Below are 114,446 nucleotides of genomic sequence, written 5' to 3' on the forward strand. Positions count from 1 at the left end.
CACCGGAGCAGCTTCTATCGTTATTTCCATGATAAGTACGATTTGCTGGAGCAGACCATTAACCAACGCTTGAGTACGCTGTGGGAACAGTCGCTGACGGAAGACGAATTGATCGAAACCTTGATTACTTACGTCAACCAGCACAAGAAGTTCTTTCGGAATTTGACGACCACGGGGAGTCGCGATTCCCTGTATTCCGAATTGATGCGGATGTGCAGCGAAATTCTCTTGGGCTTGCGCGATAAGGGGCCGCGCGATGCGGCGATCGTCCAAGTCCTGCACAACGCACCCAACCCAGCGCTGGCGGCTTATTCCATTAGTGGAGCGATCATGGGGGCGCTCTACTGGTGGCAAGAACAAAATTACGACATTTCTGATGAAGAAGTGATCAGCTTTGTCAAGCGCGCCATTAAGGTCTTACCGCAAGTCGAGGCCTAGCCAATTACTAACACCAGACGAAAGAGGGCAGAAAGAGATATGTGGGAAATGATTAAGGCAGAGTTTCGTCACATCTGGCGAAACAAGCTTTTGCGGTTATCCGTCTTTGTGGTTTGTTTTATCCCGTTTTTGTACAGCATCTTCTTCTTGAAGTCCGTATGGGATCCGTACGGCAATACCGGCGATTTACCGGTCGCCGTGGTTAACAAGGACGTCCCGGTCGAATACCAGGGCAAGACGATGGCCGTCGGTCGGGATACGGTCAAGGAATTAAAGAAGAATAAGGACTTGAAGTGGGAGTTTGTCTCCGCTAAAAAGGCCCACTACGGGCTACGGCACCGGCAATACTACACGGTCGTAACGATTCCAAAGAACTTCTCGCAAGACGCGACGACGGTCTTAAACAAGCACCCGAAGAAGATGGAAGTAAAGTATGAAACCAACGGGTCCTTGAACTACATCGCCGAAGTAATCAGCGAACTGGGGATGAACAAGCTGAACCAAGAGATTCGCTACCAAGTTACCAAGGCCTACTCCAAGGCGACCTTTAAGGCTTTGAAGGCCGTGGGCAAGGGGATGACTACCGCGGCGGATGGCGCCGGCCAACTGGCGGGCGGGACCAGCACGCTGACCAGCGGCTTTGCGGCCTACGCAGCCGGGGTCAGCCAGGTCAACACCGGGGTTCAAACTCTGAACTCTAGCGTCGGCGCCTTGGGCTCCGGGGCCAGCCAACTGGCCAACGGGAGTGGGCAGCTGGCTAGCGGGATCGCTCAGTACACCGGCGGAGTTGGTCAGCTGCAAAACGGGCTCGGTCAACTGACGGCCAACTCTGGCGCTTTGCGGGCCGGGGCCGGTCAGCTGCAGTCGGCGGCTGGTAGCTTGACTGCGATGAAAGGGATGCTTGGTCAACTCAATACTGGTCAGTTAATGGATTCAGTAGGTAAGGCCAGCGCCCTGGGCAATCAAATTAATAGTTTGCAACAACAGTTGGGAACGATCCAAGGTCAACTACAAAACGTTAACGTGCAAGAACTTAATGATTCAATCAGTGGTTTAAATACCGCTGCCACTCAAGCTCAAAGCGGGATTGCCAGTGGCTTGAACGATGTTAAGAGCGGTGCTACCAGTGCGGGAGCCGCGGCCCAAGCGATTGCTGGGATTGTTCAAAGTTCATCGGATATGAGTGCTGAGGAAAAGGCCAAGATCATGGCCCAAGTCCAAGCCGTTGAGGCTGGTGCAAAGCAAACTGGTACTGGGGCACAGACGGCCGCCGGCTCCGCAAGTCAATTACAATCTAAGTTAACCAATGCTAAACAGCAGTTAGAAACGGTGCATGACTTGCTCGGCCAAATGGCAACCATGAACGAAACCTTGAAGAATGCTAACAGCATGATGAATGATTCCAAGGACTTGTTGAACCAGTTGAATGGTTTAAGTGCAACGATGAAGAGCTTACAAGCATCTGGTTTGTTGGACAAGTTAAACGGAATCAATCCGAACGACATCAACAAGTTAGTCGCTGGGATTGACCAATACACGGCTGGCGTTGACCAAGCTGCGGCCGGTGCCAACCAACTGGCCGCCAACTCTGGGCAACTGACCAGCGGGGCCAACACCTTGGCTTCGAGCTTGCAAATGCTCAACCGCCAAGTGCCAACCTTAGTGGCTGGGGTCGCGAAGTTAGCGGCCGGGACGGCGGAATTAAACGCCAACACGCCACAACTGGTCAGCGGGATTACCCAATTGAATGCCGGGGCTGGCGAACTGGCTGACAAGCTGGCCGCCGGGGCTAAGCAGGTCAACTCGATTCGCACGTCCGACAAGACGGCGGACATGATCGCCAAGCCAACGACTTTGAAACACAAGTCTTACTCCTACGTGCCAAACTATGGGCACGCCTTAGCACCGTACGTGCTGTCCGTGGCGATTTACGTGGGGGCCTTGGTCTTCAACTTTGTTTACCCAATCCGGCGGGTCGCTTTGCAAGGACGCAAGGCCTCCAGTTGGTGGGCAAGCAAGGTCGCCGTTGAAGCCCTGGTTGCTTTAGCGATGGCCGTGGCCGAAGGGGGCATTATGATGGCGCTGGGCTTGGAAGTCAAGCACGTGCCGTCCTTCTTCCTGACGCTGACGCTGTTTGCCTGGGCCTCATTTGCCCTGGTAATGTTCTTGTCGATGACCTTCGACAACCCAGGCCGGTTCGTGGCCATGGTCCTGTTGATGTTACAACTCGGGGGTTCCGGGGGGACCTTCCCAATGGAAGTCACGATGAAGTTCTACAACGTCATTCACTGGTACCTGCCAATGACCTACTCGATCTTAGGTTTGCGTAACGGGATCTCCGGTGGGCTCGGGGAACACTATGTGGCCTTCTGTAACAGTGTCTTGACCGGGATTATCGTCGTCTTTGTCATCTTGAGCTTGCTGGCCATGATCTGGCTGCAAAAGCACCACTTCGCTGGCAAGTCCGAATTGGACAACAACCAAGAATTGCTTGGGCCAGAACATGATGATGACGGGATGCACCTGCAAGACCGCGATCAAACTATCTAACTTCAAAAGTGAGGTACCGTTGAGGGCCCCACTTTTTTTACGCATAAACACCTGCTTGCTTTTCATTGATCACAAAATCAGCTAAGATAGTAAAAAATATTGGCAGGGTCGCATGGCAGAGGAGGAATTTATCATGGCAGGCAAACCGCGCACCCGTGCCGCCAAGTGGTGGGGCCTGGTGGTCATCATCATTTTGGTGGCGGGGGGTAGCGCCTATTATTTCCATCACCAATCCAGAATCACTACTTCGTCGCACCTAACGCACTCGACCAGTTCTGCGACCACCCAGTCAAAGCAAATTAGCAGCAGTACCTCAGGAAAGGATCACTTGACGACCAACCTGACGCCGCCGGAGTTGGCCGCGGCGGTCTTGGTTTACGGCGGGCACCAGTTTGCGACTTCGCTGTACCCGGCGAATTTAACCGGGGCGTTGGATCACCAGCAGTTGATCGTGGCTAAGAAAAGCCAAGCTGCCCCGCTGGCCCATTCCAGTCAGATGACGCTATACCGCCTGGCGCCGGGCGAAATTGACGCCATGCTGGCCTACACCGTCGAAGCCAACCAAACGATTAATTTTTACCAGCTCGGTGACAGCCGCCAGTACCAGTACCTCGGGGCGGTTAGCTTGCCGAAGTTGGTGGCCTACTTAAACCACCATGATGGCGTCGAAACCGTGCGCCAGCTCGGTGCCGTTACTCGCATTAACTAAGGAGAACACATGGATAAACAGGAACGTGAACAGTTCGTAGCAGATTTGATTCGCTTAAACACCGTCGGCGGCCATGAAGACCGGGTCGCCCATTTCCTCAAGGCGGCCTTTGATGCCCGCGGAATTTACAATCAGGTCTTACCGGTCGAAAACGGGCGCAGCAACTTTTACGCGGAAATTGGGACCGGGGAGATTGACAAGGTAGTTGCCTTAGAGGGCCACGAGGACGTCGTCGCCCTGGGCAACCCAGCCGCCTGGGATCATGAACCGCTGGGCGCTGAAATCAAGGACGGCAAGATGTACGGCCGCGGCACGACCGACATGAAGGGCGGCTTGGCGGCCGAGTGCATTGCGATGTTTGAGCTGGCTGATCACACCGAACCGGTCCGCGGTAAGGTGAAGCTCTTGGTGACGGTGGCCGAAGAATCGAGCCCGCAAAACCACATGCAAGGGGCCCAAGCCTTCACCAAAGCTGGCTACTTGGCCGACGTCGACGCGATGATTTTAGCCGAACCTTCCTTTGGCCAGCTTAACTGTGCCAACAAGGGTTCCTTAACTTATGCAGTAACTTCCAAGGGCAAGGCCGCCCACAGCTCGATGCCCCAACTGGGCTTTAACGCGATCGAGCCTTTGATGACCTTTTACCAGGCCCAACAGGCCTTCTTTGCCACCCTGGGGGCAGAAAATCCTCACCTCGGCAAGACCGTGCCGGTGGTCACCAAGATCGAAGGGGGTCAGCAGCTGAATTCGGTCCCGAGTACGGCCGCTTTGTACATGAAGGTCCGCACGATTCCCGAAGAACCCAACCTGATGATTTTAGACCACCTGCAGGAGTTGATCGACCGCATTAACCGCCAAGAAGGTGCCCAGCTCGCTCTGGAATTACTGGGGCAAAAGGTGCCGGTGGTGACTGATCCGCACGGTGAATTTAACCAGATTCTCCACCAGGTGGCTGAAGAAGTCTTTGACCAGTCGATCAAGATCTGCGGCAGCGCGGCTGGCACTGACGCCTCGGAAATGATCAAGGGCAACCCGGACATGACGATCGCCGTCTTTGGCCCGGGCAACCGGACCGCCCACCAAGTCGATGAATACATGTTGCTCTCGACCTTCCATAAGGATATTGAAGTCTATAAGCAGGCGATTTTGACCTACTTTGGCTAAGGGCTTCGTTATTAAAAAATTGCAACTCGCAAGGTCAGCAGAGGTCGCATTGATAGACTTTTTGCTCAATTTGCAATACTATTTAGGTATCATTATGATACCTATTCAAAAGGAGGGGTTATTATGGCTGCATCAACGTCCAAGGTCAAAACCGGTTCTACCGTCCGCTTAGATCCCGAGTTGCGGAAAGAATTAAGTGAAGGCTTGGCTAGTGTGGGGATGACGATCAATGGCTATTTCACCATGGCGGCAAAGCAATTTCTCATCCAAGGCAAGGTGCCGTTTGAAATCAAGACTGCGCCAAAAGTTGAGCGGGTAACCTTTAATGACAAAACGCGAAAAGCGATTGTGCGGGCCTTTGCCGAAGAAGAAGGACTACTCCCTAATACTGCGAAAACCTTTGATAACACTGACGAGGCCATAAAGGAACTTTTCAATGACTAATAAAAACTGGCAGGTCAGCTTTGATCGTCAATTCAAGCTGGATGTAAATCGGTGGCGAAAGAAAGCTGATAATCTTCAGGCTGAGCTGCAAGAAATTATTGACTACATCCTTGAATACGGTGAAATTCCGACCGAATACAATCCGCATGAGCTAGTCGATCCGTCATTACCCTACGCCGGTAACATGGATTTCCACTTACTTGATGGGAAAGTTGATTTGTTAATTATCTACACCGAGATTAATAAGCGAAGAGTGTTTCGCTTTATGCGCCTTGGCAGTCATAATGAACTTTTTCATCCTAAGCAACAGTAGGATGGCAACAGACGCTGTCCCTAGGCTCGGTTTACCTTAACCAATCAGCGCATTAAACATTAAATTAAACCAGCCCCCTGGCTTTGGCGAGCGCATTTTGCTCGCTTCCGTTAAGTCAGGGGGCTGGTTGTTTACATTACACGGTATTTTTCCACCCGCGGCAGATCCTTGGGCGCCAGTTCAACCTGTAATTTGGTCCCTTCACTGACGTATTCGGTGCTAGGGGATGCGGTGTGGCTAAAATGACACAACCTGAATGTTGCCCTATGTTTATTTAAAACAATCAAGTCTCGATTGTGACATAATTATTGTCAGATTTTATTTTTTTGAAAACGTTGCATTTTTTTCAATAAGTACTATGATATTGTTAAGTAATCTACTTATAAATGAAAAAGATGATCTTGTAGTTTTTTGTAATCCGTCGTTTGGATGTCTTAATCAGGAAAATAGCCATTACTTTGAGAGGTGATCCCAATGAAAGTTAAAATCGATAACCTTTCTAAACAATCAATTTTGCAAAATATTTCCGCCACCTTTGAACCCGGCGAGCGAATTGCCCTGATTGGGGTGAACGGCGCAGGCAAAACCACGTTGCTTAACAGTTTAATGGGCTTGACGCCAGTTGATGCGGGCAACATTGAGCTTGCCGACATCAAAATTGGCACGGTTTTCCAAGGGAACCTCTTAGATGACGAATTAACGGTCCGGCAAAACTTAAGTTGCCGTTTGAGTAACCGTGAGATGAAGGGTGCCTTAAGGCAAATCAGCGAGTTTGGAATTGAGCCAACCATGCCGTATGGGCAGCTCTCTGGTGGCCAAAAGCGGATTGTTAATTACTTTCGAGCCACGGCCAGCCAACCACAATTATTAATTTTAGATGAACTGACCGCGGGGATTGATGTCCAATTTCAGACTCAAATTTGGGCGTTGATCGATACCTACTGTCAAGAAAATCCCCAGACGATTTTGCTGTTTACTACGCATCGCCTCGAAGAGTTAGCCCATGCAAATAAAATCTTATTTTTAAAGCACGGTACGATCGGTTTTTATGGGGAGAAGCAACAATTTTTGGCTCAGCAGCCGAACTACAAAATTGTTTTAGCGGGTCACCAAGTGATTCACTATACGAAAACCGCAAAGGAAGCCGTTAGCTACCTTGAAAAGCATGATCTCTTGGAAGCGGCCTTTGAGATCAAGGCGGTTACGTATCAGGATCTGTTTACGATGATGGAAAGGGGGGCCGACTAATGGGGAAATTTTTGCAGCGGAATTTTCTTTTGTACACTAAGGATCGCGCGGGTGTGTTTTTTTCCTTCTTAGGGATGTTCATCAGTTTAGTTATTTACATCCTATTTTTGCGCAATAATTTAATTGCTATGGCCAATGGGGTCCCCCATTTTGACCGCTTCATTGATACCTGGATGATGGCGGGATTGATCTCAATTGTGGCGGTCACCACGCCCTTAAATGCGTACGGACAGCTGATTTCAGATGAGCAGACGGGGCGGTTGGCGGATTATTTGGTGAATGGGCAGCTCAAAAGTAGCGCGATTAATTATCTGTATTTGTTGACGGCCATGATTGAAGGGGCCCTCGGGACGGGCGTCTTTGCAGTAATTTGCTTTGGCTATTTGAGCCTCAAGTATCAGTATAACCCGTTTGGGGTGGCCTTCTTGGCAACCCTATTGTTTAATTTCAGCTTAGTCGTGATTGCCAGCTTTTTATACGGCTTATTGATTAAACTCATCAAAACGGCGGTGGCCTATTCTTCCCTTTCGGCAATTGTAGGGACGTTGGCCGGCTTTTTTTCCGGGACCTACATTACCTACGGGACTTTGCCACAGCTAATTCAAAAGTTGCTGAATTACTGGCCAGGCTTTCGGGTGGCGGCGCTTACCCGCCACATTGTGACCAAGGATCTGGCCGTAAACTTGCCGCAAACGGTTCAGCATAATTTAGGAATCACCAGCAATTACAATTTGGTGACGCTGTCCCTCGGGGCTTGGTTGCTCGGCTTACTGCTTTTATTTGCCTTAACCAATCAGCGTTTTAAACATTAAATCAAGACAGCCCCCTGGCTTTGGCGGGAGCTTTATGCTCGCTTCCGTTAAGTCAGGGGGCTGGTTGTTTACATTACACGGTATTTTTCCACCCGCGGCAGATCCTTGGGCGCCAGTTCGACCTGTAATTTGGTCCCTTCACTGACGTATTCCGTATTGAGGATCGTGGCGTGTTCGTTTAAGTAGGAGACGACTTGCCCGTCAGCAAACGGGATCAAGAGGTCGACGGTTTCGTAATCCGAAAAGAGGTGGTGCTTGATGGCTTCCACCAAGAGGTCCAGCGAGGCACCGTCCTTGGCTGAGATGATCAAGCGGTCGTCACCTTCCATCGTTGGAAATTCGATTTCGGTCCGGTCGGCCTTGTTAAAGACGTAGATCATCGGGATATTTTCCACCCCAATTTGCTGGAGGGTGGTTTCCGTCGTCTTGATCATTTGCTCATAGTGCGGATCGGAGTAATCGATCACCTGGATCAGTAAATCCGCCTGGGCTGCTTCTGTCAAGGTCGACTTAAAGGCTTGGACCAGGTGGTGGGGAAGCTTGGAGACAAAACCGACCGTGTCGCTTAACAAGAAGCGCTTTTGGTCGGGCAAAGTCAATTGCCGTACGCTGGTGTCCAGGGTGGCAAAGAGCATGTCCTTTTCAAAGACTTGCTTGTCAGCGTCTACCCCATAGCGCTCGACCAGGTGGTTCATGATTGTTGACTTACCGGCGTTGGTGTAACCGACCAACGCTGCGGTTGGGATCGCGGCCTTGTCGCGTTGGGCGCGCTTGGTCTGTTCGGACTTTTCAATTTCCTTGAGCTCGGCGCGCAGGTGGCTGATCTGCTTGGCGATCACCCGGTGGTTCATTTCGAGCTTGGTTTCCCCGGCCCCCCGGTTGGTAAAGCCGCCGCCCCCACCGGACCCGGTCTGTTGGTCGAGCCGTTGATCACTGGCGGTCTGCAACCGGGGCAGGCGGTACTGGAGTTGGGCGATTTGCACTTGAATCTTGGCTTCCTTGGATTGGGCGCGCTTGGCAAAGATTTCTAAAATCAGCGCCGTCCGGTCGATCACCCGCACCCCGGTCGCCTTGGTCAGGTTCTGCAGCTGGCTGGGGGAGAGTTCGTCATTGGCAATCACGGTGGGAACTTCCAAGGCCGCCACCAGTTGGGCCAATTCTTCAACTTTCCCGGAGCCAAAGTAGGTCGCCGCATTTGGCCGGTCGAGGGCTTGATCGAGCCGGTCGACGACTTCCATCTGGTTGGCTTCCGCCAGCTCGGTTAATTCCGTCATCGAATACTGATAGTCGGGCTGGTCGTTATCCAACCCAATGATAATGACCCGTTCGGGCCGCGATATGGTGGTATCCATATAGTTTGATGTTCCCCCTTACTCTTCGGGCAGTGTTAATTGGCTGTAAAAATCAATCGTGGTGTCCGTTGGCGTTAAGCTTAATTTCGTGATCGAGCCGTTTTGGGGTTGGGCAGTGTGGACGCCCTTTAAACCGTACTTGCTGCCGATCGAGCGAATCGTCATCCCGTGGGAGACGACTAAGACATTACTGTTGTCAGGCAGGGCCCGCAATTGGTCCAGGCCTGGGGTCAGCCGGGCCCAGAAGGTGGCGTCGTCTTCGGCATCGTGGGAGGTGTCGGCGGCGGCGATCTTATCCCGGGTTGCTTCGGCACCGTAAGTATCAATTAATTCTTCAAAGGAACTCAAGTTGTCGTTGCCGCTGACGAAAACGGCCGTCGACAGGCTGCTCAAGCCTTCAAAGTAGCCGAAGAATTCTTCCCGAAAGGCCGGGGCTGGCGTGGGTTCCTTAATCTTGGTCGGGTGGTTGGCCAAGAGGATCCGGGCGGTATCCATCGTCCGCTTTAAATCAGAGGCAAAGGCGTAGTCGAAATCTACTTGCGCCAAGGCTTGTCCCGCCCGGGCGGCGTCTTGTTTCCCTTTTTCCGTCAGCGGGGTATCCGACCACCCTTGCATTCGGTGGTACTTGTTCAAAAAAGTTTGTCCGTGGCGGACCAAGTAAACGTTCACTGCCATGTTAAATTCCTCCATTTATCCCTGATGTTTGAAATTAAGTTTACCATATTAAGCGAATAAATGGGGCGTTGACGGTCAGAACTGGCGCTTTTTGATGATGTGCCGGCGGATCGCCCGCAAGGAGTAGATAATCCCGGCCGGCAAGGTCGACAGCAGGACGATGCCGATCACGACCAAGGAGAAGTGCTCCTTGACCAGCGGAATTGAACCAAAGAAATAGCCTAAACCGGCCGCTAAGGCCACCCAGAGGGTAACGCCAATCAGGTTGCCGATCATGAATTTGCGCAGTGGAAATTTCGCGCTGCCGGCGATCATCGGGACAAAATTGCGGATGACCGGGACAAAGCGGCCGAAGATCACCGCCAACAGCCCGTAGCGTTTAAAAAAGGCCTCCGTTTGCGCCAAACGTGGTCCGCCGACCCGCTTTTGCAACCCAGGCAGGCGAATCAGTTTGGTGCCGATGGTGTAGTTGGTCAAATCCCCGAGCAGGGCGGCGATAAAAAAGCCGGGGACTAAAATGCTGATTTTAATGGTGGGACTTAACGCAGCCAGGGAAGCGGCGACAAAGATCAATGATTCCCCCGGCAGCCAGGGGAAGATGATCAAACCGGTTTCCATGAAGGTCACCAAAAACAACAGTAAGTATGACCAATTGCCAAACCAGTTGAACAAGGGGATGATCACTTCTTGCAAGTGTGTCAGTATGTAAAAAAATTGTGCCATCCCCGGGCCCCCTTTGCTGTCGTTTAACCATCTTTGACCTTACATTCATTCTACTGGGTTTGCGGCCGGATGGAAAAGTTTTTCACCCGGCTTAGGAAATTCTTAGAAGAAATGGCTTTCAGCCAGCGATCGTCTGAGTCGAGGCTGGTGGGGGAAAGATGCTATAATAATTAGATTGACTTTGAATGTGCCCGTGTGGCAGCCAGCTTTTTAAAGGGGGATTTACGGTGGCAGAGCCAGTGAAACAAGCGGAACAACAATACTTGGACCACGTGATGGAGCAATTGCAGGTCGCCAAGCAAGCGGCCGAAAAGAAGATCCAAACGGCCAAGCGCGACATTAAGAGCATCGACGCCCAATTCAACGACATCCGGATGAATACGACGACCTACTCGGGGATGATGGACACCGCCCTGTCCGTGCGGGCCCAGCAACAAATGCTGAACGAACGGGAAAATTCCTGGCAGCACGCGGCCGACCACTTGGCGACCTTGCAACGCTTGGAAGCCAAACCCTACTTTGCCCGGATCGATTTTGAAGAGCGGCCGGGCCAGGCGGCGGAGACGATTTATATCGGCCTGGCTTCCTTTACCGATACGCCGGACCACTTTTTGATTTACGACTGGCGGGCGCCAATTTCGTCGATCTACTACGAAGGTGAGCTCGGCCCGGTCAGCTATCAGACCCCGGACGGGGAGCAAAGCGTCAACGTGACCTTAAAGCGCCAGTTCCAAATTGAAGACGGCGTGATCGTCACCCTCTACGACACCCAGGCCACCGTGACCGATCAAATGCTGTTAGCCGCCTTGAGCAACCACTCCAGCACCAAGATGAAGAGCATCGTGGCGACGATCCAAAAGGCCCAAAACCGGATTATCCGCAATACCAGTGCCGACTTGCTCTTTGTGCAGGGGGCGGCCGGCAGTGGGAAAACGGCGGCAGTCTTGCAGCGGGTGGCCTGGCTTTTGTACCGTTACCGGGGCAATTTAACCGCCGCTCAGGTGATCATGTTCTCGCCCAACCAGCTCTTTAACGACTACATCGACCAAGTGCTCCCGGAATTAGGGGAACACAACATGGTGCAGATGACCTACTTCCAGTATCTCAACCGACGGGTGCCGCGCTTGCAAGTGGCGGACCTGCGCGAACGCTTTGAACAAGAAAGCGACGTGATCGAAGCGCGGGCCAACCAGCTGTTGACCAGCCTGGCCTTCTTTAAGGCGACCGGCCGCTACGCCAAGCGGCTCGGCACCGATGGGCACCTGAAGTTCCGGCCGCTTAAATTTGGTGACCGCCTGTTTGCTTCTAAGGACAAGCTCAAGGAAATTTATTACGGTTTTTCCTCGACCTACCGCTTGAGCAACCGCCTCGACGGGACCACGGAGCGGTTGATCCGGATGCTTAACAGCCGTTTGGGTAATGAAATGCACGCCAAGTGGGTCGAAGAGCGGGTCCAAAGCCTGAGCAAGGAAGAAATGGACACCCTCTTGAAGAACCGGCCGCGCGAATTTGCCAGCGATGAAGCCGAGTACCAATTCTTTGCCAAGCAGATTCTGCGCAAGGAAATGGCCCCACTCAAGCGGGCGATTGACCACCACCGTTGGTTGAACATCAACGCCCAATATATTCACCTCCTACGGGTGGTGCCCCACTTGGTCGACCTAAGCAAATGGCACTTGACGCCAGCGCAGTGGCAGACTTACGTCGAACGGCAATTGGCGGCCTTTAAGGCGGGCAAGATCAGCGCGGCCGGCGTGTCGATCTACCTGTACCTGTACGACCTGCTGACCGGTAAGCGCGGCGATTCGGAAATGCGCTTTGTCTTTGTTGATGAGGTCCAAGACTACGATGCCTATCAGCTGGCCTACCTGAAGTTTTGCTTCCCGCGGGCCAAGTTCACCCTGCTGGGCGATTTGAACCAGGCAATTTTCACCCACGAAAATTCGCGCAGCCTGCTCAAACAGCTCAGTACGATGTTTGAACCAGACAAGACCCAGGTCGTTCAGTTGACCAAGTCCTACCGGTCAACGGCCCAGATTACTGATTTCACCGCCCAAATCCTGCTCGATGGGGAAAAGATTGAAGCCTTTGATCGCCAAGGGCCCAAACCCCAAGTCGTCGTCACTGCCGACTCCGCCCGCGGGGTGCAAGCGGTCCAAACGGCCTTGGCCCAGGCCCAAGCGGCGGGGGAAAAGGTCGCGATCATCGGTAAAAGTTTGGCGGATAGTGAAGCAATTACGACGGCGCTTAAAGCCGCCGGGGTCAAGGCGACCCTGGTGCGGACCGAAAACCAACGCTTGGTCGACGGGGCCTTAGTGGTGCCATCGTACCTGGCCAAGGGACTGGAATTTGATGCCGTGATCGTCTGGGACGCCAACGCAACTAAGTACGCCGGCGATGACGAACGACAGTTGTTGTACACGATTTGTTCGCGGGCGATGCACACCCTGACCTTGGTGGCGGTGGGGCAACCGACCGCTTTGCTTGACCGGGTGGCGCCCGAACTTTACGAAATTCACCCGGTCGATTAAAAAAGGGCCCGACAAATTACAATTTCCTAAAATCACCGCCCAAACCGTTACAGACGCGGTGCATTATTGTATGATGGTGAGTGTTGATTAATTTGATGGAGGAAAAAATTAATGAAAACAGCGTTGCAAAAAGTCAGGGCTGGCCTTAATACCAAGCTGGGCTTCTTTGCTTTGAGTGTGCTCTTGTTTGCGATCAAGAGCCTCTGGGCGTATGAAACCAAGTTTAATTTAGGGGCCACGACGAGCGTTCAACAATTCTTGCTCGCCTTTAACACCCTGCCCAGCGCCATCATTTTGCTGGGGATTGCCCTGTACTTCCGGGGGCGCCTGTCCTACTGGCTGATGAGCATCATCAACGCCCTCTTGTCGACGTGGCTCTTTGCCAACATCTTGTATTACCGGGAATTTTCCGATTTTATTACCTTTAACGTGATCAAGGGGTCGGGGAGCTCGTCGGATAACCTCGGCAAGAGTTTAGCGCAGATCATTCACCCGTCCGACTTTATGGTCTACGCCGACGTGATTTTGATAATCATTGTGTTGTTGGCCCACTGGATCCGGGTGGACATGCGCTATTTCAAACGGCGCTACGCCGCCACGATTACCGCAATTGGGTTGTTGCTGTTCGGGGCCAACCTCGGGATGGCCTATTCGGACCGGAGTCAATTGCTGACCCGGACCTTTGACAACAACTACATTGTCAAGTACCTCGGGTTGGAATTTTACACCGTTTACGATGGGGTTAAGACGACCCACAACAGCGCGATTAAGGCTGAGGCCAATAAAAAGGATCTGGCACCGGTCCAACGCTTCTTAAAGCAGCACTATGCCGGGCCTAATGCTACTTACTATGGGACCTTGAAGGGCAAAAACATCATTGTCTTGCACCTGGAAAGTTTCCAGCAATGGCTGATTGACTACAAGGTCGATGGCAAAGAAGTCACGCCAACGATCAATTCGCTCTACCATTCCAGCAATACCCTGGCCTTTGACAACTTCTTCAACCAAGTTGGCCAGGGGAAGACCTCCGATGCCGAATTGATGCTGGAAGCCTCGCTCTTTGGGTTGCCGGAAGGCTCGGCGATGAGTACCAACGGGACGACCAATACGTTCCAAGCTGCCCCAGCGATCTTAGACCAAAAGCTGGGCTACTCCTCGGCGTCCTTCCACGGTGACGTGCCAAGTTTTTGGAACCGGGATAATGCCTACAAGTCCTTTGGTTACCAGTACTTCTTTAGCAAGGAATACTACCCGCAAGTTAAAGACGACGTGTTGGGTTACGGGATGAAGGATAAGCTGTTCTTAAAGGACACGTCCTACTACTTGGAACAACTGCCGCAACCATTCTACGCCAAGTTGATTACGGTTACGAACCACTATCCATACATTATCGACAAGAAAAACACCGATTTCCCGGCCTTAAAGACGGGGGACAACACGGTGGATCCGTACGTCCAAACCGCCCACTACCTGGATCAATCGGTTAAGGAACTCTTGGATTACTTGGACAAGACGGGCTTGCGCAAGAATACGGTCTTGGTCTTGTATGGGGACCACTACGGGATCTCAAACAACCACAAACCAGCGATTGCCAAGGTCTTGGGCAAGAAGAACATCACCAGCTACGACCTGGCGATGTGGCAAAAGGTGCCGTTTATGATCAATGCTGAGGGCTTGCAAGGTGGGATCAATCACACCTACGGGGGTGAAATCGACGTCTTGCCAACCTTAGAAGACCTGTTGGGGATTTCCTCGAATAAGTACCTTCAGTTTGGGCAAGACCTCCTGTCGGCTGACCGCAACCAAATCGTGCCGTTTAGAAATGGGGATTGGGTCACGCCAAAGTACACCAAGTACGATGGGAAGTACTTCTACACCAAGAATGGCAAGCCAATTGCCAACCCAACCAAGGCCCAACAAGCCAAGTTTGACGCCATTCAAAAGTACGTCACGACCGACCTCGGGCTGTCAGACAAGGTAATCAACGGCGACTTGCTGCGCTTCTACCACTTGCCAGGCTTTAAGGACGTCAATAAGAAGGACTACACTTACAACCTCAAGAAGAGCTTAAAGAAGCTCAAGCAGGCGCAAAAGGACAAGAAGACCAGCTTGAAGACGGAAAATGACGATAAGTCGACCTTTGATGATTACACGACGGACGCGCCGGAACTCAAGGATGATACGACGCTGAAGTTTCCCAAATAATTAAAAAGTGGGGTGCCTCCTAAGTTGGGGCAGCCCACTTTTTTGGTGTAAAGCTAAATCGGTCCGCACGGATCTCAGATCTGTGCGGACCGAATAAGTCAAACTATTTTGCGATCCAACCAAAGGGCCATTCAAACCAGTCAAAGACGTGGTCGACTTTTTGGCCGTTAAAGTGGTTGGTGGTGGTCAGGACCTGGTAGGTGACTTCCGGGTCCTTCATTTTGCGGCTTGTTGGGCGAAAACCATTCTTACGGTAGAAGGCTAACCGCCGCAGCCGCTGGTGGTTATTAGCCGCCTTAGGGTCGGGTGCTTCAACGTCTAAGGCCAAGGGCACCCCGTGGTAGTGTTGCTTTAAGGTCGTCAAGATCCGACTGCCGTAGCCTTGCGAGCGCAAGCGGTCGTTGACGGCTAAGTACAAAACGTAATGCAGGCCCTTGACGTGGATCACGTAGGCAAAGCCCACGAATTGCCCCTGGTCATAAAAGGCCTCGAAATCGGCGTGCTTAAAGTGGCTTTTGAAGATCAGCCAGGCCCACTTTTCCCGCTCATAGGCCGGAAAGGCGCGCATGTAAAGTTGCTTGATTTCTTGGTAGTCAGCTAAGCCCGATCGGACGGGCTGTATGTCTAGATCCAAGAATAATTCCCCCCTTTATCTACTTCTACCCTAGCAAAAATAAATTTCTTTTTCAAATCAGCTGCTGCTCACCGCTAATGATGAAAGTGCTATCATCGGCGCCAGATGTGGTACAATAAACTTATTAAGTTTTTCAAAACGGAGCGGTAAAATGAACGAATGGTTAAACTACGATCAGTTCGACCGGGCGACTTGGCACAGCTTTTTTCCTAGTGAGCGAGTGATGTTGTCCCAGGAGAACCTGGATGAAATCAAATCTTTAAACGACCAGATCTCCTTGGCTGACGTCCAAGAAGTCTACTTGCCTTTGATTAAGCTCTTGCAACTGCAGTACCAAAACTACCAGCAGATGCACTTGCAAAAGATGACCTTTTTAAAGAAATCCAACCGGCGGGTGCCGTATATTATCGGGATTGCCGGGTCGGTGGCGGTAGGGAAAAGCACCAGCGCTCGGCTCTTGCAGATTCTCTTGCACAAATTGATGCCGGACCTGCGGGTCGAATTGATCACCACCGACGGTTTCTTGTACCCCAATGCGGAATTGGAGCGGCGCGGGATTATGGCCCGCAAGGGTTTTCCGGAATCTTACGACATGGAAAAGCTGCTGACCTTTTTAAATGACGTCAAGGCCGGCGAAGACCGGGTGGCGGCGCCGACGTATTCGCACAGCGTCTATGATGTAATGGATGAGCCGCAATGGATCATTGAACCAGACATTTTGATTGTCGAGGGGATCAACGTCTTGCAACTGCCAAGTAAGCAGCCGCTGTACGTCAGTGATTTCTTTGATTTCTCCGTGTACGTCGATGCCGATGCGGAATTGGTCGAACAGTGGTACTTGGAACGGTTTGGGATGCTGTTGGATACCGCCTTCCAAGACCCCAATAACTACTACTATTCCTATGCCCAGGGGGACCGGGCGGATGCCTTTGCGATGGCCAAGGACGTTTGGCGGCGGGTTGATTTACCAAATTTAAACGAATATATTCTGCCGACCCGCAACCGGGCCGATATTATCTTGCATAAGACCACGAACCATAAAATTGACCGGATTTACTTGCGGGAAGATTAAGCGGCTGAAAAAAAGTCTTAAAAATGCCAAAGCGCTAGCAACCACGTTACTGAAAACGTTGATTGCTAGCGCTTTTGGTGTTGCGACTTGCTAAGTTTTAGTCGAAAAGATAGTTTCTGCCCAGCCGCGCTGCTATTTCTCTAACTTAAATTTCACCACGAAGTAAATCATTCCGTCTTTGTAGTGGACGTTTAATTTCCCCTTGAAGGTTTCTACGAGGTTCTGGGCCATTGACAGCCCGATCCCAAAGCCGACCTGTTTGGCTTGGTTATGCGAAGTATCGTTGCGGTAGAAGCGGTCAAAGAACTTGGCGTAATCAACGTTTTCACCGGCCGCATAAGAATTCGCGACCAGCAAGGTAGCATTGCGTCCCTTATTGGTTGGCCGCCACAAGACCTTGATCGTGCCGCCTTCATCACAGTACTTGGCGGCGTTATCGACGAAAATATTGACCAGCTCGGTGAAGTAGCCTTCGTCGGCCTTGATGTGTAGCTCGGGCGAAATTTTGGTGACCAACGTTTTGTGGTCTTGCTCGATCAAGGTCCGGAAGTTGGTGGTAACGGTTTGAATGACCACCGAGGCATCGAGCTTGGTGATCACCATGGCCGGCCGTTCCTCCAGCCGGGCCAAAGCGACCAGCCGGTTGATCAGCTGGGTCAGCCGGGTAACCTGCTGGTGGTTGCTTTGCGTCCATTCACTTTCGCCATTGAGCAGTTCCACCATTTCGTTATTGGCACTGATGATGGCCAAGGGGGTCTTGAGCTCGTGGCTGGCGTTGGTAATAAATTCCTTTTGCCGCCGTTCGGCCTTGATGATTGGCTCAATCGCCCGCTTGGAAAAGAGGGCCAACAGGAGGGTGTACAGGGCCAAGGAGGCCAGCCCGAGGATAATTGCCGACTGGAAGATCTGGTTGACGCGGGCCATCAGGATGGTTTCATCCAAGAAGACAATCGTGGTGAGATTGCCCTGCTTTCCCCGGCGGTAAGCGTAGGTGGTCCCATCGTAAAAAGCGTGGCCGTGCCCCCGCCGGTGGCGGTACTGGGCCGCCAGCGCTTTGATTTCCTCTAATTCAACGGTGGAAATATGGTTGTCATTGACCTTGATGATCTGGCCGGTCTGATCAAAGCTGACGCTGAAGTAACGGTACTGAAAGATGCCTTCCCGGTTCATTTTCCCCTGACCCTTGAGGGGGGTGGCCGTCGTGGGGATGTCACCTTGGTGGTCGACCAGGGTGGTCAACACGGCTTTGACTTCTTGATCGGCCTTATAGTAAGTCGTGCCGACCAAACTACCGATAACCGTGGATAACACCAATAGGAGGGCCGCGGTTGAGATCAGGATAAATTTACGGCGCAGTTTTTGAATCATCACCCCACCCCCTTGTTATGGTTGCAGCAAAGTGAAGGGGCCGCTTTTTTCCCCGGTGATTTGGACCAGGGAATTAACCGCCTGTAATTTTTGGCGCAAATAGGAGATGTTAATCCAGAGGTCCTGGGCATCGGCGGCTTCGTCATCATCGTCCCAAGTGTGATTGATTAAATCGGCCGTTGAGAGGGCCTTACCGGCGTTTAAGATCAAATATTGCAAGAGGCGGGTTTCCTTTTTGGAGAGGCTGATGGAATTATGGGCCTCGAGGCGTTGCTCGTTGTTGTCCAAGGTTAGATCCGCAAAGGTCAAGACGTCGTCATCGTACTCTTCGTTGCGGCGCCCCAAGGACCGGAGGCGGGCCAGTAATTCCTTGAGCGAGAAGGGCTTGGTGAGGTAATCATCAGCGCCGGCGTCCAGGCCGGTTACCCGGTCGTCGACTTCCGCCATTGCCGTCAGCATCATCACGTAGGTCCGATCCCCGCTGGCCCGGATTTCCTTGAGGGCAGTCAAGCCGTCTTTGACCGGCATCATGATGTCTAAAATGATTACGTCGTAGGCATTTTCTTGGGCGGCCTTAACGGCAAGCTCCCCGTTTTCGACGGCGGTTACCTCGTAATTGATACTTTGCAGCGCGGCCGTAAGCACGCGGGCGAGTTGTTGTTCATCTTCGGCGATTAACACACGTAGGGACATCCCCTTTCCCTCCTTTAGCTTTCTTGGATTAACTGGCGAATCGTCTGCATCTGAATATCACAGGCGGCCAGCTGTTCAGCGACGCTCTTTAACTCCCGGCTGATCCGGGCGGCGTCTTTGACATCGTGCTTGTATTTCATTTCGTGTTCGAGGCTGGCCCAGGAGTCCATCGCAATCGTGCGCAGTTGGATCTCGGCGTAATAATAGCCAGGCGTAGCGCCATCGACGTCGGCAAAGGGCGTTTCAAACTTTAAGATCACGTGGTAAGAACGATAACCATTGGGCTTGGCGTTGGTGATGTAGTCCTTTTCTTCGACGATCTGGCACCACGAAGCCTGCCGTAGCAACTTTAAGGAGCGGTAGACGTCATCGATGAAATTGCAGACGATCCGCACCCCGACGGCATCTTGGCAGTCGCGCAGGGCGGCGTGCGTCGAGACCGCAAAGCCCTTGCGCTGGCACTTTTCGGCCATGCTGGCCGGGGTCTTGACCCGGCCGATCAGGTGCTCGTAAAGTTTCGGCCGCCCCGCGGCGACTTCTTGGTGGCTGAGTTGTTCAATCTGGTCGGTCAGCCGGGTTAACACGTCGTGCAGGCGGGGGCCAAATTGACCGTAAATATCCATGGTGCGATGACCATCCTTTCCGATTTGCTAACTTTTATTATAACAGGCTGGATTGGTCAAAAAAGATCAATAAGGAAATCTTAACCACCCGCGGGGCAGTTCCGATAAATTGACGATTGAAAAAAACAAAAAGTTCGGGATTCGACCAGAAAGCAATTAAATGGGGAAGCCGGCGGGAGTAATTCTTCGCCCCTTAAATTCTCATCATTCTTTTATTTGACCTCGTTCGGTTAAGCCCGTACAATGATTGGTAAGTTTTAAACCAATATAAAGGAGTGGGAATTGTGGCAAACATCAACCTGGATGCCTTCGACAAGATTATCGTCTTGGACTTTGGGAGCCAGTACAACCAATTGATCACCCGGCGGATTCGGGACTTCGGGATTTACTCCGAATTGCTCTCGCACAAAATTACGGCCGAAGAAATCAAAGCGATCAACCCAAAGGGGATTATCTTCTCTGGGGGACCGAACAGCGTTTACGACCAGGATGCTTTTACCGTAGATCCGCAAATCTACGAACTGGGGATTCCGATCTTAGGGATTTGCTACGGGATGCAACTGATGGCCCAAAACTTGGGCGGGAAGGTCGAAGCGGCCAAGGATTCCGAATACGGCCGCGCCGACATCCAAGTCTTAAGTGATGGTGCGGTGATGTTTAAGGACTTGCCGAAGGACCAGTACGTTTGGATGAGCCACGGAGACCTGGTGAAAGAAGCGCCCGCCGGCTTTGAAGTGACAGCCACGAGTGCGAACTGCCCGATTTCAGCTATGGCCAACGACGCCAAGAAGTTCTACGGCCTGCAATTCCACACTGAAGTGCGCAATACCCAATACGGGCTCGACATTTTGAAGCACTTCGCCTTTGATGTCTGTGGCGCTAAGGCCAACTGGTCAATGGACGACTTTATCGACTTGCAAATCGAAGACATTCGTCAAACGGTCGGCGACAAGCAAGTGATCATGGGGATCTCCGGTGGGGTGGACTCCAGTGTGGCCGCCGTTTTGATTCACAAGGCGATTGGCGACCAATTAACGGCGATTTTTGTGGATCATGGGCTGTTACGGAAAAACGAAGCGCAATCCGTCATGGATGCCTTGAACCGCGACTTAGGGGTTAATATTATCAAGGTTGACGCGGCTGACCGTTTCTTGGGCAAGCTCAAGGGCGTGACTGATCCGGAACAAAAGCGCAAGATCATCGGGGCCGAATTTATTGAAGTCTTCAATAAAGAAGCCGCGAAGCTCAAGGACGCCGAATTCTTGGCCCAAGGGACCTTGTACACCGATGTAATTGAATCCGGGACGGATACGGCCCAAACGATCAAGTCCCACCACAACGTCGGCGGGCTGCCGGAAAAGATGGGCTTTAAGCTGATCGAACCCCTGCGCAGCCTCTTTAAGGACGAAACTCGGGCGCTGGGGGAAAAGCTGGGGATTGCCCACGACTTGGTCTGGCGCCAACCGTTCCCGGGTCCCGGGTTGGGGATCCGGGTGTTGGGTGAAATCACGCCCGACAAGCTGGCAATCGTGCGCGAAAGTGACGCGATTCTGCGCGAAGAAATTAAAAAGGCTGGCTTAAACGAATCAATCTGGCAATACTTTACCGTGCTGCCGGGGATTCGCTCGGTCGGCGTAATGGGGGATGGCCGGACTTATGATGAAGCCGTCGCTATCCGGGCCGTAACCTCGATTGACGGGATGACGGCCGACTTTGCCCAAATTCCATGGGACGTCTTGCAAAAGATTTCGGTTCGGATCGTCAATGAAGTCGATCACGTTAACCGGATCCTCTACGATGTTACGAGCAAGCCGCCTTCGACGATTGAATATGAATAGAATTGTAATGTAACTTAGAGTTGGAACCGCGATATAACAGCATTTTGGCAGTCTGAAAACTAGACCAACTCAGTAAAAATAACATGTTTGTTTGCCAAAATGTTTGCCACATTTGGATACAGAAACACTCAGTATTACAGCTGGGTGTTTTTATTTTGATATACGAGGAGAAACTTAAATGACAGATTATCTTCCGAATGAAGCAAAGATAGCTCAGAAGCAGATTGACGCTTTTTATAATAGTATCCGAGCAACTGGTGCTTTAAGAATGACCCAGCAGCTTAATCAGTCATTAGGACAACAGGCAACCATTATGAAAAACCTTAATAAACAAATGGTTAAACCGTATCAGAAAATAGCTAAAGCGGCTGCGGCTTATCCTGTTGTCCCCAAATCAGTGTTATCTAGTTTCGTAAAGACTAATTCATCCTTATCTGGTATTCCAGTTAAGCAATTAAGTCAAATGATACCTAATCAGTTACAGTCAACTAATGGATTTCTTAAACAAATTGCTGAACAGCAAACTGCTTTTGCTAAGAAAATGCAATCGTGGGCAAATTACGTTGCAGAAGCGCAACAAGAATTAGACCATAAATATAGTGAATTAATCCCTGTGGTTGATAATTTAAGTAATAATGGGTGGGTAGTAACTGATTTTCTTGAAATTGATAAATTGGTCGAACTTAAGGATAAGTCGGATAATGAAATAAATAAGATAATGACCGAATATTACGTTAAAGACAATTATAAGCAGTTCTTCTATGAATTTGATGAACTAATAGATGATTTTATTGATGAAGATTTTGATTCTGGTTACTTGGATCAACTGAAGATAATACGAAGGCTGCTCAAAGAAAACTTTAACAATTATAAAGTATTGATTAGCACAGCGGTAAGTATCCTTGATTTTAAATATACTGAAGTGATTGGATCGGTTTCTACCGACAGTACCTTAAACAGAAGAGAAATCAAAAGTTATTTTCAACGCCATAAGGATGATGAAAGACCTGCAATTGATTATTTAACCTTTTCTTCATTATTGAAGACATTAGATATTTTTCTAGAACGTGGGCATTTTCATGTTGGAGTAGAACACACACATTTAACGAGACATGCAATACAACATGGCAGATATGATCCTTCAAGGTATAAAGATACTGATTTCATTAAAGTGCTCCTGTTGATAATTGCTACACGATTTTGTACTGATATATATCATTTAGATTAATAAAAGAGGCCGGAAAATAACCCGACCTCTTTGCTATTTTAACGATAAGAATGCAGCGGCTGGCTGTCCAGTTATCCCGCTACCCGCTATTCAATTGTTATCGCAAAACCGTCTGGAGACAGCTGGTGCCCCTGCATTCCCTGACTAAGAAGCAGTTGGCCCCTGGTTGCTAACTCCGCTGGTGCGCCCGTGGTGTTAAAGAGTCCTTTAAGCACTTTCCCAGCACCTGTACGGGAAACTTCCACCACCCCGATTGGCAGGACATTAAATGCAATTGTCCCGCCTGCAATTAGGTCAGCATAGTCACGACGTAATGCGACTAGCTTCTTAAAATCTGCAAGCATTTCTTGAGCATCATCGTCTGGCGTCCAGTTCATTGGCTTCCGACAGTCCGGATCATTGTCTCCATCCATGCCGTACTCGGTGCCATAGTAAATTGACGGTGTTCCAGGCTGCAAGAATGTAAAGGCAAAAGTTTGCTTGACTAGGTCCCGGTTATCGTGGGCCTGAGTCATAATTCGCGCTGTATCATGAGAATCCAAGACATTAAACATCATCTGATTAGTCTGGTCACGGTACTTCATCAGCTGGTTGCTAAGCTGATCAATCATTCGTTCCGCACTAAGCCGGTGGTTGATGAAGTGGTCCAAAATAGCACCGGTGTAGCTGTAGTTCATTACCCCGCTAAATTCGTCCCCGTTCAGCCACGCCTGCGAGGTATGCCAAATCTCACCTAGGATATAAAAATCTGGTTTGAGGGCCGTTGTCTCCTGGTGGAACCTCTTCCAGAAGTGGTGGTCAATTTCATTGGCCACATCCAGCCGCCAAGCATCAATATCAAATTCCTCAATCCAATATTTGGCAATTCCCAACAAGTAATCCTGCACTGCTGGGTTAGCTGTATTGAGTTTCGGCATATGCGGTGTGTAATCAAAGGTATCGTAAGTTGCATCCGGGGTAAATTCAAAGTTCTTGGTCGGCGTGTAAGTTGCTGGGAACTTATTAACATGGAACCAATCAGCATATTTCGAGTTTTGGCCGTTTTTAAGGACGTCCTGCCACTGCGGCGACTTATCACCAATATGGTTAAAGACGGCATCTAGCATTACCTTAATCCCCCGCTTGTGAGCCTGGGCAACCACTTCCTTAAATAAGGCGGCGTCACCAAAGTGGGGATCAATCTGGTAATAGTCTTCTGTATCATACTTATGGTTAGAAGGGGCTTTAAAAAGCGGGTTAAAGTAGATCCCATTGACACCCAATGCTTGAAGGTGGTCAAGGTGGTCCAGTACACCCTGCAAGTCACCGCCATAGAAATCCTGACGACCAGGATGATCATTGGCATTCCACTTTTTAGTACCAGCAGGGTCGTTGGACTGATCACCATTGGCAAAGCGCTCGGGGAAAATCTGGTACCAAACCGTTTTCTTTACCCATTCTGGAGCGTGAAACATATCAATCTCTTGGAAGAAGGGCATCCGAAAGTAGGTATTTAAATCATTCAAGGCCGCGTGGTCATCTGGCTGAAGGTAGCCCCGGTCGGTATAAACCGTCCTCGTCCCATCAGCGCCAGTGATGTCAAAAGCATACGCCAAGCGCTTTTTCGGCTCGGTAACCGCAATCTGCCAATAATCATAGAGGTCATCTGACAAGATTTTCTTCATCGGCGTCGGTTTGGTATAAAATGGCGGTTTAATTCCCGCCAGGCTGCGAAGACTGTAAGGGTCACCGTGCAATAGCTGGACCGCTTTTACGTCATCTTTAGCAGTCCGTAAACGGATATGCATCGTCTGAGAGTCATAAAGAAAGGCCATTTCGCTTTCCGGCCGGTGGTAGATAGCAGCAAGATTCATTAGTCAATATCTCCCTTTTCAACAGAGGTTTCCTTGACAACGTAAACCGTAAATGCCCCAATCAGTGCTAGGACAGCAGCTACGACCAGCATGTGTGGCATGTAGTTGCCCAATAACGGATAAAGAGCAAAGGAGCAAACAGAAGCAACAATCTGTGGGAAGCAGATCCAGCAGTTGAATAACCCCATGTAAGTACCATCATGCTTACCATCCAGGGCATTCGTCAGGATAGTGAACGGGATGGAGTTGATCGTAACCCAGCACATCCCGATACCAATAAAAGCAACGAACGATAATAGCTTAGTCGGCGCAACAGACAAGCCCCAGAAGCCGAGGGCACCCAGGACCATTCCTAAGGCGTAGGCAGGTTTCCGAATTCGGTCATTCAGCTTTTGCAAAACCAATCCGTAAATAATTGCTACCCCAACTTCAACAGCAGACAGGACACCAAACCAGTTTCCGGCCGCTTGGTAAGCAGCGCTAGAAGCATTCGTAGTGTGCCAGATGTTTTGGGCCACCGTCCCTGCACCATAAGTCCACAGGTATTGGAAACCAGTCCAAGAGAAGAATTCAACAATTCCCAGCGTCCAGAAAACCTTGGGCGCGTGTTTAACAATTGTGACGAAGTTTTCACTAATATTAGCATTTTGGTCTAAGCCGTGGTACTTGGCATAAGTCTCTGGGTCATATTCGTCAACTTTCCAAATAGTAAAGATTGATGAAACAACTAAAATCGCAGCTCCAATATAGAATGACCACTTAACAGAATCTGGTAATTCACCCTTAGCTGCAATATTCTTAACCCCAATCCAGGTCAAGAAAAACGGGAAGAGGTCAGCGGCAACGGACCCGATGTTTCCCCAAATCGTCTGCCATGACCAAGCCTGGTCCTTTTGTTCATCGTTTACCATGTCAGAAATCATCATCTTGAATGGCTGCATCGACATATTTGAAGACAGGTCCATAAATAGGATGGCTACCGCGCCGAACCATAGCGCAGTCGAAGTCTTGAAACCAAACGAGCCGGAGTTCGGCAACAGGCACATCACAATGACAGCTACAATCGTCCCTAAAATCAAGTAAGGGAGCCGCCGCCCAATTTTAGGAATCCAGGTCCGGTCGGAAAAGTAGCCGACCAGTGGTTGAACAACCATCCCTGCTAATGGCGGCAGGATGAAAAACCATCCTAGCTTGGTTGGGTCCGCCCCCAGGGTTTGGAAGATCCGCCCCATGTTAGCACTCTGCAAAGCAAAGGCCATCGAAGTCCCCAGGTTCCCAAACGTCATCAGCATTAATACTGAAAACGAGAGGGACGGCAAATGTTTATTTAACTTTTTCTCGCTCATATAATAGTGCCTCCATCGATAATTAATGAGTCTATAATGATGACGCTTACATAATACTACTATCGGCCGCCTAGTGCAACCGCTTGCACAAAATTATTAGCAACCGCTTACTTTTAAAAGCTGACGGTCCCTTGGACTCCCTAAATTCTTACCACACATTTGCTTTTTTAAGGTAAACTGACAATCCATTTTAAAAATTAAATTTTTTGAAGAACCGTTGCACTTAGTTTGACAATTCGTCGGGAAGTAATAAGGCCCATTGCAAGGCAACGCCAATTAGCTAGCATCTCCCTGAGTAATTATCCAGCAGCAAGGTATTTCTTCTCCTAGTGCTAATCGCCTGTAAAATAACTGTAACCCAATCTTTACTGATTGGTGACAGTGCGTGGCCTTGATTTGGTGTACACTACCGTTAATCAAAATCACGATCACGAGGTCTTAGACCAAGTTAACGGAAGGGGTGCCAAATTGGGGATTGATTTATTGATCAAAGTATTAGGGTATGAAGTTGTCTTTTGGGGATCGGTGCTGGCCGTCAGTTTTGTGACCCAGGGGAATGTTGATGTCTTTCGATATTTTCCCTTGTACCTCACGATTAGTTTGCTTTTGATCATTTTGCCCTATTGGCGCCAACATAATCAACGCCACCAACGCCAACAAAATAAATAAGCTTGCCTAGCGCCGCGAGTGGCCGGTTTGTCCCGGTCGCAGCGGCGTTTTTGCATGGGGTAAGCCATATGCTTTTTACCGAGGTACTACGCTTTACAAAGTATCACGGGTAAGCTATACTATGCATAGCAAAGTAAGGAGGGAAGGCGATGAGTCCACAACTCAAAAAAGGCTTTTTGGAGTATTGCATTTTGGCCGTACTGGAGCGGGGGGATTCCTATGGCTACCAAATCATCAAGGACTTAGCGGCGGTAATTGCAATGCCCGAATCAACCCTCTACCCGATTCTCAAGCGCTTGGAAAAGCAGGACAAGGTCACTTGTCACAATGAATTAGCTGACGGCCGCAACCGTAAGTACTACCACCTCACGGCCACGGGCCAAGCCGATGTGGTGGATTTTTTGCAGGAACAGACGGAAGTGGAACGGATTTACCAATTTATTCGGGAGGCAATGGAACATGCGTAAACAATGGTATTTATTGCGGCTTTGGTGGTGGCTCTTTTGGGCCCGGGTCAAGCATGCGGGAGCCTATGTAGCCGATTACCGGCAAATCATCGACCAGCGTTTGGCTAAGGATGAACGCTTAGGGGTGATCTTAACTGACTTAGGGACGCCTAAGGAAGTGGCGGCCGCCATTTTGGCCCAACCGGGGGTGCGTCTGCGCCATAAGTGGACCTGGCAGGAGATCTTAGTGGTGATCTTCTTATTGCTCTTCGGAATTCCGCTGGTGATCTGGTTAATCTCCTTTGCCTTGACGGTCTTTTTGGCGGTCCTGGGCGTGGTCGTGGCCTTAATGTTATTAGGCTGGTTAATCGAGCAAGTAATGAAGAAAAGGTGAGAAGCGATGACCAAGAAAACCTATTTGTGGGAGTTAAGCTGGCGCTTGCGTCTTGCGGGCGTGCGGGACTTTCGGGATTACATCAGTGATTACCGGGAATTGATTGAAGACCGCCTGGCCAACGGCGAAGCCGAGGCCGCCATCTTGGCTGACCTGGGGACGCCTAAGCAAGTGGTTGCCAACATCATGACTGAAGAAGGCTTGGAACGCCGCCGGTGGTTGACTGGGCCGCAATTGGCGCTGGTCATTGTTTTAGTGATCTTGGGTCTGCCGGTCTGGGGTGGGTTTGCCCTGGCCTTGCTGGGCATTTTATTTGCGCTCATTTGCGTGTTGTTGTCGCTTTACGTCACCCTGTGGGCGGTGCCCTTTTCCCTGGCGATCATGACGGTGGCTACCCTTTTTGCTGGGGTAATGGGGATCCCGGCGGGATTGGTGGCCCTGGGCAAGAGCGGATTGGCCTATGGCTTGGCCGAATTAGGGGCGGCCTTGATCTGCCTGGGTGTCTTTTTGCTCAGCTTAGTTTTGACCTGGGGCTTGGCGAAATTGCTGCTCCGGGGAACGGCGTGGGGTTGGCAAATGGTGCTGCGGTGGTTTGGCAAGGAACAGCCGATCGCAGTCCATCAAATCATGCCCCCCTTCTTTAATAAGGGCTACTGGCTGGTGACCGCGCTGTTGATTGCGCTGGGGATGCTGCTGGTGGTGAGCGCCTGTGGCTTGAACGGCTGGCACATTCCGGCAGTCAGTGCTGCGGAAATGCACCACTGGTACAATGCCTTTAATTTTACGGCGCCACGTTAAAAGGCCGCTCCGGGCTGGAGCGACCTTTTTATAAAATGATGATTTTGTCATATGTTATAATGGCGCTAAATTGACAACGGAGGATTTAAGCATGAAGAAAATTCTGGCAAGTTGTGGCCTAGTGGTGGCGCTGGGCTGCGTGTTGGCGGGCTGTGGTCAGTCAAAGACTACGGAACCAGCGGCCTCATCGACCACTAGCCATGCGGTGCAATCAACCAGCTCATCCCGTTCTAGTAGCGCGCCAGTTAGTTCATCCGCCCGGGCGGCGACCAGCAGTCAGGTCGGGCAGCCGGTGGGCCAGTATTCCGCCAGCGAGTACGCCCTGATGGCCTTTTTGAAGCTCGATGGGCAGGGAGTGGACAACCTGGTGCAAAACAGTGCGGAGATGCACTGGCAGCAGCAGGGCAACATTTACGTGATTGACTTTGGCGCCCACTCAACGATGATGATCGTCAGCGACCAAAACGTGGTCGTTAAATACGATGCACCCAAGCCCAACCTTGGTGGCATGGGGAATAAGAATGCAATGAAGACTTACTCCAAGGTGGAATTGGCCCGGGAGTTTGGCGGCGAGCAGGCGAAAATCGATCAGGTTTTAGCCAAGGGTGGGGCTGAACAAGGCAGCCAAGCCCAAACGACGAATTAACCGTGAAAAATGGGACCAAATGGTTAAGCGGACGTAAAATTTTTAGAAATCATTTTAATTGCAAGCCATTGCAGTGTTATGATGAACAAAAATGATGGCCGGGATCGCCCGGTATAAAGGAGAAAAAACAATGAAGAAGTTTTTGCTTGCTACCGCCAGCCTGGGCTTAGCCTTTACACTGGCTGCCTGTGGCAATCAACAATCGGCGGCCAAGGACAGCAGTAGTGCCACTAGCACCGCCAAAGTGAAGAAGGATCACCAAAGCAGTGCAAAGAAGGCGTCATCCAGCAGTGCCGCTAGCCAAAGCAGCGCGACGAGTGCCACCAGCACCAGCCAAAGTGCCACGGCCAGTTCGCAAACCAGTTCAGCCCAACAAACGCTGACGGACAACCAATTAGCGGTCTTGATTTACCGGGCCGGGGGCTACACCAACCTGACCAAGTTGATCCGGGGGACGGCCCCGCAAGGCCGGCAAGCAATTGGTTCTGGGACGGCGGCCTCGACGGTCTACTACACCGTCAATGGCGATCAGGTGACGATTTATACCTTGGACCATGATTCCAGCAAAACGACGGCCGAGCAAGGCTTTAACACGACCACGACGACGATCAGTCAGCTTAAGAATCAATACTACCGTACCACCAGTCAGCAACAGGCCATCGATCAAGCCGCCAGTCAGGTGACGACTTATTAGGCCAGCAAAAAAGCGTCCCCTAGCGGACGCTTTTTTTGGTGGTGGGGGCTATTTATCCTGGGCTTGAAAGGTTTGCAAGATAGCGAGAAAACTTTTGCTGAGCCGGTTGGCGGTCTCTTCCGGCAAGGTGGCCAAGGCCTGAATCAACTGCCGGGAGCTGCTGGGTAAGGAAGGCTCGGGAATGTTGGTTTCCATTTGGCTGGTCAAAGTCGCCAGGTCCAAATGCAGGGCGTGGGCGATATTGGCCAAGTTTTGGATGCTGATGTTGGACTTTTCGTTGCTTTCCAGCAATGAGATAAATTTAACCGATAACCCGCTGTCCTCCGCCAGCTTTTCTTGGGTCACGTGTTCTTGCTTGCGAAAGAACCGGATCGCTTGACCAATGTTAAGACTTTCCTTTTTCATTTTTTAAAACTCCTCCCAATTTCTAAGTCCATCTTAAGAAATTGTCAATCGTTCCAAAAGTCAATATAGTACCAGTTTCTCTGGTAATCTAGTTCTGAACTCAGTATAATGAATATTGAAAGCACGAAAATGTGAATTTTTAATGAGGATGATTAAGCAATGAAGCGAAGTTTTAAACAGTTAACGGGGATTTTGGTGATCGCCGCGACCCTGACCACGACCAGCGTGGTTGCCACCAACGCTGGGGTCCGGGCCGATACTGAGCCGACCGTGACTACGGCGCTAACTTCCTCGGCCAAGCCAACTTCAGCGGCAACGAGCGGCCAAGCCGCGACCAAACAAGCCGCCATCCAGGCCGCCCAAGCCCAAGTGGACCAAGATAATGCGACCCTTGAGCAGTTAAAGGCCAAGCTGGCGGTCGTGGTGACGGATCCGGCCCAAAGCAAGGCGATCCGCCAAGCAATCGAAAGTGCCAAGGCCCAATTGGCCAGCGATCAAGCGACCCTGGCGCAGCTTAAGGGGAAAACTACAGCCGCAAGTTCGGCCGGGACGACCACGCCGGCCACGTCAACGAGTGCGGCGACCCAAACGCCAGTAACGCAGCCAGCCGCTCCAACGGCCCAAGCGCTCCAATCCCAGGCCCAAGCCAAGGCCAATGGCTACCGGATCATCAGCGATCGGGTGGTTGACGAGCAAGGCAACATTATTAATGATTGGACGGTCAAGGATGGGGTCGCCTATGACGACCAAGGCAATGCGGTGGCCCTGACGACGGAGCAAGCGGCGGCCCAAAATACCACCCGGGTCAAGCTGACCAGTCCCCAGCCAGCGGCGATAAAAGCCGCGACGCACCAGTCGCACACTTCCTGGTTAAGCCATTGGCAGCGCTGGAAACACGCGGTGACGACTTGGCTCAATCAATGGTAAATTAGTAAGTCGGGGATTTCCTCGGCTTTTTCTTTTTCTTATTAATGTCATTTATAATTGACATCTAACGGGGTTGGGTGTACATTATAGATGACAAAAGTCAAATATACATGACAAAAAAGGAGGGGGCCGATGAACCGGGTACGTGAATTTCGCCGCGCTTATACGGACTATTCCCAACTCACCCTAGCCCAAGCGGTCGGGGTGGCGCGGCAGACGATTAATTTGATTGAAAATGATAAGTACAATCCGACTTTGGACCTGTGCCTCAAGTTGGCCCACGCGCTGGGGACGGATTTGAACACCCTGTTTTGGGAGGAGGAAGAATAATGTACGCGAAAATTATGAAGCATTTTTACGGTATCACCGGCCCGCTGGACGAATACAAGCGCGGTGAGATCAACCGGTTGGGCAACAACGTGATTTTGCCGCTGTTCTTCTTATTGCTCTTGAGCACCTTTGTAGCCATCATGGCGGCATACGCGCTCGGGCCGGCGGCGGCCGAAGCGATTTTGCTAAGTTACGGCGGTTTTAACCTGTTTGTTCTGATGGGGGCGATGACCTACCTGGGGGTGGCAGCGGCGCACTTGCACCTGACGGACTACGAGGTAACAGCAGCGCAGCTCCCCCACGCGCGGTGGGCGTTGCTGGGCCGGACCTTGCTGATGGGGTTGGCTTTTACGGTCCTGTTTCACCTGTTGAGCATTTTCATGGCCTGGTTGGACGGGGCTGGCAGCTTTGGGCAGCTCCTGGGCTTGCCGGCGAACTTGAAGAATTCCCTGGTCGCTGGGGGCGTTTGGACCCTGTTGATGTTAGGGATGGCTTGGCACCGCTTGAAAGTAATTGATGATTAAAATGACCGCGGCCGGGTGGGGCCGCGGTTTTTTGATCGTTTTTAAGTGATGATGAAAATATTTGCGGTTTAAAAATGAAAGGGCTTAGCGCGGCAGGAGCTAACTCAATAAATTGATGAATAACTTTTTACTTACGAAGCCGAAAAATTTCTGGTAAGGTAATCAATCGTGAGCTTAAAAAATTAACCGGAATTTATTGAGAGAGGAAGCAACCACATGGAAAACGTCGAAAGTCAGGCGCGGCCGCAAATGGCGGTCCGCCACCGGGTTCGCCACCCGAAATTGGCGATGGTATCAATGTTGCTGGGGGCCTTTGTTGGGATGTTTTCAGAAACATCGTTAAACATTGCCCTGCCCAAATTAGGGGAAGCCTTTGGGATGTCGGCGGCTACCTTGCAATGGCTGGTGACCGGCTATATGCTGGTGATCGGGATCATCATGCCGCTGTCATCAATTATCGCGAAGTGGTTCTCGACCCGAAAGATTATTATCTTTGCCCTGGTGATCTTTATCCTCGGGAGTATCATTTCCGCCTTGGCGCCGTCGTTTGCGGTCTTATTGGCCGGGCGGATGATCCAGGGGATCGGGACCGGCTTGATCTTACCGCTGATGTTTGCGGTCGCCATGCAGATCTTCCCACCGGAAAAACTCGGGGCGGTCAACGGGACGATGGCCCTGGTGATCATGTTTGCGCCCGCGATTGGGCCAACTTTGACCGGGGTGATTCTCGGGGTGGCTTCATGGCGGTGGATCTTCTGGTTCTTCTTGCCGTTCTTGGTTATTGCCTTACTCTTTGCGATTTTTGAACTGGAAAACGTTGGGGAACTGACTAAGCCGCACGTGGATGGCTTGTCAATTGTCGAATCAATCATTGGCTTTTCTGGGATCGTCGCCGGGGCCAGCCTGGCCAGCCGGTATGGCTGGGGAAGTTGGCAAACCCTGGGCAGTCTGATCGTGGGGATCGTGGTCCTGGCGGCCTATGCCCGGCGTCAATTGCACTTAGCCAACCCGATTTTGAACCTGCAGGTCTTAAAGAATAAAGACTTTACCGTCGGGACCTTGGTCGTGATGCTTGACTTTGCCATTATTTTGTCGGCAATGTACTTAATGCCCCAATACATTCAAAATGGGGTCGGGATCGCCGTGGCCCTGACCGGGGCGATCATGCTGCCCGGGGGGATTGTCAATGCCGTCACGTCAGCGGTGGCCGGCCGGATGTACGATAACATCGGCGCCAAAAAGCCCGCTTTAGTGGGGTTAGTCATTGCTTTGGTCGGCGCTTTAATGTTGGCGGTCGCCTCCGACCACGCTAAGATCGGCTACATCATCGCTGCCCACGTGATCTTAATGATCGGGGCACCGCTGGCGATGTCACCAGCCCAAACGGCCGCTTTAAACGCCTTAAGCGGCCGGGAAGCCGGGGACGGTTCGACGATTTTAAACACCGTCCAACAAGTGATCGGCGCCCTGGCGACGGCCTTGGCGACCTCGTGCCTGGAATTAGGCCGGCACGCGGCGCGTGGTTCGGCCCAAGCCCGCTTTACGGCCGGGGCCCACGTCGGCTTCTACTTTACCTTGGCCTTGATTATCATTGCCTTGGTGGTAGCGACCCAATTAAAGGGGAGGCCAGTGGGGCACTCGATTAAATTAGATAAGTAAGAAAAAAGACGTTCCCGCGCGGAACGTCTTTTTAGTTTGCACTGAACTAGGCGCCAGAAACGGGCGCAGACGGCTGGCCGGGGGTTAGATAAATTGGATTCCCCCGTCGATTTGGACGGCCTGGCCGGTCATGTAGTCGGCATCGTGCGAAGCCAGGTAGGAAACGTAGCCAGCAACTTCAGCTGGGGTTTCCACTTTCCCCATCGTGATCAGGCCGGAGTACTTCTTGAGGTATTGGCCCTTTTCGCCACCCCAGGCTTCGACCATCTTTTCGTCGATGTAGTCCCACATGTCGGTACCAACGATCCCCGGGCAGTAGGCGTTAACGGTGATCTTGTCGCGGCCCAATTCCTTGGCGGCGGCCTGGGTTAAGCCCCGGATGGCAAACTTGGTAGCGGAATAGGCACCCAGCATGTCAAACGCCACGTGCCCGGCGATGCTGGAGGCATTGATAATCTTGCGGATCTTGTCGCCGTCGGCTTGCTTGCGGAACTGCGCGGTGGCGGCTTGGATCCCAAACAGCACGGAGTAGACGTTGGTTTGGAAGATTTCGTCCATATCTTCCTTGGTTTCGTCTTGCAGGAGTTGGATTTGGGCGATCCCGGCGTTGTTAATGTAGGTGTCTAAGCGGCCGAAGGTCTCGACGGCGGTTTGGACAAACTTTTCGTGGCTGGCCTTCTCACTAACGTCACCAGCTACGGCGACGACCTTGCCTTCGTAGCCGGCGGCATTTAATTCCGCCACGGCCTGTTGCCCATCGGCTTCGTTACGGTTGGCGATCACGACGCAGTACCCATCGGCTAAGAGGCGGTCAGTAATCCCCCGGCCAATCCCCCGTTCGCCACCAGTAACTACGGCTACGCGCTTTTCTTCTGTCATCAGTAACTTCCTCCTCAATATTGTGAACTAACGATCAATCTTTAACGGTTCTTATTATACATTAAATCACAAAGTCGGCAAGGGAGATTGTGCCATTATTTTTCCCGTCAAAACCATACCTTTCACAAGATAACAGCTTGATTTGTGAAGCTAACCAAGGGATCTATAAAATTTACCAATTCACAAACTTTTTTTAAAATCACGGTTGTTTTTGTTGATTTAAAACGGTGAAATCAGACACAATTGACAAAAATCGTCTTTCACAAGTCCCGGGGTTCGCGAATGGAACTGAGTCATTTTGAGACGCCAGTCCTAAAATGCGATATAAATTCCAGTTGACGTTTGAAACTAGAAAGCGTTGTCATTACAATAAAGGTACAGATGTCGCATTTCTGGGGTGAGGCCCGGAGCAGCAGCTAGGAAAGGGGTTTTGATGATGTATTATTCAAACGGGAATTATGAAGGGCACGCGCGACCACGCAAGCCGGCGGGAGTGGATCACAAGCACGCTTACATCATTGGTGGGGGCTTAGCGGGTTTGTCGGCTGCGGTCTTCTTGGTCCGTGACGCGCAGCTGCCGGGGGACCACATTCATGTCCTGGAAGAATTAACCTTGGCCGGGGGTTCCTTAGATGGGGCTAAACTGCCGGGGCTGGGCTACGTGGTGCGCGGTGGCCGGGAAATGGAAAATCACTTTGAATGTATGTGGGATATGTACAGCTCAATTCCGTCGCTGGAAATTCCGGGCGCTTCCTACCTGGACGAATACTACTGGCTTGATAAGGACGATCCGAACAGTTCCAATTGCCGCTTGATCCACAAGCGGGGCAATCAGGTCCCAACCGACGGCCAATACCAGTTGGGCAAGCTATCTAATGAATTGATCAAGCTGATTATGACCCCGGAAGACGACCTCGAGGGACAAACGATTGAAGATTGGTTCTCCCCGGCCTTCTTTGAAACCAACTTTTGGCTGTACTGGTCAACGATGTTTGCCTTTGAAAAGTGGCACTCCCTGATTGAAATGCGGCGCTACGCCATGCGCTTCATTCACCACATCGATGGCTTGCCGGACTTTACGGCCCTCAAATTCAATAAGTACAACCAGTATGAATCGATGACCAAGCCGCTGTTGGCCTACTTAAAGGATCACGGGGTTGAATTCCGTTACGATTGTCAAGTGGAGAATGTCATTGTTGACACGACCAACGGCGAAAAGCACGCCAAGGAAATTCAGCTGACCGAAGGCGGCCAGGCCCAAACGATTCCCCTTACCGATGATGACCTGGTCTTTGTAACTAATGGTTCGATTACCGAAAGCTCGACGTACGGCAGTCACCATGAGCCAGCCCCGATCACCAATGAACTGGGTGGCTCCTGGCAGCTCTGGGAGAAGTTGGCGAAGCAATCGCCCGCCTTTGGGAACCCGGATGCCTTCTGCCGCAACCTGCCGGCCCGCTCGTGGTTTATTTCGGCCACGGCCACGATTAAAAATGCCCAGCTGGAACCCTACATTGAACGCCTGACCCAACGGGACCTGCACGATCATAAGGTCAATACCGGCGGGATCATTACCGTGACGGACTCCAACTGGCTCTTATCTTGGACGATCCATCGGCAGCCGCACTTTAAGGACCAAGCCGAAAATGAAATCGTCGTTTGGATTTACGGGCTCTACTCGGATACGAAGGGGAACTACATTCCAAAGAAGATTACCGAATGCAGCGGGGAAGAGATCACCGCGGAATGGCTCTACCACCTCGGCGTACCGGAAGCCAAGATCAAGGAATACGCGGCCGAAGACTCGGTTCAAACCGTGCCGGTCTACATGCCATTTATTACGTCTTACTTCATGTTGCGCAAGAAAGGGGACCGGCCAGCGGTCGTGCCAACCGGCTCGGCGAACCTGGCCTTCATCGGTAACTTTGCGGAATCCCCGAGTCGCGACACCGTCTTTACGACCGAATACTCGGTCCGGACCGCGATGGAAGCGGTCTACACTCTCCTGGACGTTGATCGGGGAGTGCCGGAGGTCTTTAATTCGATTTACGACCTGCGGGAACTAATGCGGGCGATGTACTACATGAACGATCAAAAGCCATTGAGTGAAATGGAATTACCGCTGCCAAAGGCACTGCGCAAGCCGCTGTTAAAGAAGGTCGAAAAGACCTGGCTGGGCGAGTTAATGCGGGATGCGCACCTTTTAGAATAGTTTAGGATGAAGGGCTGGCCCGAATGAGGGTCAGCCTTTTTGGTGGTCAGTGATTAGCCCTTTCATTGACTTAAAGTAAGCGGTATAATAGTGACAACGTTTGCACAAGATCAAAGAATGGGGGCCAAAACGATGGCAAAGGATGTAAAGTACACGACCTGGGTCGAAAACGAAGTCGGAATCCAAGGGGTGGCCGGTAGCCTCGATGGGGAATTGGCGGTGACGGTCAGCTCCCCGCTCAAGCCAGTCGCGGGGACCAATCCGGAACAATTGATTGGCTTATCGTTAGCAACCTGCCTGAACGCCACGTTACAGGCAGAAGAAAAGCGGCGCGGCCTGCTGCACGAAAGCGTCGTCCGGGTGAAGGTCGAATTTGGCCCGGATGAGACGGGCTACCAATTCTGGTTGACTGCTTACGTCAAAATTCCGCAAGTTGACCGCGCGACGGGGGCCGCGATGCTGGCCACGGCCGAACAACGCTGCCCCGTCGCCAAGCTGTTAGCCGGCAACGCCAACGTCCAGGTGCAATTAGTTGATGAATTTCCGGAGGCTGAAGCGTAATGAAGTACTTAGTCACTGACAGTCGCGATATTCGTTACAATTTGGCCCTGGAAACGGTGCTGATGGAGCAAGCGGATTTAAGCGAACCGATCCTGTATTTCTACATTAACTCCCCGTGCATTATCCTGGGGCGCAATCAAAACGCCTATGATGAAGTCAACCTGGCCTACGTTAAGGACCACGACATTATCGTGACCCGCCGGACCTCCGGGGGCGGGGCGGTCTTTGATGACCTCGGCAACGTCAGCTTCTCCTTTATCACCAAGGACGACGGGGCCTCGAACGGGAATTTCGCTAAGTTTACCACCCCGGTGTTGGCGGCCTTGCACAAAATGGGGGCGACCGGCGCTGAATTGGTCGGCCGCAACGACTTGCAGATTGATGGCAAGAAGTTCTCCGGCAATGCAATGCGTTTGGAGCACGGCCGAATGTTCTCCCACGGGACTTTGATGTATGACGTCGACCTCGACGTGATTGGCCAGGCCTTAACCGTGCCCAAGGATAAGATTGCGGCGAAGGGGATCAAGTCGGTCCATGCCCGGGTGACGAACTTAAAACCTTACTTTACCCCGGCCTACCAACACCTGACGATTGAAGAATTCCGGGACACCCTGGCCAAGGAGATTTTAGGGGTGACCGATTTGGCGGACGCCACGGAATATGTATTGGATGAAGCCACCAAGCAGGCGGTGGCCGACTTAAACGCCAAGGTCTTCTCCAATTGGGACTGGGTCTACGGTAAGTCCCCGGCCGCCGCAATCCAACACCGCCAACACTTTACTCAAGGGACGATTGACTTCCGCCTGCAAGTGACCGGCGGGAAGATTACCGCTTTAAAAACTTACGGCGACTTCTTCGGCCAACAAGACGTGGCCGAATTTGAACAGCGCCTCCAAGGGGTACGCTACGATTACGAGTCCGTCACGGACGCCTTGGCGGATGTGGACTTAAGTGCCTACTTTGGCAAGATTCCAGCCACGGCGGTTGTGGATCTCTTGTTACGCCAAGAGTAGCTGTTCCACGTGAAACAAAAGCAATTCAGCGAGCTGGGACGTCCGATGGCGTTGCCGGCTCGTTTTAATTTGCCAGGCGAAAGGCAAGCGTGGTATAGTAAAGATTCGGATTAGCGACCGCAGTTTGCGGTATAATTAGGAACGTTAAACTCGCAACGGGGCCCAGACGGCGCCGATAGAAAGAGAGAATGTTGGAAAAATGAATAATAAAGTTGATATTAATCAGCTCCTGTCCAGTATCAGTGGCAAACCGGAGAGTGAGCGGACCCTGAGTTTGTTTGACTTAGCAGTGCTGGGGATCGGGGCAATGATCGGGACCGGGATCTTGGTCTTAACCGGGGTGGTGGCCGCGACCGATGCCGGCCCGGGGGTGGTCGTCTCCTTCCTGATTGCGGCGTTGGCCAGTGGTTTGATCGGGATGTGTTACGCCGAATTATCGACGACGATTCCTAACTCCGGGAGCGCCTACGTCTACGCTTGGGTCACGATGGGTCAATTCGTTGGTTTCTTGGCCGGGTGGACCTTGGTCGGGGTCTACATTACCACCACGGCGACGGTTGCCAACGGTTGGACCGGCTACTTCCAGTCCTTCCTGGAAGAATTAGGAGTCCGATTGCCCCACGTCCTGCTGACCAATCCGGCCAGTGGTGGCTGGGTGAACTTGCCGGCCCTGGTAATGACCTTGCTGATTACCTTTATCCTGAGCCGGGGAACCAGTGAAAGCAAGCTCTTGAATAACGCCTTGGTAGTAATCAAAATTGCGATTATCCTCTTGTTTATCATCGTCAGTGCCAAGGATGTTAATCCGACCTACTGGCACCCCTTTTTCCCGTACGGCGGCAGTGGGGTGATGTCCGGTGCGGCGGCGGTCTTCTTTACCTTCCTGGGCTTCGATGCTTTGGCGACGTCGGCTGAAGATGCCAAGCAAGTCCAAAAGAACCTGCCGCGGGCGATTATCATCTCACTGCTCGTCTCGACGACTTTGTATGTGGTAGTCAGCTTGGTGATGACCGGGGTCGTGACCTATAAGGATCTGAACGTTTCTGAAGCCATGGCGACGGTCCTCTTATTAAAGGGCCACACCTTGACGGCGCAAATTGTCTCGGCCGGGGCGATCCTCGGGATCATGGCCGTGGTGTATGCCTTTGTGTACGCCGGGGCAAACGTAACGATGGCGATGAGCCGCGGGGGTCTGTTGCCGAGCGCCTGGGCTAAGTTGGATGAACGCCACCAAAGTCCGAACCGGGCCCTGTGGATTAACGGGATCCTGGCGGCAGCCTTAGCCGGCTTTGTCAACCTGCGCAACCTGGCCTTGATTGCCAACGTCGGGTCGCTGACCGTCTTTGCCTTGATCTCCTTAGTGGTGATCTTGTTGCGGCGCCAGCACCCGAATCTCAAGCGGCCGTTTAAGGTGCCGTTTGGCCATACCTTGCCAATCCTGTCGATCTTAATCTGTGTCTTGCTGCTGGGCAACATCAGCTTGGACGCGTGGTTGACCTACGGGGCCTGGTTGGTAGCCGGGGTGATCTTCTACTTTGCTTACTCCCGGCAAAAATTAATGTAATTGCGAACGCTGGACCAGGTGGGGTCCGGCGTTTTTTCGTAAAGGGGCGGAGCTGACCACCGGGAATATTTATAGCTCAGTGAAACATCGGAAGGGCAGCCATGATTAGGCTGGGCGACGGTATGTCCGGGGTAATTCAGAAATTGTGAAAAAGGGGGTGCCAACCGTGTCAGCGCGCTAACTTTCTGGTATCCTAGTCGGTAGAAGAAACAAAGGGAGCGAAAAAGATGAAGTTTATTTCCTGGAACATTGATTCCATTAACGCGGCCTTGACCGGCACCTCGGCCCGGGCGGCTGAAACCCGTACGACCCTGCAAAACATTGCTGCCCAAGCCCCAGCGGTGGTCGCGATTCAAGAAACTAAGTTGTCCGCCGCCGGCCCGACGAAAAAACACCTGGCTGCGCTGGCGGACTTGTTTAAGGACTACCAAGTCGTTTGGCGCTCCTCGGTCGAACCCGCGCGCAAGGGGTATGCGGGGACGATGTACTTGATTCACCCGGCCTATGCGCCGACGGTCACCTACCCGACGATTGGCGCCCCGGCCCCGATGGATCAAGAGGGGCGGATCATCACGCTGGAATTTCCGACCTTCTACCTAACGGAAGTGTACACGCCTAACGCTGGTAGCGGTCTGAAACGTTTATCCGAGCGGCAGGTGTGGGATGACTGCTACCGCCAATACTTGCAGGAATTGGATGCGCAAAAGCCGGTGATTGCCAGCGGGGACTTTAACGTCGCCCACGAGGAAATTGACCTCGCGCACCCGGCTAATAACCACCACTCGGCCGGCTTTACGGATGAAGAACGGGGGCAGTTTAGCAAACTGTTGGCGGCTGGGTTTACTGATACTTTCCGCTACCTTAACCCTACTACGACCGGCGTGTACTCCTGGTGGGCCCAACGGGCGGTGACTTCTAAGCAGAACAATTCCGGCTGGCGGATCGACTACTGGCTGGTGTCAGACCGTTTGAAAGAGCGGGTCCAAGCTTCGACGATGATGGATACTGGGGCGCGGCGGGATCATGCCCCGATTGTCTTGGACATTGACTTGGGGGCTGAATAATGGGGACGGTCTTTGTATTACCCGATTTAGCAACGTCGGTCGCACCATGGCAGAATTTACCGGTTGGCTACCGCACCTTGCAGGTAGCCGACTACCGGACCTTAGTTGATACTAGTGGGGACTTTGAGCAACTGGTGGCAGCGACGGTGGCACTGGTCCGCCAGTTGCCCCAGCCGGTGACCTTAGTTGGTCACGGCTTTGGTGCCTTTTTAGCGTTGACGGTGGCGACGACGCAGTTTGGCCGCTTGGATCGTCTAGTCCTGGTGGCCCCCGCCTATCAGACCGGTAGTTACCGGACGAAATTGACGGGCTTGCACTTGAAGGGGGCGGGGCGGTTTAAGACCACGGCCCTGGATAAGGCGGCGACCTTGGCTCTCTACCGGACCGCTGCCCACCGGGATTTGACCAACCAGCTGATGCACGTCCAGTGCCGGGTGGATATTTTTTGCGGGGAGCAGGATCGCGCCCACCGTCAAGCCGCGACTGATTTATACCACCGCTTGTTGGAAGGTCACTTGACGACCGTTCCCCAAACTGGCGCGACCCTAAACGAAGCAACCTTGCGGGCGGTTGGGGAGTTGTTGCGCTAATGCCTTTGGGTGAAACATTTTGCGCAAAATGCTTGCCAATTGCTACCGAGCGGTGTAATCTATACACCATGAATGAACATCAATCGATAATTATTCATTCGGCCGCTGGATTTGCTTCACCCTAGCGGCGGGCAAGTGATAATTAGGACGGATCGGTATTCATGATTTGAAAGAGAATCACATCAAAAAACGCCTGACCAGTTGCGGTCAGGCGTTTTCCTATTCATTGACGGCCCACAGTGGCGCTTGGCCACTTAGGGCCCGGATGATTTCTTCAGTCGCATCATGGACGGCGCGGGCATTGGCTTCAATCGTACCACCGGCCACGTGCGGGGTTAAAAAGACGTTGTCGAGCTGTAAGAGCGGACTGTCCGACGGCAGCGGTTCGGGATCAAAAGTATCCAGAGCCGCGGCGTGAATTTGGTGGTCCTTTAAGGCCGCCACCAGATCGTCGGTTACGATCAGTTGGCCCCGCCCGTAGTTGATCAGGTTGGCGGTCGGCTTCATGAGGGCCAGGGTATCCTTGTTGATCATCCCGGTCGTCTGTGGGGTAACCCGCGGGGTTAAGGAAATGAAGTCACTTTCCCGGTAGAGGGTCGGCAAGTCGACGAGCTGGCCAAAGCGGGGCTGCTTAGGATGGTCGCCGTTATTGACCAAGATCTTCATCCCTAAGGCGGCCGCTTTTTCTTCCAGGGCCCGACCGATGCGTCCGTAGCCGATAATGCCGAGGGTTTGGCCCAGAATGTCGTGACCACCGTTGGCCCGGACGGCCGGCCAGTGGCCACTCATAATCGCCCGGTTGCTAGCCATTAAGTTGCGGCCCAACACGAAGATCATGGCTAAAATCCCTTCAGCGACGGTGTTGTAGTTGGCCCGCGGCGTGATCGAGACGACCACGCCGTGTTCCTTAGCGACGGTGGGGTTGACGTTATTGTAGCCGACGCCCAGCCGGGCTAAGATCTTCAACCGTGGGGTCTTGGCAAAGGTCTCATCGGGGATGGGCTCGAGGCCGAGGATGGCCCCGTCGACTTGTGCGCCGTATTGGACAAGGGTAGCGGCGTCGACGGTCGGGACGGTAATCACGTTGATCCCGGCCTTGGCAAACAGCGGTTGACTGGCGTCACCAATTACGGCGGGAATTAAGACAGTTGGTTGCATGTTGCTGATGATCCTTTCTGTTGGTGGTAAATTACCTTAATTGTACTCGCCGCCAGGATCAAACCCGAGGAAAATGCTCACTTTGCGCAGAAGGATCTGGTATACTAAAAATGCCATCTTAGCTCAGTTAGGTAGAGCACACCCATGGTAAGGGTGAGGTCGGCGGTTCAAGCCCGCTAGATGGCTTTAAACTTCGGGGCTAAAATGCTGCTTTAGAGGTATTTTAGTGATAACGATTGCAATCTTCGCCAGGAGCAATCGAAAAGCAGGTGCAGCAATTAGCCAATGGCGGCGAAGCTGAACCTGCTGGGAATGAGTGACGAAAAAGGTTTGTCTGCGAAAAACGGCAAAAAACGTTCATTGAATAATCATGCCGAAGGGAGTAGGCTAGGATTTAGTAGCAATTAGCGAAACTTTAGTTAAGGAGTTAGAAAATACATGAACAGTAAAAACCTGCGGATCTTCTATTGGGTCATTTGTGGCCTGATGGTGGTTCTCTGTGTTCATTTAGAGTGGTCGCGCGTCAAGGGTAATGACGAGCTTAAGACCACGGCCACCGTTACCCAATCCGCCCGAACCGTCCAAGCTGATTCGGTAACGCAAGCGGGCGATTCGGCCCACATGCGGACCCCAATCGACTGGCACAAATCCTCGGAAACGGTCCCGTACCCGGACTTAAAGACGGTCAAAAATTTTTGGATTAAGGTCAGCTTGAAGCATAACCGGACGTACTTATACGATGGCAATAAATTGCTTTACACAATGTACAGTACCGGTGGGATGTACCAAAAGGATCCCCAAACCGGCCAAATGAAAAGCATGACGCCGACGGGCACTTTCTACGCCCAAGCCGAGCGGGGCGATTCCTTTTTCAACCAAAGTCTCAACGAAGGGGCCAATTACTGGGTCTCGTGGAAAGATCACGGCACCTACCTCTTCCACAGTGTGCCGACCGTAGCCGGTGGCGCTTATAACGCCAAGGAAGCGGCGAAGCTGGGGAAGAGCACTGGCTCGCACGGTTGCATTCGGTTGTCGATTCCCGATGCCAAGTGGATGGCCGCTAATTTGCCGGTCGGCACCAAAATTGTGATTCAAGACTAAAAAAGCCGCCGGTCCAACCGACCGACGGCCATTTATTAATCATCAGGGCTCAAGTAATCTAACAGGGCCTTGAAGAAGAGAGTGAAGTTCATTACGATCAGGAGCCGAATGAACAATCCCCAGGGCACCAAGTGCAAATTAGCATAAAAGAGGTGCAACGAACTGTACAGGAGGATAATCAACACGTAAAGAAAGTTCGCGCGCAAGATGTCTTTGGACCACTTGTGGTGAACGGTGTAGTCCCAAAAATAACTAAGCCAAGCACGAATGTAATTCATTATTAATCCTCCCTAATACAGAAACTGGGCCAAGAAAATGGCGATTACCGAAAAGATAATGGCCGTTAAATAGGCGTCCTTAAGGTTCTTGCGCATAAAAAATTCACCAATCCTTCGTGTGTTCTCCTAATGGCTTGGATTATACACCAGATTCTTTTTCTTGCAAGTTGGCCCTTGATTTTGAGTAATTTCACAGCATTAGGCTTAAAAAACGCTGTGAAAACGGTAAAAATAGTGAAAGTAGGGAATGAACCGTGAAAAAACTGCGCCAACTCCTGGGGGTCTTGCTGGCTATCCTTTGTGTCAGCAGCCTGGCCCCAGCTGGCCATGCGGCGGCCACGACTGCTGTGGATGCCAAGGCCGCTGTCCTGGTCGATGCCCAGACCGGGCAGATTATTTACCAACAAAACGCGAAACAAAAACTCCCGATTGCGTCCATCAGCAAGCTCTTAACCGTTTTGGTGATTGAAGATGAAATTACCCGGGGAGAACTGAACTGGGATACCCGCGTGGCAATTTCTAAGGACGTGGCCGCCGTTGCCAATAATCCGGAATACTCCAATGCTGGCCTGCAGCAAGGGGCCACTTATACGGTCGGCGAACTGGTCCAAGCGGCCCTGATTAAGTCCGCTGATGGGGCAACCTTGGCGCTGGCCGGGGCAGTTGGGGATTCAACAGCGGCCTTTAACCAGAAAATGCAAAAAAAGGCCCGCGCCCTTGGGGTCAAGGATGCTCAGATTGTTAATGCCGTTGGCTTGCAAAATGAGGATCTGCCGGCCAAACTTCAAGTTAAGGGGGTCAGTGGTAAAGCTGAAAATGAAATGAGTGCAACGGACGTGGCGAAAATTGCCAGTTACCTGCTGGCCCACTACCCGCGGGCGGCCCGGGTCGCTGGGCAACGGACGATGCAACTGACCACGTCGAATGGGGCTTCCAAGACGCTGACTAATATCAATCAGCTCTTGACCAATACGGCGTATGCGGTGGCCGGGGTCAAATACACCGGCCTGAAAACCGGGACGTCGCACGCGGCGGGCTACTGCTTGGCCTCTTCAGCCACCTATCAAGGGCGGACCTTGGTAGCTGTCGTCTTACATGCTAACGGGACGACCACCAGTCGCTTTACGGCGACCCAGCACCTCTACCAGTGGTTGGTCGACCAGCAAATTCAGCCCCAGCAGTTGACCTTGAGCGCTCAGGCGAAACGAATTACGGTCAAAGGCGGGTTACCGCTCAAGGTGCCGGTTCAAGCCCCTGCGCTAGTGGTTTGGACTAAACCTGGGGCTAGCTTGCCCAAGTACCAAGCAGTCGTGAAATTGAATCTGCGCCTGGCAACCAACGATGCCTTACGCGCCCCGCTCAAACGGGGGACGAAGGTCGGGACCGTGAGCGTTAAAACGACTGGCTTGTCAAGCCTCACTCGTCACCGCTTACACGCAGACTTATACACCACCCAGCAGGTCGACAAGGCCAGCTTCATTCGCATCTTGTGGCACCGCTTTGTTGATTAAGCCTTTTTGGTCGGTCGGGAAGCTTTAACTTTCCCTACCGGCTTTTTTGTTGTTATAATTAAAATTGGTTAAGTGTTTCCTCATATGTCGGGACCGCCGCCGGGTACTTGACGAGTGGTTCAACTCCCCTGACCAACCCCGCGCCCCGTTCGACCGCGGCTGGTGGGGTGGTTTGCCCCTTTTTGGCCCTTCGGTTTCGGCACTTAGCAACGATGCGAAAGGAAGGTATCGCACATGGAATTTATTGCCACTTTAGCTGGCATTTTGCTAGTGACCCAGCTGGTTTCCCACTTCTTTACCCGGGTGGGGATCCCCGATGTGATCGGCCAGATCCTCGTCGGCGTGATCGCGGGTCCCGCGCTCTTAAATTGGATCCACCCCGGGGGAATGATCAATGAGTTTCAAGAAATTGGGGTCATTATCTTAATGTTTATTGCCGGGCTGGAAAGTGATCTGTCCCTGCTCAAAAAATACCTCAAGCCCGCCGTTGTCGTGGCCCTGGCGGGGATTCTTCTGCCGATTATCGTCATGGGCGTAGCCGCCGATTTGTTTGGCTTGCAGTGGTTTGAATCGCTCTTTATTGGGGTCATCTTTGCCGCCACTTCGGTCAGCATTTCCGTGGCCGTTTTGCGCGAATACCAGCAGCTGGGCTCCAAAGAAGGGGCAACAATCCTCGGGGCCGCGGTGGCCGATGACATCGGGGCGGTGATGGCCTTAAGTATCTTGATCAGCATGAATGGCGGTGCCGGGGCTGAAGTGGGCCACGGCAGCCTGCTTTTCACCCTGCTCAAGCAAGTCCTTTTCTTCGGGGGGGCCTACCTCTTGATCCGCTGGCTAGCGCCAACTTTGATGCACCTAGCCGGGCAACTGTTAACGATTGCGGCCCCGTCGGTGATGGCGATGGTGATCTGTTTGGGGATGGCGGCTTTGGCCGATGCGGTCGGCTTAAGCGGGGCCGTCGGGTCCTTCTTTGCCGGGATTGCGGTCGCCAACACCAAGAAAAAAGAGGTTATCAACCGCAGCTTTATCCCGATTGGTTACGCGATCTTCATTCCGGTCTTCTTCGTGAACGTGGGCCTGTCAATGAAGCTGAGCACGGATTGGCACGCTTGGATCTTTATCATTATCATGACGATTCTGGCCTGCTTGACGAAGCTTTTAGGGGCCGGTGGTGGCGCCAAATTAATGGGCTTCTCTTGGCCGAGTTCTTATATCATCGGCAGTGGGATGATTGCCCGGGGCGAGATGTCATTGATTACCGCCCAGATCGGCTATGAAGCCCACCTCTTGTCGACGGAATACTACTCCGACATTATCACGGTGATTGTCTTGGCAACCCTGTTGGCCCCGTTTATTTTGAAACATTCGTTAAAATCGACCCATCACTTGGCGGCGGTCAGTGAATAACAAAGTCCCCAGCTGGCAGCTGCCAGCCGGGGACTTTTCCTTAGAAGCTAATCGTAGCGGTGCGGTTGTAGTAGACCAGGTGTTGTTCGTGGGTAGTGGGGTCAATGATAATCTTGCTGACGCTGCAGTTGGCCGGTTCTAAGATTTCAAGGGCTTGGCAATTGACCACGTTGGCGGCAAAGGAGCGGACGGTAAAGCCGTGGGTGACGATCACCACTTGCTCGGTCGGGTGCGCTTGGGCGATTTCATCAGTAAAGCTTTTCACCCGGGCCTGGACGGCCGCAAAAGTTTCACCCTGGGCCACGGCCGCATAGCTCGGCTTGACGTCTTCAATCAGCGGGTAAAAATGTTCCGGGTACTGGGCCATCAGGTCGGCATTTAACTGGCCGTCCCATTGCCCATAGGAAATTTCTAACAAGCGCGCGTCTTCAATCACCGGCAATTGGGCTTGGGAGTTTAGGATCGCGGCCGTTTGCTTGGTCCGTTCCAAGGGGGAGACGTACAGGGCGCTGGCGCCGCTCAGATCGAAGTGGGTGGCCAGCTCGGTAGCTTGGGCGCGACCGACCTCGGAGAGGTAGGTCTGCGGGGTATTGATCGTGCCTTGCTTGAGTCCGGCAGCGTTAGCGGGTGTCCGCCCGTGGCGAACAATCAGTAATTCGGTCATAGAAAGGCCTCCTTTTAACGAATCAGTCTGGCTTCATTGTAGCAGATTTTCACCGGGTGTTGACAAAGAATGAAGTTTAAATTAAAATTTGATTAACAAAAACGTTCCCGAAGGAAAGGAGGAAGTCCAGATGTTACAACGAAACGACAACTTGTCTTCCTCCCGGTCTGCTAGCTAATAGGAGGCCGTCATTTGGGTTGGCCTCCACAACCGGTGGGGACCAGCAAAGTGAGGTTCCCACCACGGTGGGGGCCTTTTTTCTTTGTTGATCCAGCGGAAAGGGGTAACTTATGCCAACTTATAATTTTGCGGCCGGGCCCGCGGTCCTGCCGGCACCAGTCTTACAGCAAGTCCAAGCCGAATTGCTCGACTACCAAGGCAGTCACATGAGCATTTTAGAAATTTCGCACCGTTCCAGCCTCTTTACTGAGCTCTATGCCCAGGCCAAGGAACGCTTACTGAATTTATTAGGGCTGGGCGATGATTACGAAGTGCTGTTTTTGCAGGGCGGGGCGACCTTGCAGTTTACGATGGTTCCATTAAACTTAGCGGTCAAACACCACCGGATCGCGATTGCCCAAACCGGCCACTGGGCGGCCCGCGCCGTTGAAGAAGCCCGCCGCCTGCCGGATTTGACGGTGGACGTGGTAACTGATGCCGGTCCGGATTATACCACCATTCCGGCGCTCCCGGCCCTCCCCAAAGATCAGTACGATTACCTGCACCTGACGACTAACAATACGATTTACGGGACGGCCTACCATCACTTGCCCGCAACGTCCGTTCCGCTGGTTGGGGATTTATCCTCAAACTTCTTGGGGCAACAATATCCCTTTGACCAATTTGACTTGATTTACGCCGGCGCCCAGAAGAATCTTGCCCCGGCTGGGGTGACGATTGTCGTCGTCAAAAAGGCCCGCTTAGCCCAGGTCCCGGCTGGCCTGCCGAGTATGCTTGATTATGCTGCGCTGGCGAAAAAGGATTCGGCCTTAAATACCCCACCGGTCTTTCAAATCTACGTGGCCAACCTGGTCTTAAAGTGGCTCCAAGACCAGGGGGGTGTCGCCGCGATGGCCGCTGAAAACACCCGTAAGGCCCAGGTCCTGTATGATTTCTTGGCGCAATCGCGTCTCTTTGACAATCCGGTGGCCCCAGCCGCCCGCTCCTTGACCAACATTCCGTTCGTGACCGGCGATCCGGCCCTGGACGCCGCCTTTCTTGCCGAAGCGACAGCGGCGGGCCTCTTAAACTTAAAGGGGCACCGTTCGGTTGGTGGGATGCGGGCCAGCCTGTACAATGCCATGCCGTACGAAGGGGTTGTCGCCCTGCGTGACTTCATGGCCACCTTTGAAAAACACCACTAATGTTCCACGTGAAACCAGAAAGGATGAAGCTGCATGTACCACGTTAAAACTTACAATGCGATTGCCCCGGCCGGGTTGGCGACCTTAAGTGACCAGTACCGGGTTAACCAGCCCCAAGCCGCCCCGGATGCTTACATGATTCGCTCGGTGGATTTACACGAGCATGATTTTCCCGCCAGTCTGAAGGTGATTGCCCGCTGTGGGGCCGGCTTTAACAACATTCCGCTCGCCCGGGCCAGTGCCGCCGGGATCGCCGTTTTTAATACTCCGGGTGGCAATGCCAACGCGGTCAAGGAATTGGTCCTGGCGATGATGATTGCGGCCAACCGGAACCTGATTGCGGCCGCGGAATGGACCCAACAAGTCGCCGCCGGGGCCGACATTACCCTGGAAGCCAAAAAGAGCCAGTTTAACGGCCAGGAAATTGCCGGTAAAAAATTAGCGGTGATCGGGACCGGCCACGTGGGCTCACTGGTCGCCAATGCGGGGGAAGCCTTAGGGATGGAAGTGGTCGGCTACGATCCCTACCTGTCGGTGGAATCGGCCTGGAACCTGTCGCGCAATGTACACCGGGCGGCAACCTTAGCCGAAGCGGTTGCCGGGGCCGATTTTGTGACGGTCCACGTCCCGAAAAATGAGGAGACGACTGGGATGATTGACGCCGGTTTACTGGCCCAGCTCAAACCGACCGCGGTCCTGTTAAACTTTGCCCGGCTGGGCATTGTGGACAACGAAGCGGCGATCGCGGCGCTCAATGCGGGCCGGCTTCGCTGGTATTTGACCGACTTTAGTGACGCCACGATTCAGGGGCACCCCCGCGTTGTGATCTTGCCGCACCTCGGCGGCTCGACGGTGGAAGCCGAAGCCAACTGCGCCAAGCTGGCGGCCCAAGAATTAATGACCTTTTTGGAAACCGGCAACGTCGTCAATTCGGTCAACCTGCCGAACGTGTCGGCCCCCTTTGCCAGTGATCAACGCCTGACCTTGATCCACCAAAATATTCCCAATATGCTGGGGCAGATCTCGACGGTGATTGCCAACGCCGGGATCAACATCGAAAATTTGGTGAACCGCTCGCGGGGCGATTACGCCTACACGATGGTTGATGTCGCCTCGATGCCCCCGACTGCGGCGGAAGCCTTGGTCGCCACGCTGGGCCAAATTGAAGCGGTCAGCCGGATCCGACTCTTGCACCGCTAACCAAAGCTAAAATGGCACGACCTGCGAACAGGTCGTGCCATTTTTTATGCTTTGGTGAATTTCATTTGGACGAGCTGGCGGGCGGCTGGGGTCACCACGCTTGAGAGCTCGCCGGGGCACAGCAAGGTTAAGTGGTGCATGGCCCGTGACGCCATCGTGTACAGTAGCCCGGTATCTTGGGCGGTGAAGGCCTGGGTGCTGACGTCGGGAAGAATAACGGCGTCAAATTCCAGCCCCTTGGCCAGGTAGGTTGGTAAAATGACGACCCCGCTGGGCAGGGTGCTGTCCGTGGCGGTCAGGCGGGTCAGCGGGGTCACCCGCTCATACAAGAGTTGGTACAGTTGCGCCGCCTGGGCCTGGTCGCGCGTCAAGAGGGCGACCTTCCCGAAGTCGGCTTGGGCGGCGGTTACGGCAGCCACTAAGTCGGCGTGCCATTGCGCCGGTGTTTGGCTGATCAATAGCTGCGGAATCGCACCATGCCGGGTGAAGGAAATAATTTCGTCCCCGTCGGGCAGAAGGGCCTTGGCAAAGTCGGTGATCTCCTTAGTGGACCGGTACGACCGCCGCAGGGCGACTAATTTGGGGTGCTTGGCGGCCAGTAATTCCTGGGTTTGCGCCAGGAGGGTGGTCGGGGTGATCAGCGGGTAGAAGAGGGCTTGTTCGCTGTCCCCCAGAATGGTGAACTTCGCCAGCGGGAAGGCGTGGCGCAGGTAATACAGCATCGCGGGTGAGTAGTCTTGCATTTCATCAATAAAGACGTACTGGAAGGCCCGGTTGACCCCGCTGCCGCTCAATAAGTCGCGCAGGTACATTAATGAAGCGGTGTAGCTCAGGGGCAGCCGGTGAAATTCGAGCTGTTCATCGTACCGCTGGGTCAAAGCCGCCGCGTCTTTAATCGGCAGCTGGGCCAACAGGTCGTGGTACTGGGCGTAGTAGTCAATGAAGTAATTATTGTACAGGGCGTCATAAACCTGACGGAGCCGCCGTTTGGCCCACCGGCGGGCCAGGTAGGCATTCAGTTGTTCCGGACTGGCAAAGTCATCCACACTGTGTTTGCCCAGTAACTTGGTGATTTGCTGGGTGGTCAGCGCGTCGAGTTCCTTGGCGACCCAATCCTGCCGCGCTTCCGTCGCAATCCGGGCTTTCAACTCTTTAATCAGGGCGTTTTTGGTCGCTAAGAGCCGCTGTTCGACTGGCAAAGCGGTCGGCTGCGCGGCATACACGGTTGCGATGTGGTCAGCTGAGAAGAAAGGTTCCTCGTTAAAGCGGATTGGAACAAAGCAGGGCTGCACTTGTCCCGCGGCCATTTTAGCCAGGTAGGCTTCGACGGCCTGCATCATCGCCGCGGATTCAAGAAATTCCCGGCCGTTGGCGTGTCCGTGGCTGGTCTCGTAGCGGTCAAAGAGGGTCTCAACTTGCAAGCCTTCAAACCGCCGCCTCAAAAAGCCGGCCAGGGTGACTTGGCGCATGTTCTTTTCCCCGAGCTTGGGCAGGACCTGGGAAATGTACTGGGAAAAGAGCAGGTTCGGCGAGAAGAGGACGATTTGATCAGCGTTTAAGGAATCGCGCGCATGGAAAAGCAGGTAGGCAATCCGCTGCAAGATCGCCGAAGTCTTCCCGCTGCCGGCCACCCCTTGGACGACCAGTAAGTCACTTTGCGTATTGCGGATGATGTCGTTTTGTTCCTGCTGAATCGTGGCGACGATTGACTGCATGTACTGGTCGTTTTGTTGGCCCAAGGCGGCTTGGAGCATTTCATCGCCGACGGTTTCGTTGGTATCAAACATATTGGTGATTTGACCGTCGACGATGGTGAATTGCCGCTTTTTCACCAACTTGGTGGTTTGCGGACCGTTGGGGGTCGGGTAAGTCACCGTCCCCAGGGTCCCGTTGTAATAGACTCCAGAAATCGGCGCCCGCCAGTCGTAGATCAAAAAGTCGGTCTTATCGCTGTTCATCAGCGAAGCCACCCCAATGTAGAGCGATTCAGGTTCCCGTTCGCCCGGATCGAGGATGTCAATCCGGCCAAAGTAGGGACTCTTCTTTAATTCTTGGAGGGTAGCGAGCTGGCGCTTTAGGATCTCTTCGTTTTCGCTGGCTTGGAACAGCAAGCGCCGTTGTTGTTCGATTTCGGCCCGGGATTCGGCAATGTCGTCAATTTCGTAGCGGTTAATGGACGTGTTGGCGCCGTAGTTTTTTTCCACCGCCCGGGTTTCGGCGTGGGCCTTGGCTAAGGCCGCCTTGGTCCGGGTGATTTGCTCTTCAATGGCCGCGATTACGGCATCGACCCGGGCTTGTTCGGCTTGGCGTTCAGGATCAGTTGACTTCACGTGCAAAGTGCCCCCTTTGTGCTAAATAATAGGTAGAAAGAATTTTTTCGGTCAAGTGGGTTTGACAATGTTTCTATTGTAGTGAGAACCCCCGCTTAGGGCAAGCCGAAAGTTGCCGCTCGGGCGGTGGGCCCCGACTTTTTGAGAAAAGCGATCGTCAATTGGTGTCGGACCGGCGAGAAAATGGTAAGATTAAAAGTGATATTTTAATGGTGAAAAAATAAATGTGAAGAGAGGTGAGGAGCCGTGGAAAACCTGGCGATTGTGGATCTGGGCTCCAATTCAGCCCGCCTGGCGATCACCAAGATTTCTCGCAACGGGGAGTTTCATGAGGTGAAGCGGGTTAAGGAAAACAGCCGGTTGTCCGAGGGGATGGGTCCCGAGCGGATGCTCCAGCCTGCCGCGATGGATCGGACCATCGCGGCTTTAAAACGGTTCAAACGCCTGTACACCGGGATGCCCAATCTGACGGTGGTGGCGATTGCGACGGCTGCGGTCCGGCAAGCCAAAAATCAGGCCGTATTTTTAAAGCGGGTCAAACAAGAAGTCGGGATCGAACTGCGGGTCTTATCGGGCCGGCAGGAAGCCTACTATGACTACCTGGGGGTGGTGCGCACCTTAAAGATGGACCACTGCTTGATTTTAGATGTCGGGGGCGCCAGCTGTGAGCTGGTCTTGGTCCAAAACCAACGGGCCCGCGACCTGATTTCCCTGCCCTTTGGCGCGGTCAATCTGTCCGAGCAGTTTCACTTGGGCGGCTTCGTCAAGGCCAGTGATTTGTTCCGGGCCGAAACGTTGGTGACCGACCGCTTTAACAAGGTCCCGTGGCTACGCTTTGCCAACCGGGTGCCGATTGTCTTATTAGGTGGGGCCAACCGGACCCTAGCACGGATGAGCAAGTCGCACCGGCACCAACAAAACGGCCGGATTCATGGTTACCGGCTGTCCTCGCGGGTCGTATATGCGACCTTTCGGGAATTGTTAAACCGCAACCTGGCCCAACGCAAGAAGATGAATGGCTTGGAAGCCGACCGGGCCGACATTATCATCGGCGGGATGCTGCCCTTGATTTGCTTGTTGCAACGCAACAGCGACGGCCGGGTGATTTTCTCGGAAAGCGGAGTGCGGGAAGGGATTATTACGGAGTATATTCAGCAGCGACAAAAGGGGGCGCAGACTGATGACTGAGGAATGGCAACGCGGCTTTTACCGCCGCAGCTTGGCCCAACGACAAACGTTACTGGCCCACGGTCGTGATTTGGGGCCACTCGGGGAGGCCCAGCTGCAAATCAACGCCACGCCAGAGCATGATCTGGTAATTGAAAATTACGTGACTGATTATCGGGTTCCTGAGGGACTGGTCTTAGGCCTAGTCGTCAACGGGCAACCGTACACGGTCCCGATGGCCACGGAAGAACCCTCGGTGATTGCGGCGGCTTCCAACGGGGCCAAGCGGGTCGCCCAAAGCGGCGGTTTTACGGCCGTAATTCAAGAGCGGCAAATGATCGGGCAGGTCGTCTTACAAAACGTGACCGATCCCGACCACGTAATTACCGATTTATTAATGCACAAGGCGGAGTTGCTCCAGCTGGCCAACGCCGCCCGGCCGTCAATGCAAAAACGCGGTGGCGGCGCGGTAGACCTGCAGATTCGCCCCTTGGGCAGCTTTGTCAGTGTCGATTTGTTAGTTGACGTGCAAGATGCAATGGGGGCCAACTCGGTTAATACGATGGCCGAAGCCGTGGCCGCGCACCTACGGGAGAATGGTTACGATGTCTTGACCGCCATTCTCAGTAACTTGGCGGATCATTCCTTGGTGACGGTCACTTGTCAGGTGGCCTTTGCCGACCTGGCGACGGCCGCGCTTGATGGCGAAACCGTCGCCCAGCGGATCAGTGCCCTTAGTAATTTGGCCCAGGTCGATCCCTACCGGGCGGCAACCCATAACAAGGGGATCATGAACGGAATTGATGCGGCCGTACTGGCCAGTGGCAATGATTGGCGCGCGATCGAAAGTGGTGCTCACGCCTACGCTGCCAAGGACGGGCACTACCGGGGGCTGGCGGTCTGGACCGTTGGCGCCGAAGGGTTAATGGGGATGTTAGAACTCCCGATGCCGGTCGGGACGGTCGGTGGGTCGATCAAGTTGACCCCCCAGTCGAAGTTGAACTATCAAATCAGTCAGATTCAGTCCGCCAAGGAACTGGCCCAAGTGATTGCCAGCCTGGGCTTGGCGCAAAACCTGGCGGCTTTGCGGGCGTTAGCGACAACCGGAATTCAAGCCGGCCACATGAAATTGCAATACCGGTCATTGGCCTTGAGCGTGGGAGCGACCCCCGCTGAAGTGCCCACCCTGGTGGCCCGCTTGGCGACGGAAAGTCACGTTGATGCGGCTAAAGCAACAGCACTGTTACGGGAGATGAGAGAAAATGAGCGAAAAGATTGAATTGAATGCAACGGTTCAAAAACTGTTGGCCGAAGTAAATGATCGCTACCCCGACGGGAGCGTCTTTGTCCAGTTTGGCGACCAAAAGACCGGCTACGTGCGGCATGACCAAGCCAGCCAAAAGGTCTTGCCCGGCGGCCTCTTTATTACGGTCAATGATGTGACGGCGCCCGATTACACGGCGTCGCACGAATTGTTGCACTTGTTGATGTTATTGCAGGGCTTCCCGCAGATCTTCTTTTCCTTGTCCTTGGGCAATGCGCAATTGGATGAACAAATGATGATCATGGCGACCGACCTTTACGACGTGGCGATGCACCGGGTGGTGGTGGAGGTGCAACGTCAACACGGCCTGATCGATGATACGGTCGAAGCGGCTTATCTCAAGGGGATTCAAGCGACCCTGACGCCGGAAAAAGATGGCGACAACGACGAACGAACCTTGCGTCTGTTGACCCTCTTGGACGCCCTGGTCTTTTATGGCGACCACCTCGACCAGGTTGCGTCGACCTTGACGGCCGCTTACCCGGTCGCCTTTGCGGCGGCGCAAAAGTTGTCCGCGGCCTGGGCTACTAAGCCGGTGGACTCACCGTTTGAGATGCGGCGCCAAATTGTCAAATTGTTCCGGCTTTTTGACGAACAAATGCAGGCCTGGGGCTTACCTGCCTTACACAACAATGACTTCACCACCTTAACCCCGGCCTTAAGTGAACGGCAGCTGCGCTTGAAGGTCCGGCAGGTCTTTGAAATTTTCCATTCGGATATGCAAAGCCGCCACGGGGAAAAGGAGGTCTACGTCGGAATCCGGCGCAACGACCGGCAGAACTCTTTTGTCCTGCCGGCGCCCCAGCCGAATACTCCGGACGCCTTTGTCAAGTGGTATGACACGCCGGTCCAGACCTTCTTAGAGGACCGGGGGATCCCGTATCTGGTAAGGAAGTGAACGCATGGATGCCCAAATTCAAGCCGCTTTTGATGCGGCCCAGCAGATTGTCTTTTTGACCGGGGCGGGGGTGTCGACCGCCTCGGGGATTCCCGATTTTCGTTCGGCCAATGGCTTGTACACTAAGAATCGCAATGCTGAGTATTACCTGAGTCACCGTTATTTTGCCAGTGACCCGGCCGGCTTCTACCAGTTTTGTAAGGACAACTTGTACTTTCCGGCGGCCCAGCCGAATGTCATTCACCAAAAGCAAGCGGCCTTGACCCAGCAGGACCGGGCGGTGGTAATTACCCAAAATATCGACGGGCTTTACGAAAAGGCCCAGACTAAGCACCTGGTCAATTTCCACGGGACCTTGGAGCGGGTTTACTGTGAAAAGTGTCACCAGACCGTGCCGGTGGCGGACTACTTGCACAGTCGCTTGCACGCCGCCGACGGGGGTGCCTTGCGGCCGGATATTGTCTTATATGATGAAGCCATTCCGGAGGCGGCCCTGCAGCAGTCACTGGTAGCCTTGCAGGCGGCTGATCTGGTCGTGATCGTGGGCACGTCGATGCAGGTCTACCCGTTTGCCGGGTTGTTGAACTACGCTAATCCGGCGGCCCAAATCCTGGCAATTAACCAAGAACCGCTGAATTTACCGGTTGATTTTACAATGCTCACGGGTGATGCGGTGGCCTTCTTCACTGAATTAAAAATTTAAGGCAAATTAGTATCGTTACATTGTAAAGTGTGTTAGCATGGCTAATGCACTTTTTTCGTAGAAAGGGGGACCAGACGATGTCCAAACTGGTCAAACGGACGATTGCGATTATGATCGTCTGTGAATTTTTAATCTGCCTCGGGCTTAGCCTGATTTTCCCGGTCATGCCCTTTATCAAAAATGAATATCATTTTTCGGCCTTTGATATGGGGGTGATGTCAGCCCTGTTTGCCCTGGTACAATTTGTCGCTTCCCCAGTGGTCGGTCGTTGGTCGGATCGGCTCGGTCGAAAGCCGATGTTGATCTGGGGGATGGTGTTGTTTGCCATTGGGCAATTGATCTTTGCGGTCGGCAACACCCTGTGGATTTTTGATTTTTCCCGGGTCATCGATGGCCTGTCGGCTGCGATGTTTGTCCCAACCTCGATGGCGTTGGCGGCCGATATTACGACCCCGCGGGAACGGGCCAAAGTGATTGGCTGGCTGTCGGCCGCCTTTAGTGGGGGCTTAATCCTGGGCCCGGGCCTGGGCGGGATTCTGGCGGCCTGGGGCTACAAGGTCCCGTTTTGGGTGGCCGGGATCCTCGGCGGGCTGGCAACTTTGGTGGCGCTGGTTTGGTTGCCGGATGATCGCAAAGTTGACCTGGGCCAACCAAGTGAATCAGCGCCAACGTCGCCGGCTCCCGGCTGGGGGAAGTATCGGCACTTAATGACCCGGCCAATGTTGATTTTATTTGCGATGATCTTAGTGGCCGCCTTTGGGTTGGCCGGCTTTGAAAGTATTTACAGTCTGTACGTCAATGAGGTGCACCAGTTTGATTTAGCCGCGATCGCGACCGTTTTGACTTTAAACGGGATTTTGTCGCTTATCTTGCAGGTCTTCTTCTTTGAAAAGTTGGTTGTTTGGCTGGGCGAAGTCAAATTAATTCGTTACAGTTACTTGCTCAGCGCGTTAGCAACCTTGGTCGTGATCTATGACCACTCTCATTGGCAAATCATCGTTGCCACCCTGGTGGTCTTCGAGGCCTTTGATTTGCTGCGGCCGGCGATTACCACCCTCTTGACGAAGGCCAGCACCAAGGATCAGGGGTTGATCAACGGGATGAACATGTCTCTGACCAGCATCGGGAATATTTTTGGCCCCCTCTTATCCGGGGCGACCCTAGACTGGAACTACCAGTACCCGTACTTGATTGTGACGGTCTTCTTGCTGGTGGCCTTTGGGATCTCATTTGGCTTGCGCAAATTTACGGCGCAAAATTAACCAAATTAAAATTAGTTCGGAATGGTTCAGTTGGGGAGTTCTCCAGCTGAATTTTTTCTTTTCAAAGGTCAAACCTTGTCAGACTGCCCTTTCCCGTCGCTGGCCCCGGAACGGAGGGGCCGGTGGAAAGCGGAAATATGGTATACTTAACGCAATCTTTCACAAAAAATTACGTAACGGAGTGACAAAAATGGCAAGGGTAAAACTCCAGGATGTCGCCAAACTCGCCGGCGTCTCAGTAACGACGGTCTCGCGGGTCTTAAATAACCGCGGCTACCTGAGTAAGCAAACAATTAATAAGGTCCACCAGGCAATGGAGGAACTCAATTACCGCCCGAATGCGGTCGCCCGTCAGCTCTATAAGCAACGCACGGATCTCGTCGGCTTGGTCTTTCCGACCGTCAACAACCCCTTTTTCGGTCAGCTGGAAGCAGAATTGGAAACCCGGCTCTATGAACTGGGCTACCGGGTGGTAATGGGCAACAGCCAAAATAACCCGGGGAAAGAAGAGCAGTACTTGCAATTGCTGTTTAACGGTCAGATTGATGGCTTGATAGTCGGGGCCCACAATGAGGGGATTGAAGCCTACCATAATACCAATTTACCGATTGTTTCGATTGAACGAATTGTCAGCAAGCAGATCCCGGTCGTGGCCGCGGATAATTACCAAGGGGGCTGCTTAGCCACCCAACGCTTGCTTGACGCGGGCTGCCAACACATTATCCACACTAATTATCCAGCGACGTTGGCCACGCCCAACCAAGAGCGGCGGCGGGGTTACGAAGAGTTAATGACCAAGTATGGCCGGGAAAAGCTGACTTATGAGATCAGCTTTGATTTGCCAGATGACCAAAAGGCGGGCAAACGGGTCCCTGAAGACGTCAAAGTAATTGGTTACGACGGGGCCAGTTCGACGCGGTTGCTCTTCCCGGATTTGACAACGATCCAACAGCCGATCCCCGAAATGGCGCAAGCCGCCGTCGATTTGCTGCAAAAACGCTTGGCAGGACAAGCGGTGGAATCCGTGACCCTACCGGTAAAACTGATCCCGGGGTTAACCGGGTAAAGGAAATTTGACTGGTCCCTTGGTGGGATCAGTTTTTATTTTTCGTTTATGTCATGCGGTTGACACAAAGCGGATAAAGCGCTAACATAAGAAACATAATTAGAAAACGATTACGAGAGGAAGATGGATGATGGAAAACCAAGAAAAGACCTTTATTTTATGGCTGGGTCGGATTGCCAGCGTAATTGCTGTTTTGATGTATGTTTCCTACATTGCCCAGATTCAAAAGAACTTAGCCGGCATCAAGGCCGCACCTTTGCAACCCTTTGTGGCGGGGGTCAACTGTACGCTTTGGAGCATTTATGCCTTCTTTAAGCGGGACCGGGACTGGTTTGTCTTTTGGGCGAACTTCCCGGGGATTTTCTTTAGCTTTGCCACTTTTGCCACTTGTTTCTAACTTCTTCGCGGCCGCTGGCGAGTGGCGGCGTTTTTTTTACAAAACATGTTGACTTTTAAATAACAGGTGTTAGAATAAAGCTGTAATTTTTAAACCAACAGATTTACCAGAAACGGGGGAATGAATGATGAAATACGGAATTACTGCGGCCACCGGGCACTTTGGTCAAGCGGCGGTGGCAGCCTTAAATGAATTAGTCGGGGCGGATCAAGTGGTGGTGATCGCCCGGAATACGGCGAAGGCCCAGCAACTTTTTCCGGTCAATGAAGTCCGTCATGGTGACTATGGTGAACCGGCCAGTTTAGCCCCGGCCTTAGCCGGGGTGGACCGGGTCCTGTTCATTTCTTCTCAACCAGGGGGTGCCGTTAGCCGGGATGTTCAACACCAAAATATGGTGGCCGCTTTAGCGGCGGCCAAGGTCGACCGGGTCGTTTACACCAGTTTCCCACACGCCGATCAAGCCCAGAGTTGGCTGGCGGCTGATCACCAACTGACGGAACAGGCCTTGCGCGCGGCTGGTGTTCCGGCCGTAATGGTGCGCAACAACTGGTACTTGGAGAGCGAAGCCAGCTTCCTGCAAGCCGTCGCGAATGGTCAACCGGCGGCCTACTGGGCCCGGCAACCACTGGGCTGGGCCTTGGAAAAGGAATACGCGGCCGGGGCGGCCAAGGTCTTAACTTTAGCGGATCCAAAGCCAGTTTACGAGTTTGCCGGCTCCATCACGTCCTACGCTGAATTAGGCGCTGCCACGGCCCAAGCTAGTGGCCAGCCCAATTCGGCGACCCAGGTCAGTCAAGCTCAATACATTGCTGGCTTAGAACAAGCGGGGTTGGATCATGCGACGGCGGCGCTGTACGCGTCCTTCCAAGCGCCAGCTGATCAAGGGGACTTAAAGCACGCCAGCGATGATTTGCTAACGGTCCTGGGCCACGCTTTGACGCCACTGCCGGTTGCCATTCAAGCAGTATTGGCGGAATAAGCTAAATGTGGTATTCTGGCTAGGAAATGGCGAGGAGGAAATTAAAATGAAATTTTCCCATAAATTAAGTGATGCCATCCACATCCTGGCCTACCTGGCAATTTTTCAAAGCGGGGATCGTTCCAGCAAAGCGATTGCGGCTAGCATTGAGGCCAACCCGAGCGTAGTGCGCCTATTAATGGCCGACCTAAAGCGGGCTGGGCTGATTGAAAGCCACCCGGGGGCCGCCGATCCGGTCTTGACCAAGGCCCCGGCTACGATTGACTTGTTGACGGTTTTTCGGGTAGTCTCGATGAACCACACCCTGTTGCACATCGATCCCAAGACCAATCCAGCTTGTCTGGTCGGGGCCAATATTCAAGGCACCTTGGACGAATTGTACGGGCGGGTCCAAGCGGCAGCCGAAGCCGAATTAGCCCACTTGACCCTCCAAGATGTGATTGATGGGATCCACCAACGGGCAAAGTAAAAAGCTATTCCGGGAGCGCCGGAATAGCTTTTTTGTTTCGGGGGGTACAATAAAAGTGATCATAGGGTTTGATAAAGGAGGGGATTCGATGAATCAGTGGTTATTTTTGGCAGCGTTGTTGCTGGTAGTTTTGGCGATCCAGTATTTGCGGGGCCGGTGGTTGACGACCTTGGCTTGGCAACGGCACCAGCAAAGGTCACCCGCTCAGCTGGCCCGCTTGGCCAAAGCCTTAGCCTGGCCGTTATTGATCGTGGCCCTAGGCTGCTTGAGCTTAGCTATCGACAATCCCTTCTGCCGGCAGGCGGCCTTGGGGTGCTATTTAGTGGGCGCGCTGGGGCTGGTTGGGACCCAACTGTACTACCGGCATCATCATTAAAAATCAAAGCCGTGGCTTGGGATGGACCAGGTCACGGCTTTTGCTGTGGTTAATTTAAGACGTACTTTTCAATCGCTTCAGCAATCCCATCGTGGTTGTTATCAGCCACGACGACATCGGCGCAGGCCAAGGTGGAAGGAATGGAATTGCCCATCGCAACCCCGATGCCAGCGGCTTCAATCATTGATTCATCATTTTGGGCGTTGCCAATCGCCATTACTTCGGCCATTTCGAACCCGAGGTGCTGGGCCAAGGCGGTCAGGGTGTTGCCCTTGCCGGCCTTAGGGTTGACGGCTTCGAGGTAGTATTCCTCACTGCGTACAAAGGCAAAGCGCGCTTTGAGGTCCGCCGGTAATTCGGGCAAGATGGCGTCAATTTTGGCCGGTTCATCCGTCAGCATCACCTTGCCAATCTCGAGTTGTTCGCGCATCGCCAACAGCTGGTCCATCGTCCTAAAACGGATCGGCATCGAGACCAAGTCGGATTCGTGAACGGTGTAGGGGCTGAGGTCCTGGTTGGCCGAGTAGATATAATCGGCGGTTTCGATGATTGACTTCACCCCGTGCTTGCGGTAGAAGTTTTCCAGGTCCAGATAGTCATCAAAGTCAACCGTGGCGTTGACGATCACGTCCTGGCTGGTCGATTGGGCCAGGCCACCGTTGTAGCTGACCACGTATTGATCAGCCTGACCGTTAAGGTGTAATTGATCTAAGTAGGCCACGACCCCGGTCATTGGCCGGCCGGTACATAAGACGACCTTGATCCCGGCGGCGGTGGCCTTCGCTAAGGCCGCCTTGGTCTTGGGGGTGATTTCGCGTTGGTCATTGATTAACGTGCCGTCGATATCGATGGCAACCAGTTTGATAGTCATAATAAAATCCTTTCTCGGTTTAGATTAAGTGATTGTTGTGCAAATAACTTTGGAATTCGTCGTAAATCGGTTGGAAGATCTCGATGTCTTGGTGCTGTTCGAGCATTTCCTTGGGGAAGAAGAAGCGCATGTCGCCGGCTTCTTTGCCCGCGACGCTGGCGACTAAGGTCGAAACTTGGGATAGTTCGACCAACTCCCCGTTGGGTTGGACCAGTTCAATCTGACTTTGGGGCGTTTGCGCCTGCGGATTGTAGACATCATAGGGGAGTTTATACGATGAATTGGTTGCCGTGTAGTAGTCGGCATTAAAGCCGGCGGTGGCGATCAAATCCCGTAATTTGGGCAGCCGGGCGGCCGAGGCTTCGTCGTAAAGGACCGATTTGAAGGGGCGCCGGTTTAAAAAGCGGTCGGCCAGGTCCGCTAAGATGTCATCGCTGGCGTGGCGCCAGTGGGTAAAGTAAGTGGTCAGCACGCCGTCATCTAAAGTCAGGTAATCTTCTAGGGAAAAGCGGCCGTTGAAAAAGGGCATCAACAATTGGGGCAAAAACTCCGGTTGGTAGTCGTTGGGGTGTTGATAGAGCCACTTAGCCCGCTTGAGTTGGTGGGCCAAGATGACTTCCAGCGACCGGGAAACCGGGTGAAAGTAGACCTGCAGATACATTTGCAGGCGGCTGAGGATGTAGTCTTCAACGGCGTGCATCCCGGCAATTTCAAAGGCAATCCCATTTTGGACGGGACGCATCACCTTTAAGACCCGGTCAAGGTCAAACTTGCCGTAGTTGGTGCCGGTATAAAAAGCGTCCCGCTGTAAGTAGTCCATCCGATCGGCATCAATTTGCGATGAAATCATCTGGACGACTTGGGGGTTGGCATAAGTATGGTCGATGACGCTGGCCACCTGGGCCGGAAAGTCGGGACTGACCCGCCGTAAAATCTGGTTGATATTGGTTTCCGGACTGGTGATCAGGCGCTGGGTAATCGTTTCGTGGTCGGTATGAAAGATGTGTTCAAAGGTGTGGGAGAAGGGGCCGTGGCCCAGATCGTGCAACAAAGCGGCGCACAGGGCCACCGGCCGTTCGCGGTCGTTCCACAAGCCGTCGCCAGCATCCTGGCTCGGGTAATTGCGTTGAAAATGATTGCACATCCGGCGGGTAATTTCGTAGACCCCCAGGCTGTGGCCAAAGCGGGAGTGCTCAGCCCCGTGGAAAATCAAGGCACTGGTCCCTAGTTGCTTGACCCGGCGTAGGCGTTGAAACTCCGGGGTGTTGATCAAATCGAGGATGATTTGGTTATCAACGACGATGTAATGGTGGATCGGGTCGCGAAAGACCTTTTCCTTTGGCAGTTGTTCATCGAAAAAGCCCATGGTAATTCCTTTCTGTCAAGTTAAAGTTAGTTTCCATTATAACGAACTTTGGTCGGGGACGAAATATTTCCGGACCGATCAAATTTGAGAAGCGGTCCGCTTTTACTTATAATAGAGGCAAACTGAGACGGGGTGAAGATGATTAAGACAGAAACGGCCGTGCAGGTCAGCCTAAAAATTGAAGCGATGATTGACGGGGAATTTGAACGCTTTACCTTTCAAGAGGCGGGGCGTTTGGTCAGTTTGAATGATCACCAGCACTACTTAACCTATACGGAACACCAAGCGGGTCAAGCCACGCCGGTCCAGATGCGCCTGGATGCGGGCGCTTTGAGCGTGACCCGGAATGGGGCCCGGCGGACGCGATTGCAATTTAACCCGCAGGAGCCCACCCTGAGCCATTACCGAACCGAATACGGGGTTTTGAGCCTGCAAGTTGAGACCGCCGAAGCTGTTAGCGAAATGGACTGGGCGGCGGCCCAAGGGCACTTGCGCTTGCGGTACCGCTTACACAACGAGAGTGGGTTGATCGGTAACTACTACCTTGATTTAAGCTTTGAAAGATAGTATTATGTAAGTTGGACTTTTATGTAGATAACGACGCAAAAGCGCCCCCCGTGCCTGGTGCGGGCGGGCCCATTATTTTTGAAGGGATGTGCACCAATTTGGATTTAAAGGTTTTCGATGGCCAAGATAAGTCAGAACTCTCAATGGTTGAGGTCGCACATGCGATCCTGGCTTACCATGGGGAAGCAATGGCCTTTGCTGATTTAACGAACGAAATTCAACAGTACCTTGGCAAGAGCGATGAAGAAATTCGCGAACGGCTTTCCCAGTTCTACACGGACTTGAACGTCGACGGCAGCTTTATCTCCCTGGGTGACAACACTTGGGGCTTGCGTGCATGGTACCCATTTGAATCAATCGACGAAGCCACGATCGGGGAAACCGATGATGACGATGAAGATCGGCCAAAGAAGAAGAGTCGCAAGGTTAATGCCTTCTTGGCCGGTAGCGATGACGATGATGATGTCATCGACTACGACAACGACGACCCTGAAGACGATGATCTAGCCGACACTGATGATGACAGCGACGACTACGATGACGATGATTACGATGATGACAATCCGGTTGATGATGACGATGATGATAACAACATCGAAGACCAATTGTCAGAGTTGGATGACGAAGACTTCGGCGACGACGATGAAGACGACGAAGAAGAGGATGACGAAGAATAAGTTTTAACGAACTTATGGCTTGACTATCCACGACGGAGTCAGTATTATGATACTTGGGCTCCCAAGAATTTCTTGGGCCAATGAAGATAAAATTAAGGCTCCCTGTTTCAGCAATTGAAGCGGGGAGTTTTTACGTTTGGCGCACCCCTTGTCAGCCGACTGAAGCGCGCCGGTGGGCTGAAAGTGCTAGAAAACGCAAAGCAAAGGAGACAAGCATGACGAAGTATATTTTTGTGACTGGTGGGGTTGTATCATCGCTGGGGAAGGGGATCGTAGCCGCTTCCCTGGGCCGTTTGCTGAAGAACCGGGGGTTAAAGATCGCGATTCAAAAGTTCGATCCTTACATTAACGTTGACCCGGGGACGATGAGCCCTTACCAACACGGGGAAGTCTTCGTGACTGATGACGGGACGGAAACCGACCTGGACCTTGGTCACTACGAACGGTTTATTGACAACAACTTAAACAAGTACTCCAACGTCACGACTGGGAAGATCTACTCTGAAGTTTTGCGCAAGGAACGGCGGGGTGACTACTTAGGCCGCACGGTCCAAGTAATTCCCCACATTACCAATATGATTAAGGAAAAGATCCAACGGGCCGGGGAAAGTACCGACGCTGAAGTTGTGATCACAGAAATCGGGGGGACCGTGGGGGACATTGAATCCCAACCATTTATGGAAGCGATCCGGCAAATGAAGAAGGACGCCGGCGAAGACAACGTCTTATACATTCACACCACCTTGGTCCCATACTTAGGGGCGGCCGGCGAAATGAAGACCAAACCAACCCAACACTCCGTGCGGGAATTGCGGGGCTTGGGGATTCAACCCAACATCTTGGTTTTGCGGACTGAAAAGCCGGTTGATGACGACATGCGCAAGAAGATCGCCCTCTTTTGCGACGTGGATCCAACGGCCGTGATTGAATCAATGGACGTGCCAAACCTGTACGAAATTCCGCTGAACATGCAAAAGCAGGGCTTGGATCAATTAGTAGTCGACCACTTTAAGTTAGACGTCCCAACGGCCGACATGCGGGAATGGACCAAGATGGTCGACCACATTGAAAATGAACTGACCAAAACGGTTAAGATTGCGATGGTTGGGAAGTACACGGACCTGCAAGATGCCTACATTTCAGTAAACGAATCCTTGCGGCACGCCGGCTATCCGGTGGATGCCAAGGTGGAAATTGACCACTTTAACGCTGAAACGATCACGCCTGACAACGTGGCGGAGGTCTTGGGTGGCTACGATGGGATCCTGGTCCCAGGGGGCTTTGGCAGCCGGGGGATCGAAGGGATGATCACGACGGCACAATATGCCCGGGAAAATGACGTTCCGTACATGGGGATTTGCTTGGGGATGCAAATTGCGACGATCGAATACGCCCGCCACGTGCTGGGGTATGCGGATGCCAACTCAACGGAATTTGATCCCAATACCAGTCACAACATCATTGACTTGATGAAGGACCAAGCGGACGTTGAAGACCTCGGGGGGACCCAACGGTTGGGGGCCTACGCTTGCAAGCTGGTTGATGGGACCAAGGCAGCGGCCGCTTACGGTCAAAGCTTGATTCACGAACGGCACCGTCACCGTTATGAATACAACAATGCTTACCGGGCTGAATTAGAAGCCGCCGGCTTAAAGGTGGCTGGGGTCAACCCAGAACGCAACCTGGTCGAAATCGTGGAAGTTCCAACCAACCGCTTCTACATGGCGGCCCAATACCACCCTGAATTCTTGTCCCGGCCAAACCACCCAGAAGGCATGTTTGCGGCCTTTGTCAAGGCCGCCTTGGAAGGGCAAGCCGACTAATCACTAATGCGATTAAACCTGAAAGATTGTTCCGCACAGCGGGGCAGTCTTTTTTGGTAGCTTGAGTTGCTTTTTGCCGGGGAAGCGGGTACATTGAAACTGAATGAATGAGGCCGCTTTACTAATGACCGCACTTGGTTGTGACCGCTTTTTTAGCGCCCGACCAGAAAAAAGTGGGCGGATCGTGATCGAATTGTTAAGAATCCCGGTAAAAGGTTGTAATTTCGCGCTTTATTCATTATCATATCTATTGACTGTTTCAATTTCGTAAGACAGGTTGAACAATGAATTAATAGCGTGATTAAGTGAGGAAAGACCAACATGAAAAAAATGATCATTCAAGGAGGAAACCGTCTGTCGGGTGAAGTAACCATCGGTGGTGCCAAGAACAGTACCGTGGCCTTGATTCCGGCGGCCATCTTAGCCGACACTCCTGTGCAGTTTGATACCGTGCCGGACATCCTGGATGTTCACAACCTAATGATTATTTTGGAGTCAATGAACGTTAAGTCTGCCTTTTCCCACGGGGTGCTTGATGTTGACCCAACCCAAATCATGGAAGCCGAACTGCCCAGCAAGGCGATTAAGAGCTTGCGCGCGTCCTACTACTTTATGGGGGCGTTGTTGGGCCGGTTCCACCGGGCGACGTTGACCTTCCCCGGGGGCGATAACATTGGGCCCCGGCCGATTGACCAACACTTAAAGGCTTTTGAAGCCTTGGGGGCCACGGTGCACGAAGATGGCAGTACGGTGCATTTAGATGCTCCCAACGGCTTACATGGGAACCGGATCTTTATGGATATGGTTTCCGTGGGGGCGACGATTAATGCGATCCTGGCGGCCGTACGGGCTGACGGGGTAACGGTGATTGAAAACGCGGCCCGGGAACCAGAAATTGTCGATCTGGCGACCTTCTTAAACAACATGGGGGCTAAGATTCGGGGCGTCGGGACTGACGTGATCCGGATCACCGGGGTCAAGACCTTGCAATCGATGAACACCCATACGATCATCGCCGACCGGATTGAGACGGGGACGTACCTGTCTTTGGCCGCGGCCTTAGGGGACGGGGTGATGTTAAACAACGTGATCCCCGAACACTTGGAAGCCTTTACCAGCAAGTTGATGGAAATGGGCGTCGATCTGCAAATTGACAGTGATAAAATCTACGTTCCGCCGGTGACCGACCTTAAGCCAATCCACGTTAAGACGATGCCGTACCCGGGCTTTGCGACGGACTTGCAACAACCGTTGACGCCATTGATGGCCTTGGCAGCGGGGCAAAGCGTGGTGGTCGACACGATCTACCCGAAGCGGTTAAAGCACATTCCAGAATTGCAAAAGATGGGGATGCAAATTGAAGGCGGCGATGGGCGGATCTTGATCAACCATACCGATCAGGCGACCTTACGCGGGGCGGACGTCGAAGCCGGCGAAATCCGCGCGGGGGCTTCCCTAGTCATCACGGGGTTGATGGCGCAAGGCCAAACCGTTATCCACAAGGCCGATAATATTTTGCGCGGTTATGACCGGATCATCTGGAAGCTGAACCGGCTGAACGCCGATGTCAAGATTGAAGACGAATAAATTTTACCTCGGCTGGCCCGGGAACTGACGGCCTTTTTGGCGGTTGGCCCGGGTTCGTTGGTTGCTAATTGGAGCAAACTGTGTTATTCTGTCTAGGTTATTGAAAATAATCTATGTTTCAGGCAATGATTCATGGCAAAGGAGCGTATAAATTATGAAGCAAGGAATTCACCCAGATTACCACTACGTAGTATTTGAAGACTCTTCGACGGGCTTTAAGTTCCTGTCCGGGTCTACGGCTACGTCTAAGGAAACGGTTAAGTGGGAAGACGGCAACGAATACCCACTGATCCGGGTTGAAGTTACTTCCGACTCCCACCCATTCTACACGGGGAAGCAAAAGTTTACCCAAGCCGATGGGGCAGTCGACAAGTTCAACAAGAAGTACGGTCTCAAGTAATCAGAACGGGCTTCATTTTCAAAAGGACCGGCGTTTTTGCGCCGGTCCTTTTTTGCCATCCTGGGGTATACTAGAGTTAAACACCACGCAGCGTGGAAGGGGTGAGAAACGAATGCAGACCCAGTTAACGGATCAAGAACGGGTGGCCCTAGCCAAGTTGGAATACCAATTATTGGTTCCAGGGCAACCAATTAAGGTCGGGCGGTATCCGTTAGGACAGGTCCTGGCCCATATTTATGAGCCCGATGGCTTTCAGCTCTTTGTAATTGGCTCCGCAACGCAGCCGCGTGAGTTGGTCTTGTTATTTAAGGGCTCGTCAGGCTTGCGCAAAGGCAACCCGACGACTTGGAATGACGAATGGCTGGCCACCAACCTCCCCTTGCTGCAAGCACTTTTGCGCCACCAACGGCACATTCCGTCCCAACTGCAAACCGCGGCCCGGGTCTTGAATGGATTGGTGGCTCAGTATCCGCGGGCTAAATTTTTTATCTATGGTCACTCGCTCGGGGCGATCAATGCGCAGTTTGCCCTGGCCAATTGTCAACACCTAGGGCGGATTAAACACGCTTGGCTCTATGAGGGGGCCAATCTCTATCCGCTTTTGACCACCCGGGAGTGGCGACGGGTTCGGAAGTACCGGGCCCGGATTGACAACTATATTGATATTTTTGATCCGGTTACCCTGGGCTATACCAGCCCCACGGCTTTAGTGGGTCGGTTGCGCTATGTGGCCAGTGAACGGTGTTTGCTGCCGATCAGTCAGCACATGTGGGCCGGCTACCGCTTCAATGCCGCTGGGCAGCTCCAATTACGCGCCTTAGATGCCGATTTTTGGCGGACCACGCAGCGTGAGCAAGAATTGATCAATACGATTGCTACTTTACAGCAGTGGGAGCCAACCTGGCGTCCGGCGGCGCAGTGGGCCGCGGCGTTACGGGCGAGCCTGCCAGCGGAACTGAGCTTGGCCCAGCTGATTGAAGCGTGGGGAGCCACAGGTTGGCAGTCGCCGCTGCATTGGTGCCAGCTTCCCGAATGGTGGCGGGAAAGGAAAGAAACTTAAAATCGCCAGTCCCCGCGGTTAGGGCTGGCGATTTTTAAGTGGTGGAAAATCAGGCCTGGCTTTTTTGTAAGGGGAAGAAAACGTTGGCTAAAAAGAGGCCGAGGTTGACAGCGACCAGTCCAGCGGTGGCCAAGAAGACGGCCCCATAGTCAAACCACCCGGCCACGGCACCCCCGATCAGCGGGCCCAAAATATTGCCGATGTACATGGTGCTTTGGTTCCAGCTGAAGATGCGCCCGGTTAGTTCGGAGGGAGTTTGTTTGGCCAGAAGGGTCTGCACTTGCGGGAAGAGGGTGGCGTCCGCGATCCCAATCAGAAAACGCAAACCGCCTAATTGCCACGGGTTGCGCACGAAGGCTGAAGGGACAAAGCACAGGATGCTTAAAAGAAAGCCGGCAATCAGAATTTTTTGGGTCCCGATCCGATCGCCGAGGCGGCCTAAGCGCGGCGCCGCCAGCATGGTGGCAATCCCCGGCAAAGCAGCGATGATTCCACTGACGAAGGTCACCCCGGGACCGTTATGCATCAGCTCTTTAACAAATAAGGATACGATCGGGTTGATGGAATTGTTGGCGGCCTGAATAATCATGGTGGTTAATAACAAACCCAGCACGACTTGCGGGGAGCGTAAACTTTTGATGACCCCACTGGCGTGATCAAACTTAGCAGCGGTAACGGGGGTAAAGCCCTCTTCTTTTACGAGGAAGAAGCACGCCCAAAAGACGAGAAATAAGATCCCCCCGGTCACGAGGAAGGTGGCCCGGTAGGAAAAAATTTCCGCCAAACTGCCGCCTAGCAGGGGGCCGAGCAGGTTCCCGCCCGTGACGCCGGCCGCCATGGTACCGAGGGCCCGGCCCGCCTTGGCTTTCGGGGTTTCGGTCGCAATCAAAGCGTTGGAATTGCTGACAAAGCCAGCGAAGATGCCCTGGGCCATCCGTAACAGGATCAGTTCCCAGACGGTTTGGACCAGCCCCATTGCGGCAATCACAACCGCCATCCCTAGCGCGGCCCGCAGCAACATCGGTTTCCGCCCGATTCGGTCAGCCAGTTTACCCCATAGTGGCGAGGTGAGTGCCGACACGACATACATGCTGGCGAAGACCACCCCGGAATAAAAGGTTAGCTGCCGGGTGGTGAAGTCACCGAGCGTAGCGACGTACAGGGATAAAAAGGGCATAATTTCGGAAAACCCCATCCCGGCAAAAAAGACGCTGACCGAGAGCACCCGGAGGTTTCTGACCCATACAGGGGTCTGATTAGCAGCCAAAATAGCCGACCTTCTTTCATAAATGGTGTACAATAAACGAAGCTTATTTTACAACCACTGGTCAACGAGCTGTCAAGCCAGAATTGTCAGTGGGGATGGAGGAGAATATGCAAGCCAAACGATGGTTAAAACGGGTTGGCTGGTTGTTGTTGGTACTGGTCAGCCTCGCTTTAATTTTTAACCAACAGATTAAATACTATCTGGTCGGCAGTTACCGACCAACGATTACTAAGACCTTGGTACAAAAAAATCAGCAAAAGCAAGTCAATCAAAAGGATTTTGATTTTTCCCAAACCAAGGATCTGAACTTCCAAGCGGTCGCCAAGGCGCGCGCCAACAAGCAGGCGGTCAACATCATTGGGGAAATTTCGATCCCGGCCATTAAGATGACGATCCCGATTGCGACCGGGGTGTCCAATACCACCTTGGCCTTGGCAGCCGGGACCATGCGTCCGGACCAACAAATGGGGCAGGGCAACTACGCCTTGGCCGGTCACAACATGGCGCACGGTTCGAAGATTCTGTTTTCTCCGCTGTATTACCACGCGAAGGTGGGGCAAAAGGTTTATCTAACGGACATGAAACATGTTTACACCTACCGAATTTATGAGCGCAAGTTTATCCTGGCCACGCGGGTGGACGTAGTCAATGATACGCCCGAAAAAATTCTGACCTTGATTACTTGTGATGCGACCGGGGCCAATCGGCTGATGGTTCGGGCGAAGTATGAAGGCAAAGTCGCCTTTGATCAAGCGCCCAAGCACGTTCAACAAGCCCTCAGCAGCAAATACACGAATAAATAGGTAGCAGGTCGGCTCAAGGCAGTCGGCCTGTTTTAATGCAGAAAGGAAGTTTGCAATGGAAATTACGATTGGCCTGACCACCTGGAAGGAGCACCAAGCCCTGATTAAAGAAGCGCACCCGCTCACCTTGCGAGAATACGCCCAGCACTTGCCGGTCGTGGAAGTGGATACCTTCTTTTACGCCCTGCCACGGCTGAGCACGGTCCAAGCCTGGCTGGGGGAAGTTACGCCAGCCTTTCAATTTATCGTTAAGGCCCACCAAGCGATGACCAAACACCCCCAGGCCCAGTTGCCAGCCGGTCAAACCCTGGCCGAACTGTTTGGGCAGTTTCGCCAAGTCATCAGTCCGCTGGTGGCGGCTGGGCAGCTCAAAGCGATTCTCTTTCAATTTCCGCCGACCTTTACGGCGCTTCCGGCCAACATTGAATACTTGATGCAAATTCGCCGTTGGTTGCCCAAGTTGCCCTTAGCCGTGGAATTTCGCCACCAATCCTGGTTTAAGGCGGGGGTGCGGCAATCATTGATTAACTACTGCCAGGAATTGGGGCTGATTTTGGTGGCCGCTGATGAACCCCACCAGCTGCCGGCCAGTGTGCCCTTTGTCTTAGCAACGACTAACCCGCGTTTGGCCCTGCTTCGCTTGCACGGGCGCAACTCGGCTGGCTGGCAGCATACCGGGGCCGACTGGCGCGCCAAGCGCACCCTGTACTCGTATTCGGCCCAGGAGTTGGCCGAATTAGGGGCGGCGATCACAAGCTTGCAGCCCGCCCCGGCGGAGGTCTGCGTGATCTTTAACAACAATTCCGGTGGGGATGCGGCTCCCAACGCCCTGGCCCTGCGCGATTACTTGGGGTTGCACTTTACCGGCTTGGTTCCGCCTGACCCCGAACAGCTGGATTTGTTTTAGGGTGAGCGCTACAATCAGCCCCGAAACTTTGCTATACTAGAACTAATTAACTACTTCTGGAAAAGAGGAATTGCAATGGCAGCAGCAAAACCAACTTACTACATTACGACGCCGATTTACTACCCATCCGGGAAGTTACATATCGGGAACTCCTACACGACCGTGGCTTGTGATGCCGCTGCGCGCTTTAAGCGCCTGCGGGGCTATGACGTCTTTTTCTTGACGGGGACGGATGAACACGGGCTCAAGATTGAACAAAAGGCCGAAAAATTGGGTCAAACCCCGCAAGCTTACGTGGACGGAATGGCCAAGGGGATCAAGGAATTATGGCAACAATTGAAGATTACCAACGACAAGTTCATCCGGACGACCGATGATTACCACGAAAAAGCGGTCCAAAAGATTTTCCAACAACTCTTGGACCAAGGTGACATCTACAAGGGTAAGTACAGCGGTTGGTATTCCGTTGATGATGAAGAATACTTCACCGAAAGCCAACTGGCCGAAGTATACCGTGACGACCAAGGCAACGTGATCGGTGGGAAAGCGCCATCGGGCCACGAAGTTCAACTGGTGGAAGAAGAATCCTACTTCTTTAAGATGAGCAAGTATGCTGATTGGTTGATGGACTACTACCAAGCCCACCCGGACTTCATCCAACCCCAATCGCGGATGAACGAAATGCTTAACAACTTCTTAAAGCCGGGGCTAGAAGATTTGGCGGTCACCCGGACGTCATTTAGTTGGGGGGTTAAGGTGCCAAGCGATCCCAAGCACGTCGTTTACGTTTGGATCGATGCTTTATCCAACTATATTACAGCCTTAGGCTACGGCTCTGATGACGACGCCAACTTCAAGAAGTACTGGCCGGCGGATGTCCACATGGTCGGCAAGGAAATCGTGCGCTTCCACACGATCTACTGGCCAATCATGCTCCATGCGTTGGGGCTGCCACTGCCCAAGCACGTCATCGGCCATGGGTGGCTGACGATGCGGGAAGGCAAAATGTCCAAGTCCAAGGGGAATGTCGTTTACCCGGAAACGTTGGTGAACCGCTACGGTTTGGATGCGACTCGCTACTATCTGCTAAAGGCGATGCCGTTTGGTAACGACGGGGTCTTCAGTCCCGAAGACTTTGTCGATAAGGTCAACTACGACCTGGCCAACGACTTGGGGAACCTCTTAAACCGGACGGTAGCGATGGTTAACAAGTACCAAGCCGGCCACTTGGTTGGCCAGCCAACGGCGACGACGGCCTTTGATGCCGACTTGGAAGCAACCGCGGCGCAAGTCTTTACCAACTACGTACAGCTGATGGACGAAACTCGCTTTGCTGATGCCTTAAGCGAAATTTGGAAATTGATCGCCCGGGCCAACAAGTACATTGATGAAACCGAACCGTGGGTCTTGGCTAAGGACGACAGTCAAGCCACGGTCCTGTCAGATGTGATGACCCACTTGGCCAAGGCCTTGCGCTTTGCGGCGGCAATGCTGCAACCATTCATGCCAGATGTGCCGGCTGAAATCTGGCGTCAATTAGGCCTGGCTAGTGACCCGGTTTCCCTGGTGGACCTGAAGTTTGATGACTTCCCGGCGGAAGCGCAGGTCGTTGCCAAGGGGACGCCAATCTTCCCGCGGCGGGATCGCAAGGAAGAAATTGAATTCATTCAGAGTCAAATGAGTGCTAACCAAAAGCAGAAGGGACGCAAAGCGATGGCAGAAAAGCAACAAGCCCAAGCACCGGTTGCCGAAACCACTGGCAAGAAGGCAATCCGGTTTGATGTCTTTGAAAAAGTGGAATTAAAGGTGGCCGAAATCAAGGCGGCTGAACCGGTCGAAGGTTCCGATAAACTCCTGAAGTTCCAATTGGATGATGGCTCGGCCACGGGGCGGCAGATCCTTTCTGGGATTGCCAAGTGGTATCCAGAACCAGCCGCTTTGGTTGGCAAGAAGGTTGTAATCGTGGCTAACCTGAAACCAAAGAAGATGCTGGGCCACGAAAGCAACGGGATGATCCTATCAGCTGAACACGACGGCCAAGTCACGCTGGTGACGGTTCCAGAAAGTCTGGTTAACGGGTCGGGCGTTGAATAATGGAGCCGCAACGCTTAACCATTTACGATTCTCATACCCACCTCAATGACGATGTCTTTTACGATGATGTGGCGGCCTACCTAGCGCGGGCCGCCCATTTTGGGGTCGTTAAGATGAACATGGTGGGTTCCAACGCCAAACTCAACGCCCGGGCCTTGCAACTGGCGCATGACCACGCAGCGTTGTCAGCAGTAGTCGGCTGGCATCCGGAGGACTTGGCGGCGTATGATCAAGCGGCCGAACAGACTCTCTTGAATCAATTGGCTGACCCCCAAGTCGTTGCGATGGGCGAAATTGGCTTGGATTACTACTGGGATGCGGTGCCTCGTGACGTCCAGCAACGCATCTTTGCCCGGCAATTAGCGATGGCCCGGGAGTTGCACTTACCGGTGGTGATTCACTGTCGGGAAGCCGTTGAAGATACTTACCGGATTTTAAAGGCCGCTCACGTGGAAGAATTTGGTGGGGTTATGCACAGTTTTGCGGAAGGTCCCGAGTGGGCGCAACGCTTTTTGGATTTAGGAATGGACCTTTCCTTTAGCGGAGTGGTGACCTTTAAGCAGGCCACGGCGGTTCAGGCAGCAGCCAAGGTGACCCCCTTGGCGCACTTGCTGGTGGAAACTGACGCCCCGTATTTAACCCCGATGCCCTACCGGGGCAAACAAAATGAGCCAGCTTTTACCTACTTTACGGTGCTGGGGCTGGCGGAATTGCTAGGAAAGGAGCCTGAAGAACTAGCGACCGCGACGTATGACAACGCGGTGCGCTTGTTTACCCGCCATGCAAAAGATTAAAGAAGTGATTGTCGTCGAAGGCAAGGACGACACGAAACGGATTCAAATGGCCGTTGCCGCTGATACCTTTGAAACCAACGGTTCGGCCTTGGACGAAGCGGGCCTGGCCCAACTCAAACAGCTGCAAAAAACGCGGGGCTTGATCGTTTTTACCGACCCCGACTTTAATGGCGAACGGTTGCGTAAAATGATCAGCCAGGCGATTCCGGGCGTCAAGCATGCCTTTATTCGGCGCGACCAAGGGGTGCCAAGTCAAGCCCACGGCAGCCTGGGCGTTGAGCATGCCAGTCCGGCCGCGATTCAAGCGGCCTTGGCCCAAGTGTATACGGAAGTCCCGAGTGCGCCCGCTGAATTTAGCGTGGCCGACCTGCAATTAAACGACCTGATGGGGGGCAAGACGGCCCGCCGGCGGCGCGAACGGCTGGGTCAATTGTTAGGGATTGGCTACGGCAACGCCAAGCAATTTTTGGTCCGCTTAAACCTCTTTCAGATCAAGCGGGACCACTTTGTGGCGGCACTCAAGCAAATCAACCAGGAAGGACAACGCGATGAGTAAAGAAGCAATCGGAAACTTAAGCCGGACCAAGGCGATTATGCAAAAATATCACCTCCACGCCAAGAAGGGCTTTGGTCAAAATTTCTTGACCAACCCGGCAGTTTTAAACGGGATTGTCGATGCGGCGGCGATTAGTGCCGCCGATAACGTGATTGAAATTGGGCCCGGGCTGGGGGCATTGACGGAAAAATTGGCCCAGCGGGCCGGCCAGGTCTTAGCCTTGGAGTTGGACACGGACTTATTGCCGGTCCTGGCTGACGTCTTGAGTGATTACGCCAACGTTACCGTGCTGAACCAGGATGTCTTAAAGGCGAACCTGCCCCAATTGATTGCCGAGCACTTTACCGATCCTACCAAGCCCGTCAAAGTGGTGGCGAACTTGCCATATTACATTACCAGCCCGATTCTGATGCACTTGTTGGGGACCCCGGTTGAATGGGCCAACATCACCGTGATGATGCAAAAAGAGGTCGCCGAACGCTTAGCGGCGCAGCCTGGTACCAAGGACTATGGTGCCTTGACGTTGGCGATCGAATACAAGATGGACGCCAAGCTGGCCTTTACCGTTTCGCGCCGTTCCTTTGTCCCGGCGCCAAACGTAGATTCAGCCATCGTAACCTTAACCCAGCGGGCCCAGCCGTTGGCGGTGTTGCCAAGCAGCGAAAAGCAACTCTTTGCGTTGATCAAGACCTGCTTTGCCCACCGGCGCAAGAGTTTGTGGAATAACCTCAAACCGTACTTTAAAAAAGATGCTGCCAAAACCGCGGCGGTGCAACAAGTCTTGGCCGACCTAGCGTTGGATCCGCAAATTCGGCCGGAACGGTTGAGCTTGGACCAATTTATTCAACTGGCCAATGCCTTACAAGCCGCCGGGATTTTTGATTAATTTTTAAGAGCTTTCCGTTCGCGGGAGGCTCTTTTTGTTTGCCGGTTGAAAGCCTTCCCTAAAGCTCTGTATAATGTTAGCAAACAACTGATTAAAAGGGGGACTTGCCATGTTGGTGACGGAAAAAGCACCGGCGAAAATCAACCTGTCTTTGGATACCCCGATGCGCTACCTCGATGGTCTCCCAAAGTGGAATATGGTGATGACCTCGATTGATTTAGCTGACTACCTTACGATCGAGATTCATGACCACCCGCAGACGATCAAGGTTTACACGGACAGTGGTTTTCTGCCCAATGACCAGCGAAATTTAGCCTACCAAGCGGCCCATATGTTAAAGACCCGCTTTCACCAGCCGGCGGGGGTGACGATTAAGATCAAAAAGAATATCCCGGTTGCGGCGGGCTTGGGAGGCGGTTCATCGGATGCCGCGGCCGTGTTGCGGGGCTTAAACGCGGGCTGGGAGCTGGGGCTGTCCTTAGAAGAGTTGGCGAAGTTGTCCTTGAGCATTGATTCTGATGTCCCGTACTGTGTCTACAGTCACACCGCGCACGTGACCGGCCATGGGGAACAGGTCGAATTATTGCCACCCGTCCCGCACGATTGGGTGGTGGTTGCCAAGCCCAAGGTCAGTGTTTCAACGCCGACCATCCTGCGCCAGATTAATTATGAAACCTTGGCGCACCTGGATAATGCGGGCTTATTGCAGGCAATGCAGACGGGGGATTGGCCCGGGGCCCTGCAAAAAATGGGCAACGTCTTGGAGCCGGTAACCGAGCAGCAGTACCCAGAAATTGGGCGCTTGAAGGCCAAAATGTTGAAATTAGGCGCTGATGTGGCGCAAATGAGTGGCACCGGGCCAACGGTCTTTGCAATTTGCCGCAGTGAATCCCGGGCCAAGCGGGTTTATAACGGGTTGCGCGGTTTTTGCCACGAAGTTTACCAGGTCGTCATGTTATAGGGGGGACGCCGATGGAATGGCAGGATAAAGAGTTTACCGCCCTGACGGTGGATGAATTACAACGGATTTACTGGCTGCGAGCGCAGGTCTTTAATGCCGAGCAGCAAAGCAGCTATCCCGAACCAGATGAACAAGATCGGCACTGCCACCACTTGTTTGCTCGCGAGGGTGAGCAGGTCGTGGCCTACGCCCGCTATTTTGCGACGGCGGACGGGGTTAGTTTTGGTCGGGTGGTGGTTGCCAAAGCCTACCGGGGCACGGGGCTGGGCAAGGCGTTATTGCAACACCTGTTAGCCGGAATCAAGCGCCATTTTCCGGGGCAAACCATCACGATCCACGCTCAAACCCCAGTCGTGGGTTATTATCAGCAGGCGGGCTTTGAAGTCGTAGGCCCGCCGTTTATGGAGGCCCAACGGGAACACGTGACGATGGTCCATCCGGGGCTGGAAGGATAAGCTGGGAGCAATCCCGGCTTTTTTGAAAGGTGGCAGTAGTATGAAAGTCCTCATCGCAGATTACAAAGAATCGATGATGCCTAAGCACGATTTAGAACGCCAGGTGCTGACGGCGGGGTTGGCAAACTGTGAAATCGAAGTTTACGAATACACGGCCGAACGCCGGGCTGAGTTTTTGGCCAAACTAGCCCAGGTCGATGCCCTCCTGACGGCCTTTATTCCCCTTGATCGCGCTGCTTTGGCCCAAGCCGACCAGCTTAAGGTGATTGCGATCAACGCGACGGGCTACGATAACGTCGATTTGGCGGCGGCCGAGGAATTCGGGATTGGGGTGTGCCCGGTTGGTGAGTATTGTACCCAAGACGTGGCTGAGTTTACGATTACCGCCATGCTAGCTCTGGTGCGGCAGCTCAAGGCCTACGTCAATGACGTCGACCAAAATCACGCCTGGCGCTATGATTTGATGACGCCCAATCCGCGCTTGAGCAACCAAACGCTCGGAATTGTCGGGTTGGGCAAGATCGGCCGGGCCGTCGCCATGCGAGCGCACGCGTTGGGGATGCGCGTTTTGGCCACCGATCCCTTCATCACCGATGCCGACTTTGCCAAGGTCAGTGGGATCGTGGAACTGGTGTCGCCAGCGACCTTATTCCGCGAAGCTGATGTGGTGACGAACCACATGAACTTAAACGAAACTAATCACGACTACTTTGACGCGGCCGCCTTTGCCCAGATGCAAAAGCACCCCTACTTCATCAATATGGGGCGGGGAGCGGCAGTGGTCGAAGCCGCACTGATTGCGGCATTAGACCAAGGTCAACTGAAGGGGGCCGCCCTGGATGTCTTAACGACGGAAAATCCAGATTTGGCCCACCACCCCTTAGTTGGGCGGCCCAACGTCTTGATTACCCCCCACGTGGCCTTTTACAGCACCGATTCACTGGTCGATTTGCAAAAGCTGTCGTGTCAAAATATTGTCTCCTACCTGAACGGGGAACTTGATAAGGTCTTCAAACTGGTGACGAAACATTGAATTTAAAGGGTTCTACAATATTTGGTACTGATAGGAGTAAAATCCTGTTAGTACCATTTTTAAATTTTTTGCTTGCCTTCAAGTGCACTCCAAGCTTTATCCTAAGGTTACGAATTTGATTGGAGGAAGTAAAAATGGAATTTTTTGAACTTAACAACGGGGTCAAGATGCCCAAACTCGGCCTCGGCACCTTTTTGATGACCCCGGCCCAAGCCCAAGCGGCGACGACGACGGCCCTGCAAAGTGGCTACCAATTGATTGATACGGCCAACGCCTACCTGAACGAACGCGGGGTCGGGGGCGGGATTCAAGCGGCCGGGGTGGCCCGGGAGCAAGTCTTTTTAAGCTCGAAGCTGTGGCCGACGGTCTACACGGATCCCCAAGCGGTGGATGCGACCTTGGAACGCCTGGGGGTCGACACCATTGATCTGATGTTTTTGCACCAACCGGCTGGCGACTTCATGGCCGGCTACCGGCAGTTGGAAGCCGCGTACCGGGCCGGCAAGATTCGGGCGATCGGGATTTCCAACTTCCACGATGAAAAATTAACCCGCTTACTGGCCGAAGCTGAGATCAAGCCCCAGGTGTTACAAACGGAGGCCCACCCCTACTTTACCCAGGGACCGGTCCGCGCGCAGCTCAAGTCCGTTGGCACCCGGTTGATGGCCTGGTATCCGTTGGGGCACGGTGATCAGGGGCTGATTAATGAGCCAATTTTTACGGAATTGGCAGCCAAGTACCACAAGACCAACGTCCAGATTATTTTGCGTTGGCACATTCAAATGGGCTTTATTGTGATTCCTGGTTCGACCAACCCGGATCACATCAAGAGCAACGCGGCAATCTTTGACTTTGAATTAACGTCTGCGGAAATGGCGGCGATTGCCAAGCTGGATCAAAACCGCCGCTACTACCAACCAAGTGATGCCAAGGAAGAAAGCTATGCCCACATGGCACTTGATTTTGCGGGACAAGAATAGGAAACGCTTATGGAGATTCTTACGGCAGCCAAGCAGTTGCAGGTGACGCCCGATCAATTGCGGAAATGGGAACGGGAGGGCTTGATGCCCCCGGTGGCCCGGCGAGCGGATGGGTTACGAAATTATTCGGCCCAGGACCTGGCCTGGGTTCAGCACGTGAAGCGGCTGGGAAGTTCTGAAGCCGGGGCGGCCTTTTTGCGCGAATACGTGCACTTGGTCCAGTTAGGACCGCAGGCGACCCCGGCCCGACAAAGCTTTGTGGCGGAAACCAAGCAGCAGTGGCAAGCGCATTGTCAAACCCTTCTGCGGGAATTTGATACAATGGAAGCAATGGTGGTCAAACAGCAAGGGGGAAAGTCAGATGAACATTAAAGCGGCGAGCGAACGCTTGGCGGTGCCCAAGGAGACCTTGCGCTACTGGGAGAGTTGCGGCCTGTTGCCGCCGATTCCCCGCAACGCTAGTGGATACCGGGAGTATGGTGAGGCCGAGATTAAGTGGGGCTTGTTTATCAAGGCGATGCGCAAAGCTGGGATGTCGGTGGAGCGGTTAGTGAATTTTGTGACAATCTACCGGGAACACCAAGACAGCCGGGCCGCCCAAAAGAGCCTCTTGCAAGAGCAATACGACGCGCTGTTGCAACAACGCACGGAATTGGACCGGACTTTAAACTACCTGGCGTACAAATTAGACCACTTTGAAGATCACGTCCTGCCCTTCTTGGAAGAGGAGGATTACTACCACCTGCGCAAACAATCTGACCGGCGGGATTAAATGATGAGAGACTGGCGAAGGGAAACTTCGCTGGTCTTTTTTTATTTTGCGCTTGCCTTGAAGTCGACTTGAAGGTTTACAGTAGGCTTAACTAAATGATTGGAGGAAGCAAAATGAAAGCAGCGATTTTTCAAGGACCGGGTCAAATGGTGGTCAAAGAAGTGACCATGCCGACAATTCAAAAGCCCACCGATGCCTTGATCAAGGTAGTACGGGCCAGTGTTTGTGGTTCTGATTTATGGTGGTACCGCGGGATTGCCAAGCGGGAAATTGGTTCCATGACCGGCCACGAAGCGATCGGGATTGTGACCGAAGTCGGGGCTGACATCCACCAGGTGGCCCCGGGCGACTTCGTGATTGCCCCCTTCACCCACGGGTGTGGCAAGTGCGCCGCTTGTTTGGCCGGCTTTGATGGTAATTGTTTAAATCAAGAACCCGGTGGCAACGCCGGCTACCAAGCCGAATACCTGCGGTTTACCAACGCCGACTGGGCCCTGGTGAAAATCCCGGGTCAGCCCAGTGATTATTCTGAGGACCAATTAGCCTCACTGACGACCCTGGCTGACGTGGCGGCGACGGGCTATCACGCTGCCGTAAGTGCCGAAGTCAAGCCTGGCGATACTGCCGTGGTAATTGGCGACGGGGCCGTGGGCTTGTGCGGAGTGATCGGCGCCAAATTACGGGGGGCAAAGCGGATCATTGCCTTAAGCCACCACGCGGACCGGGCCACCTTGGCCCGCCAGTTTGGCGCCACCGATATTGTGGAAGCTCGTGGCGACCAAGCCGTAGCCGAGGTGATGGAATTGACCGGCAGTGGGGCCGATGCTGTTTTGGAATGCGTCGGGGCCACCAGCGCAATTGAACAAGCCGGCAAGTTGGCCCGGCCGGGTGCCGTAATTGGCCGGGTGGGGGTCCCGCAAACGGAACCAACCGCGAACGCCTTCTTCTGGCAAAACATTGGCTTGCGCGGGGGGATTGCATCGGTAACGACTTACGATCGCCAGGTCCTGCTGCAAGCGATTCTGGATGAAAAGATCAACCCGGGGCAAGTCTTTACCCATTCCTTTACTCTCGATGAGATCCAAGCGGCGTACACAGCAATGGATCAGCGCCAGGCGATCAAGTCGTTGGTCGTGGTTAGCGACTAAGCTGTCAGGCAACTTTAAAAGGACTGGTGATCACTTTGATAATTGAAATGAATCGGCCAGGGTCAACTTTAATCGTGTACTTCTCCCTGACCCAAACCACCAAGCGGGCGGCCCAAACCCTGCAAAAAGTCACCGGAGCCCGCCAAGTGGTGGCACTGCAACCGCAAACGCCTTACCCCCAGGGTTACGATAATTACGTCCGGCGGGCGGACGATGAACGGTTAAATCATTACTTACCCGCCTTACGCCACAATCTGCCAGACTTGGCTGCGTATCAAACCATCTGGGTGGGCTTTCCAACCTGGTGGCACCAACCACCGATGCTGATTCACACCTTCTTTCAAGACTATGACTTGCGCGGTAAGGTGATCATTCCCTTTACGACCAGCATGAGTGATCCGATCAGTAAATCGATGTCTACAATGGCAGACTTGGCACACCAAGCGGGGGCCCGCTTGGCGGAAGGCTTGAGGGTGACCAACCAGGCGAGCGTGGCGAAGTTTGTGGCGGCACACCGCTTAGCGCCTCAGGGGGCTTAGCTATGAAACAACGCTTAGTGATAACCATTTTGCTGGGCGCATTGGCCGGGTTGCTGGTGAGTTTTTGGCCGGTGCAGGCGGCCCAGTCTTCGACGACCACCTACTTTATGCACGGCTACGGCAGCAGTGCCCGGGCAGAACACCAGATGACGACGTACTTAACCGCCCACGGGGCTAGCAACACGATCGTGCGGGTAAATGTGGATCGCAAAGGGCACGCCGTTTTGGTGGGCCACGTGGCCAAAAATGCGCACCATCCGCTGGTGGAAGTCAATTTTGCTGACAGTCGCAATACCGATTTTCACCAGGATGGTCGGTGGCTTAAAGCCGCGATTGAAGTAGGGCAGCGGGCGACTAAGACCAAACAGATCAATTTAATCGGCCACTCGATGGGCAATCTAACCACCTTGGCCTACTTAAATGACTACCGCCAGCAAGCGGATTTGCCCCCGGTCCGCCACCTGGTGATGTTAGCCGGGGGCCTGTTTCCGGGAATGAAGGCGGAGCTGACGTCGGAACTGACCAAGAATCTTCCGGCCCACTTGACGGTACTCAATGTCTACAGTACGGCCGACCAGCGGGTCCCTAACGCGGCCTCCCGGCGGTTACGGCCGCTGTTTAAGTCGCGGGCGGCCAGCTATCGGGAAGTGAAATTAACCGGCCTGTCGCACAGCCAGCTGCACGAAAGCCGGCGGGTCGACCGGCTGTTGTTGCATTTTTTGTTTGATTAATCGAAATGAGGGAGTTTAGAAGATGAAAATGGTAATTTTTGCGGCCAACGGGCAAATTGCCCGGCTGGTTGAAGACCGCATTTTAAACGAGGCCCAATTTGAAAACGTCGAGTTAACCCTGGTCTTGCGCAATGCCAAGCGGCTGCAAGATTTAGCGCCCCACCCGCGGGTGACGGTCGTCGAAGGGGATTTGAATGATCCAGCGGTAGTTGAACAGGGCGTGGCGGGCCAAGATTTGGTCTTTAATGCGGTGGTTGATCACGACGTGGCCAACCGTCCCACCAAAAACCTGATTGCGGCGATGAAAGCTCAGGGCGTGGACCGCTTGATCTTAACCAATATTCTGGGGATCTACGATGAAGTGCCGGGGGAATTCGGCCGCTGGAACCGGGAATACTGCTTTGGTGGCGAAGTAAAGCCTGACAACCCGATGGTCCAGTCGGATCAATTGGCGGCGGCTTCGGGGTTGACTTACACGACCTTACGCTTGCCGTGGTTAAATGATCGCGATGAGGTCAAGTACACCATAACCCACCGCCACGAAGCCTTTGTTGGGGTTTCGGGGTCCCGGCAAAGTATTGCCGACGTCGTCTTAAAGATCGTGGCTGACCCAAGTTTTGGCCAAAACGACAGCCTGGGGATTGCCGATCCGGCAACCGCCGGGGCGCGTCGGCCGGTTTACTAACCCCGACGAATTCCTCCCGAAAAAGGACTGGTGCGTATCACCAGTCCTTTTGCTTATCGGGGGGTTAGTTGTTGTTTGATTAGGCTTACGGTTAGTTTTGCCTGTTCTTCAGCCGGTAGCCTTGCCATTTGACTGGCCGGTTCGGAAGCGGCTTGGGTCATTAACGTTGGCAATTGTTGCATTTGCTTGGTTGACAGGGTCACCCAGGTATCTTGCGGCAGGTGGACGATGTTGACTTCTTTGACCAGCTCACCGGCTTGACCGACATTAAGCCACCGTTCGGCCTGTTTACTGCGCCACTGCCAACGGGTGGTTTTGGTGGTCAGGGTAGCATTTTTCTTTGCCGTGGTGGTAATTTTAACCTGGCGTTTGAAACTTTCGGTCAGGTGCTTTTGGTTAGGGACAAAATGGGCCTTCGCCTTTCCCGTGGGAGTATCTTGGTACACCAAGACTTGGTGGACCGGATCAGCTTTCCCCACCGGATCAGCGACCAAAATCCCGGCCGGTGATTGCTGACCGGCTGCTGAATAAATTTGCTTGGTCGAAACGGTCGTCACCTGGCGCATCCCCAGGTGGTCAGTAAAAGTTAACGTTAACTGGACGGTTAAGCAGACAACCAAAATGGTTAAGAGGCCGCCAACTGTGATTTTAAGCCACCGGGTTGGCAAAGCGACCCAAGCCCCAATCATGGCTAACAAGAGGCCGATAATAATGTAGATGATCATACTTTTTTCCCTTCTTTCGGTTGTGATTTAAAGGCCAAGGCGATACCAACGCCTACTAAGGCGAAAACTAATCCTAAAGCAAAGGTAACCTGAAAGCCTTTTAACGAAGCCAAAATGGTCAAGTCCGCGTATTTAAGCGGGGCGAGTGCTTGGAGGGCCGCATGGGGCTGGTGATTGGTAATCACGTGTTGGGTAACGGAAGTTAATAAAGCCACCCCTACGGCAGAAGCAAGCTGTTGGACGGTACTGTTGACGGCGGTCCCGTCGGTTTCTTGGGCCGGTTTGAGAGCGTCCATGGCAGCGGTGGTCAGTGGCATCATTGCTAAAGCGATTCCGACCATCCGTAGGGCGTACATGATGGTAATGATGGTGTCCGGCGTGGTGGTGGTAATTTTAGCAAAAGGGAGCGTCCCGATTGCAATCGTCAAAAAGGCCGGCAGGGTGGTCCATTTCACCCCGTATTTGGTGTACATTAATCCCGCTAACGGAGAGATCAGCCCGAGCAAGAGTGCGCCGGGTAAGAGGACCAAGCCCGATTTCAAGACACTGAGGCCCTGGACGTTTTGCAAGTAAGTGGGCAAAATCATCTCGACCCCCATCATGGCCATCATAACCATAATCGTGCCCAAGGTCGCCAAGGTGAAGCGCTTAGCTTGAAAGACCCGCAGATCCAAGAAGGGGTGGTCAAGTTGGAGTTGCCGGTGGGCAAAGCCGATGATCAACCCGCTTCCGAGCAAGATTGGTAACGTAACTTGAGCAAAGTCAGCCCACCCGTGGCCAGCCAGGTTGGTAAAGCCAAGTAAAAAACTACCGAAGCCAAAACTAGACAGGAGCAAGGACGGCCAATCGAGGTGGTTGCCTTGCGCTTGGGGCAAGACATCGCGCATCCAAAATAGGGATAAGCAAAAGATAACGCCTAAGACGGCCAACGGTAAATAGAAGATGGTTTGCCACGCTGCTTTCAGCGTTACCCCCAGAAAAACGTGGTCAGCGTCGAGCAACCAACCAGTTAAGGTAGGCCCGATAGCAGGCGACATGCCGACTACGAGGCCCATCAGCCCCATGACGACGGCGCGTTCCTTGGTTGAATACAATTTTAAAATCGTGATTTGCAACAGTGGCATCAAGATCCCCACTGCAGCGGCGGTCACGACCCGGCCAACAACAAACATTGGCCACATGGCGTGGCGTTCGGGGGTCAAGGCCGTCAGTAACAAACCTCCAATTAAAACAGCGTAAGTAGTCAGCGTTAAGCGGCGGGTGGGAATGGTTTTGATCAAGTAAGCTGACACTGGTACCATGATGGCCAGGGCCAATAAGAACCAGGTCGTCGCTTGCTGGGCAGTGCTGAGATTGATGGCAAATTTCGCCATTAAGGTCGGCAGGGCCGTCCCTAAGGTCGATTCCATTAGGGCGCCAGCAAAAGTTGCGATCAGCATTAGGGTAAATAAGCGGCCGCGGTGGTAAGGGCGGCCATGAAGGTCAACGTTTCGTTTCATACAAAGTACTCCTTTCGGGATTTGCTAAACCTAGCTTAAAGAACAGTCCCCCAATCCCCCAGCACAAAACGCGCCATTTTGTCCGAAATGTGACATAATGATTAAAATTGATTGATTTTGGAGGGAAGCGCTATGTATACAAAGAAACAGGCCCAAACGCGTCAGCAGTTGCACAACGCTTTGTTAACTTTGTTGGAGACGACCCGGTTTGACAAAATTACTACTCACCAACTTGCGATCGCCGCGGGTGTGACTCGGTCAACTTTTTATCGCTACTATGACGATAAATATCAATTACTCGAAGCAATCGAAGAAGCAACGATCACAGCCTTGGTAACGATGCCGGCGGGGCCTCCTAATGCAGTTCTGCTGGATCAAATCCTCGCGGGGTACCAAGCTCAATTCCAAGCGTTGCACGCTTTGCTGGGGCCCAATGGCGATCCGGCGTTTGCGACTCGTCTGGAACGCCGTGTGCACGCGTTATTTTATCCTGAGACGACTGTGCCGGTTGAAACAGCCATGATGCAAGTGGCGACTACGGCAATGTGGTTACGGGTTTTGCAGTATTGGGTCTTTCATTCAGCAACGACACCCGTCAGCGCTGTGAAGGCGGTGACCATGAAACTAATGTTACTGATGAAGCAAGGATAAAAGGAGGAAAGACGATGATGTATTGGTTCTTAGGGGCTGGTGTTTGCTGGGGGATTGCCCTGGTCTTGGTGGCTTTGAGCGTGGGAAAAAGTTTGCGTTGGGCAAAGACAGGCTGGTTGATTGGTTTGAGCTTTTTGCTGGGGGCGGGCCTGTTGGGGGCCGGGTGGTGGCAGAGTCGCCCGACTGCGCCGGCAGCAAGCCGGCAATTTACGACGTCTAAGTCGGCCCAACGAGGCAGTTACCAGTTGGTTAAACACGATCAAGTCGCCGGTGCGGATGATTTAACCTTCCGGACCGATGCGCAAGGGGCCTATCAGTTGCAGCTGAAAGGGCTGCGCAAAGCAACGGTCCAAATCAAAGATGATGATGACGAAAGTGCGGTTCGTTTTAAGACTCAGCGCTTAACCGTTCAGCCGGGCAAGGTCACGCGATTGACGATCAAACTGCCGGCTGACGAAGCGACCCACGAGTTTGAACTGGTGGATCAGTTGGGTCACGACACCGATTTTCAATTAGTCCGCCCGACCCAGCATGACGCAACGGCAACGTGGGAAAGTAAATAACTTGGGGCCTCGGCAGGAAATGGACTTGCCGGGGCCACTTTTTCACAAAAAAGTAACAATTAACCGGCCCCTGTGGCTGGGGGCAGGCAGAAACGGTGGACTGGCGGCTTTTTCTTGCCAAAGCAGGTATCGATGGCTTTAAATGTAAACGTTTCCTCAGGGTGGCCGGGTCAGCCAGGCCAACGGGAAAGATTTGCATTTTTCCAGGCGGCCGTGTATGATGCTTTCGTTCTAATGATAATCATTACGATTTAATAATAAATAAGGGTGAGGGAAGGAACGCAACGTGAAGAAAAAATACTGGGGGCTGGCCGGTTTGGTGGGCTACCTCTTAATTTTATTAGTCTTAATGGTGACCGATTGGCGGCCGCATTTACCGGTGACCACGCAAAAACCGATTCGGGTGGTGACCAGCCTGAACTTTTATGGCGAAGCGGCCACGGCCGTCGCCGGAAAATACGGGCAAGTGACGGCCTTTATCAACAGTGCCGCCACTGATCCCCACGAATTTCAACCTACTACGGCCCAAGCTAAAGAGCTTAGCCAGGCCAACGTGGTGATTGAAAATGGGTTGGGCTATGATCACTGGCTCAGTGATATGACCAAGGCAACGACCACCGAGCAGACGGTCATCAACGTCGGCCAACAAGTGGCCGGCAAGCAAATGGGGGCCAACGAACACGTCTGGTACGACCCGACCACGATGAAAAAATTGACCAAGCACCTGGCCAAAGTATACGGCCAATTGGATCCGGCTCACCGCCGCTATTACCAAACGCAAGCCCGGGCGTATCTGAAAAAATTGGCTCAGCTCGATCAAACGATTGCCACGGTGAAAGCCCAGGTCAAACCGGGCCAGCAAGTCGCGGTCAGTGAGCCGGTCTTTGACTATGCCTTAACGGATTTGGGCTATCAGATTGTCGATCGCCATTTTGAAAAGGCGATTGAGGATGGCAATGATCCGTCGCCGGCCGATATTCAACAGCTGCAAACGCAAATTGACCGGCACGAATTGGCCCTGTTTGTCAATAACAGCCAGGCCAGCGATACCACGGTGAAGAATCTGGTCAAGCGGGCCAAGCAAGCTGGCGTTCCGGTCTTAAACGTGACGGAGACCAAACCGGACCACCAAACTTACATTGCGTGGATGCAAAGTCAATACCAAGCTTTACGCCAAATTCAAAAGGGAGGGGATTAAGATCGCTTTACTGACTGTTAATGATTTAACCTTAGCTTACGGAGAACACGAGATTATTCGGGACCTCTCCTTTCAGATTCAACCAGGCGAATTTCTGGTGGTCGTGGGGGAAAATGGGGTCGGGAAGACCACCCTGGTGCGGGCGCTGTTTCATCAGTTAAAGCCCCGCCACGGCCAGATTGAATTTGCCGCCGGGACACGCCTGGGCTACGTGCCCCAGTTTCGGAACCTGGCGCGTGATTACCCGCTGTCGGTCCGTGATTTTGTCGCCTTGAATCTGCCCTTGAAGCTGACCCCGTGGCTGAGCAAAAAGGAACGCCAGCAGGTCACCAGCATCTTGCGGCAGACCAATTTGTTGCCCTTGGCCGATCGGCCGTTGGGCGTCGCTTCCGGGGGGGAAAAGCAGCGCGCCTACTTGGCCCAAGCCCTGTTAGCCCACCCGCAGCTTTTGATTTTGGATGAATCAACGGCCAGTTTGGACAACGAAGTGAAGTATGAGTTGCTGGATTTGGTAACCAAGTTTCAAATGGCAGGCTTGACGGTGATGTTTATCACCCACGACTGGGAGTTGGCCAAGCACTACGGCAGCCGCTTTTTGCACCTGACCAAGACCGGTTATACGACGGGCCCGATTGCCGAGTTGCCAGCTTCACCAAAGGGGGGTGCTGAATAGTGTTTGCTTTAAGTTTTATGCGCTACGCCTTTTTTGCCAGTACCTTTATTGCGGTCGTAGCCGGGACAGTGGGCGTCTTTGTCGTCGCCCGCAACCTGTCTTTTTTGACCCATACCCTGTCGGAAATTGGTTTTGCTGGGGCAGCCTTTGCCGTCTTCATGGGTTGGTCGCCCCTGGCTGGAATGTTGCTGTACACGATGGCCAGTTCGGTGATGGTTGGTCAGATGAGTACCGAAGAATCGCGGCGCGAAGCGGTGATCAGTGCGACGTCGGCCCTTTTTATCGGGTTGGGGATTCTCTTTTTATCGTTGAGCAGTCAAACCGCCAGTTCTGCGACCAGCATTTTGTTTGGGAGTGTCGTCGGGATCAGTCAAGCCGAGGTTTACCAGTTAATTGGCTTGTCGGTGGTCGTGTTGGTCGGGATCTTTTTGCTGTACCGGCGCTTGAAGTTCTCCTCGTTTGATCGGACCGGCGCCCAGGTTAATGGGGTCGGTGAGCGCGTGGTTGCCGTGATCTTTTTGTTGCTGGTGGCCCTAAGCGTCAGTGTGGCCGCCCAAATCGTGGGCTCCTTGTTGATCTTTATTCTGCTGACCCTGCCGGCAGCCAGCGCTAAGTATTTTACGACCGGGACGGCCAAGATGATCGGCTTGGCGATTCTCTTTGCCTTAACGGGGACCTGGACCGGATTGTACCTGGGTTATTTGACTAATTGGCCGGTCAGCTTCTTTATCGCGGTGATTGAAGTCGGAATTTACCTGGCCGCCATAGCCAATCGGCATCGCCAGGTGGATTAACCTTAAGGGCTTCCTGGTAAATTGGGAAGCACTGATAGTTTAGTGGACGCCACGCGGATGAAATTACGCGGGGCGTTTTCTATTTCCGAACGTTCCTTAATTACGGCCCCTTTTTGAAAAAAGTCCGGCAAACACCGAACGATTATGGTATGATTTGAAGGTAATCGTGTCATTTTAAAGGGATTTACCTAAAAAATAGTTCGCAAAGCACGGGCTTGGTGCCGGGGAACCCTTCGTTAAGTTGGCGCCCCCCCGGCCAGGCCAAAGGAAAAGAGGGAAAAATATGAAAATTCGTCGGAGCAATCGGTTAGTTGACATCACCCGGTACTTGTTGGAACACCCCCACAAGCTGGTCTCGTTAAAGCACTTTAGCGAAAATTACGGGGCGGCCAAGTCGTCGATCAGCGAAGACTTGAGCATTGTCAAAAAGACGATGGCTGAATTTGGGATTGGCAAGGTTGATACGGTCCCCGGGGCCAGCGGGGGGGCCTTTTTTGCGCCCCAGTATTCTAAGGCCAACGCCGAACGGGTCATTGCGGACTTAGTTGAATTGATTGCCGACCCATCCCGCTTGTTGCCAGGGGGCTATGTCTACTTGTCCGATTTATTGGGCCGGCCGGAAATTTTGCGCGAAGTCGGTCAGCTGATTGCCACTCAATACATCGATACGGACGTCGACGTGATTATGACCGTCGAAACCAAGGGGATTCCGCTGGCCCAAAGCGTGGCAATGTATTTGAACAAGCCGTTTGTGATCGTGCGCAACAGTTCTCACATCACCGAAGGGTCAACGGTTAGCGTCAATTACGTCTCGGGTTCATCCAAGCGGATCAAAAAGATGGAATTGTCCCGGCGGACCCTCAAGCAAGGGGCGAATGTGGTAATTATTGATGACTTTTTAAAGGGTGGTGGTACCATGAAGGGGATGCAATCACTCATTAAGGAATTTGACGCCCACCTGGTTGGGATGAACGTCTTTGCGGAAGGGCAGTTTGACGGTGAGCGACTGGTGTCGGGCGTGACGTCACTGCTGAAGGTCACGGCTGGCCCTGATGACTCCCTGACGGCCCAAGCCGGCAATTTCTTAACACAAGTCTTTACTGAAGAAGGGAACGAATAACATGACGCAACGCAACGCAATTATCCTCGCCGCGGGTAAGGGGACCCGGATGAAGTCCAAGCTCTACAAGGTCTTGCACCAGGTCTGTGGCAAGCCGATGGTCGCTCACGTCTTAGACCAGCTGGAAGGCGCCCAAATCGACAACATCATTACCGTGGTGGGCTACGGGGCCGAAACGGTCGAAGCAGCGATCGGGACGCGGGCGAAGTTTGTTTTGCAAAAGCAACAGCTGGGGACCGGCCACGCGGTGATGCAAGCGGCCGACTTACTGGCGAATTTGGATGGGCAAACTCTGGTGGTCAGTGGGGATACGCCGTTGTTTACGGCCGACACCTTCCGCAAGCTGTTTGAATACCACACCCAACGCAAGGCGGCCGTGACGATTTTGACTTCCCAAGCCCCGGACCCGACCGGCTACGGCCGAATTGTCCGGAATGAAGTCGGGATTGTTGAGCGGATCGTGGAACAAAAGGACGCCACGGAAGAAGAAAAGGCGATTAAAGAAATCAACACCGGGGTCTACTGCTTTGACAACCGGAAGCTTTTTGCGGCCTTAAAGTTGCTCAAAAACGACAACGCCCAGGGCGAATACTACCTGACCGATGTGATTGAAATTCTCAAGGGCCAAGGCGAAGTTGTGACGGCTTACCGGATGAAGGACTTTGATGAATCAATGGGGGTGAACGACCGAATCGCTTTGGCCCGGGCCAATCAACTGATGCAAGCCCGCATCAATGCCAACCTGATGAAACAAGGGGTGACAATGCTGGATCCGGCCACGACCTACATTGATGCGGGGGTCAAGATCGGTAACGATACGGTCTTGGAAGGCAACGTCGTGATCAAGGGCCACACCGTGATCGGCAGCGACTGCTACATCAGTGCCGGGTCGCGGATCATTGATTCGACCCTGCATGACAACGTCACGGTGACGGCTTCGACTTTGCAAGAAGCCGAAATGCACGATGGGTCTGACATTGGTCCCAACAGCCACCTGCGCCCGCAAGCCGAAATTGGCAAGGATGTCCACATTGGCAACTTCTGTGAAATCAAGAAGGCCTACATCGGGGAAGGCACCAAGATTGGCCACTTATCCTACGTCGGGGACGCGACGTTAGGCAAGGACATCAACGTCGGCTGCGGGGTCGTCTTTGTGAACTACGATGGGGCCAAAAAGCACCATACCAATGTTGGCGACCACGCCTTTATTGGGTCCAACTCGAATTTGGTGGCGCCAGTCAACATTGCGGCTGACTCCTTTGTTGCCGCCGGTTCCACGATTACTGACGATACGAACCAGTACGATATGGCAATCGCGCGGGCCCGGCAGACCAATAAGGCCGATTACGCCAAGAAACTCCCGTGGTAATTCTTGCATTTTTGTCCACTTGTTAATATTATTAATAGTGGATAGCTAGGGAGTATTTTTGCTTTGGAGGGCCTAATGAAAGAACGTTATTTTGATTCCAAGCTCAAGATTTTTGCTTTGAGTTCCAACCGACCATTGGCACAAAAAATTGCCGATGAAGTCGGGGTTGAATTGGGGAAATTAGCCGTGGATCGCTTTAGTGACGGCGAAATTCAAATCAACATTGAGGAAAGTATTCGTGGCGACAATGTTTACGTCATTCAATCGACGTCAGCGCCGGTCAATGACAATTTGATGGAACTGTTGATTTTAGTTGATGCCTTGCGGCGGGCCAGCGCCAAGACGATCAACGTGGTAATTCCGTACTACGGCTATGCGCGTCAAGACCGCAAGGCCCGGTCTCGGGAACCAATTACGGCCAAGCTGGTGGCCAACATGCTGCAAAATTCCGGGGTCGACCGGGTAATTGCCTTAGACTTGCACGCGGCGCAAATTCAAGGGTTCTTCGATATTCCAGTCGATCACCTGATGGGGGCACCCCTGTTGGCCGACTACTTCTTGCGCGAAGGGGTCGCCAAAGAAGCCGTCGTGGTCTCCCCTGACCACGGTGGGGTTGTGCGGGCCCGGGCTTTGGCCGAATTTTTAAAGGCGCCAATTGCCATTATTGACAAGCGGCGGCCAAAGGCGAACGTGGCGAAGATTATGAACATCATTGGGGACGTCAAGGGCAAAAAGTGCATCATGATCGACGACATGATTGATACGGCCGGGACGATCTCCAAGGGGGCCCAAGCCTTGATGGATGCGGGGGCTAAGGAAGTTTACGTTTCTTGTACCCACGCGGTCTTATCGGGCCCGGCGATTGAACGTTTAGCGGCGGCACCGATCAAAGAAGTCGTCGTAACCGATTCGATTCGTCTGCCAGAAGAAAAACAAATTGCAAAGATTAAGCAGGTATCCGTCGGCCCATTGATTGGTGCAGCTATCAAGCGGATCAACGAAAACCGGCCTGTGAGTCCTTTGTTTAACGAACGGTTTAAGCAAGAGGGCGAAGCGAACTAAAATTGATTTGAAATTGAAAGGATCGGCAACGCGATAGCGGGGCCGGTCCTTTTTTTACGTTGGTTTGAGAAAAAATTCACGAACCACCACGAGGCCTAATCCCATGTGGCTCAAGCATTTGTGTCAATCGATTAACATTAGCTGGATTATTTTTTCTGTCAATCGATTGACAGAAACCGCTTCAAATGATAACCTCTTGATAGTTTCGAAACGCACATTAAGAGAGAACCTGGGGGGACGTGATCGGTTCGCCCCAGTTGAAATGGAGTTTTGATTGTGAAAACAAGCAAAGATTCATTGGTCACCAAACTGGCCTTTTTATCGGTCTCGTTTATGCTGACCAGTGCTTATGCGGTGCAGGGGGCCTTGCCACAGCTAAAGGCAGCGCTGCACGTAACGCAAACGCAAGCAGAGTATTTAGCCACGATGCCGGCGTTTGCGGTAATGATTTTTGTGGTTTTGTCGCCGCTGTTGCAAGCCAGCCTGAAGATTTCCGATAAGCAAATGATTATGGCCGGCGTGACCCTGGTGGGGGTCATGGGGGTCGTGCCCTTCTTTAACATCCAAAACTACTGGGTGATCCTGGCCTCACGGCTCTTGTTGGGGGCCGGCTTTGGGCTTTACAACTCCCAGGCGATTGCTTTGATCTCGGTTTGGTACCAAGAGCCAACCCGGGCGCAGATGTTAGGGTGGCGGGCAGCCGCGGAACAAATTGGCCAAGCCTTTACCCTCTTTGTGGCGGGGATTTTGTTAACCGTCAGTGGCTGGCACGCCTCCTTCCTGGTTTATTTATTGGCATTTGTCGCGTTGGGCTTCTTTGCCTGGCGCGTGCCCGAGGATCAAGTTGGCGCGGCTGATCCAACCCAACCAACGTCGCACGCCGCGGCGGGGCAGCCAAGCCAAATCAGCCCAATGGTGGCGCTGTTAGTGGCCTTTGCCTTCTTCTTGGTGGTCGATTACGTCGGGATGGAAAATCGCTTCGCCAGCTTGGCGGTCGTCCTTAAAGGGGCCCAGTATACGGGGGCGGCGAACTTCTTATCCCTGATGTTGATCGGCGCCACGCTGGGGGGCCTTTGTTACGGGAGCTTACAAAAGTGGCTGGGCTTTGGCACCGTCTACTTGGGCTTGCTGGTCATGGCCCTGGCGAACTTCTTGTTTTACTGGGGCCAAGCCAACTTCGGCTTATTGGTCGCGGGCTTGTTATTAATTGGCTTCCCCCTGCAGTTAGTGTCACCGTTGATCTTTAATTTGTTACCCAACTTAGCACCGCAGCACCAGCAACCCCTAGTTACGTCCTTGGTGTTGATTGGTTTTAACTTCGGGGCCTTTTTCTCACCAAGCTTGGCCGCGGCCTTAAATGACCTCTTAGGCCAGCCGATGAGCGGACCAGGGCTGGCCGCACCGTTTTGGGTCTATGGGCTGAGCTTGCTCATGATTGCCGCTGGCATTTGGGTGGCCCGGTGGTCGCAAAGTCGAAACGTTGTCGAAAATCATTAATTTAAACTTTTTGGAGGAATTACCATGCCGATTCAGAACAAAGCAATGCTGATTACCTATTCCGATTCGATGGGAAAAGACATTAAGGAAACCCACGAAGTCTTAAAGACTTACATCAAGGACGCAATTGGTGGGGTCCACTTATTGCCATTCTTCCCGTCAACCGGGGACCGCGGCTTTGCTCCGTACCGCTATGATGTTGTCGACCCGGCTTTTGGGGATTGGGATGATGTCGAAGCTTTAGGGGAAGACTACTACTTGATGTTTGACTTTATGATCAACCACATTTCTAAGAAATCAGAAATGTACCAAGATTTTAAGGCCAAGCACGATGATTCCAAGTACGCCGATTTCTTCATTCGCTGGGAAAAGTTCTGGGAACAAGCCGGCGCTCAGCGGCCAACCCAAGCCGATGTGGATTTAATCTACAAGCGCAAGGACAAGGCGCCGAAGCAAGCCATCGAATTTGCCGATGGGACGGTGGAACACTTATGGAACACCTTTGGGGAAGAACAAATTGACATCAACGTCAAGAGTCAAGTCGCCAATGCCTTCTTTAAGCAAACGCTGATTGACATGGTCAAGCACGGGGCCGACATGATTCGCCTAGACGCCTTTGCCTACGCAATTAAGAAGGTTGATACCAACGACTTTTTCGTGGAACCAGAAATTTGGGACCTCTTAAATGAAGTGCAAGCAATCTTGGCCCCTTATAAGGCGGAAATCTTGCCGGAAATTCACGAACACTACACGATTCCCCAAAAGATTTCGGCTCATGATTTCTTTATTTACGACTTTACCTTGCCAATGACGACCCTGTACACCTTGTACTCCGGGAAGACGGCCCGGTTGGCCAAGTGGTTAAAGATGAGTCCGATGAAGCAATTTACCACTTTGGACACCCATGATGGGATCGGGGTGGTAGATGCCAAGGATATCCTGACCGACGAAGAAATCGAATATGCCTCCAATGAACTGTACAAGGTGGGGGCTAACGTGAAGCGGAAGTACTCGTCAGCTGAATACAACAACTTAGACATCTACCAAATCAATTCAACCTATTACTCGGCCCTCGGCGATAACGACCGGGCTTACCTCTTGTCCCGGGCCTTCCAAATCTTTGCCCCGGGGATTCCGATGGTCTACTATGTTGGTTTGTTGGCCGGCAGCAATGATTTGAAGTTGCTGGAAGAAACCAAGGAAGGGCGCAACATCAACCGGCACTACTACACGAAAGCAGAAGTGGCCAAGGAAGTCCAACGGCCCGTGGTTGCCAACCTGTTGCAATTATTGACCTGGCGCAATGAATTTGCGGCCTTTGACCTTGAGGGGGCAATTGAAGTCACGACGCCAAGTGACACGACGATCAAGATCGTGCGCACGGATGCAGCCGGTCAAAATGAGGCCGTTCTGGTGGCTGATGCCGCTAACAAGACCTTCACCATTACCGCGAATGGCCAAGTCGTGATGGAACAAAACTAATACCTATATCTCTCCTGGATAGCGGAAAACTTACTTTACCTTAACTCCCGCAACCGGACGCGGGAGACCAAACGGATCGGGCTTGGCCCGGTCCGTTTTTTGCATCGCCCCCGAGTGCTCTGCTAAAATTAACACGTTAATTTGAAGCAGGTAAGGATTGAGAATGTGAACAAGAAGATTAAGTTAGAAGACGTCGCTGAATTAGCCGGGGTTTCGAAGGCCACGGTTTCGCGGGTGATCAACCGCCGGGGGTACTTGAGTCAAAAAACGATCGAAAAGGTCGAAGCCGCAATGGCCGAATTAAATTACCATCCCAACGTGATTGCCCAACAGCTGCATACCCAACGAACCAACGTGATCGGCATCATTGTCCCGACGGTGGCGACCCCTTTTTTCGGTGAGTTGACTGCCGAATTGGAACAGCGGCTGTTTAAACGGGGATATAAAGTTTTGGTCAGTGGGGCGTTGAACGATCCTGGCAAGGAACGGCAATATTTACAGCAACTGTTGGGCCGGCAGGTGGACGGTTTGATTATCGCTACGCACAATGCGGATCTGCCCGAATATCAGCACGCTAACTTGCCAATCGTGGCCGTCGATCGGTTTTTGCGGGCTGATATTCCGGTCGTTGCTTCGGACAACTATGCGGGGGCAGTGGCGGCTTGTGACGCCTTGATTGCCCGCGGGGCCCGGCATATCATTCACACGGATGATCTATCGCCACTAAATGCTCAAGACACTGCGCGCCAACGCGCCTATGAAGCGGTGATGCAAGCACATGGCTGGCCAGCGTACACCTACCCGAGTTTGCCTGATCCGGTGCAAAATCGGGCCAGTCTCCAGCGGATTTTTACGGAACATCCGGAAGTAGATGCGATCTTTGCCAGCAACGACTTGGATGCAGCGACCCTGTTGGACTTAGCGCTGGAAAATGGTTACGCGGTTCCGACACAACTGCAAATCATTGGTTATGACGGGACCCAAACCACCCAGCGGCTCCTCCCGCAATTAGCGACGGTGATTCAACCCCTGAGTGAAATGGCCGCCCGGGCGGTTGAACTCTTGGAAGCTAAGTTGCAACAACAAGCGACGCCAACCGAAGTGGTTTTGCCGGTGCAAGTTAAATTTGGCCGAACCTTGCGGCCATTGGCAACGAAAAAAGCGCTTCCGAAGCAAAAGTGACGAACAAGCCGAGAAATGTTACAATAATGTTACTAGCTCCCCTGGGGGCAATGATACTTGGCATTAATAGGATGGAGGATAATTTATGAGCAGCCAAATTACCAAGCGCATTTTAATCAGTACCGCCGCGTTGGGGATGGCGTTGTCGCTGGCGGCTTGTGGCAGTTCAAAAGCCACTAGCGATAATTCATCCTCATCCACGACGAGCCAAACGACCAGTGCGGCCGCGAAAGCCGTTAAACAAGCCAATCACTTAATCAGTCAGGGCAAGTACCAAGCGGCCCTAGACACCTTAAATGAGGTGGACCACCAAACGACGACGACCAAGGCCTTACGCCGGGACCTCCGGAATTACTTGGCCGCCAAGGAAAGCCTGAAGAAGAACAATTTAGACGAAGCCACGACCAGTTTGTCGACGGTCAAATCGTCCAGTGCCACGATGAAGTCGGCTTATGGCAAGTTGCGCAGCCAGATTGCCTCGGCTAAGGAAAGTACGGGGACGGGGGCGCCAATGCCAAGCAACCAACCCGTGGCCAATGCGGCGGCCGCCAGTGCGACGAGCGAGGATGTCATCAGCAGTTTTGCCAACCAGGCTGGTTTCAATAAGGAAGGCTACGGGATTATGCCGATCAGCAAGAACGGGGACGTTTACCGCTTCGAAGTCCGGCAGGATAATTCCGACAAAACGATTGCCAACTTTATTGGGATCTATGATTACAACCAAGCGACCAAGCAAATTACCCAAATTCAGTAAGCAAAAAGCGACGTCTCGTGATGAAGGCGTCGCTTTTTTATGTTTAAAGGTGTTTTTGGACGTAGGCCAACCAATACGGCAAGGCCCGCTTTAAGCTGTCGTAAGTATCTTGAAAGCGGTGGGTATACCACGGATCGGGGATCGCCTCACCCTGGTGGCCAGGAGTTAAGTCGTTAATCGCAAACAGGCGATCTTGGTATTGCTTGGGGGCCCGGCGTTTTAAATCGGCCATGTTCATATCGTCCATACCGATAATCAGATCATATTCGGCAAAGTCGGCCGCCGTCAGCGGGCGGGAACGGTGGTGGCGATCATCAAGCCCGTACTTGGCCAGGATCTTTTGGGTGCCCGGGTGGGGCCGGTTTCCTTCTTCATAGCTGGACGTGGCCGCTGAAGCAACTTCAACCTGGTCAGTTAAGCCGGCGGTTTGCAAGTCGTGATAAAACATCGCTTCGGCCATTGGTGAACGGCAAATATTGCCGAGGCAGACAAATAAGACTTTCATTTTTTCCCTCCAAATCATGAACTAAATCAATGATACGGAAAGAAAAGGGATTTGGCTAGTCAGGGGGGAGGGGACTTGGTACAATTAACTGATAAACGAAACGGAAAATGAAGGAGGAAAAATTTTTTAATGATTGCTTTAATTATTCTGCTGGTGGTTATCGTTGCCGTGGTCATTTGGTATGTTGCAACTTATAACGGTTTGATTAACCTTAAGACGCATGCGGATGAATCATGGAGCCAAATTGACGTCCAGCTGCAACGCCGGAATGATTTGATTCCTAACCTCTTGGCGACGGTGAAGGGGTATTCGAAGTACGAAAAGAAGACCTTAGAAGAAGTCACCCAGTTGCGCCAACAAATTGTTAATTTGCCAGCGGGGGATCACCAAAAGCTGATGGAAGTTTCTGACAAGCTGAGTGGGGCGCTGAACTCCTTGTACGCAGTTGCGGAAAACTACCCGGACTTAAAGGCCAGCGCTGAATACAGCAAATTGATGGAAGAGTTAAGCAACACCGAAAACAAGATTGCCTACTCGCGCCAATTGTACAATTCGGTCGTGGCCAACTTTAACGCAAAGATTCAAAACTTCCCGGCCAACCTCGTGGCGAAAAAACATCACTTTACGGCCTTGGATTACTTGCAAGTACCGCAAGAAGCCAAAGCGGCCCCGCAAGTTTCCTTTGATGATTTAGACTAGGGGTTGGGCGATGTTATACCAACAAATTGCGATGAATAAGCGCCGCACGATCTACGTCATGGCCGGTTTTACCCTGTTGGTGGCCCTGATCGGGGCGGCGGTGGGCCGGCTCTTTGCCGGCAGTGCGGCCGGCGGGGTTGTGATTGCGTTGATTATTGCGTTGATCTATACTTCGGTGATGATCGGGCAATCCACGGATGTCGTGATGCGGATGAATAATGCGCATGAAATTACCAGTGCGGACCAGTTTCCAGCCCTATGGCACGTGGTCGAAGACATGGCCTTGGTGGCCCAAGTCCCAATGCCACGGGTCTTTGTCATTGATGATCCCAGTCCCAATGCCTTTGCGACCGGGAACAATCCTGAGCATGCGGCAGTGGCAGCAACCACTGGCTTGTTACAGCTCATGGACCGGGAACAATTAGAGGGGGTAATGGCCCACGAAATGACCCACGTCCGGAATTATGATATTCGCTTGCAAACGATTGCCTTGGCCCTAGCGTCAGCGATTGGCTTATTGGTGAACTTTGCCAGCCACGCTTGGTGGTTTGGTGGGGCCAATCGCGATGATGACCGGCGGGATGGCGGTGGCGCCTTGGCCATGGTGGGATCCTTGCTGTTGATTATTTTAGCGCCGTTAGCCGCGTCAATTGCGCAGATGGCACTGTCGCGCAACCGGGAATACCTGGCTGATGCGGGGGCCGTTGAACTGACGCGTAATCCCCAGGGCATGATCCGAGCATTGGAAGCCTTAAAAGGCGCGCCAGCCATGCAAAATGCTGACCCGAACAGTTCGGCCCTGTACATTAATGAACCGGCCGGGGAAAAGTTCAGTCATCTTTTTGATACCCACCCGCCGCTGGACGCGCGGATTGAACGTTTGAAACAAATGTAAGTGAACAAGGAATTGAGGGCCGCGGCCCTCTTTTTTGGTTGGTGGTTCGCTTCACACTTCGTTCAGTGATATAATCAATAATTGACTAATACGAGATCAGAAGAAGAGGAAGTAAACCGATGAAAATGGAATTAGCCGAAATCGCTAAAGCGGTGCAGGCGCAAAATGACATTTCCCAATGGCAAGATTTAACGGTTACCAGTGTGGCGTTTGATAGTCGGACGCTGAACCCGGGGGCTTTATTTGTGCCATTGGCCGGCGCTCAGGATGGGCATAAATTTGTCGCGAATGCCTTCGAAAACGGGGCGGCGGCAGCCTTGTGGGCGGCGGATCACGATTACATCGCTGACGGCCACCCCCGCTTGGTAGTCGACGATCCCCTGGCGGCTTTGCAGGCCCTTGGCAAGTACTACTTGCATAAGATTAATCCAATGGTTGTGGCGGTAACCGGCAGCAATGGCAAGACGACCACTAAAGACATGATTGCAGCCATCCTGGCGACCCAAATGAACGTCACCAAGACCCACGCCAACTTCAATAATGACATTGGGGTGCCAGTGACGCTGTTGAACATGGATGCCAGCACCGAGGCAGTGGTGGTTGAAATGGGGATGGACCATTTTGGTGAATTGGATGCCTTGAGTCGGCTGGCCACGCCTGATATTGCCGTGATTACGATGATTGGGGAAGCCCACATTGAATTCTTTGGCACCCGTGATAAGATTGCCGATGCCAAGATGGAAATTACCCATGGGCTCCAAGAAGATGGGTATTTGGTCTTTAATGGGGACGAACCGTTGTTACAGGCCCGGGTGAAGGAGTTGGCCCAAGCCCACCGGACCTTTGGGCGCCAATTGGACAATGATCTTTACGCGACCAGTGTCACCCCGGCGGATGATCACGTAACTTTTAAAGTCAATGAATGGCCAGACGAAACCTTTACCATCCCAGTGGTGGGGGAATACAACGTCAACAATGCCTTGGCGGCGATGGAAGTCGGCCGCTTGCTGCACGTGACCCCAGCCCACATGAAGCAGGCGTTGGCGCACTTTGATCTGACGGCCAACCGCACGGAATGGGTCCTGGGGCAAAATGGGGAACGTATTTTATCGGACGTTTATAATTCGAATCCGACGGCGGTCAAAGAGGTCGTTAAGACCTTGACCGAAGTGCCCGCCCAAGGGAAAAAGGTGTTGGTCTTAGGGGATATGTTGGAACTCGGCGCGGCGAGCGCGGAATTGCACGCAAGCTTGGCGGACAGTATCAGTCATGAACAATTTGCTGAAGTCTACTTGATCGGGACCGAAATGGCCGCTTTGCGGGATCGCTTATTGGCTCAAGGCTACCCGACCAGTGACTTGCACTACTTTGCAGCGACTGCTCAGGCTGAAATGGCCCAAGCCTTGGCCGCAGATTTGCAAGCGGGGGATGTGGTCTTGCTCAAGGCCAGCCATGGCTTACACTTGGAGCAGACCTTAGCCGTCCTGCGCCAAACAGCAGAATAGCAGTTCAAAACGTTGCGGCAACGGAAATGAAAGCCTCCTTGCCGCAATTTTGCGTTATAAATAAGGGCTTTTCCACGAACTTACTAAAACAATCAAGTAACATGAGGTGACAATTTGAAATTTGGCGAACTAGGTTTATCAAAGAATTTATTACGAGCGATTCAGAAGAGTGGTTATGAAGAAGCAACCCCCATTCAAGAACAGACCATTCCCCTGGTCTTAGCGGGCCAAGACGTGATTGGGCAAGCCCAGACCGGGACCGGGAAGACGGCGGCATTCGGGTTGCCATTGTTGGAACACGTTGATTTGGATAATCCCGCCATCCAAGCGATTATTATTTCGCCGACCCGGGAGTTGGCCATCCAAACGCAAGAAGAGCTGTTCCGTTTGGGACGGGATAAGCACGTGAAGGTGCAAGTTGTATACGGTGGGGCGGATATTCGCCGCCAAATTAAGGCGCTGAAACAGCATCCCCAAATTTTGGTGGGGACCCCGGGGCGGCTGCGGGATCACCTCAACCGGCAAACGGTCCAATTAGACCACGTGCAGACCTTAGTTTTGGACGAAGCCGACGAAATGTTGAACATGGGCTTTTTGGATGATATTGAAGCAATCATCAAAGAAACGCCAGCGACCCGGCAAACCTTGCTGTTTTCCGCTACGATGCCACCAGCAATTAAAAAGATCGGCGTCCAATTTATGCAAGACCCGCAAACGGTGAAGATTGCGGCCAAGGAATTGACGACGGACTTGGTGGACCAATACTACATCCGGGCGAAGGATTACGAGAAGTTTGATATTATGACGCGCTTAATCGATGTCCAAGATCCGGACTTAACGATCGTCTTTGGGCGGACCAAACGCCGGGTGGATGAATTATCCCGGGGCTTGTTGGCGCGGGGGTACAATGCGGCTGGCATTCACGGTGACTTGACCCAGGAACGCCGGACGAAAATCATGAAGCGCTTCAAGGCCGGCGAATTGGATATTTTAGTGGCAACTGATGTGGCCGCGCGGGGCTTGGATATCTCGGGCGTAACCCACGTTTATAACTACGATATTCCATCCGATCCCGATTCTTACGTGCACCGGATCGGCCGGACGGGGCGGGCCGGGCACCACGGGGTGTCGTTAACGTTTGTGACGCCCAACGAAATGGACTATCTGCACGAAATCGAAAAGCTGACGAAGGTGCGGATGCTGCCATTGAAGCCGCCAACCGAAGAAGAGGCCTTCCGCGGGCAAGTGGCCAGTGCGGTCAATGACATTCAGACTTTGATTCAAGACCCGACGACGGAAAAGTACCAAGAAGCGGCCGCCCAGCTCTTGGAAGATCATCCGGCCGTTGAACTGGTCGCGGCCTTATTGAATGATCTGACCAAGGATTCCGCGGAACAAGTGCCGGTCAAGATTACGCCTGAACGGCCCCTGCCCCGGCGGAAAAATGATCGCAAGGGTGGTTTTCGGGGGCACGGGAAGGGCAACCGCCGCAACTTCCACCGGGAATCCCAACGGCACTTCAATGGTCGGCGCAACAATCACCGGCGCCACCGCGATGGCAATCAAAAGCCAGCTTTCCGCCTCCACCATAAAGAGGATTAGGCCATGATTGTCGGAACGGGAACCGATATCCAAGATTTAGCCCCGGTTGAACGGGCCTTAGCGCGCAATGATCAATTTTTGAAGCGGGTCTTAACCCCGCAGGAGCAAGCCCAGGCCCAACAATTGCATGGCCAACGGCTGGTGGAATACGTTGGCGGTCGTTGGGCCACCAAGGAAGCCTTTAGCAAGGCCTGGGGGACCGGGATCGGCAAGCAAGTCGGCTTTCAAGATATTGAGGTTTTAAATAATGCGCGGGGCAAACCAGAAGTGACGCGTTCGCCGCACTCGGGGACGGTCTGGGTGTCAATCAGTCATACCAACGCCTTAGCGCTGAGCTTTGTAATTTTGGAAAGAAGTGAAAACGCATGATTAGTGCACAATTACGGGACGCCAAGGTGGTCGTTGATTTGGCAGCCCTCAAGCATAATTTCCGGACCCAGTTGGCCCAATTGCCAGCTGGGAGTCAAATTTTACCCGTCGTAAAAGCCAATGCGTATGGCAACGGATTGGTACCAGTGGTCAATGCTTTAAAGGATGAACCGGCAGTTGGCGGTTTTTGCGTGGCCCTCTTGGACGAAGGGCTGGCGTTGCGAGCGGCGGGGGTTAACCAGTTAACCTTGGTCTTAGGGATTACCCCAGTTCAATATGCACCAGTGGCCGCCCGGGCCGGTATTTCACTAACGGTGGGGGATGTGGCGTGGTTGAAGGCTTATTTGCAACTTGCCCAAGCCAGCCAGCTGACGACCCCGTTAAAGGTTCACTTAGGAATCGACACTGGCATGGGCCGGATTGGCTTTACCGATCCGGCGGCCCTGCAAGAAGCCGTGGCCTTGTTGGCCGACCCCCATTTTGAATTTGAAGGTCTGTTTACCCACTTTGCAACGGCTGACAGTGCCGATGATCAATATTTTAAGGCGCAAGTCGCCAAGTGGCAGGCGATGTTGGCAGTGGTCAAGGAAAAACCCCGCTATGTCCACGCGGCTAATTCGGCAACGGCCTTATGGCATTCGGACCAAGTCGCCGTTAATTACGTGCGGATGGGGATTTCACTGTATGGCTGTAATCCCTCAGGGCGTGAACTAACGCCAACCTGGTCCCTGCAGCCGGTGACCGCGTTGGAAGCGCGGCTGACCTTTGTGAAGCAGCTCAAAAAGGGCGCGTCGGTTAGTTACGGAGCCACTTACACGGCCCCAACGGATGAATGGGTCGGCACGGTCCCGGTTGGGTATGCGGATGGTTACCCGCGTAGCCTTTCGGGGGGAAGTGTGTTGATTAACGGGCAACGCTGCCCAATCTTAGGTCGGATTTGCATGGATCAATTTATGGTCCGGCTGCCTCAAGCCCTACCGGTGGGGACCAAGGTCGTATTGATTGGCAAGTCGGGGGATGCGGAGATTACGGCGACCGATTTGGCTGATCGATTAGGGACCATTAATTATGAAGTACTGACCGGCTTAAGTGACCGGTTGGCCCGGGAGTATCGGGAATAATGGCTGAATTTAAGCGGACGCAAGAAATCATGCGGGGCGACGTGTATTACGCCGCGTTGGATCCGGTGCTTGGCTCGGAACAAGGTGGGGTGCGCCCAGTTTTAATCGTGCAAAATGACGTTGGAAATCTCCACAGTCCCACGGTGATTGTGGCAGCGATTACGACCAAGCTGACCAAACACCGTTTGCCTACCCACGTCTTTTTAGCGGCCGCCGAATCCGGCATTGCCAAAAATTCGATGATTTTATTGGAACAGGTGCGGACCATTGATAAACAACGTTTGCGCCAACGGGTGACCCACTTGGGCCCGTTGGTGATGAAACGGGTTGATCATGCTTTGCGGATCAGTGTTCATGTCTAAAGTAAAAAACAACCTGAGGAAAAGGATGCTTTTTCCTCAGGTTGTTTTGGTTTATTAAGGATGCAAGTCTTCGATTTCAACCACTTCATAGCCCCGCCGGTTCAGGCGCTTGACGATGCGATTGAGCCGGGTTTCGTCTACGTCGGCCGGTAAGGTAAACAGGATTTCTTTGGTTTGGTCATCGTGAGGCGCCAGCGAAATCACGTTGACAATTTGAGTGAAACGGGTGATTTCCTTGGCTAACGTGGACAGGTCGCCCCGTTCATCAGGGACCCGGATGGTTAAGACGTAACTGCCGGCGTTGACGTTCCAAGCTTCGGCTAAGAGCTTCAGCAAGCTGTTATGGGTTAAGATCCCGTAGAAATGATTATCGCCGTCGAGGACCGCGATGTAAGGCAAATCCCGGATGGTAAAGAACACGGTGTAAAAAGATGCTTTAATTGAAATGAATTTCGTCGCGTTTTTCAGCAGTGCCGTTACCGGCAGGCTCATGTCGCCCCCGCGGGATTTATGCCGGTAAAGGTGCATTTTATAGATGTTGCCGCGAAACAGGGTCCCGGTCGGATCCAAGACCGGCACACAGCGGTAGCCCGAATCCTCTAAGACGGTTAATGCTTCGGCCAAAGTGGCATCTTCTGACAAGGTCGTGAGGGTTTCCTTAGGCTTAATGAGAGATTTAAAAATCATAATTGACTCCTTAATTCCGTACGCTTTTCTGCCGTCCATCATCATACCACAAATGGTTTGAAAATGAGAGGGGGATGAGAAAGAAAAGTGATTTTCGGGTAAACTTCGCCAAGGGTTTCGGCTTCGCCTATTGTGGAAAGTTCGGTATAATAAAAGGGATTGACAAAAAACATTGAGGTGAAAGAACAGTGAAAATGATTGTTGGCTTGGGCAACATCGGGACACGTTACGATGAAACCCGCCATAATACTGGCTTTATGGTTGTGGAACAGTTTGCTCGTGATTACCACCTTGGCGCTTTTACGCACGCCAAGGTTGAAGCAGTGGTGGCTTCTGGAATGGTGCACGGGGAAAAGGTTTTGTTAGTGAAGCCGACGACCTTTATGAATGAATCGGGGCGGGCGGTTAAGCCGCTTTTGGATTATTATGATTTGACGCTGGATGATTTGGTAATCGTCAATGACGACTTAGACATGCCCGTGGGCAAGGTCCGCTTAAAAACCCACGGCAAGTCCGGGGGTCACAACGGTTTAAAGAGCATCATCGCGCACTTAGGGACGGATCAGTTTAACCGGGTAAAAGTCGGGATTGATCACCCGCAACATGGCACGGTGGTCAGCCACGTCCTGGGGAAATTCACACCGGCAGAACGCAGCGACCTTGATGTGGCCATCCAACGGGCCGAAGATGCGTTGGCAGATTGGGTCAAGGGGGCCAGTTTTGCCACTTTGATGAACAATTATAATTAGTAGGTGGCAAGTTCGCTGCTTACAAAGCGGCCAAGGAAAAATCGTTTATCCGGGTCTAAAAACATAATGTGACTGATTGAAAAAGCCAAAGGGGGAAGCGACGATCGTACAACTGACGGATTTAATGGCTACGGCCCCACAATTTGCGGGGATTATCCACAGTATTGAACACCAGCAGCGTCAATTGATTACTGGGGTGGCTGGTTCAGCCCGGGCGCTTTTGTTGGCGGCCTTGCAAAAACGCTTGGCCGGTCCGCAATTGGTAGTGGTCGACAGCCTTTTTCACATGGAAGAACTGGTTAATGATTTGACCAATTTATTGCCCGAAACGGCCGTCTATGCCTTTCCGGCCGAAGAAAGTCTGGCCCTGGCGCAAGCAACCAGTTCGCCTAATTATCGCTTGGCCCGGGTGCTGGCCATGCAGGCGCTGTTGACCAAGCAGCCCGCCCTGGTGGTTGCCCCGGCGGCGGGGTTATTGCGCCCCTTACCTCAGCCCGCGGCTTTTCAGGCGGCCCAATTGTCACTAACGGTCGGGGCGGAATTAGATTTAACCACGACCGCCACGCAGTTAGCAAAGATGGGCTACGTCCGGCAAAAAATGGTGGCTGCGCCGGGGGACTTTGCAATTCGCGGGTCGATTTTGGATATCTATGCCCTGAATACCCCGTATCCCGTCCGGGTCGATTTGTTTGATACGGAAATTGATTCGTTGCGCTACTTTGAGGCCGACAGTCAGCGGAGTTTGCAAAATATTGAAGCGGCTACGATTTTGCCGGCGACCGAATTGGTGATGGACCAAGCGGCTACCCAACGCGCCGCCGCGGCGCTGCAAGCCGAGTTGACTAAACGTCAGGCCGAATTGCCAGCTGAACAACAGGACCAGTTAGCCCATGCCTATGCGCCAGTGATCGAGGAATTAAAAGCGGGGCACGTCTCGGAAAAAATGCTGGGGTATCCAGCGCATCTCTATGAAACCCCCGCTTGGCTCGGCGACTATCTGCCCACCAGTGGCAGCTGGATCATCGATGACTTGGCCCGGATTAAAGAACAGGCTAAACAACTGGTGGCCGACCAAGCGGCGTGGCAAAGCAGTCACCAGCAACCAGCCAGCCCGACGTTCGACTTGGCCCGGCGCTTAACGACGCAGCCGCAGGCCCAGACCTACCTGGCGCTGTTTAAGAAAGGGTTAGGTGGCTTGCAATTTGCCAATCTGGTTGATTTACATGCGCGGCAGATGCAACGCTTCTTTGGCCAGGTCGACCTCCTGAAGAGTGAGTTGCAACGCTACGTGGCCCAAGGTGAGACGGTGGTGATTTTAACCGCGAGTGAACAACGCCGCCGCAAAGTAGCGAACGATTTAGCCACCTTGGGCTTATCAGTGGTTGAAACGGCGGGAGCTGACTTACAGCCGCACCAGTTGCAACTGGTGGCGGCCAGTTTAAATCATGGCTTTGAGTTACCGCCCGCCCAATTGGCCGTCATTACAGAAGGCGAACTGTTTAAACAGTTGCAAAAACGCCGGGTGCGGCCCCAAAAGCTGTCCAATGCGGAGCGCTTGAAGTCATATACGGATTTAAAACCCGGGGACTTTGTGGTCCATGTTAATCACGGGATTGGGGTCTTTGCGGGGATTAAGACGATGCAAGTCGATGGTGTCCACCAAGATTACATTGTGATCGATTACCGGGATCACGCGCAGATCTTTGTTCCCATCACCCAGTTGAACCTGGTCCAAAAATACGTCGCAGCCGAAGGAAAGCAACCCCGGATTAATCGTTTGGGGGGCAGCGAATGGGCGAAGACCAAGCATCGGGTGGCTGCCAAGGTCGAAGACATTGCGGATGAATTGGTGGATTTGTATGCGCAGCGGCAAGTCGCCAAGGGGTATGCTTTTCCAGCGGACGATTATTTGCAGGAAAAATTTGACCAGGAGTTTCCGTACGTGGAAACGCCCGACCAATTGCGCAGCATCGATGAAATCAAGGCCGATATGGAAGCCGCCAAGCCGATGGATCGGCTGTTGGTGGGGGACGTTGGCTACGGGAAGACTGAAGTGGCGATGCGGGCCGTTTTTAAGGCCGTCGCTGGGGGCAAACAAGTGGCCTTTTTAGTCCCCACGACGATTTTGGCGCAACAGCATTTTGATACCCTAACTGCCCGCTTTGAAGGCTTTCCGATCTCCGTGGCCTTAATGTCGCGTTTTAAGACGCGGGCCGAATTAAAAGAAACCGAGCAAGGGCTGGCCGCGGGGACGGTGGATGTGGTGATTGGCACCCACCGGATTTTGTCCAAGGATGTACATTTTAAGGACCTGGGCTTGCTGATTATCGATGAAGAGCAGCGCTTCGGGGTTAAACATAAAGAACGTTTGAAGCAGCTGAAGACCAACGTTGATGTCTTAACGCTGACCGCCACGCCGATTCCGCGAACACTGCATATGTCAATGCTGGGGGTGCGCGACCTTTCGGTGTTAGAGACGCCGCCCAATGGTCGCTACCCAATTCAAACTTACGTCTTAGAACAAAATGCCGGGGCAATTCAAACTGGGATTCGGCGTGAAATGCAACGGGGTGGCCAGGTGTATTATCTGCACAACCGGGTCGGTGATATTGAACGGGTTGTCGCCGAACTACAAACCTTGGTCCCGGAAGCCCGGATTGGCTATATTCACGGCCAAATGACCGAAGTTCAGCTCGAAGGGGTCTTATATGACTTTATTCGGGGTGAATATGATGTTTTGGTGACGACTTCAATCATTGAAACGGGGGTTGATATCCCGAATGTCAATACCCTCTTTGTGGAGGATGCCGACCGGATGGGCTTGGCCCAGCTCTACCAAATTCGGGGCCGGATCGGGCGCAGCAACCGGGTGGCCTTTGCTTACTTTATGTACCAGCCAAACAAGGTCCTGACCGAGCTGGGCGAAAAGCGCTTAGCGGCGATCCGGGACTTTACGGAATTGGGGAGTGGCTTTAAGATTGCGATGCGCGACCTCTCGATTCGGGGCGCGGGCAGTCTGTTAGGTAAACAACAGCATGGCTTTATCGATTCCGTCGGTTATGACTTGTACTCAACGATGTTGGCTGAAGCGGTTGCGCAAAAGCAGGGCAAGGCCCCCGTCAAGCATTCGGATGCCGAATTGGAACTGGGGATTGAAGCGTACTTCCCCGATGCCTACATTAGTGATCAACGGCAAAAGATCGAATGGTACAAGGCGCTTAGAAATATTGCTTCGCCAGCTGAATTGACGGACTTGACCGGCGACCTTTTGGATCGTTACGGTGATTATCCGGCTCCAGTGGCGACGCTGCTGCAGGTGGCCGAGCTGAAATTGCGGGCTGACCAGGCCCAATTGGCGGCAATTCGCCGGCAAAAGGATAATCTAATGGTGGAATTAACCCCCGTGGCCACCCATCAGCTGACCCCCCCGCAGATTATTCAAGCGCTCGCCAAAACGCGTTTTAAAGCGACGCTCGGGGAAGAGGCTGGACGGCTGACCGTCCGGTTGATTATCCAACCGAAGATGACCACGACGCTCTGGTTGCAACAATTGATTCAATTTGTAGCCGGTTTGCAGGCGGCAATGCAAAAAACAAACAAGGATGGAGGAAATGCAGATGCGACTCGATAAATTTTTAAAGGTTTCCCGGATTATCAAACGGCGGACCTTGGCCAAGCAGATTGCCGACCAAGGCCGGATTTTAATTAACGACAAGGCGGCCAAGTCGTCTTCTAAGGTTGCGGTAGGCGATGTCTTGACGATCAAATTTGGCAATAAGACGACCACGGTCAAAATTGATCGCATTGAAGAAACGACTAAAAAAGCCGATGCGGAACTCATGTATACGATTGAAAAAGAAGAGTACGCCGAGACATTTGATTAGCCCCAAAAAGGTGATGAATTTAACGCCACGCCTAGACAGGCCCGGGCCCCTGTGCCATACTAACATTGAATAGGCAATTTTTAGGAAGGGGCGAGCAATTTGGCGCAACACCGGGTCACTAAATTAGATAATGCTTACACCAGAGCGCGGGAACAGCAAGGGCAGTTCAACCGATCCTACCGGACCCAAGTCCACCTACGCCGGGCGGCCTTGATCGGGGGCGTCTTTATGATCATAACCTTAATTTTAGGTTTTCAATTGTGGTCGGCTCACCGCCAGTTAAACCGGGTTGATGCGCAAATTTCCACGGCCCAAACGACCCTCAAGCACAAGCAGGCCCAAAACGCCAAGTTGAGCAAGCAAAATCGCTTGCTCAAGGATCCGACCTATCTGCAAGAATTGCTGCGTGAAAAATACAACTTCGCTAAGAAGGGCGAGATCATCTATAATTTTGTTAAATAAAGCGGTCACATTCGGTGGGGAGTATGGTATACTCTACTACAATGATTTTTAAGAATTTTTAAAGGACGGGAGGACCCGTCACGAGGAATTAGGAGGATTTGCTGTTCATGGCAATTGAAGAAGGCGCAAAGGTTTCCGGTAAAGTTTCGGGAATTACGAATTTTGGGGCATTTGTTGATTTGGCCGACCACCAGACCGGGTTGGTGCATATCAGCCAGATTTCCAATTCGTTTGTCAAGGATATTCACGATATCTTAGCCGTCGGGGATGAAGTCACGGCGAAGGTCGTGAAAATTGCTCCCGACGGTAAGATTGCTCTGTCAATGAAGGCGGTGGAAGAACGCCCGGCCAAGCCAGCCCGGCCAGTTGCCGAGAAGCATTTTGAGCATGCCAAGCCTGTGCACCATGATCACCGTGACGACCATTTTCGGCGCGCGCCCCGGGCCCAAGCCACTTTCGGGGGGCGGAGCAGCCACAAAGGCAACGACGACTTTAATTCCATGTTGGCTTCCTTCATGAAGGAAAGCGAATCCCGGCTCTCAACCTTAAAGCGCCAAACGGATGGTAAGCGCGGCGGCCGGGGCGGTCGGCGCAGCTGATGGCCCCCGATTTAACTGAACAAATTAAGCGACCCCTGGCTGGGAGTCGCTTTTTTGCTATGGGCGCTCCGATTGTCGTGGCGACTTCGACCGGGGTTGACTCAATGGTCCTCTTGGCCTTGCTGCAAGAGGTGGTGCCACCTGCGCGCTTGATCGTTGCCCATTTTAACCACCGCTTGCGGGCACAAAGTGAAACCGAAGCGGCCTTTTTACGGCAGTATTGTCAGGAGAGGGCCTTACGGGTCGAGATCGGCCACTGGGCACACCCCCGGGCGAATGAGGCGGCGGCTCGGCAGGCCCGCTATGCGTTTTTGGCCCAGGTAATGCGGCAGACGGGCGCTAAATTACTGGTCACGGCGCATCATGCCAATGATCAAGCCGAAACCATTTTGATGAAGCTGGTCCGCGGGGGCGACTTACACCAATTGGTCGGCTTGCAGGAACGGCGCCCCTTTGCGGGGGGCGAGTTGGTCCGGCCACTGTTGGGGGTTTCTAAAGCCACCCTGCAGGCGTGGGCCAAGCAGCACGCTTTGCAATGGTTTGAAGATGCTACCAATGCCGACCTGACTATTACGCGAAACCGGTACCGCCACCAATATTTACCCCTGCTCCAACAAGAAAACCCCCAATTGGTGCGCCAACTGGCGGATTTTGCGGGGCAACTGACGGATCTCTTGGCTGACGAACAGGCGCATTTGGATCAACAGCTGCTGATGATGGCCAAGGACAACCACTTGGATTTGACCGCTTGGTGGGCTTGTTCGGCCCCCAATCAACGGCAATTATTGCGCCGGTGGCTCAATCAGCAGGGGGTTATGGCACTAAAGCAAACCAGTTTGCAGCAATTGCAAAAACGCTTGGCTCCAGCAGCGCGGCCCAACCAAGTGTTTACTTTGCCCGGCCAGTGGTGTTTGGTCCGGAATTATCAAGAACTGCGCCTAGAAAATCAAAAGAATTTGGCGCCGGAGGGCCTGCTTGGCCCAGAAAGTATGGTAAAATTTGCCCAATGGCAAGTCGTAACGCCGACCTGGCGCGCGATGGTGCTTCCAGCTGGGACCCCACCGCCGCTGCAGGGTCAAATCGTGGCGACGATGTGGTTACCAAATGCGGCGCTGCCGTTGGTCTGGCGCCCGGCGCGGCCAACGGATCGCCTCCGGTTAAAGGGGGGTGGTCACCAAACCGTGCGTCGGATTTGGATTAATCAAAAAATCGCGCCGGCTGACCGCCGCCAGGCCCGGGTGTTGGTGGATCAGTTGGGACGCGTGCTGTGGTTGGTGGGGGTCAAGACCGCCTGGTGGGATTGGCCCCCAGCCACCTCAGCGGGCCAAGCAGTGCAATTGATTCAGGGAAGGGTAGAGGAACATGAATAACGATATTGAGCGCGTATTGTATAGTGAGGCGGAAATTCAAACCCGGATTGGGGAAATGGCCAAAGAAATTGAGGCTGATTACCAAGGCAAGCGGCCAATGGTCATTTCCGTTTTGACGGGAGCAATTTTGTTTACGGTGGATCTGTTGGAAAAGACAGACCTGTACACCACTTTGGACTTTATTGATGTCTCTAGTTACTTTGGGGCAGCTGAATCTTCGGGGCGAGTTGAATTGGTTCGCGATTTGAAGTCCGATGTGGCAGGCAAGGACATCTTGATTTGTGAAGATATTATTGACTCAGGGCGGACCTTGCAATACTTGGTAGACCTGTTGAAAGAGCGGGGCGCCAAGTCAATCAAGGTGGCGACGATGCTGGACAAGCCAGCTGGTCGGGATGCCAGTGTGACGGTGGAAGCGGATTATGCTGGCTTTATCGTACCAAATGAATTCTTGGTAGGTTACGGTTTGGATTATGAGGGTTACTACCGCAACTTGCCATACGTTGGGGTGTTAAAGCCGGCCGTCTACACGAAATAATGGTTCAAGCAGCCCTGCGTCCTGCTGAGTGGGCGGAGGGTTACTTTTTGTCAGAAAGCTTGACTAATTAATGGTCAACGTTAGTCAAGTGTGGTATATTTATGCCATTATGAATGGCGCAAGCCGTTGGATTTTCAAACTGTGGCCGATACAGGCGACATGAATAGGAGGTTGTTATGAACAACAATCGAAAGAACAACGGGTTCACTCATAACGTCCTGTTCTATTCAGTGATCTTTTTGTGCATCATGGGGATTGTCTACTACTTCTTTGGCGGCAACACCCATACGGGGCAGACAAAAGAAGTTTCCCAAAGCGAATTTATTGCTGAATTAAAGGACGATAAGATCAAGAACTTTACTGTGCAACCAAACGGTGGGGTTTATAAGATTACTGGGACTTACAAGCACGCCCAAACGGCTGAAAACAGCAACAAGGGTGGCTTGGCTTTTGCCGGGCAAAGTTCCAGCACTACCAAGAACTTCCAAAGTTCGGTCTTGCAAAGCGATGTGACGATCAATCAATTGCAGAAGTACGCAGAACGTGAACACGTCAAGATCACTACAAAACCAGAGGAGTCCAATAGTTTATGGTCGAACCTCTTGATTACGGTCTTACCGTTAGTGATCATGATTTTCTTCTTCTACATGATGATGGGTCAAGCGGGCCAAGGCGGCGGTGGCCGGGGAGTGATGAGCTTTGGGAAATCCAAGGCCAAGC

115 protein-coding genes and 1 tRNA gene (2 of these 116 running past the window's edge) are annotated in these 114,446 nt (G+C 52.8%); 94 read left to right on the forward strand and 22 right to left on the reverse strand.

Annotated features, from left to right (window positions below; translation table 11 throughout):
- The 8 genes from BN54_RS06800 to BN54_RS06835 form a co-directional block, all read left to right on the forward strand.
- Window positions 1-438, forward strand: the 3' portion of a protein-coding gene (locus tag BN54_RS06800; RefSeq protein WP_019206426.1) for a TetR/AcrR family transcriptional regulator. 111 nt of this gene lie to the left of the window's left edge; the window shows 438 of its 549 coding nt (coding positions 112-549); the start codon falls outside the window, past its left edge; its stop codon occupies window positions 436-438.
- Between the two features lie 39 nt (window positions 439-477).
- Window positions 478-2,988 (forward strand): YhgE/Pip family protein, encoded by a 2,511-nt coding sequence (locus tag BN54_RS06805; RefSeq protein WP_019206427.1) that lies wholly within the window; start codon window positions 478-480, stop codon window positions 2,986-2,988.
- 133 nt (window positions 2,989-3,121) lie between these two features.
- Window positions 3,122-3,697 (forward strand): hypothetical protein, encoded by a 576-nt coding sequence (locus BN54_RS06810; RefSeq protein WP_019206428.1) that lies wholly within the window; start codon window positions 3,122-3,124, stop codon window positions 3,695-3,697.
- Window positions 3,698-3,706: 9 nt separating this feature from the next.
- Window positions 3,707-4,861, forward strand: coding sequence for an ArgE/DapE family deacylase (locus BN54_RS06815; RefSeq protein ID WP_019206429.1), 1,155 nt, complete (start codon window positions 3,707-3,709; stop codon window positions 4,859-4,861).
- Between the two features lie 123 nt (window positions 4,862-4,984).
- Window positions 4,985-5,305, forward strand: a complete 321-nt coding sequence (locus BN54_RS10405) for a hypothetical protein (protein ID WP_019206430.1) — start codon at window positions 4,985-4,987, stop codon at window positions 5,303-5,305.
- Window positions 5,298-5,618: a type II toxin-antitoxin system mRNA interferase toxin, RelE/StbE family gene (locus BN54_RS06825; protein WP_019206431.1), complete on the forward strand. Its 321-nt coding sequence runs from the start codon at window positions 5,298-5,300 to the stop codon at window positions 5,616-5,618. Before BN54_RS10405 ends, BN54_RS06825 begins: the two co-directional genes overlap by 8 nt.
- Window positions 5,619-6,092: 474 nt before the next feature.
- Window positions 6,093-6,866 (forward strand): ATP-binding cassette domain-containing protein, encoded by a 774-nt coding sequence (locus tag BN54_RS06830; RefSeq protein WP_019206432.1) that lies wholly within the window; start codon window positions 6,093-6,095, stop codon window positions 6,864-6,866.
- Window positions 6,866-7,678, forward strand: coding sequence for a hypothetical protein (locus BN54_RS06835; protein ID WP_019206433.1), 813 nt, complete (start codon window positions 6,866-6,868; stop codon window positions 7,676-7,678). Before BN54_RS06830 ends, BN54_RS06835 begins: the two co-directional genes overlap by 1 nt.
- 68 nt (window positions 7,679-7,746) lie before the next feature.
- Here the strand turns inward: BN54_RS06835 and hflX are convergent, their stop codons facing one another.
- From hflX to BN54_RS06850, 3 genes are all read right to left on the reverse strand, one after another.
- On the reverse strand, window positions 7,747-9,030 hold the full coding sequence (hflX, locus tag BN54_RS06840) for a GTPase HflX (protein WP_019206434.1): 1,284 nt from the start codon (window positions 9,028-9,030) through the stop codon (window positions 7,747-7,749).
- 18 nt (window positions 9,031-9,048) lie between these two features.
- Window positions 9,049-9,705, reverse strand: coding sequence for a histidine phosphatase family protein (locus tag BN54_RS06845; protein WP_019206435.1), 657 nt, complete (start codon window positions 9,703-9,705; stop codon window positions 9,049-9,051).
- A 75-nt stretch (window positions 9,706-9,780) separates the two neighbouring features.
- Window positions 9,781-10,428, reverse strand: coding sequence for a VTT domain-containing protein (locus tag BN54_RS06850; protein WP_019206436.1), 648 nt, complete (start codon window positions 10,426-10,428; stop codon window positions 9,781-9,783).
- Between the two features lie 227 nt (window positions 10,429-10,655).
- On the opposite strand from BN54_RS06850, the gene helD (BN54_RS06855) reads away from it, so the two are divergent.
- The gene (gene helD / locus BN54_RS06855) at window positions 10,656-12,959 is read left to right on the forward strand and encodes an RNA polymerase recycling motor HelD (RefSeq protein WP_019206437.1); all 2,304 of its coding nucleotides are present in this window, start codon (window positions 10,656-10,658) and stop codon (window positions 12,957-12,959) included.
- Between the two features lie 111 nt (window positions 12,960-13,070).
- The gene (locus BN54_RS06860; protein WP_019206438.1) at window positions 13,071-15,164 is read left to right on the forward strand and encodes an LTA synthase family protein; all 2,094 of its coding nucleotides are present in this window, start codon (window positions 13,071-13,073) and stop codon (window positions 15,162-15,164) included.
- Window positions 15,165-15,267: 103 nt separating this feature from the next.
- Here the strand turns inward: BN54_RS06860 and BN54_RS06865 are convergent, their stop codons facing one another.
- Complete coding sequence (locus BN54_RS06865) at window positions 15,268-15,798, reverse strand: GNAT family N-acetyltransferase (RefSeq protein WP_019206439.1); 531 nt, start codon at window positions 15,796-15,798, stop codon at window positions 15,268-15,270.
- A 151-nt stretch (window positions 15,799-15,949) separates the two neighbouring features.
- Here BN54_RS06865 and coaA point away from each other — a divergent pair, with 151 nt between their 5' ends.
- Window positions 15,950-16,870 carry a type I pantothenate kinase gene (gene coaA, locus BN54_RS06870; protein ID WP_019206440.1) on the forward strand — a complete coding sequence of 307 codons (921 nt, stop codon included), beginning with the start codon at window positions 15,950-15,952 and terminating at the stop codon, window positions 16,868-16,870.
- Window positions 16,871-17,002: 132 nt separating this feature from the next.
- On the opposite strand, the gene BN54_RS06875 is transcribed toward coaA, so the two are convergent.
- From BN54_RS06875 to BN54_RS06885, 3 genes are read right to left on the reverse strand one after another with little or no spacing between them, the layout of a single operon-like run.
- Window positions 17,003-18,238 carry a sensor histidine kinase gene (locus BN54_RS06875; RefSeq protein WP_019206441.1) on the reverse strand — a complete coding sequence of 412 codons (1,236 nt, stop codon included), beginning with the start codon at window positions 18,236-18,238 and terminating at the stop codon, window positions 17,003-17,005.
- A 15-nt stretch (window positions 18,239-18,253) separates the two neighbouring features.
- Window positions 18,254-18,931 (reverse strand): response regulator transcription factor, encoded by a 678-nt coding sequence (locus BN54_RS06880; RefSeq protein WP_019206442.1) that lies wholly within the window; start codon window positions 18,929-18,931, stop codon window positions 18,254-18,256.
- A 14-nt stretch (window positions 18,932-18,945) separates the two neighbouring features.
- Entirely contained in the window at window positions 18,946-19,554 is a 609-nt protein-coding gene (locus BN54_RS06885) for a GTP pyrophosphokinase (RefSeq protein WP_019206443.1), read from the reverse strand.
- A gap of 284 nt (window positions 19,555-19,838) precedes the next feature.
- On the opposite strand from BN54_RS06885, the gene guaA reads away from it, so the two are divergent.
- Window positions 19,839-21,392 carry a glutamine-hydrolyzing GMP synthase gene (guaA, locus tag BN54_RS06890; protein WP_019206444.1) on the forward strand — a complete coding sequence of 518 codons (1,554 nt, stop codon included), beginning with the start codon at window positions 19,839-19,841 and terminating at the stop codon, window positions 21,390-21,392.
- Between the two features lie 178 nt (window positions 21,393-21,570).
- Window positions 21,571-22,620 carry a hypothetical protein gene (locus BN54_RS06895; RefSeq protein ID WP_019206445.1) on the forward strand — a complete coding sequence of 350 codons (1,050 nt, stop codon included), beginning with the start codon at window positions 21,571-21,573 and terminating at the stop codon, window positions 22,618-22,620.
- An 86-nt stretch (window positions 22,621-22,706) separates the two neighbouring features.
- Here BN54_RS06895 and BN54_RS06900 read toward each other — a convergent pair whose 3' ends face one another.
- Both BN54_RS06900 and BN54_RS06905 read right to left on the reverse strand, forming a co-directional pair.
- Window positions 22,707-24,473, reverse strand: a complete 1,767-nt coding sequence (locus tag BN54_RS06900) for a glycoside hydrolase family 13 protein (protein WP_019206446.1) — start codon at window positions 24,471-24,473, stop codon at window positions 22,707-22,709.
- Window positions 24,473-25,819 (reverse strand): SLC45 family MFS transporter, encoded by a 1,347-nt coding sequence (locus BN54_RS06905; protein WP_019206447.1) that lies wholly within the window; start codon window positions 25,817-25,819, stop codon window positions 24,473-24,475. The genes BN54_RS06900 and BN54_RS06905 overlap by 1 nt, the downstream gene beginning before the upstream one ends.
- A gap of 468 nt (window positions 25,820-26,287) precedes the next feature.
- On the opposite strand from BN54_RS06905, the gene BN54_RS06910 reads away from it, so the two are divergent.
- From BN54_RS06910 to BN54_RS06935, 6 genes are all read left to right on the forward strand, one after another.
- Window positions 26,288-26,488: a hypothetical protein gene (locus BN54_RS06910; RefSeq protein ID WP_019206448.1), complete on the forward strand. Its 201-nt coding sequence runs from the start codon at window positions 26,288-26,290 to the stop codon at window positions 26,486-26,488.
- A gap of 149 nt (window positions 26,489-26,637) precedes the next feature.
- Window positions 26,638-26,955: a PadR family transcriptional regulator gene (locus BN54_RS06915; RefSeq protein ID WP_019206449.1), complete on the forward strand. Its 318-nt coding sequence runs from the start codon at window positions 26,638-26,640 to the stop codon at window positions 26,953-26,955.
- Window positions 26,948-27,328, forward strand: a complete 381-nt coding sequence (locus BN54_RS06920; RefSeq protein WP_019206450.1) for a DUF1700 domain-containing protein — start codon at window positions 26,948-26,950, stop codon at window positions 27,326-27,328. Before BN54_RS06915 ends, BN54_RS06920 begins: the two co-directional genes overlap by 8 nt.
- A gap of 6 nt (window positions 27,329-27,334) precedes the next feature.
- On the forward strand, window positions 27,335-28,126 hold the full coding sequence (locus BN54_RS06925) for a DUF1700 domain-containing protein (RefSeq protein ID WP_019206451.1): 792 nt from the start codon (window positions 27,335-27,337) through the stop codon (window positions 28,124-28,126).
- A gap of 91 nt (window positions 28,127-28,217) precedes the next feature.
- Window positions 28,218-28,772, forward strand: coding sequence for a hypothetical protein (locus BN54_RS06930; protein WP_019206452.1), 555 nt, complete (start codon window positions 28,218-28,220; stop codon window positions 28,770-28,772).
- A 130-nt stretch (window positions 28,773-28,902) separates the two neighbouring features.
- A complete protein-coding gene (locus BN54_RS06935) occupies window positions 28,903-29,466 on the forward strand; it encodes an Lreu_0056 family protein (protein ID WP_019206453.1) in 564 nt (187 codons plus the stop codon).
- Window positions 29,467-29,514: 48 nt separating this feature from the next.
- Here BN54_RS06935 and BN54_RS06940 read toward each other — a convergent pair whose 3' ends face one another.
- Window positions 29,515-29,871 (reverse strand): helix-turn-helix domain-containing protein, encoded by a 357-nt coding sequence (locus BN54_RS06940; protein ID WP_019206454.1) that lies wholly within the window; start codon window positions 29,869-29,871, stop codon window positions 29,515-29,517.
- 159 nt (window positions 29,872-30,030) lie between these two features.
- Here BN54_RS06940 and BN54_RS06950 point away from each other — a divergent pair, with 159 nt between their 5' ends.
- From BN54_RS06950 to BN54_RS06965, 4 genes are all read left to right on the forward strand, one after another.
- On the forward strand, window positions 30,031-30,798 hold the full coding sequence (locus BN54_RS06950; protein ID WP_019206455.1) for a hypothetical protein: 768 nt from the start codon (window positions 30,031-30,033) through the stop codon (window positions 30,796-30,798).
- Between the two features lie 132 nt (window positions 30,799-30,930).
- On the forward strand, window positions 30,931-31,128 hold the full coding sequence (locus BN54_RS06955; RefSeq protein WP_019206456.1) for a helix-turn-helix transcriptional regulator: 198 nt from the start codon (window positions 30,931-30,933) through the stop codon (window positions 31,126-31,128).
- On the forward strand, window positions 31,128-31,652 hold the full coding sequence (locus BN54_RS09865) for a DUF3278 domain-containing protein (protein WP_019206457.1): 525 nt from the start codon (window positions 31,128-31,130) through the stop codon (window positions 31,650-31,652). Before BN54_RS06955 ends, BN54_RS09865 begins: the two co-directional genes overlap by 1 nt.
- A gap of 216 nt (window positions 31,653-31,868) precedes the next feature.
- A complete protein-coding gene (locus tag BN54_RS06965) occupies window positions 31,869-33,311 on the forward strand; it encodes a DHA2 family efflux MFS transporter permease subunit (RefSeq protein ID WP_019206458.1) in 1,443 nt (480 codons plus the stop codon).
- An 84-nt stretch (window positions 33,312-33,395) separates the two neighbouring features.
- On the opposite strand, the gene BN54_RS06970 is transcribed toward BN54_RS06965, so the two are convergent.
- Window positions 33,396-34,190, reverse strand: a complete 795-nt coding sequence (locus BN54_RS06970; protein WP_019206459.1) for an SDR family NAD(P)-dependent oxidoreductase — start codon at window positions 34,188-34,190, stop codon at window positions 33,396-33,398.
- Between the two features lie 436 nt (window positions 34,191-34,626).
- On the opposite strand from BN54_RS06970, the gene BN54_RS06975 reads away from it, so the two are divergent.
- The 6 genes from BN54_RS06975 to BN54_RS07000 all read left to right on the forward strand — a co-directional run bounded on the left by BN54_RS06975 (window position 34,627) and on the right by BN54_RS07000 (window position 41,194).
- Window positions 34,627-36,402, forward strand: a complete 1,776-nt coding sequence (locus BN54_RS06975; RefSeq protein WP_019206460.1) for an oleate hydratase — start codon at window positions 34,627-34,629, stop codon at window positions 36,400-36,402.
- A 132-nt stretch (window positions 36,403-36,534) separates the two neighbouring features.
- The gene (locus tag BN54_RS06980) at window positions 36,535-36,963 is read left to right on the forward strand and encodes an OsmC family protein (RefSeq protein WP_040470039.1); all 429 of its coding nucleotides are present in this window, start codon (window positions 36,535-36,537) and stop codon (window positions 36,961-36,963) included.
- On the forward strand, window positions 36,963-37,976 hold the full coding sequence (gene lplA / locus BN54_RS06985) for a lipoate--protein ligase (RefSeq protein ID WP_019206462.1): 1,014 nt from the start codon (window positions 36,963-36,965) through the stop codon (window positions 37,974-37,976). The genes BN54_RS06980 and lplA overlap by 1 nt, the downstream gene beginning before the upstream one ends.
- Before the next feature lie 199 nt (window positions 37,977-38,175).
- Window positions 38,176-39,540, forward strand: a complete 1,365-nt coding sequence (locus BN54_RS06990) for an APC family permease (protein ID WP_019206463.1) — start codon at window positions 38,176-38,178, stop codon at window positions 39,538-39,540.
- Window positions 39,541-39,767: 227 nt separating this feature from the next.
- Entirely contained in the window at window positions 39,768-40,604 is an 837-nt protein-coding gene (locus BN54_RS06995) for an exodeoxyribonuclease III (RefSeq protein ID WP_019206464.1), read from the forward strand.
- Window positions 40,604-41,194, forward strand: a complete 591-nt coding sequence (locus BN54_RS07000; RefSeq protein ID WP_019206465.1) for an alpha/beta fold hydrolase — start codon at window positions 40,604-40,606, stop codon at window positions 41,192-41,194. Before BN54_RS06995 ends, BN54_RS07000 begins: the two co-directional genes overlap by 1 nt.
- 219 nt (window positions 41,195-41,413) lie before the next feature.
- On the opposite strand, the gene BN54_RS07005 is transcribed toward BN54_RS07000, so the two are convergent.
- The gene (locus tag BN54_RS07005; RefSeq protein WP_019206466.1) at window positions 41,414-42,352 is read right to left on the reverse strand and encodes an NAD(P)-dependent oxidoreductase; all 939 of its coding nucleotides are present in this window, start codon (window positions 42,350-42,352) and stop codon (window positions 41,414-41,416) included.
- 112 nt (window positions 42,353-42,464) lie between these two features.
- Between BN54_RS07005 and BN54_RS07010 the strand changes: the two genes are divergently transcribed.
- Window positions 42,465-42,538: transfer RNA gene (locus BN54_RS07010), tRNA-Thr, on the forward strand.
- Window positions 42,539-42,790: 252 nt separating this feature from the next.
- A complete protein-coding gene (locus BN54_RS07015) occupies window positions 42,791-43,453 on the forward strand; it encodes a L,D-transpeptidase (RefSeq protein WP_019206467.1) in 663 nt (220 codons plus the stop codon).
- Between the two features lie 35 nt (window positions 43,454-43,488).
- Here BN54_RS07015 and BN54_RS07020 read toward each other — a convergent pair whose 3' ends face one another.
- On the reverse strand, window positions 43,489-43,731 hold the full coding sequence (locus BN54_RS07020) for a hypothetical protein (RefSeq protein WP_019206468.1): 243 nt from the start codon (window positions 43,729-43,731) through the stop codon (window positions 43,489-43,491).
- Between the two features lie 254 nt (window positions 43,732-43,985).
- Here BN54_RS07020 and BN54_RS07025 point away from each other — a divergent pair, with 254 nt between their 5' ends.
- A complete protein-coding gene (locus BN54_RS07025) occupies window positions 43,986-45,242 on the forward strand; it encodes a D-alanyl-D-alanine carboxypeptidase family protein (RefSeq protein WP_019206469.1) in 1,257 nt (418 codons plus the stop codon).
- Between the two features lie 234 nt (window positions 45,243-45,476).
- Window positions 45,477-46,649: a cation:proton antiporter gene (locus BN54_RS07030; protein ID WP_019206470.1), complete on the forward strand. Its 1,173-nt coding sequence runs from the start codon at window positions 45,477-45,479 to the stop codon at window positions 46,647-46,649.
- Between the two features lie 40 nt (window positions 46,650-46,689).
- On the opposite strand, the gene BN54_RS07035 is transcribed toward BN54_RS07030, so the two are convergent.
- Window positions 46,690-47,313 carry a histidine phosphatase family protein gene (locus BN54_RS07035; protein ID WP_019206471.1) on the reverse strand — a complete coding sequence of 208 codons (624 nt, stop codon included), beginning with the start codon at window positions 47,311-47,313 and terminating at the stop codon, window positions 46,690-46,692.
- Between the two features lie 290 nt (window positions 47,314-47,603).
- Here BN54_RS07035 and serC point away from each other — a divergent pair, with 290 nt between their 5' ends.
- The gene (gene serC, locus BN54_RS07040) at window positions 47,604-48,677 is read left to right on the forward strand and encodes a 3-phosphoserine/phosphohydroxythreonine transaminase (RefSeq protein WP_019206472.1); all 1,074 of its coding nucleotides are present in this window, start codon (window positions 47,604-47,606) and stop codon (window positions 48,675-48,677) included.
- Between the two features lie 33 nt (window positions 48,678-48,710).
- On the forward strand, window positions 48,711-49,877 hold the full coding sequence (locus tag BN54_RS07045; RefSeq protein ID WP_019206473.1) for a phosphoglycerate dehydrogenase: 1,167 nt from the start codon (window positions 48,711-48,713) through the stop codon (window positions 49,875-49,877).
- 44 nt (window positions 49,878-49,921) lie between these two features.
- Here the strand turns inward: BN54_RS07045 and helD (BN54_RS07050) are convergent, their stop codons facing one another.
- A complete protein-coding gene (gene helD / locus BN54_RS07050) occupies window positions 49,922-52,207 on the reverse strand; it encodes an RNA polymerase recycling motor HelD (RefSeq protein ID WP_040470042.1) in 2,286 nt (761 codons plus the stop codon).
- A gap of 246 nt (window positions 52,208-52,453) precedes the next feature.
- Between helD (BN54_RS07050) and BN54_RS07055 the strand changes: the two genes are divergently transcribed.
- The 10 genes from BN54_RS07055 (at window position 52,454) to BN54_RS07100 (ending at window position 60,848) form a co-directional block, all read left to right on the forward strand.
- Window positions 52,454-53,395, forward strand: a complete 942-nt coding sequence (locus tag BN54_RS07055) for a Ppx/GppA family phosphatase (protein WP_019206475.1) — start codon at window positions 52,454-52,456, stop codon at window positions 53,393-53,395.
- On the forward strand, window positions 53,388-54,653 hold the full coding sequence (locus BN54_RS07060; protein WP_019206476.1) for a hydroxymethylglutaryl-CoA reductase, degradative: 1,266 nt from the start codon (window positions 53,388-53,390) through the stop codon (window positions 54,651-54,653). The genes BN54_RS07055 and BN54_RS07060 overlap by 8 nt, the downstream gene beginning before the upstream one ends.
- Window positions 54,637-55,596: a hypothetical protein gene (locus BN54_RS07065; protein WP_019206477.1), complete on the forward strand. Its 960-nt coding sequence runs from the start codon at window positions 54,637-54,639 to the stop codon at window positions 55,594-55,596. The genes BN54_RS07060 and BN54_RS07065 overlap by 17 nt, the downstream gene beginning before the upstream one ends.
- A gap of 4 nt (window positions 55,597-55,600) precedes the next feature.
- Window positions 55,601-56,299: an NAD-dependent protein deacylase gene (locus BN54_RS07070; protein ID WP_019206478.1), complete on the forward strand. Its 699-nt coding sequence runs from the start codon at window positions 55,601-55,603 to the stop codon at window positions 56,297-56,299.
- A 77-nt stretch (window positions 56,300-56,376) separates the two neighbouring features.
- Window positions 56,377-57,561, forward strand: coding sequence for an MFS transporter (locus BN54_RS07075; RefSeq protein WP_019206479.1), 1,185 nt, complete (start codon window positions 56,377-56,379; stop codon window positions 57,559-57,561).
- 190 nt (window positions 57,562-57,751) lie between these two features.
- Window positions 57,752-58,627, forward strand: coding sequence for a LacI family DNA-binding transcriptional regulator (locus tag BN54_RS07080; RefSeq protein WP_019206480.1), 876 nt, complete (start codon window positions 57,752-57,754; stop codon window positions 58,625-58,627).
- A gap of 130 nt (window positions 58,628-58,757) precedes the next feature.
- Window positions 58,758-59,024, forward strand: coding sequence for a SemiSWEET family transporter (locus BN54_RS07085; RefSeq protein WP_155818320.1), 267 nt, complete (start codon window positions 58,758-58,760; stop codon window positions 59,022-59,024).
- A 127-nt stretch (window positions 59,025-59,151) separates the two neighbouring features.
- Window positions 59,152-60,003, forward strand: coding sequence for an NAD(P)H-binding protein (locus BN54_RS07090; RefSeq protein ID WP_019206482.1), 852 nt, complete (start codon window positions 59,152-59,154; stop codon window positions 60,001-60,003).
- Window positions 60,004-60,049: 46 nt separating this feature from the next.
- Window positions 60,050-60,472 (forward strand): Rrf2 family transcriptional regulator, encoded by a 423-nt coding sequence (locus BN54_RS07095; RefSeq protein ID WP_019206483.1) that lies wholly within the window; start codon window positions 60,050-60,052, stop codon window positions 60,470-60,472.
- Between the two features lie 88 nt (window positions 60,473-60,560).
- Window positions 60,561-60,848, forward strand: a complete 288-nt coding sequence (locus tag BN54_RS07100) for a hypothetical protein (RefSeq protein ID WP_019206484.1) — start codon at window positions 60,561-60,563, stop codon at window positions 60,846-60,848.
- 49 nt (window positions 60,849-60,897) lie between these two features.
- Here the strand turns inward: BN54_RS07100 and yidA are convergent, their stop codons facing one another.
- Both yidA and BN54_RS07110 read right to left on the reverse strand, forming a co-directional pair.
- Complete coding sequence (yidA, locus tag BN54_RS07105) at window positions 60,898-61,719, reverse strand: sugar-phosphatase (RefSeq protein ID WP_019206485.1); 822 nt, start codon at window positions 61,717-61,719, stop codon at window positions 60,898-60,900.
- 19 nt (window positions 61,720-61,738) lie between these two features.
- On the reverse strand, window positions 61,739-63,085 hold the full coding sequence (locus tag BN54_RS07110) for an HD domain-containing protein (protein WP_019206486.1): 1,347 nt from the start codon (window positions 63,083-63,085) through the stop codon (window positions 61,739-61,741).
- Between the two features lie 138 nt (window positions 63,086-63,223).
- On the opposite strand from BN54_RS07110, the gene BN54_RS07115 reads away from it, so the two are divergent.
- The 6 genes from BN54_RS07115 (at window position 63,224) to BN54_RS07140 (ending at window position 69,199) form a co-directional block, all read left to right on the forward strand.
- Window positions 63,224-63,652, forward strand: coding sequence for a YwiB family protein (locus BN54_RS07115; RefSeq protein ID WP_040470011.1), 429 nt, complete (start codon window positions 63,224-63,226; stop codon window positions 63,650-63,652).
- Between the two features lie 98 nt (window positions 63,653-63,750).
- Complete coding sequence (gene rpoE, locus BN54_RS07120; RefSeq protein WP_191976450.1) at window positions 63,751-64,329, forward strand: DNA-directed RNA polymerase subunit delta; 579 nt, start codon at window positions 63,751-63,753, stop codon at window positions 64,327-64,329.
- Window positions 64,330-64,544: 215 nt separating this feature from the next.
- The gene (gene pyrG / locus BN54_RS07125) at window positions 64,545-66,152 is read left to right on the forward strand and encodes a CTP synthase (RefSeq protein ID WP_019206489.1); all 1,608 of its coding nucleotides are present in this window, start codon (window positions 64,545-64,547) and stop codon (window positions 66,150-66,152) included.
- Between the two features lie 321 nt (window positions 66,153-66,473).
- Entirely contained in the window at window positions 66,474-67,739 is a 1,266-nt protein-coding gene (murA, locus tag BN54_RS07130) for a UDP-N-acetylglucosamine 1-carboxyvinyltransferase (RefSeq protein WP_019206490.1), read from the forward strand.
- Between the two features lie 154 nt (window positions 67,740-67,893).
- On the forward strand, window positions 67,894-68,139 hold the full coding sequence (locus BN54_RS07135; RefSeq protein WP_019206491.1) for a type B 50S ribosomal protein L31: 246 nt from the start codon (window positions 67,894-67,896) through the stop codon (window positions 68,137-68,139).
- Window positions 68,140-68,251: 112 nt separating this feature from the next.
- Window positions 68,252-69,199, forward strand: a complete 948-nt coding sequence (locus BN54_RS07140; protein WP_019206492.1) for an alpha/beta hydrolase family protein — start codon at window positions 68,252-68,254, stop codon at window positions 69,197-69,199.
- Between the two features lie 49 nt (window positions 69,200-69,248).
- Here the strand turns inward: BN54_RS07140 and BN54_RS07145 are convergent, their stop codons facing one another.
- A complete protein-coding gene (locus BN54_RS07145; RefSeq protein WP_437176731.1) occupies window positions 69,249-70,469 on the reverse strand; it encodes an MFS transporter in 1,221 nt (406 codons plus the stop codon).
- Between the two features lie 104 nt (window positions 70,470-70,573).
- Here BN54_RS07145 and BN54_RS07150 point away from each other — a divergent pair, with 104 nt between their 5' ends.
- The 16 genes from BN54_RS07150 to BN54_RS07225 all read left to right on the forward strand — a co-directional run bounded on the left by BN54_RS07150 (window position 70,574) and on the right by BN54_RS07225 (window position 83,810).
- Entirely contained in the window at window positions 70,574-71,269 is a 696-nt protein-coding gene (locus BN54_RS07150) for a class A sortase (RefSeq protein WP_019206494.1), read from the forward strand.
- Window positions 71,270-71,324: 55 nt separating this feature from the next.
- On the forward strand, window positions 71,325-72,176 hold the full coding sequence (locus BN54_RS07155; protein WP_019206495.1) for a DUF72 domain-containing protein: 852 nt from the start codon (window positions 71,325-71,327) through the stop codon (window positions 72,174-72,176).
- A 69-nt stretch (window positions 72,177-72,245) separates the two neighbouring features.
- A complete protein-coding gene (metG, locus tag BN54_RS07160) occupies window positions 72,246-74,270 on the forward strand; it encodes a methionine--tRNA ligase (RefSeq protein ID WP_268869344.1) in 2,025 nt (674 codons plus the stop codon).
- On the forward strand, window positions 74,270-75,064 hold the full coding sequence (locus BN54_RS07165) for a TatD family hydrolase (protein WP_019206497.1): 795 nt from the start codon (window positions 74,270-74,272) through the stop codon (window positions 75,062-75,064). The genes metG and BN54_RS07165 overlap by 1 nt, the downstream gene beginning before the upstream one ends.
- Complete coding sequence (gene rnmV / locus BN54_RS07170; protein ID WP_019206498.1) at window positions 75,051-75,620, forward strand: ribonuclease M5; 570 nt, start codon at window positions 75,051-75,053, stop codon at window positions 75,618-75,620. Before BN54_RS07165 ends, rnmV begins: the two co-directional genes overlap by 14 nt.
- On the forward strand, window positions 75,613-76,506 hold the full coding sequence (gene rsmA, locus BN54_RS07175; RefSeq protein ID WP_019206499.1) for a 16S rRNA (adenine(1518)-N(6)/adenine(1519)-N(6))-dimethyltransferase RsmA: 894 nt from the start codon (window positions 75,613-75,615) through the stop codon (window positions 76,504-76,506). Before rnmV ends, rsmA begins: the two co-directional genes overlap by 8 nt.
- 109 nt (window positions 76,507-76,615) lie before the next feature.
- Window positions 76,616-77,467, forward strand: coding sequence for a 4-(cytidine 5'-diphospho)-2-C-methyl-D-erythritol kinase (gene ispE / locus BN54_RS07180; RefSeq protein WP_019206500.1), 852 nt, complete (start codon window positions 76,616-76,618; stop codon window positions 77,465-77,467).
- Window positions 77,468-77,478: 11 nt separating this feature from the next.
- The gene (locus BN54_RS07185) at window positions 77,479-77,922 is read left to right on the forward strand and encodes a GNAT family N-acetyltransferase (protein WP_019206501.1); all 444 of its coding nucleotides are present in this window, start codon (window positions 77,479-77,481) and stop codon (window positions 77,920-77,922) included.
- Between the two features lie 40 nt (window positions 77,923-77,962).
- Entirely contained in the window at window positions 77,963-78,955 is a 993-nt protein-coding gene (locus BN54_RS07190; RefSeq protein WP_019206502.1) for an NAD(P)-dependent oxidoreductase, read from the forward strand.
- A 134-nt stretch (window positions 78,956-79,089) separates the two neighbouring features.
- Window positions 79,090-79,935 (forward strand): aldo/keto reductase, encoded by an 846-nt coding sequence (locus tag BN54_RS07195; protein ID WP_019206503.1) that lies wholly within the window; start codon window positions 79,090-79,092, stop codon window positions 79,933-79,935.
- Between the two features lie 9 nt (window positions 79,936-79,944).
- Window positions 79,945-80,307, forward strand: coding sequence for a MerR family transcriptional regulator (locus tag BN54_RS07200; RefSeq protein ID WP_019206504.1), 363 nt, complete (start codon window positions 79,945-79,947; stop codon window positions 80,305-80,307).
- The gene (locus BN54_RS07205; protein WP_019206505.1) at window positions 80,297-80,707 is read left to right on the forward strand and encodes a MerR family transcriptional regulator; all 411 of its coding nucleotides are present in this window, start codon (window positions 80,297-80,299) and stop codon (window positions 80,705-80,707) included. Before BN54_RS07200 ends, BN54_RS07205 begins: the two co-directional genes overlap by 11 nt.
- A 113-nt stretch (window positions 80,708-80,820) precedes the next feature.
- The gene (locus BN54_RS07210) at window positions 80,821-81,855 is read left to right on the forward strand and encodes a zinc-binding dehydrogenase (protein WP_019206506.1); all 1,035 of its coding nucleotides are present in this window, start codon (window positions 80,821-80,823) and stop codon (window positions 81,853-81,855) included.
- Window positions 81,856-81,902: 47 nt separating this feature from the next.
- On the forward strand, window positions 81,903-82,394 hold the full coding sequence (locus BN54_RS07215) for a flavodoxin (protein WP_019206507.1): 492 nt from the start codon (window positions 81,903-81,905) through the stop codon (window positions 82,392-82,394).
- Between the two features lie 2 nt (window positions 82,395-82,396).
- Complete coding sequence (locus tag BN54_RS07220) at window positions 82,397-83,125, forward strand: alpha/beta fold hydrolase (RefSeq protein ID WP_019206508.1); 729 nt, start codon at window positions 82,397-82,399, stop codon at window positions 83,123-83,125.
- A 22-nt stretch (window positions 83,126-83,147) separates the two neighbouring features.
- On the forward strand, window positions 83,148-83,810 hold the full coding sequence (locus BN54_RS07225; RefSeq protein WP_019206509.1) for an NAD(P)H-binding protein: 663 nt from the start codon (window positions 83,148-83,150) through the stop codon (window positions 83,808-83,810).
- A 53-nt stretch (window positions 83,811-83,863) separates the two neighbouring features.
- Here BN54_RS07225 and BN54_RS07230 read toward each other — a convergent pair whose 3' ends face one another.
- Window positions 83,864-84,535 (reverse strand): DUF4811 domain-containing protein, encoded by a 672-nt coding sequence (locus BN54_RS07230; RefSeq protein WP_019206510.1) that lies wholly within the window; start codon window positions 84,533-84,535, stop codon window positions 83,864-83,866.
- A complete protein-coding gene (locus BN54_RS07235; protein ID WP_019206511.1) occupies window positions 84,532-86,034 on the reverse strand; it encodes an MFS transporter in 1,503 nt (500 codons plus the stop codon). Before BN54_RS07235 ends, BN54_RS07230 begins: the two co-directional genes overlap by 4 nt.
- A gap of 132 nt (window positions 86,035-86,166) precedes the next feature.
- On the opposite strand from BN54_RS07235, the gene BN54_RS09870 reads away from it, so the two are divergent.
- The 12 genes from BN54_RS09870 to BN54_RS07295 all read left to right on the forward strand — a co-directional run bounded on the left by BN54_RS09870 (window position 86,167) and on the right by BN54_RS07295 (window position 98,379).
- Window positions 86,167-86,685, forward strand: a complete 519-nt coding sequence (locus BN54_RS09870) for a TetR/AcrR family transcriptional regulator (RefSeq protein WP_019206512.1) — start codon at window positions 86,167-86,169, stop codon at window positions 86,683-86,685.
- Between the two features lie 14 nt (window positions 86,686-86,699).
- Window positions 86,700-87,248, forward strand: a complete 549-nt coding sequence (locus BN54_RS07245; protein ID WP_155818322.1) for a hypothetical protein — start codon at window positions 86,700-86,702, stop codon at window positions 87,246-87,248.
- A gap of 286 nt (window positions 87,249-87,534) precedes the next feature.
- The gene (locus BN54_RS07250; protein WP_019206514.1) at window positions 87,535-88,446 is read left to right on the forward strand and encodes a metal ABC transporter solute-binding protein, Zn/Mn family; all 912 of its coding nucleotides are present in this window, start codon (window positions 87,535-87,537) and stop codon (window positions 88,444-88,446) included.
- 1 nt (window position 88,447) lies between these two features.
- Entirely contained in the window at window positions 88,448-89,119 is a 672-nt protein-coding gene (locus tag BN54_RS07255) for a metal ABC transporter ATP-binding protein (protein WP_040470048.1), read from the forward strand.
- Window positions 89,119-89,913 (forward strand): metal ABC transporter permease, encoded by a 795-nt coding sequence (locus BN54_RS07260; RefSeq protein ID WP_019206516.1) that lies wholly within the window; start codon window positions 89,119-89,121, stop codon window positions 89,911-89,913. Before BN54_RS07255 ends, BN54_RS07260 begins: the two co-directional genes overlap by 1 nt.
- Before the next feature lie 283 nt (window positions 89,914-90,196).
- The gene (gene purR / locus BN54_RS07265; protein ID WP_019206517.1) at window positions 90,197-91,033 is read left to right on the forward strand and encodes a pur operon repressor; all 837 of its coding nucleotides are present in this window, start codon (window positions 90,197-90,199) and stop codon (window positions 91,031-91,033) included.
- Between the two features lies 1 nt (window position 91,034).
- Window positions 91,035-92,402, forward strand: coding sequence for a bifunctional UDP-N-acetylglucosamine diphosphorylase/glucosamine-1-phosphate N-acetyltransferase GlmU (glmU, locus tag BN54_RS07270; protein ID WP_019206518.1), 1,368 nt, complete (start codon window positions 91,035-91,037; stop codon window positions 92,400-92,402).
- Window positions 92,403-92,477: 75 nt separating this feature from the next.
- A complete protein-coding gene (locus BN54_RS07275; RefSeq protein WP_019206519.1) occupies window positions 92,478-93,464 on the forward strand; it encodes a ribose-phosphate diphosphokinase in 987 nt (328 codons plus the stop codon).
- Window positions 93,465-93,797: 333 nt separating this feature from the next.
- Window positions 93,798-94,961, forward strand: a complete 1,164-nt coding sequence (locus tag BN54_RS07280) for an MFS transporter (RefSeq protein WP_051014619.1) — start codon at window positions 93,798-93,800, stop codon at window positions 94,959-94,961.
- Between the two features lie 24 nt (window positions 94,962-94,985).
- Entirely contained in the window at window positions 94,986-96,443 is a 1,458-nt protein-coding gene (gene gtfA / locus BN54_RS07285) for a sucrose phosphorylase (RefSeq protein ID WP_019206521.1), read from the forward strand.
- A gap of 141 nt (window positions 96,444-96,584) precedes the next feature.
- Entirely contained in the window at window positions 96,585-97,625 is a 1,041-nt protein-coding gene (locus BN54_RS07290) for a LacI family DNA-binding transcriptional regulator (protein WP_268869343.1), read from the forward strand.
- 85 nt (window positions 97,626-97,710) lie between these two features.
- On the forward strand, window positions 97,711-98,379 hold the full coding sequence (locus BN54_RS07295; protein ID WP_019206523.1) for a hypothetical protein: 669 nt from the start codon (window positions 97,711-97,713) through the stop codon (window positions 98,377-98,379).
- A gap of 43 nt (window positions 98,380-98,422) precedes the next feature.
- On the opposite strand, the gene BN54_RS07300 is transcribed toward BN54_RS07295, so the two are convergent.
- Window positions 98,423-98,884, reverse strand: coding sequence for a low molecular weight protein-tyrosine-phosphatase (locus tag BN54_RS07300; RefSeq protein ID WP_019206524.1), 462 nt, complete (start codon window positions 98,882-98,884; stop codon window positions 98,423-98,425).
- A 132-nt stretch (window positions 98,885-99,016) separates the two neighbouring features.
- Here BN54_RS07300 and BN54_RS07305 point away from each other — a divergent pair, with 132 nt between their 5' ends.
- The 7 genes from BN54_RS07305 (at window position 99,017) to BN54_RS07335 (ending at window position 105,437) form a co-directional block, all read left to right on the forward strand.
- On the forward strand, window positions 99,017-99,583 hold the full coding sequence (locus BN54_RS07305) for a LemA family protein (protein WP_040470053.1): 567 nt from the start codon (window positions 99,017-99,019) through the stop codon (window positions 99,581-99,583).
- A gap of 10 nt (window positions 99,584-99,593) precedes the next feature.
- Entirely contained in the window at window positions 99,594-100,478 is an 885-nt protein-coding gene (gene htpX, locus BN54_RS07310) for a zinc metalloprotease HtpX (protein WP_019206526.1), read from the forward strand.
- 119 nt (window positions 100,479-100,597) lie between these two features.
- Window positions 100,598-101,983 (forward strand): UDP-N-acetylmuramoyl-tripeptide--D-alanyl-D-alanine ligase, encoded by a 1,386-nt coding sequence (locus BN54_RS07315; RefSeq protein WP_019206527.1) that lies wholly within the window; start codon window positions 100,598-100,600, stop codon window positions 101,981-101,983.
- Between the two features lie 114 nt (window positions 101,984-102,097).
- Entirely contained in the window at window positions 102,098-103,585 is a 1,488-nt protein-coding gene (gene cshA, locus BN54_RS07320; protein WP_019206528.1) for a degradosome RNA helicase CshA, read from the forward strand.
- Window positions 103,586-103,588: 3 nt separating this feature from the next.
- A complete protein-coding gene (gene acpS / locus BN54_RS07325) occupies window positions 103,589-103,954 on the forward strand; it encodes a holo-ACP synthase (protein WP_019206530.1) in 366 nt (121 codons plus the stop codon).
- Window positions 103,951-105,075, forward strand: a complete 1,125-nt coding sequence (alr, locus tag BN54_RS07330) for an alanine racemase (RefSeq protein WP_019206531.1) — start codon at window positions 103,951-103,953, stop codon at window positions 105,073-105,075. The genes acpS and alr overlap by 4 nt, the downstream gene beginning before the upstream one ends.
- Complete coding sequence (locus BN54_RS07335; protein ID WP_019206532.1) at window positions 105,075-105,437, forward strand: type II toxin-antitoxin system PemK/MazF family toxin; 363 nt, start codon at window positions 105,075-105,077, stop codon at window positions 105,435-105,437. Before alr ends, BN54_RS07335 begins: the two co-directional genes overlap by 1 nt.
- A gap of 54 nt (window positions 105,438-105,491) precedes the next feature.
- Here the strand turns inward: BN54_RS07335 and cbpA are convergent, their stop codons facing one another.
- Window positions 105,492-106,124, reverse strand: a complete 633-nt coding sequence (gene cbpA / locus BN54_RS07340; protein WP_019206533.1) for a cyclic di-AMP binding protein CbpA — start codon at window positions 106,122-106,124, stop codon at window positions 105,492-105,494.
- A 188-nt stretch (window positions 106,125-106,312) separates the two neighbouring features.
- Between cbpA and pth the strand changes: the two genes are divergently transcribed.
- From pth to ftsH, 8 genes are all read left to right on the forward strand, one after another.
- Window positions 106,313-106,873, forward strand: a complete 561-nt coding sequence (gene pth, locus BN54_RS07345; RefSeq protein ID WP_040470014.1) for an aminoacyl-tRNA hydrolase — start codon at window positions 106,313-106,315, stop codon at window positions 106,871-106,873.
- A 124-nt stretch (window positions 106,874-106,997) separates the two neighbouring features.
- Window positions 106,998-110,504, forward strand: a complete 3,507-nt coding sequence (mfd, locus tag BN54_RS07350; RefSeq protein WP_051014620.1) for a transcription-repair coupling factor — start codon at window positions 106,998-107,000, stop codon at window positions 110,502-110,504.
- Window positions 110,491-110,757, forward strand: a complete 267-nt coding sequence (locus BN54_RS07355; RefSeq protein ID WP_019206536.1) for an RNA-binding S4 domain-containing protein — start codon at window positions 110,491-110,493, stop codon at window positions 110,755-110,757. The genes mfd and BN54_RS07355 overlap by 14 nt, the downstream gene beginning before the upstream one ends.
- A 99-nt stretch (window positions 110,758-110,856) precedes the next feature.
- Window positions 110,857-111,219 carry an FtsB family cell division protein gene (locus BN54_RS07360; protein WP_019206537.1) on the forward strand — a complete coding sequence of 121 codons (363 nt, stop codon included), beginning with the start codon at window positions 110,857-110,859 and terminating at the stop codon, window positions 111,217-111,219.
- 107 nt (window positions 111,220-111,326) lie between these two features.
- Window positions 111,327-111,818, forward strand: a complete 492-nt coding sequence (locus tag BN54_RS07365; RefSeq protein WP_019206538.1) for a S1 domain-containing RNA-binding protein — start codon at window positions 111,327-111,329, stop codon at window positions 111,816-111,818.
- 59 nt (window positions 111,819-111,877) lie between these two features.
- Window positions 111,878-113,188 carry a tRNA lysidine(34) synthetase TilS gene (gene tilS, locus BN54_RS07370; RefSeq protein ID WP_191976451.1) on the forward strand — a complete coding sequence of 437 codons (1,311 nt, stop codon included), beginning with the start codon at window positions 111,878-111,880 and terminating at the stop codon, window positions 113,186-113,188.
- A complete protein-coding gene (hpt, locus tag BN54_RS07375) occupies window positions 113,181-113,726 on the forward strand; it encodes a hypoxanthine phosphoribosyltransferase (protein WP_019206540.1) in 546 nt (181 codons plus the stop codon). Before tilS ends, hpt begins: the two co-directional genes overlap by 8 nt.
- A gap of 176 nt (window positions 113,727-113,902) precedes the next feature.
- Window positions 113,903-114,446: the 5' portion of an ATP-dependent zinc metalloprotease FtsH gene (ftsH, locus tag BN54_RS07380; RefSeq protein ID WP_019206541.1), read on the forward strand. 1,568 nt of this gene lie beyond the right edge of the window; only the first 544 of its 2,112 coding nucleotides appear in the window; it begins with the start codon at window positions 113,903-113,905; the stop codon falls past the right edge of the window.

It is taken from the genome of Limosilactobacillus ingluviei str. Autruche 4 (assembly GCF_000312405.1).
Lineage (GTDB): Bacteria > Bacillota > Bacilli > Lactobacillales > Lactobacillaceae > Limosilactobacillus > Limosilactobacillus ingluviei.

Excerpts from the sequence above, each read along its gene's own strand:
- BN54_RS06995 (WP_019206464.1), top strand. The coding sequence starts at position 39,768 with ATGAAGTTTATTTCCTGGAACATTGATTCCATTAACGCGGCCTTGACC.
- BN54_RS07225 (WP_019206509.1), top strand. The coding sequence starts at position 83,148 with ATGAAAATGGTAATTTTTGCGGCCAACGGGCAAATTGCCCGGCTGGTT.
- alr (WP_019206531.1), top strand. The coding sequence starts at position 103,951 with ATGATTAGTGCACAATTACGGGACGCCAAGGTGGTCGTTGATTTGGCA.
- BN54_RS07315 (WP_019206527.1), top strand. The coding sequence starts at position 100,598 with ATGAAAATGGAATTAGCCGAAATCGCTAAAGCGGTGCAGGCGCAAAAT.
- BN54_RS06925 (WP_019206451.1), top strand. The coding sequence starts at position 27,335 with ATGACCAAGAAAACCTATTTGTGGGAGTTAAGCTGGCGCTTGCGTCTT.
- BN54_RS07115 (WP_040470011.1), top strand. The coding sequence starts at position 63,224 with ATGATTAAGACAGAAACGGCCGTGCAGGTCAGCCTAAAAATTGAAGCG.
- rsmA (WP_019206499.1), top strand. The coding sequence starts at position 75,613 with ATGAGTAAAGAAGCAATCGGAAACTTAAGCCGGACCAAGGCGATTATG.
- BN54_RS06880 (WP_019206442.1), bottom strand. The coding sequence starts at position 18,931 with ATGTCCCTACGTGTGTTAATCGCCGAAGATGAACAACAACTCGCCCGC.
- yidA (WP_019206485.1), bottom strand. The coding sequence starts at position 61,719 with ATGACTATCAAACTGGTTGCCATCGATATCGACGGCACGTTAATCAAT.
- BN54_RS07075 (WP_019206479.1), top strand. The coding sequence starts at position 56,377 with ATGTCCAAACTGGTCAAACGGACGATTGCGATTATGATCGTCTGTGAA.
- BN54_RS06895 (WP_019206445.1), top strand. The coding sequence starts at position 21,571 with ATGACAGATTATCTTCCGAATGAAGCAAAGATAGCTCAGAAGCAGATT.
- BN54_RS06815 (WP_019206429.1), top strand. The coding sequence starts at position 3,707 with ATGGATAAACAGGAACGTGAACAGTTCGTAGCAGATTTGATTCGCTTA.
- BN54_RS07150 (WP_019206494.1), top strand. The coding sequence starts at position 70,574 with ATGCAAGCCAAACGATGGTTAAAACGGGTTGGCTGGTTGTTGTTGGTA.
- BN54_RS07045 (WP_019206473.1), top strand. The coding sequence starts at position 48,711 with ATGTACCACGTTAAAACTTACAATGCGATTGCCCCGGCCGGGTTGGCG.
- BN54_RS06885 (WP_019206443.1), bottom strand. The coding sequence starts at position 19,554 with ATGGATATTTACGGTCAATTTGGCCCCCGCCTGCACGACGTGTTAACC.
- BN54_RS09870 (WP_019206512.1), top strand. The coding sequence starts at position 86,167 with ATGTATACAAAGAAACAGGCCCAAACGCGTCAGCAGTTGCACAACGCT.
- BN54_RS07085 (WP_155818320.1), top strand. The coding sequence starts at position 58,758 with ATGGAAAACCAAGAAAAGACCTTTATTTTATGGCTGGGTCGGATTGCC.
- BN54_RS07015 (WP_019206467.1), top strand. The coding sequence starts at position 42,791 with ATGAACAGTAAAAACCTGCGGATCTTCTATTGGGTCATTTGTGGCCTG.
- purR (WP_019206517.1), top strand. The coding sequence starts at position 90,197 with ATGAAAATTCGTCGGAGCAATCGGTTAGTTGACATCACCCGGTACTTG.
- BN54_RS07215 (WP_019206507.1), top strand. The coding sequence starts at position 81,903 with ATGAATCGGCCAGGGTCAACTTTAATCGTGTACTTCTCCCTGACCCAA.
- BN54_RS06905 (WP_019206447.1), bottom strand. The coding sequence starts at position 25,819 with ATGAGCGAGAAAAAGTTAAATAAACATTTGCCGTCCCTCTCGTTTTCA.
- BN54_RS07185 (WP_019206501.1), top strand. The coding sequence starts at position 77,479 with ATGGAATGGCAGGATAAAGAGTTTACCGCCCTGACGGTGGATGAATTA.
- BN54_RS07070 (WP_019206478.1), top strand. The coding sequence starts at position 55,601 with ATGGATGCCCAAATTCAAGCCGCTTTTGATGCGGCCCAGCAGATTGTC.
- BN54_RS06950 (WP_019206455.1), top strand. The coding sequence starts at position 30,031 with ATGAAGCGAAGTTTTAAACAGTTAACGGGGATTTTGGTGATCGCCGCG.
- BN54_RS06805 (WP_019206427.1), top strand. The coding sequence starts at position 478 with ATGTGGGAAATGATTAAGGCAGAGTTTCGTCACATCTGGCGAAACAAG.
- BN54_RS06935 (WP_019206453.1), top strand. The coding sequence starts at position 28,903 with ATGAAGAAGTTTTTGCTTGCTACCGCCAGCCTGGGCTTAGCCTTTACA.
- BN54_RS06845 (WP_019206435.1), bottom strand. The coding sequence starts at position 9,705 with ATGGCAGTGAACGTTTACTTGGTCCGCCACGGACAAACTTTTTTGAAC.
- BN54_RS07080 (WP_019206480.1), top strand. The coding sequence starts at position 57,752 with ATGGCAAGGGTAAAACTCCAGGATGTCGCCAAACTCGCCGGCGTCTCA.
- BN54_RS07200 (WP_019206504.1), top strand. The coding sequence starts at position 79,945 with ATGGAGATTCTTACGGCAGCCAAGCAGTTGCAGGTGACGCCCGATCAA.
- BN54_RS07100 (WP_019206484.1), top strand. The coding sequence starts at position 60,561 with ATGAATCAGTGGTTATTTTTGGCAGCGTTGTTGCTGGTAGTTTTGGCG.
- hflX (WP_019206434.1), bottom strand. The coding sequence starts at position 9,030 with ATGGATACCACCATATCGCGGCCCGAACGGGTCATTATCATTGGGTTG.
- glmU (WP_019206518.1), top strand. The coding sequence starts at position 91,035 with ATGACGCAACGCAACGCAATTATCCTCGCCGCGGGTAAGGGGACCCGG.
- BN54_RS07140 (WP_019206492.1), top strand. The coding sequence starts at position 68,252 with ATGCAGACCCAGTTAACGGATCAAGAACGGGTGGCCCTAGCCAAGTTG.
- serC (WP_019206472.1), top strand. The coding sequence starts at position 47,604 with ATGCCAACTTATAATTTTGCGGCCGGGCCCGCGGTCCTGCCGGCACCA.
- lplA (WP_019206462.1), top strand. The coding sequence starts at position 36,963 with ATGAAGTACTTAGTCACTGACAGTCGCGATATTCGTTACAATTTGGCC.
- BN54_RS07210 (WP_019206506.1), top strand. The coding sequence starts at position 80,821 with ATGAAAGCAGCGATTTTTCAAGGACCGGGTCAAATGGTGGTCAAAGAA.
- BN54_RS07035 (WP_019206471.1), bottom strand. The coding sequence starts at position 47,313 with ATGACCGAATTACTGATTGTTCGCCACGGGCGGACACCCGCTAACGCT.
- BN54_RS07355 (WP_019206536.1), top strand. The coding sequence starts at position 110,491 with ATGCGACTCGATAAATTTTTAAAGGTTTCCCGGATTATCAAACGGCGG.
- BN54_RS06920 (WP_019206450.1), top strand. The coding sequence starts at position 26,948 with ATGCGTAAACAATGGTATTTATTGCGGCTTTGGTGGTGGCTCTTTTGG.
- BN54_RS06975 (WP_019206460.1), top strand. The coding sequence starts at position 34,627 with ATGTATTATTCAAACGGGAATTATGAAGGGCACGCGCGACCACGCAAG.
- BN54_RS06965 (WP_019206458.1), top strand. The coding sequence starts at position 31,869 with ATGGAAAACGTCGAAAGTCAGGCGCGGCCGCAAATGGCGGTCCGCCAC.
- BN54_RS07020 (WP_019206468.1), bottom strand. The coding sequence starts at position 43,731 with ATGAATTACATTCGTGCTTGGCTTAGTTATTTTTGGGACTACACCGTT.
- ispE (WP_019206500.1), top strand. The coding sequence starts at position 76,616 with ATGTTGGTGACGGAAAAAGCACCGGCGAAAATCAACCTGTCTTTGGAT.
- pyrG (WP_019206489.1), top strand. The coding sequence starts at position 64,545 with ATGACGAAGTATATTTTTGTGACTGGTGGGGTTGTATCATCGCTGGGG.
- coaA (WP_019206440.1), top strand. The coding sequence starts at position 15,950 with ATGAACGAATGGTTAAACTACGATCAGTTCGACCGGGCGACTTGGCAC.
- BN54_RS06915 (WP_019206449.1), top strand. The coding sequence starts at position 26,638 with ATGAGTCCACAACTCAAAAAAGGCTTTTTGGAGTATTGCATTTTGGCC.
- BN54_RS09865 (WP_019206457.1), top strand. The coding sequence starts at position 31,128 with ATGTACGCGAAAATTATGAAGCATTTTTACGGTATCACCGGCCCGCTG.
- BN54_RS06860 (WP_019206438.1), top strand. The coding sequence starts at position 13,071 with ATGAAAACAGCGTTGCAAAAAGTCAGGGCTGGCCTTAATACCAAGCTG.
- murA (WP_019206490.1), top strand. The coding sequence starts at position 66,474 with ATGAAAAAAATGATCATTCAAGGAGGAAACCGTCTGTCGGGTGAAGTA.
- BN54_RS07205 (WP_019206505.1), top strand. The coding sequence starts at position 80,297 with ATGAACATTAAAGCGGCGAGCGAACGCTTGGCGGTGCCCAAGGAGACC.
- BN54_RS10405 (WP_019206430.1), top strand. The coding sequence starts at position 4,985 with ATGGCTGCATCAACGTCCAAGGTCAAAACCGGTTCTACCGTCCGCTTA.
- BN54_RS07220 (WP_019206508.1), top strand. The coding sequence starts at position 82,397 with ATGAAACAACGCTTAGTGATAACCATTTTGCTGGGCGCATTGGCCGGG.
- BN54_RS07335 (WP_019206532.1), top strand. The coding sequence starts at position 105,075 with ATGGCTGAATTTAAGCGGACGCAAGAAATCATGCGGGGCGACGTGTAT.
- BN54_RS06835 (WP_019206433.1), top strand. The coding sequence starts at position 6,866 with ATGGGGAAATTTTTGCAGCGGAATTTTCTTTTGTACACTAAGGATCGC.
- BN54_RS07060 (WP_019206476.1), top strand. The coding sequence starts at position 53,388 with ATGACTGAGGAATGGCAACGCGGCTTTTACCGCCGCAGCTTGGCCCAA.
- BN54_RS07165 (WP_019206497.1), top strand. The coding sequence starts at position 74,270 with ATGGAGCCGCAACGCTTAACCATTTACGATTCTCATACCCACCTCAAT.
- BN54_RS07110 (WP_019206486.1), bottom strand. The coding sequence starts at position 63,085 with ATGGGCTTTTTCGATGAACAACTGCCAAAGGAAAAGGTCTTTCGCGAC.
- BN54_RS07195 (WP_019206503.1), top strand. The coding sequence starts at position 79,090 with ATGGAATTTTTTGAACTTAACAACGGGGTCAAGATGCCCAAACTCGGC.
- BN54_RS06810 (WP_019206428.1), top strand. The coding sequence starts at position 3,122 with ATGGCAGGCAAACCGCGCACCCGTGCCGCCAAGTGGTGGGGCCTGGTG.
- cbpA (WP_019206533.1), bottom strand. The coding sequence starts at position 106,124 with ATGATTTTTAAATCTCTCATTAAGCCTAAGGAAACCCTCACGACCTTG.
- BN54_RS07135 (WP_019206491.1), top strand. The coding sequence starts at position 67,894 with ATGAAGCAAGGAATTCACCCAGATTACCACTACGTAGTATTTGAAGAC.
- mfd (WP_051014620.1), top strand. The coding sequence starts at position 106,998 with ATGGCTACGGCCCCACAATTTGCGGGGATTATCCACAGTATTGAACAC.
- BN54_RS07275 (WP_019206519.1), top strand. The coding sequence starts at position 92,478 with ATGAAAGAACGTTATTTTGATTCCAAGCTCAAGATTTTTGCTTTGAGT.
- BN54_RS07245 (WP_155818322.1), top strand. The coding sequence starts at position 86,700 with ATGATGTATTGGTTCTTAGGGGCTGGTGTTTGCTGGGGGATTGCCCTG.
- BN54_RS07235 (WP_019206511.1), bottom strand. The coding sequence starts at position 86,034 with ATGAAACGAAACGTTGACCTTCATGGCCGCCCTTACCACCGCGGCCGC.
- BN54_RS06900 (WP_019206446.1), bottom strand. The coding sequence starts at position 24,473 with ATGAATCTTGCTGCTATCTACCACCGGCCGGAAAGCGAAATGGCCTTT.
- BN54_RS07030 (WP_019206470.1), top strand. The coding sequence starts at position 45,477 with ATGGAATTTATTGCCACTTTAGCTGGCATTTTGCTAGTGACCCAGCTG.
- rnmV (WP_019206498.1), top strand. The coding sequence starts at position 75,051 with ATGCAAAAGATTAAAGAAGTGATTGTCGTCGAAGGCAAGGACGACACG.
- BN54_RS07365 (WP_019206538.1), top strand. The coding sequence starts at position 111,327 with ATGGCAATTGAAGAAGGCGCAAAGGTTTCCGGTAAAGTTTCGGGAATT.
- BN54_RS07295 (WP_019206523.1), top strand. The coding sequence starts at position 97,711 with ATGAGCAGCCAAATTACCAAGCGCATTTTAATCAGTACCGCCGCGTTG.
- htpX (WP_019206526.1), top strand. The coding sequence starts at position 99,594 with ATGTTATACCAACAAATTGCGATGAATAAGCGCCGCACGATCTACGTC.
- BN54_RS07280 (WP_051014619.1), top strand. The coding sequence starts at position 93,798 with ATGCTGACCAGTGCTTATGCGGTGCAGGGGGCCTTGCCACAGCTAAAG.
- BN54_RS06955 (WP_019206456.1), top strand. The coding sequence starts at position 30,931 with ATGAACCGGGTACGTGAATTTCGCCGCGCTTATACGGACTATTCCCAA.
- BN54_RS07300 (WP_019206524.1), bottom strand. The coding sequence starts at position 98,884 with ATGAAAGTCTTATTTGTCTGCCTCGGCAATATTTGCCGTTCACCAATG.
- tilS (WP_191976451.1), top strand. The coding sequence starts at position 111,878 with ATGGGCGCTCCGATTGTCGTGGCGACTTCGACCGGGGTTGACTCAATG.
- BN54_RS07005 (WP_019206466.1), bottom strand. The coding sequence starts at position 42,352 with ATGCAACCAACTGTCTTAATTCCCGCCGTAATTGGTGACGCCAGTCAA.
- BN54_RS07155 (WP_019206495.1), top strand. The coding sequence starts at position 71,325 with ATGGAAATTACGATTGGCCTGACCACCTGGAAGGAGCACCAAGCCCTG.
- BN54_RS07000 (WP_019206465.1), top strand. The coding sequence starts at position 40,604 with ATGGGGACGGTCTTTGTATTACCCGATTTAGCAACGTCGGTCGCACCA.
- BN54_RS06970 (WP_019206459.1), bottom strand. The coding sequence starts at position 34,190 with ATGACAGAAGAAAAGCGCGTAGCCGTAGTTACTGGTGGCGAACGGGGG.
- gtfA (WP_019206521.1), top strand. The coding sequence starts at position 94,986 with ATGCCGATTCAGAACAAAGCAATGCTGATTACCTATTCCGATTCGATG.
- BN54_RS06875 (WP_019206441.1), bottom strand. The coding sequence starts at position 18,238 with ATGATTCAAAAACTGCGCCGTAAATTTATCCTGATCTCAACCGCGGCC.
- acpS (WP_019206530.1), top strand. The coding sequence starts at position 103,589 with ATGATTGTCGGAACGGGAACCGATATCCAAGATTTAGCCCCGGTTGAA.
- BN54_RS06940 (WP_019206454.1), bottom strand. The coding sequence starts at position 29,871 with ATGAAAAAGGAAAGTCTTAACATTGGTCAAGCGATCCGGTTCTTTCGC.
- BN54_RS06980 (WP_040470039.1), top strand. The coding sequence starts at position 36,535 with ATGGCAAAGGATGTAAAGTACACGACCTGGGTCGAAAACGAAGTCGGA.
- BN54_RS06825 (WP_019206431.1), top strand. The coding sequence starts at position 5,298 with ATGACTAATAAAAACTGGCAGGTCAGCTTTGATCGTCAATTCAAGCTG.
- BN54_RS06850 (WP_019206436.1), bottom strand. The coding sequence starts at position 10,428 with ATGGCACAATTTTTTTACATACTGACACACTTGCAAGAAGTGATCATC.
- BN54_RS07065 (WP_019206477.1), top strand. The coding sequence starts at position 54,637 with ATGAGCGAAAAGATTGAATTGAATGCAACGGTTCAAAAACTGTTGGCC.
- BN54_RS07190 (WP_019206502.1), top strand. The coding sequence starts at position 77,963 with ATGAAAGTCCTCATCGCAGATTACAAAGAATCGATGATGCCTAAGCAC.
- BN54_RS06930 (WP_019206452.1), top strand. The coding sequence starts at position 28,218 with ATGAAGAAAATTCTGGCAAGTTGTGGCCTAGTGGTGGCGCTGGGCTGC.
- BN54_RS07230 (WP_019206510.1), bottom strand. The coding sequence starts at position 84,535 with ATGATCATCTACATTATTATCGGCCTCTTGTTAGCCATGATTGGGGCT.
- BN54_RS07095 (WP_019206483.1), top strand. The coding sequence starts at position 60,050 with ATGAAATTTTCCCATAAATTAAGTGATGCCATCCACATCCTGGCCTAC.
- BN54_RS06830 (WP_019206432.1), top strand. The coding sequence starts at position 6,093 with ATGAAAGTTAAAATCGATAACCTTTCTAAACAATCAATTTTGCAAAAT.
- BN54_RS06990 (WP_019206463.1), top strand. The coding sequence starts at position 38,176 with ATGAATAATAAAGTTGATATTAATCAGCTCCTGTCCAGTATCAGTGGC.
- hpt (WP_019206540.1), top strand. The coding sequence starts at position 113,181 with ATGAATAACGATATTGAGCGCGTATTGTATAGTGAGGCGGAAATTCAA.
- BN54_RS07090 (WP_019206482.1), top strand. The coding sequence starts at position 59,152 with ATGAAATACGGAATTACTGCGGCCACCGGGCACTTTGGTCAAGCGGCG.